Genomic DNA, 102,569 nt, shown 5'->3' on the forward strand with positions numbered 1-102,569 from the left:
TGCCGCGACGATGCTGGCCGGTCCGGCGGTGACGGGGCAGCCGCCGGCGCCTCCGGGTCCGCCCGGGGCTCCGGGTGCGGGTGCGCCCCAGCCGCCCGGTCCGCCCGGTCCGCCGGGGGCTCCCGGTGGTGGTGCCCACCATGCCGCGACGATGCTCGCGGGTCCCGGTGTGCCGCAGCCGCCGGGTCCGCCCGGTGCTCCCGGTGCTCCCGGTGGTGGGCTGGATCATGCCGCGACCATGCTCGCCGGGCCCGGCGTGCCGCAGCCGCCCGGTCCCCCCGGGCCGCCGCCGGGAGGGCCCGTGGCGCAGCCACAGGCTCCGACGGGTGCGCCCACGGTCGGCCCCGGCTACCAGGCCGTGCTGCGCTACCGCGCTCCCGACGGCTCCGAGCAGCAGCTGATCCGCCGCTCGGCGCCCGGTAGCCCGCACCCGGAATGGCAGATCCTCTACGAGCTGCGCGCCATGAACGTGCCGCCGCAGCAGGTGCTGGAGCTGCACACCGAGCTGGAGTCCTGTGAGCTGCCCGGCGGTTACTGCGCCCGGATGATCCGGGAGACCTGGCCGCAGGTGCGGATCACCAGCGTGGCCCCGTACGGGAAGGACCATGCGGGCCGGCAGCAGGGCATGCGGCACCTGCTCACCCACCAGGGCGAGCTGCACCAGGTCGCCGACGGTCCGGCGCGCCCGGCGCCGGTGCGTGCGCCGCTGCCGCAGGTTCCGCTGCAGCCGGCGATCCCGCTGGAGGCCATCGGGCAGGAGCTGGCGGCGGCGTTCGGTCCGCAGGGCGTGTTCCGGTTCGACCAGCGGGCGGTGTCCCGTCAGGGTGTGCCGGAGATCGTGGCGCAGACGCTGATGTGGGCCGGTCTGCCGGTCGATTTCGGGCCGTTCTTCTGGGCGCAGGCGGTGCCGGGGCAGCCGGTGCCGACGCTGGCCGAGCTGGCGGCGCAGCGGCAGGTGCAGGCGGCGTCGGACGCCGGCTCGTACCTCGTGATCGGCAGCGACTTCGGCAAGGCGCTGTGCGTGCAGTACGGCACCGCGCACATCGTCGCGGTGCCGGTCGAGGGTGGTCCGGGCGGTGCTCCGGTACCGCCGCAGTTCGTGAATTCGAGCCTGCCGCAGTTCGTGCGCTCGATGGCGATGCTGGGTCACATGTGGCGGCTGCGCCAGCATCTGACGCCGGAGCAGGCGGGCCGCTGGACCGTCGATTTCCAGGCGAATCTGGCGGGCCTCGACAGTGCGGCGCTGTCGTCGCCGGAGAGCTGGTGGTCGGTGCTGCTGGAGCAGATGTGGGACGGGCTGTTGTGACGTCCGTCTGACGGCGGGTCGCGTGGCCGCATGGCTGCGCGGTCGCGTGATCCGTCGAGTGGCCGGGTCGGGACCCTTGGAGGGGGTCTCGGCCCGGCCATTCGGGCTTCAGGGATCAAATGGCGCATCCTTGACGGGAATCCCCGCGAGAGAGGCGCATCCAGGATGAGTGCACCCTTTGCGACCGTGCGCGGTCGCGGCTACCGCATGGAAGAGGTCGACCGGTATCTCGCCCGGCTGTCCGGGAGCCGTGACGAGGCGTGGGAGCGGGTGGCGCGGCTGACGGTCCTGGCCAAGCAGATGGAGGCGGAGGCGGCGCGGCTGCGTGAGGTGGTGGCCGGGCTCGCCCCCCAGACGTACGACGAGCTGGGTGAGCGGGCCCGGCGGATCCTGCTGCTGGCGGAGGAGGAGGCCGAGGCCGTACGGGCGGAGGCGCGGGCGGACGCGTCCGCGACGCTGGAGGCGGCCGGGGCGCGTGCCGAGCGGGTGGCGGAGCTGGCGCGCGGGGACGCGGAGGCGGTGCGGGAGCAGACCGAGGTCCGGGCGCGGCAGGGGCTGTCGCGGGCCGAGCGGGAGGCGGACGACCTGCGGGCGGGGGCGCGGCAGGACGCGTCGGCGTGGCGGGCGGACGCGGCGGCGGCGCTGGCGCAGGTGCGGAGGCGGGCGGAGGCGGCGCGGGTGGAGCGGGAACGGGAGCAGGGGGAGCGCTGGGAGGCGGCCGGGCGGGAGCTGGGGGCGCGGGAGGCGGAGCTGGAGGCGCGGCTCGCGGAGGCGGAGCGGTCCGCGGAGGCCGGGCTGGCGGAGGCGCGGCGGGGGTACGCGGAGGCGGAGGAGGCGGCCCGGCACGGCCAGGAGGATGCCGAGGCGCGGGCCGCGGAGCTGCTGGCGCAGGCGGGGGTGGCGCAGGAGCGGGTCTCGCGTGAGACGGAGCGGGTGCTGCGGGAGCATGCGGAGGCGCAGGAGGAGATGCGGGCGCACATGGCGCATGTGCGGGCGAGTCTGGCGGTGCTGACGGGGCGGGCTCCTGCGGAGGGCTGAGGCGCCTGCCGTGCCCTGCCGCCTGCCGCGCCCTTCCACCGGGCGGGCCGTTGCCCTGGCCGGGCGGGCCGGGGGCAGGCCGGGGCCGGGGTGGGTGCCGCAGCCCGCGCCGCCGCCCCGTTGGTCAGAAGCCCCGTTGGTCAGAAGAGGTCCCGGAGGGGTGGGTCCAGGAGCTGGTCGAGGCCTGCGACGGTGATGAGGCAGAGGAGGGCCGTCTCGCCCCGGTCGAGGCCGCCGGCCTCCCAGCCGCCGCCGCGGGTGCGCGAGATCACCGTGTCCGTGCCGGCCGTCCGCCGGACGAAGTGGCGGTGGAGGCGGTGGACCGTGAACGACAGGGTTCGTCCGTCGGCCAGGGTGAAGTGGATGCCCCGGCGGTGCGCCAGCAGGGATCTGCCCCGGGCGTGCGCTGTGAACGGCACGCCGTCGAGCCGGCCGTGGACGCCTCGGCGCATCCGGACCCGCATCCCGTACCAGGGGGTCGCGGCGTCGTCGATCTCCAGGACGGTGTTCTCGCCGAGGCGTAACTGCCAGCGCTCCCATGCCTCGGCCCTGGCGGTGGCGGTGAGGCGCCGGCCGGGCTCCCGGAAGAGCGTGTACGTGCCCAGGGGCGTGCGGATCTCGGCGTACCGGGCGCGGGTGTGCGCGGGGGCGAGCCAGGTCCGCCAGGGTGCGCGCCAGGACGGGGCCAGGGAGGACACCCTCAGTGCGCGGTGTGCTGGGCCGGGAGGGCGGGGCCCTCGTAGCGGTACGGGTCGCTGCGCAGGCCCCGGGACGTCGCCACCACCGTGAAGGGCGGCTTCGCCGACGGCGGCAGGGTGGCCGTAAGGGCGCCGGTCACGGGGTCGGGCCGGGCTTCGAGCGGGGTGTCGTCGACGGTGAGGCGGGCGTCGGTGAAGCCGCCGCCCTCGACGGTGAGGCGGTCGCCGGAGAGCGACGCACCGGTGATCACCGGGTTGGCGCGGGTGGCCATCTTGTTGACGAGGTAGGCGCCGGCCGGGGCTCCGGTCAGGGCCCAGATCTCCTCGGGCAGGCGGGGGAGTCCCGCGCCCACGTCGGCGAGGAAGAAGAGGACGACGTAGAGCATCGTGACCGCGCTGAGCGCGACGTACTGGAGGTCGACGAGGTCGGTGCGTCCGCTGTCGTTCGCGATGAGCTCCCGCATCGGCCGCCGGCCCGACGCGGTCGGCGGGGCCGCCGGCTTGGCCAGGGTGCCGCGTTCGACGCGCAGGCCGACGACCGCCTTGGCGGCGATCAGCGCCACGTACGGGCCGCCGAGCAGCGGCAGGTAGACCGTCGTCAGCGGCGACAGCGGGCCGTCGGGGCCCCGGAAGTACGACACGCCGCCCGCGGTGAGACCGTGGGCGAGGATGGTGAGCAGGAGCCAGACCAGGATCACCGTCCAGGCCAGGGCGAGTGCGGTCGAGGTGGAGAGCCGGCCGTCGCGGCCGGTGACGAAGGCCGGGTGGCGGCGCAGCCGCAGGCAGATCGGGCCGGCCAGCGCGGCCAGTAAGAGCAGTGCGCACAGTGCGGATGCCATGGTGTCCCCCCGGATGTCGGTGCTGCGTACGAGGGTCGCCGACTGCCCTGGTCATGACAAGACGACACGACGGACCTCAGTCGTCGCGCAGTTCGGGGAGGACCGGGAACCGGCGCGGGGCCACCAGGAGCAGGACGAGCAGTGCGGCGACGGCGGCGGCCGTGGCGCCGAGGAAGATGTGCTCCACGGCGGCGGCCACGGCCTCGCGCAGGTGGTCGGCGGCGGCGCGGGGGAGCAGCTCCGGGTGTTCGAGGGCCTTGGCGACATCGTCGAGGTGGCGCGGCAGTCCCGGTACGGGGGCGTCCGCCAGGCGGGCGGCGATGGTGGCGTTGGCGACGGCGGCGAGCAGGGCGGCGCCGACGCTCTGGCCGACCTGGCGGCAGAAGAGCACCGAGGCGGTGGTGGTGCCGCGTTCGGCCCAGCCCACGGTGGACTGGACCCCGACGATCAGCGGGAGCTGGAAGAGGCCGAGGGCGGCGCCGAGCAGCAGCATGATCAGGGCGGGCTGCCAGGGCCGGGCGGGGTACGGGAGCAGGGTGAAGGAGCACAGGACGGCGGCGGCCAGGGCGATGCCGACGGCCGCGCTGTTGCGGAAGCCGATGCGCCGGTAGACGTGCTGGCTGAGGGCGGCGGTGACGGGCCAGCTGAGGGTCATCACGGACATCACCAGTCCGGCGCCGACGGGTCCGAGGCCGAGTACGGACTGGGCGTAGGTCGGCATGAAGACCATCGGGGCGACCATCAGCAGGCCGAGGGCGCCCATGGCCAGGTTGACGGCGGCGATGGTGCGCCGGCGCCATACCCAGCCGGGCAGGATCGGCTCCTCGGCCCGCCGTTCCACCCGGACCACGACCGCGGCCAGTACGGCGCTCGCGCCCAGCAGGCCCAGGGAGGGGGCGGACAGCCAGGGCCAGGCGACCCCGCCCTGGACGAGGGCGAAGAGGAGGAGGCCGCCGCAGCAGAAGACGCCGAGGGCGCCGGCCCAGTCGACCGGGCCGCGGCGGCCGGGCGAGCGTACGGGTTCGGTCAGATGGCGGGTGATCATCCACAGGGCGAGGGCGGCCAGCGGCAGGTTGATCAGGAAGATCCACCGCCAGTGCGCGTAGGAGGCGAGGAGCCCGCCGAGGGCGGGGCCGGCCACGGCCGAGGTGGCCCAGACGCTGGACATGCGGGCCTGGATCCGCGGGCGTTCCGCCAGCGGGTACAGGTCGGCGGCCAGGGTCTGGACGGTGCCCTGGAGGGCGCCGCCGCCCAGGCCCTGGACGATCCGGAAGGCGATGAGGGCGGCCATGTTCCAGGCGGACGCGCACAGCAGCGAGCCGAGGAGGAACAGGGCGATGCCGAAGAGCAGGACGGGCTTGCGGCCGAAGGTGTCGGACAGCTTGCCGTAGACCGGCAGGGTGACGGTGACGGCGAGCAGGTAGCCGGAGAAGAGCCAGGAGAAGACGGAGAAGCCGCCGAGGTCGCCGACGATCTGGGGGACGGCGGTGGCGACGATGGTGCTGTCGAGGGCGACGAGGGCCATGCCGAGCATCAGCGAGACGACCACGGGGGTCGGGGGGCGTCCGGCCGGCCGGGCGGTGCCGGACGCGGTCGCGTCCTTGGCCGAAACCGCCGCACCCGGGGCGGTGCCGGCGGGCCCGGCGGGTATGCCGTCCGGGGCTCCGTCCGTGCTGTCCGCAGCGGGCACCGAGATTCCTTCCCCTTGCACGTAGTTGCGGGGGACACCATCTCACCGCCGCCCCGCGGGCGGTATCCCTCAGGCCGGGTAGTCCGAAGGGCGGACAACCCCTAGGGGTCCCTCCGCACTACGGGCCAGGGGTCTTTCCTCCCGGCGGAGGAGGTGGGGGCGTCCGGGGTCTTCTTGACTGGACCGTACGGACCGGGGGCGCGGGTGGGGTTAACCCCCGGGCGGATACGGCGACGGGCACCAGCGCGCGGCAGGGCCCACCGCCACAGACTTCATCACGGCGACGCAACGCACGCAGACGCACGCATTCGAAGAAGGAGACAGACCGTGACAACGGCAATGACCGAAACCAGGCACGGGGGTACTGGAGGGCATGCTGCCGTCGCGGCCCGGGCGCGGAAGGTCGTCAAGGCCTACGGCTCCGGGGAGACGCGGGTCGTCGCGCTCGACGACGTGGACGTGGACATCATGCGCGGCCAGTTCACCGCGATCATGGGCCCGTCGGGTTCCGGCAAGTCCACGCTGATGCACTGCCTCGCCGGCCTCGACACGGTGACCAGCGGGCAGATCCACCTGGACGACACCGAGATCACCGGGCTGAAGGACAAAAAGCTCACGCGGCTGCGCCGCGACCGGATCGGCTTCATCTTCCAGGCCTTCAACCTGCTGCCCACGCTGAACGCCCTGGAGAACATCACGCTCCCCATGGACATCGCGGGCCGCAAGCCCGACGCGCAGTGGCTGAACCGGGTGGTGGAGACCGTCGGCCTGGCCGGCCGCCTCAAGCACCGCCCGACCGAGCTGTCCGGCGGCCAGCAGCAGCGCGTGGCCGTCGCCCGTGCCCTCGCCGCCCGCCCCGAGATCATCTTCGGTGACGAGCCGACCGGAAACCTGGACTCCCGCGCGGGTGCCGAAGTCCTCGGCTTCCTGCGCCGTTCGGTGGACGAGCTCGGCCAGACCATCGTCATGGTCACCCACGACCCCGTCGCCGCCTCCTACGCCGACCGCGTCATCTTCCTGGCCGACGGCCGGATCGTCGACGAGATGCACGCGCCCACCGCCGACCAGGTCCTGGACCGGATGAAGGACTTCGACGCGCGCGGGCGGACCTCATGAGCAACACGGTCCTGAAGACCTCGCGGCGCAACTTCGTCGCGCACAAGGGGCGGATGGTCCTCTCGGCCGTCGCGGTCCTGCTGTCCGTCGCCTTCGTCTGCGGCACGCTGGTGTTCACCGACACGATGAACACCACCTTCGACAAGCTGTTCGCCGTCACCAACTCCGATGTGACCGTCAGCCCCAAGGCCGCCGAGAGCGGGGACGAGGCCCCCGACCGCGGCAAGCCGGAGATGCTGGCCGGCCCGGCCGTCGAGCAGGTCAGGAAGGCGCAGGGCGTCAAGAGCGCCGAGGGCGGCGTCGTCTCGATGGCCGTGACGGTGGTCAACGCCAGGAACGAGAACATGGGCTCGACCACCGGCGCCCCGACCATCGCGGGCAACTGGAGCGACAACGAGCTCAAGTCCATGAAGATCACCTCGGGGCAGGCGCCGCGCGGCCCCACCGAGGTGATGGTCGACGCCGACACCGCGAAGAAGCACGGCCTGAAGCTCGGTGACGAGCTGCGCACCATCGCCGTCACCGGCGACACCCGCGCCAGGATCACCGGTATCGCCACCTTCACCGTGACCAACCCGGGTGCGGCCGTCGTCTACTTCGACACGCCCACCGCGCAGCAGGCGCTGCTCGGTGCCGCCGACTCCTTCACGCACATCAACGTCACCGCCGCGGACGGGGTGAGCGACGAGCAGCTCAAGGCGAACATCGCGAGCGCCGTCGGCGCGGACACCTACAAGCTGCAGACCGCCAAGGAGGCCGCGGACGCCAACCGCAAGGACGTCGGCGCCTTCCTCGACGTGATGAAGTACGTGATGCTGGGCTTCGCCGGCATCGCCTTCCTCGTCGGCATCTTCCTGATCTTCAACACCTTCTCCATGCTGGTCGCCCAGCGCACCCGCGAGATCGGCCTGATGCGTGCCATCGGCGCCGACAGCGGGCAGGTCCTGAAGTCCGTGGTCGTCGAGGCCTTCCTGCTCGGCGTGGTCGGGTCGGTACTGGGTGTCGGCGCGGGCGTGGGCCTGGCCGTCGGCCTCATGGCCCTCATGGGCCAGATGGGCATGCAGCTGTCCACCGACGACCTGACCATCGCCTGGACCACCCCCGTCGTCGGCGTCGTCCTCGGCGTCGTGGTGACGGTGATCTCCGCTTTCGTCCCGGCCCGCCGCGCCGGCAAGGTCTCCCCGATGGCCGCGCTGCGCGAGTCCGGCACCCCGGGCGACAAGAAGGCCGGCCGGGTCCGGGCCGCGCTCGGCCTGGTCCTCACCGCCGTCGGCGGCGTCGCGCTCTACCTCGCCGCGGCCGCTGAGAAGGCCGCGGCCGGATCCCTGTGGCTGGGCCTGGGTGTCGTCCTGAGCCTCGTCGGCTTCATCGTGATCGGCCCGCTGCTCGCCGCGGGCGTGGTGCGGGTGCTCTCCGGCGTGGTCCTGCGGCCCTTCGGGTCCGTGGGCCGGCTCGCCGAGCGCAACGCCCTGCGCAACCCGCGCCGCACCGGCGCCACCGCCGCCGCGCTGATGATCGGTCTCGCACTGGTCGCCTGCCTGTCGGTGGTCGGCTCCTCGATGGTGGCCTCCGCGACCGACGAGCTCGACAAGTCCGTCGGCGCGGACTACATCGTCGCCTCCGAGTCCCGCCAGCCCGTCCTGCCGCAGGCCGAGCAGGCCCTGCGCGCCACCCCCGGCCTCGACCACGTCACCGCGTACCGCGAGGTGAAGGTCACGCTGACCGCGCCCGACGGCACCAGCGAGGAGACCGGCCTCGGCGCGACCGACCCGACGTACGCCAAGGACATCCGCCGCAAGATGATCGCCGGCGAGCACGCGGCGGCCTACGGCGCCGGCTCCATGTCGGTCGGCTCCCTCTACGCCACCAAGCACCACATCAAGCTCGGTGACGAGATGACCGTCGCCTTCACCGGCGGCAACACGGTCAGGCTGAAGGTCGCGGCGATCACCAGCGACGAGGGCAACATCGACAAGGGCATGAACTACATCAGCACCGAGACCGCCTGGGCGAACGTGCCCGCGGACCGGCTGCCGCTGCCCTTCATGCTGCTGGCCACCGCGAAGGACGGGCAGTCCGACGCCGCCGCGTACCAGTCCGTCAAGGCGGCCCTGGCCGAGTACCCGCAGTACGTGGTGCGCAACCAGGCCGACTACAAGCAGGCCCTGAAGGACCAGGTCGGCCAGCTGCTGAACATGGTCTACGGTCTCCTCGGCCTCGCGATCATCGTCGCGGTCCTGGGCGTCGTGAACACCCTGGCCCTGTCGGTGGTCGAGCGGACCCGCGAGATCGGCCTGATGCGCGCCATCGGCCTCTCCCGCCGCCAGCTGCGCCGCATGATCCGCCTGGAGTCGGTGGTCATCGCCCTCTTCGGCGCCCTCCTCGGCCTCGGGCTGGGCATGGGCTGGGGGGCCACCGCGCAGCAGCTGCTGGCGCTGGAGGGCCTGAAGGTCCTGGAGATCCCCTGGCCGACGATCACCGGGGTGTTCGCCGGATCGGCCTTTGTGGGCCTGTTCGCCGCCCTGGTCCCGGCCTTCCGGGCGGGACGGATGAACGTTCTGAACGCGATCGCGAGCGAGTAACCGGCGCCGCGTTCGTCACGGGGGTGGGCGCAGGCCCGGGACCAGGCGTCCCGGGCCTGCGCCCTTGTCCGTCCCGCGCCGGGGGCCCGGCGGGCCGGGTCAGCGGTCGGTGTTCCGCTGCATCAGGACGATCCCGCCGGCCTCGCCCACCAGGGTGTAGCGCTCGCCGGGGTGGAGCTGGGTGGCGTAGACGGTCGGGTCCTCGCCGGCCCACTTGTTGCCGTTGTCGATGGTGATCCAGTCGGGTACGACGCCCTTGCTGCCGCCGATCCACAGGACGCGGCAGCGGGAGGTCAGCCGGGTCAGCGGGGTGGTGTCGGCTTCCACGGTGGCCCCGTCGGGGATCCGGTCGAGGAGCTTTTCGATCGCGACGACCCGGTCGGGCTTCTCGTACGTGGCCGCCTCCGTGAGCTTGGCGGTCGGCATGCTGGTCATGGCCAGGGCGAGGGAGGCGGCGAGCACGGCCGTGGGCAGCTGGAGGGCGTAGGAGCGCAGCCAGGGGCGTTCGCCGCGGCGGACGGTGTCGATGGCGTCGACCAGGGCGAGGGCGACGACGGGCATCAGCACGGCGCTGTAGTGCCAGTCGGTGGACCAGTAGTGGTCGTCCCCGGAGAGGAACCGCCAGCCGAGGGTGGGGGCGGCGACCAGCAGCAGCGGAGAGCGCAGGGCGAGCAGGCCGGAGGTGGGGATCAGTACCCAGCCCAGCGTGGCCAGCTTGGTGCCGGCGCCGGCGAAGGGGCCGCCGCCCTCGATCTTGTGCCAGTAGCCGTAGCCCTCGGCCGCGAAGGCCGGTATGAACACGGTGAACACCAGGACGGCGAACACGCAGGCGGCCGCGGCGATGCCGAGCGCGGTCCAGGCGGTGCGCCGGTCGGTGGTGCGGCTGCGCCAGGCCACCACCACGGCCAGGGCGGCCAGCGTGAAGCCGAGGTCCTCCTTGACCAGGATCAGCGGCAGCCCCCACAGCAGGGCGGCCCGCCAGCGCCGGGCCAGGACCGCCTCCAGGGCGAAGGCCAGCAGCGGCACGGCGAAGGCGATCTCGTGGAAGTCGAACTCCACCGCCCGCTGGATGCCCCAGGACAGGCCGTACGCGACTCCGACGGCGATCCCGCGGGCCCGGCCCAGGAGCCGTCCGGCCGCCCGGGTGACGGGGACGGCGGAGAGGGCGAACAGCGCGGCCTGGACGACCAGCAGCGTGACCGGCCCGGGGAAGACCCGGTAGACGGGGGCGACGAGCGCGATGACCGGGCTGAAGTGGTCCCCGAGGATGTTGGCCCCCGGCCCCTTCAGGTCGGCGACGGGCTCCTGGAGATGGGCGTACGCGCGGATCGCCTGCTCGAAGATCCCCAGGTCCCAGGAGGCCCAGTCCATACGCCGGAACCGGCCGACGGACAGCACGAGGTAGACGAGGAAGAGCCCGGCGGCCACCGCCCAGGGGCCGGCCCAGCGGGGTGCGGCCGCCCTCGTCGGGGCCTGGGCCGCCGGTGCCGGGCGGGCTATGGCATCGCTCGTCACGGACTCGTGCTCCTCGGCCGTTCGGCGTGAACTCATGCGGAAAAGGACGCGGCGAGCTCAGGGGGTGGTTACGTGAACATCGTAAAGCGGGAGCAACGTCACAAGGGCGATGAGGGTCCGGGCCCGCGCCGTGGCCCGAATCCCTCGCGCGCCGGTGTGGGCTCCGTCGTAGGGTGGGAACCCCCGGCCCGTACGACGTGTCGGGTCCTTCGCGTTGCCCCCTCACGCCCGCCAGCCCCAGATCTCACCGGACGGAAAGCCTCCTCATGAGCCTGCACGGACTGCTCGACGCCGTCACCCGGGACGCCGCCCTCACCGAGGCGGTCACCGCGGCCGGTGACGGCAACCGCATGCACGTGGACCTCGTCGGACCGGCCGCCGCGCGGCCCTTCACGATTGCCGCGCTCGCCCGGCGGACCGAGCGGACCGTGCTGGCGGTCACCGCCACCGGGCGGGAGGCCGAGGACCTGGCCGCGGCGCTGCGCTCCCTGCTGCCGCCCGACGAGGTGGCCGAGTACCCGTCCTGGGAGACGCTGCCGCACGAGCGGCTGAGCCCGCGCAGCGACACCATGGGCCGCCGGCTCGCCGTACTGCGCCGCCTGGTGCACCCCAGCAAGGACGACCCGGCCGCAGGGCCCGTGAGCGTGATCGTCGCCCCCGTCCGGTCCGTGCTCCAGCCTCAGGTCAAGGGCCTGGGGGACCTCGTACCGGTGAGCCTGCGGCAGGGCACGGCCGCCGATCTGGGCGAGGTCACCGAGGCCCTGGCGGCGGCCGCGTACGTCCGTGTGGAGCTGGTCGAGAAGCGCGGCGAGTTCGCCGTGCGCGGCGGCATCCTCGACGTCTTCCCGCCCACCGAGGAACACCCGCTGCGCGTGGAGTTCTGGGGCGACGAGGTCGAGGAGATCCGCTACTTCAAGGTCGCCGACCAGCGTTCCCTGGAGATCGCCGAGCACGGCCTGTGGGCGCCGCCCTGCCGGGAACTGCTGCTGACGGACGCCGTGCGGGAGCGGGCCCTGGCCCTTGCCGAGGCGCACCCGGAACTCGGCGAACTCCTCGGCAGAATCGCCGAGGGGATCGCGGTGGAGGGCATGGAGTCCCTCGCCCCGGTCCTCGTCGACGACATGGAGCTGCTGATCGACGTGCTGCCCGCCGGGGCGATGGCCGTCGTCTGCGACCCCGAGCGGGTACGGACCCGGGCCGCCGACCTCGTCGCGACCAGCCAGGAGTTCCTGATGGCCTCCTGGGCGGCCACCGCGGGCGGCGGCGAGGCCCCCATCGACGTCGGCGCGGCCTCGCTGCGGGGCATCGCGGACATCCGCGACCGGGCCCGCGAACTCGGCATGATGTGGTGGTCGGTCTCCCCGTTCGCAGCCGACGACACCGACCTGGCCGCCGACACCCTCAAGCTCGGCATGCACGCCCCGGAGGCCTACCGCGGCGACACCGCCCGCGCGCTGGCCGACACCAAGGGCTGGATCGCCGACGGCTGGCACACCGTCTACCTGACCGAGGGCCACGGCCCGGCCGCCCGCACCGTCGAGGTGCTCGCCGGCGAGGGCATCGCCGCCCGGCTGGAGCCGGACCTGGGCGCCCTGGAGCCGAGCCTGGTCCACGTCGCCTGCGGGTCGGTCGACACCGGCTTCGTCGACCCGGTCCTGCGCCTGGCGGTGCTCACCGAGACCGACCTGACCGGGCAGCGCACCGCCACCAAGGACCTCGGCCGGATGCCGACCCGCCGCCGCAAGACGATCGACCCGCTGACCCTGGAGGCCGGCGACTACATCGTCCACGAGCAGCACGGTGTGGGCCGCTACGTCGAGATGGTCCAGCGCACGGTGCAGGGCGCCACCCGCGAGTACCTGCTGGTGGAGTACGCGCCGGCCAAGCGCGGGCAGCCTGGCGACCGCCTCTACATCCCCACCGACCAGCTGGAGCAGGTCACCAAGTACGTCGGCGGCGAGGCCCCGACCCTGCACCGGCTCGGCGGCGCCGACTGGACCAAGACCAAGGCGCGCGCGAAGAAGGCGGTCAAGGAGATCGCCGGCGACCTCATCAAGCTCTACAGCGCCCGCATGGCGGCCCCCGGGCACACCTTCGGCCCCGACACCCCCTGGCAGCGCGAGCTGGAGGACGCCTTCCCGTACGCCGAGACGCCCGACCAGCTCACCACCATCGCCGAGGTCAAGGAGGACATGGAGAAGTCGGTCCCCATGGACCGGCTGATCTGCGGCGACGTCGGCTACGGCAAGACCGAGATCGCGGTCCGGGCGGCCTTCAAGGCGGTCCAGGACGGCAAGCAGGTCGCCGTCCTCGTGCCGACCACGCTCCTCGTGCAGCAGCACTTCGGGACCTTCTCCGAGCGCTACAGCCAGTTCCCGGTCAACGTGAAGGCGCTGTCCCGCTTCCAGAGCGAGACCGAGTCGAAGGCGACCCTGGAGGGGCTGAAGGAGGGCTCGGTGGACGTGGTCATCGGCACCCACCGGCTGTTCTCGCAGGAGACCCGCTTCAAGGACCTGGGCCTGGTCATCGTCGACGAGGAGCAGCGCTTCGGCGTCGAGCACAAGGAGCAGCTGAAGAAGCTGCGGGCCAACGTCGACGTGCTGACGATGTCCGCGACGCCGATCCCGCGCACCCTGGAGATGGCGGTGACCGGCATCCGCGAGATGTCGACGATCACCACCCCGCCGGAGGAGCGCCACCCGGTGCTCACCTTCGTCGGCCCGTACGAGGAGAAGCAGATCGGCGCGGCCATCCGCCGGGAACTGCTGCGCGAGGGGCAGTGCTTCTACATCCACAACCGGGTCGAGTCCATCGACCGGGCGGCGGCCAAGCTGCGTGAGATCGTGCCCGAGGCGCGGATCGCGACGGCGCACGGCCAGATGTCGGAGCAGGCGCTGGAGCAGGTCGTCGTCGACTTCTGGGAGAAGAAGTTCGACGTGCTGGTCTCCACCACCATCGTCGAGTCGGGCATCGACATCTCCAACGCCAACACCCTCATCGTCGAGCGCGGCGACAACTTCGGCCTCTCGCAGCTGCACCAGCTGCGCGGACGCGTCGGCCGCGGCCGCGAGCGCGGATACGCGTACTTCCTGTACCCGCCGGAGAAGCCGCTGACGGAGACCGCGCACGAGCGGCTCGCGACGATCGCCCAGCACACCGAGATGGGCGCGGGCATGTACGTGGCGATGAAGGACCTGGAGATCCGCGGCGCGGGCAACCTGCTCGGCGGCGAGCAGTCCGGTCACATCGCGGGCGTCGGCTTCGACCTGTACATCCGCATGGTCGGCGAGGCGGTGGCCGACTACCGGGCCGCGGTCGAGGGAGGGGTGGAGGAGGAGCCCCCGCTGGAGGTCAAGATCGAGCTGCCGGTCGACGCGCACGTCCCGCACGACTACGCGCCGGGCGAGCGGCTGCGCCTGCAGGCGTACCGGTCCATCGCCTCGGCCGCCTCCGAGGCGGACATCAAGGCCGTGCGCGAGGAACTCACCGACCGCTACGGCAAGCTGCCGGAGCCGGTGGAGAACCTGCTGCTGGTGGCCGGGCTGCGGATGCTGGCGCGGGCCTGCGGGGTCGGCGACATCACCCTCCAGGGCAACAACATCCGCTTCGGCCCGGTCGAGTTGCGCGAGTCGCAGGAGCTGCGCCTGAAGCGCCTCTACCCGGGGACGGTGCTCAAGCCCGCCACCTCGCAGGTGCTGGTCCCCCGCCCCAAGGCGGGCCGGATCGGCGGCAAGCCGGTGGTCGGCCGGGAACTGCTGGCCTGGACCGGCGAGTTCCTCACCACCATCCTCGGCTCGTAGCGACGCCGCTCCCCGGCGGTCCGGGACCCACCGGTCCCGGACCCGGCGGGGGCTGTGCTGCGACCCTGCAACGGTTGCGTGCATCCCCTCACTGATGGCCGGGAACGCTGTATACCCTCAGTTCCGATATCTCTTCCGCACGGCCCGTCAGGAGCAGCGATGCACGGCCCCGGCCTTCCGCCGCAGCACGCCCCCCAGTCCACCTCGGGCGGTGTCGTGGCACTGCGCGTGGTGTTCATGCTGCTGCCCGTCCTGAGCTGCGGCTTCCTGGCCTGGGGCTCGATGCTGCGGCTGGCGCTGGTCACCCGCAGGTCCCGGGACTGGGGGCTGCTGGTGCTCAGCGGTGTGCTCGCGGTCGTCTGGATGACGCTGATCCAGATCGACCCCACGCCCGACGTCAACGGCTGGCAGGGCAACCTCGGCGCCGGTGGCTCGATCCTCACCGGTTTCGCGGTCTGCGTGTACTTCCTGGTCGCCGACATCAAGCACCACGAGGCCCTGCGGTCGGTGGTGCCCGCGCCGTGGTACCCGGGGCAGCCCGCGTCCTACGGCCACCCGCAGCAGACCTCGCCCTCCTACGGCTACCCGCACTCCACGGCCCCGACCGTGATCTCGGGCCAGACCCCGGCCGTCCCGCAGGTGCCGCCGCAGCCGACGCCGCCCCCGCGCATCGGGCAGGTCCGGGCCGAACTCGACGAGCTCAGTGAGCTGCTGCGCAAGCAGACCCCGCCGCCCGGCGGCCACCACCAGGACCCGAACCAGACCGCCTTCCGGGACCCGCAGCAGTGACCGACCGCCTCATCGGAGACCGCTACCAGCTGGCGAGCGTCCTGGGACAGGGCGGCATGGGCCAGGTCTGGACGGCCTACGACCGGCGCCTGGACCGGCGGGTCGCCGTCAAGCTGCTGCGCCCGGACAAGGTCGCCGGTCCCGGCACCGTCGCGGAGGAGCTGCGCCGCCGTTTCGTGCGCGAGTGCCGGGTCACGGCGCAGGTGGACCACCCGGGCCTGGTCACCGTCCATGACGCGGGCAGCGACGGTGACGAGCTGTTCCTCGTGATGGGCTACGTCGAGGGCTCCGACCTCGCCGACCACCTGGCCGCGCACAGCCCCTACCCGTGGCAGTGGGCGGTCGCGGTCGTCGCGCAGCTGTGCTCGGTGCTGTCGGCCGTGCACGCCGTGCCGATCGTCCACCGCGACCTGAAGCCGCGCAACGTGATGGTCCGTCCGGACGGCACCGTCCTGGTCCTCGACCTCGGCGTGGCCTCGGTCATGGACACCGACACCACCCGCCTCACCAGCACCGGAACGCCCATCGGCAGCCCGGCGTACATGGCGCCCGAGCAGGCGATGAGCGGCGCGGTGGGCCCGTACACCGACCTGTACGCGCTCGGCGTGCTCCTGTACGAACTCCTCAGCGGCAACGTCCCCTTCGCCGGGTCCACCGCTCTCGGGGTGCTGCACCGGCACCTGTACGAGCCCCCGGTCCCGGTCCGCCCGCAGCGCCCGGAGGTCCCGCAGGAGCTGGAGGTGCTCCTGATGCGCCTCCTCGCCAAGGACCCGCAGGACCGGCCGTCCTCCGCGCAGGAGGTCTACGAGGCCCTCGCCCCGCTGCTGCCGGCCCCGGGCGGCCGCGGTGCCTCCGGCCCGCTCGACCCGACGCGGCCCTTCGTACGGCCCCAGGCGCCCTGGCCGGACCGGGCCGCGGTGATCCCGCCGCGGCCGGCCACCCCGCCGACGTCCACGCCGACGGGCACCCCAGTGCCGCCGACGCCCACGTCCGCGCCGACGCCGACGCGGACCCCCGCGCCGGTGCCGCAGAAGCCCGACATCCCGGGCGCGGTGGACCAGGCCCGCACGCTCCTGGACCAGGGCCGGCTCACGCAGGCCGTGGACATCCTCGGCGGGATCCTCCCGGCCGCGGCCGCCGAGCACGGCGAGCACTCGCCGGTGGTCCGCTCCCTGCGCAAGCAGTACGCGGCCACCCTGATGGACGACGGCCAGTACCGCCGGGCCCTGCCCGAACTGCGCCGCCTCGCCGAGGAGTTCCCCGCGGGCGACCCGCAGGCCCTGCGGTTCCGCTACGACGCGGCGCAGTGCCTGGAGCAGCTGGGCGAACCGGCCGCCGCCCTGGCGGAGTACCGCTCGCTGCTCCCGTACTTCGAGAACCGCTACGCCAATCCGGACCAGGCGCTGCCGCTGGAGATCCGCCGCCGGATCGCGCACCTGCTGCTCTCCCTCGGCGACCGGCCGGCGGCCCACGACACCCTGGCCCGGCTGCTGTTCGACGCGGAGCGCCTGCACGGTCCGGCCCATCCCTTCCCGTCGGAGATACGCCGCACGCTGCAGTGGCTGAGCCAGGTCCGCTGACGGGCCGGCCGCTCAGGCCCGCCGGCGGGAGCCGCGGGCCCTGACCGCGGTGACCGCGGTGACCGCGAGCAGGGTCAGGGCCGCCCCGGCGACCGTCAGCCCGGGGAGCAGCCCGGGCGGCCGGAAGGAGCAGGTGACCTGTGTGGTGCCGGGGGTGAGGGGGACCGCGACCAGCCCCAGGTGGGATGCGGCGGGTCGGCCGTTGCAGGTCCAGCCGGCGATCGCGGGGACGGAGAGGACCGCCGTGCCGGTGGTGCCCGCGGGCAGGTCGGCCCGGATGCCGGAGGAGCCGGCCCGGACCGAGGTCGCGGCCGTGGCGCGCAGGGCGGCCACCGCCGCGTCGAGGCGGCTGCGGTCCAGGCAGGACAGGGTCCAGCGGGGCGGCGGGGCCGCGTCGAAGACCAGCGCCGACGAGGCGCCGCGGGAGGGCCCCATCGGCTGGAGGGCCGCCCGGCTGCGGGGGGCGTTGCCGTTCAGCCGGAAGGCCGGGCCGTCGGCGAGGCGGGCCGTGGCGTTGTACTCCGGCGCCCACAGGTAGGCCTCGGTGCCCGCGCGGCAGACACCGGGGGCGAGCGGGTCCTCGTACACGCGGGCGCCCAGCAGGAGTTCCTGGTTGGCGAAGGGCGAGTCGCCGTAGGAGCCGGGCGCGCCGGGCGTGCCGGATGCGCCGGGCGGGCGGGTCGTCACCAGCGGCGGAACCTCGGCGCGCAGCACCGAGCCGTCCGGCCGCAGGCGCGCGCCGACCGCGAACACGGCGTCGGTGACCGGGTTGTCGATGCTCTGCACGTTGCGGCCGCGCGAGGTCCAGCCGGCGCCGAGCGCGGCCATCGTCCGCGTGAACACCTCGGGGGTGTGGCTGCTGTAGTACGAGCCGCCCTCCCCGCCCAGCAGCAGCGGGTCGTTGCCCGACAGGGCGGGCCGGCCGGGGTCCGTGCGGTACGCGGGCCAGCCCCCGGCCGCCGCCAGGGCCGCGGCGCGCGCGGTGTGGGAGGCCCCCCAGGACGGGTAGTCGTCGAGGCCGCCCAGTTTGCCCTTGTGGCCGAAGGCGGTGGTCGCCGCCGCCTGCGCGAGCAGGACCAGGGCCAGCAGTCCGGCCGCGGGCAGCGCCGCCCGCCGGTGGCGCAGCGCCCACCAGGCCGCGCCCGCCGCCACCAGGCCGCCCGCGAACAGCGCGTACCCCCAGGCCGTGGTCAGGGTGCTGGTGCGCGCCCACAGGGCGGCGGCGGCCAGGACGCCCGCGCCCGCGGCCAGTGCCGTCGGCCGCGGCGGCCCGCCGGCGAGTGCGGTCCAGGCGGCGATGACGGCGATCCCGGCGAGGACGAAGGTCTGCCGGTACGGGCTGCCGTTCGGGGTGGCGAACAGGTGCCAGGCCAGATGGGTCGGCGCCCACTGCAGGGAGAGCGCCACGGCCGCCGTCAGTCCCGTCCACCACAGCCGGTGGCGCGGCGGCACCGTCCGGTGGAAGGGCAGCGCGGCGACCAGCAGCAGCGTGCCGGTGCCGACGAAGACGGCGGGGGAGGAGAAGGAGTACGTCCCCGGCAGCAGCCGGGCGAAGAGGTCCGCCCACGGCACCGGCCGGAACTCCTTCACCCACCCCGGGTAGGCCTGCCCCGAGCTGAGGAACAGCGGGAGCAGGACCGGCGCCGCCAGCGCGATGCCCAAGGCGGTGCTCCCGGCCGCCCGGGCGATCACCGCGGTCCGGGTCCGCAGACCCTCCCGGGTCAGCACCACCCGTACCAGCAGCACCAGAGCGGCGCCGAGCGTCGCCATGTAGGCGGTGTAGAAGTTCGCGGTCCAGCAGACGGCGACGACCAGCGGGGCGAGCAGCACCCGCCGCCCGCGCAGCGCCCATTCACCGGTCAGGCACAGCAGCGGGAAGGCGATCAGGCCGTCCAGCCACATCGGGTTGTAGGAGGCCTCGATCACCGACCAGCCGCACAGCGCGTAGGAGGCCCCGAGCAGTCCGGCCGCCCACCACGGCCCCCGGCGGAGGGTGCGCAGCAGCCAGGCCATGGCCGCCGCGGCGGCCGCCGTCCTGAGGACGGTGACGACGTACACGGCCAGGTCGATGCCGGAGCGCGGGAAGACCGCGACGAGGACGGAGAACGGGCCGGTCAGGTAGGTGCCGAGGTCGGGCAGGAAGCTCGTGCCGTAACCGGACTGCCAGTTGAACAGCAGCCCGCCCTGCGCGCGGCCGTGCAGGAGGTCCCACAGGTGCGCGTGGAAGGGCACGAACTGATTGCCGAGGTCGTTGACGCTGCGGTGGCGCGGTCCGTACGGGAAGACGCGGGCGGCGGCGTCCCCCGCGCACACGGCCACCGCCGTGAGCAGGGCGGCGAGCGCCGAACCGGACGGACTGCGGTGGCGCGGCGAGCGGTGCGGTGTCGACATGGTGGGCCGACCCTGGCAGCACCGGGGGAAGCGGGAGTGGCCGCGGAATGGCTGCGACACGAACAGACACGTACCCCGGACACCCTGCGAATCGTTGGTCGAAGCGGTGGCCCGGGCCACCCTTACTGCATACCATCGATCACCGCACGGCCCTTGTGCATTGACGCACAATCTCCCGGCCCTGGAGGCTCCTTTGCACCGTCGCACTGCGCTCTCCGTCTCCGCCGCCCTGCTCGTGGCGGCGCCCCTGCTGTCCGCCTGCTCGGGCGAGACCCGGCCCGGCACCGCGGCCGTCGTCGGCGGTGAACGGATCACCACCTCCGCGCTCCAGGCCCAGGTGAACGACGTCCGCACCGCCCAGAACCGGTCCGAGCAGGCCGCGACCCTCATCGCCAACACCCCGCAGCTGGAGAGGATCAAGCTCGGCAAGATGATCCAGCTGCGGGTGCTGGAGCGGGCGGCCGAGGACGCGGGCCTTTCCGTCACGACCAAGGAGATCGAGGACGCCCGCAGGGCGCAGGAGGGCGACAGGGGCGCGGCGGCGCTGGAGCAGATGGCCCTCCAGGCCCGCGTCCCGCTGGCGCCCGGGCAGATCGACGAGGACCTGCGCTTCCGGCTGCTGCTCGACAAGCTGAGCGAGCGCTTCGGCGAGGACCGGATCATCGAGCCGCTCACCAAGGCGTCGGACGCCCTCGACATCGAGGTGAACCCGCGCTACGGGGCCTGGGACGCCAAGCAGGTCGGCCTCGGCCCGGTGGAGACCCCCTGGATCACCCAGCGGACCCGGCCCGAGCAGCAACCCGCCGGAGCCTGAGGTCCTGCGGCGGAGGTAGGTTCGGAGGGTGACCGACCACTCCCAGCCCACCGTCCCGGCCGAGCCCACCGGCCGTATCGTCCTGCTGACCACCAGCCACCGGGTCGCCCCCGGGGTGCTGTCCTGGCCGGCGTGGCAGATCCTGCACGCCGCGGACCGGGTGCTGTGCGCCGACCCCGGCCACCCGCAGCTGCCGTACCTGCGGGAGGCGGGCGTCGCGGTCGAGCACACGGCCCCGGACGCGCACGCGCTGGTGGAGGCCTGCGCGGGCGGCCGTACGGTCGTGGTGCTCCCTGGCGGGGAGGGCGACCAGCGGCTCACCGACGGGCTGGCACGGCTGGCCGGCTCCGGCCGGGTCTCCATGCCCGACCTGGAGCTGCTCCCCGGTTCCTACGACCTGCCGGGCGCCCGCCTGCTCGACCTGGTCCAGGTCATGGACCGGGTCCGCCGCGAATGCCCGTGGACCTCCCGGCAGACCCACCGGGGCCTGGCCAAGTACGCGATCGAGGAGGCGTACGAGCTCGTCGAGGCGATCGAGGACGGGGACCGGGAGGAGCTGCGCGAGGAGCTCGGCGACGTCCTGCTCCAGGTGGTCTTCCACGCCCGGATCGCCGAGGAGGGCCTCCCGGACGGCGCCGAGGCGGAGGACGGTGACGAGGAGGACGCCGGCGAGGCGGCCCTCGGGGCGTTCTCCATCGACGACGTGGCGGGGGCCCTGGTGGAGAAGCTGATCCACCGGCACCCGCACGTATTCGGCGACGCCGAGGCCGAGACCCCGGAGGACGTCCACGCGCACTGGCAGCGCACCAAGGCGGTGGAGAAGCGGCGGGAGTCCGTCACCGACGGGATCCCGGTGGGCCAGCCGGGCCTGGCGCTCGCGGCCAAGCTCGCGGGCCGGGCCCGCGCGGGCGCGGTGGCCGTGGAGCTGCCGCGCGGCGACGGCATCGGGTACGAGCTGCTGGAGCTGGCGGCGCGCGCCGAGGCGCAGGGCGTCGACCCCGAGACCGCGCTGCGCGCGGCGGCCCGCGTCTACCGGGACGCGATCCGGGCGGCCGAGGGCCTCGGGGCGCCCGCGCGGTAGCTTCCCCGGCCCCCCGGCCCCCCGGGCCCTCGTCCTCTCAGTACTCCTTCGGGGCGCGGGCGGAGGGGTTGTGCCAGTGCGGTGCCGGGCGGTTCAGGAACCATTCGCCGAAGCCCAGCGGACGGCCCGGCTGTTCGTGGCCGGGACCCCCGGCGGGTATGGAGTCGTGGAAGAGCCGGGCCGGGCGGGCGCCGAGTTCCTCCAGGAGACGCGCGGTCTCGTCGATGAACTGCGCCGGCCCGCTGAGGTAGACGTCCTGGTCGGGCCACAGGCCCCGGTTGCTCAGGGCCGTCGCGAGCCGGTCGGTGGCCTCGTTGCGGTGCCGGCCGGGGGCGGGCGTGATGTAGGTGACGTCGAGCCACCCGCAGGAGGTGCCGTAGGCGTCGATGAGCGGGCGGTCGTAGAGGTGCGCGCCGTCCCGGGCCACCACGAAGAGCCGTACGTCCTGGTCGGGCGGCCGGTCCGCGAGTTCCTCCAGCAGGGCGCGGATCGGGGCCCAGCCGGTGCCGGCGGCGATCAGGCTGACCGGGCGGTCCGAGCGGCGGAAGGTCAGCTGCCCGCCCGCGGCGCCGAGCCTGAGGACCTCGCCGGGCTGCGTCTCGCGGACCAGGGCGGTGCTGAGCCGCCCGCGGTCGATCCGGCTGACGTGCAGGTCGACGGTGCCGTCGGGGCGAGGGGCGTTGCCGATGGAATACGTGCGCCAGGTGCGGGGGACCCGCTCGCTGCTCACGCTCGTGTACTGGCCGGGGAGATAGGGGAAGGGGGCGTGCGGCCGCAGGGTCAGCACGCCGATGTCCTGCCCGTACTGGAGGTGGCGTACGACCTCCGCGTCCCACCACGGCGGGTCCTCGCTCGCGTCGGCCCCGGCGAGCATCGCGTCGGCGATCACCTGGTAGGCCTCGGTCCAGGCCTTCTCCACCTGCGGGGTCCAGGCGTCGCCGGAGGTCGCGGCGAGTGCGGCGAGCAGGCTGGAGCCCACGACCGCGTAGTGCTCGGGGCGGACCAGGAACTTGCGGTGGTCGCGCCCGAGGCCGTGCAGGTAGGGGCGGATGCCGGCGTCGTCGTCGAGGCGGGAGACGACGTGGGTGAGCGCGGCGAAGAGCCGGTCCCGCTGGCGTTCCATGTCCTCGGAGGAGACCGGGAAGAGGTCACGGACTCCGGGGTTGTGCCAGAAGAGGTGTGAGTAGAAGAACTTGACCGCGTGTTCGGCCCTTCTCTCCACCACCGCGAAACTGCTTTTCAAGATCCTCACGTCCACACATCCGAAAGTAGGAGTGCCGGACGGTGCGAGGTCAAGCGTTGTCCGATCTGCGGACAGCCGCGACCAAGCAGTCATATCGGATGAGGGATCGGCGGGCCGCGGCCCGCGCGGGTCCGCCGGTGCGCGGCGGTTACTGTCGGGGACATGCACGATCAGTCGTCCACTCCCTCCGTCGGCGCGGCGCCCGAACTCTTCACGTGGGAGTTCGCGACCGACCCCTATCCGGCCTACGCGTGGCTGCGCGAGAACGCCCCGGTGCACCGCACCCGGCTCCCCAGCGGGGTCGAGGCCTGGCTGGTCACGCGCTACGCGGACGCCCGCCAGGCCCTCGCCGACCAGCGGCTCAGCAAGAATCCGGCGCACCACGCGGAGCCCGCGCACGCCAAGGGCAAGACCGGGATCCCGGGGGAGCGCAAGGCGGAGCTGATGACGCATCTGCTGAACATCGACCCGCCGGACCACACCCGGCTGCGGCGCCTGGTGTCGAAGGCGTTCACCCCGCGCAGGGTCGCCGAGTTCACCCCGCGGGTGCAGGCGCTCACCGACCACCTGATCGACGCCTTCGCGGGGCGGGGTGAGGCGGACCTCATCCACGAGTTCGCCTTCCCGCTCCCCATCTACGCCATCTGCGAGATGCTCGGAGTACCGCGGGAGGACCAGGACGACTTCCGCGACTGGGCCGGCATGATGATCCGCCACGGCGGCGGGCCGCGCGGCGGGGTCGCCCGGTCGGTGAAGCAGATGCGGACCTACCTCGGTGAACTCATCCATCGCAAAAGGGATGATCTGGGCGACGACCTGATCTCCGACCTGATCCGGGCGAGCGACCACGGTGACCACCTGACGGAGGGCGAGGCCACCGCGATGGCCTTCATCCTGCTCTTCGCCGGCTTCGAGACCACCGTGAACCTCATCGGCAACGGCGTCCACTCCCTCTTCATGAACCCCGTCCAGCGTGAGCGCCTGCAGGCCTCCCTGGCCGCCGGTGAGAGCGGACTGCTGGCCACCGGCGTGGAGGAACTCCTGCGCTACGACGGGCCCGTGGAGCTGGCGACGTGGCGCTTCGCCACCGAGCCGCTGACCCTCGGCGGCGAGCGGATCGAGACCGGCGACCCGGTCCTGGTCGTCCTCGCGGCCGCCGACCGGGACCCCGCACGGTTCGCCGATCCGGACACCCTCGACCTCTCCCGGACCGACAACCAGCATCTGGGGTACGGGCACGGCATCCACTACTGCCTGGGCGCGCCGCTCGCCCGGCTCGAAGGACAGACCGCCCTCGCGACCCTGCTGACCCGCCTGCCTGATCTGGAACTCGCCGTTCCGGCCCAAGACCTGCGCTGGCGTGGGGGGTTGATCATGCGAGGGCTACGTACTCTTCCCGTTCGCTTCACGGCTCAAAACACTTCCTCAACATCTGATTAAAAGTCAGATTCCGCTTGAACTTGTGACAATCGTTCGAAGGCCGCTAGGTTCTGCCGTTACCAGGCTGTTATGCGAAAGGTGATCCCTCATGCTCTCCGGGAACGGCCGTCACAGACGCCCCCGCCAGGTCCCCGCGCTGGTTGTCACAGCCGGAGTCACTGGCTCCGCACTGGCCATGCCGCTGCTGGCCGCCACCAGCGCGAGCGCTGCCGACACCGCCACATGGGACAAGGTTGCCGAGTGCGAGAGCGGCGGCTCGTGGAGCGCGAACTTCGGCAGTGGCGCTTACGGCGGGCTCCAGTTCACCCAGGAGGAATGGCAGAACGCCGGCGGTCTGGACTTCGCCGAGCGGGCCGACCTCGCGAGCCGCTCGCAGCAGATAGCCGTGGCCGAGCGCGTGCTGGCCTCCCAGGGCCCGCAGGCCTGGCCGCTGTGCGCGGCCTCGGCCGGACTGGACCAGCAGGGTCCGGCCGCCGTGGTCGACCCGGGTCTGCCGGGCAGCCCCCAGGCGGTCGGCCCCGCGCCGTCCCGCCCCGACGACGTCGTGCCCTCCGACAAGGGCGGCAGGAAGCCGACGGACTTCGGGCTCTCGACCGAGGAGACCCCGAGCCCCACCGGCTCCCCCTTCCTCATTCCCGACGCGCCGTCCGTCGGACTGCCCGTCATGCCGGCGCCCGACGTCCCGACGACGCCGCCGACCACCCCGACCGCGCCGGTCACCCCGGCCGACCCGACGACCCCGCCGGTCACTCCCGCCGACCCGACGGTTCCGGTCCTCCCGGCGGACCCGACAGCGCCCACGACCCCGCCGGGCAGCCCGAGTCCGTCCCCGGCGGACCCGGCGGCGCCCGCGGCGCCCGGGGCCACCCCGGCGGCCCCGTCCACCCCGGGTGCCACTCCTGCCGAGGGCAACGGCAAGCACCGTGGTGCGCCGTCCGCCGAGGAGGGCTCGCCGTCCGGTGCCGCGCCGGCCCCCGTCTACACGGTGCAGGCGGGCGACAGCCTGGCGACCATCGCGGTTGCCAAGGGCGTGAAGGGCGGCTGGAGCGGCCTCTACGCGGCCAATGAGCAGGTCATCGGCAATGACGCCAACCTGATCAAGCCTGGCCAGAATCTGGATCTAACCGTGCAATAAGGGCAGTTGGTTCGTCCGGAAAGACCTGATTGTCTGTTTTCTGCAAGTGAGACATGTGTCTCTTCAGGTCAACTGGCGTGTCCCGCCCGGGGGCTTCCGCAAACCCCGTTCTCACCTGCGCAAACACCCCTGCGGAGAGCGCAAGTAGGGGCCGTTTCTCCCCGATGTTCCTCGTTGAACATCGGGGAGAGACCTGTCTACCTTCTGAGTCGCCCGCCACCGCGGGCTCCTTCGACCGCATCGCCGAATCCTGCCGGCGGACGGGGGGAACAGTCGTCGCGTCAAGCGCCGAAGGCAGGAGCGGGGGAACCAAGGTAGGTGCCGCGAGCGGCCGTTGGGAGACGGCCGGGAAGCGGCTTGGGGTTAAGTGGTGCGCTAGGCCGCACCGCCGGGCACTCACAGGCCCGAACCCGACAGCTCACCTCGTAGGCGTCGGTGAGGAGAAACCTCATGCTGCTTTCCGGCAAGGGCAAGCACCGTCGCGGTTCCAAGGCCGTTCGCATCGTCACGCTCGCCGGTGTCGCCGGTGTGGCTGTCGCCGCCCCCCTGATGACCGCGGGCGCCGCCAGCGCCGCCACCGCGTCCGAGTGGGACAAGGTCGCGCAGTGCGAGTCCGGTGGCAACTGGTCCATCAACACGGGCAACGGCTACTACGGCGGACTGCAGTTCTCGTCCTCCACCTGGGCCGCGTTCGGCGGCAAGTCGTACGCCCCGCAGGCCAACCAGGCCTCGAAGGCGCAGCAGATAGCCGTGGCCGAGAAGGTCCTCAAGAAGCAGGGCAAGGGCGCGTGGCCGCACTGCGGCAAGGGCCTGTCGAACTCCTCGTACACCGGTGGCGGCTCCACCGAGACCCCGGCCTCCACCAAGCCGAAGGCCGAGACGAAGAAGACCGAGAAGAAGGCCGAGACGAAGAAGACCGAGACCAAGGCCGCGCCGAAGAAGGAGACCAAGCGCGCCGAGGCCCCGACCACCCGCTCCGAGCGCACCGAGGCTCCGGCCGCGCCGAAGACCGGCAACGGCTCCTACGAGGTCAAGTCCGGCGACACCCTGGGCACCATCGCCGAGGCCAACGGGGTCAAGGGCGGCTGGCAGCAGCTCTTCGAGCTGAACAAGGACATCGTGTCGGACGCCGACCTGATCTACCCCGGCCAGAAGCTGAAGCTCAGCTGAACGCCGCGGCAATAGCCGCAAAAGCGTACGCAAGACGCAGAATTCCCACCGCCCGGCGCCCCTTCCCCCCACGCGCCGGGCGGCGGTGTGTGCGGGCGCGTGGGCCCCTCCAAGGCCGATGATCAAGGGCCGTATGTCCCGGAAGAGGGGTATTCGGTCCCTTTTTCGTCCCAGGGGTCGGGCGGTCGGCCGGTCGAACCCCCGAAGCCGGTTAGGCTCTAGGCGGCAAGGCCATCCCACGGCCTGACACGCCACCGCACACCCAGCGTCACATCCCAGAAGGAGATGCTCGTGCCGTCCATCGACGTCGTCGTAGCCCGGGAAATCCTGGACTCCCGAGGCAACCCCACGGTCGAGGTCGAGGTGGGCCTCGACGACGGCAGCACCGGCCGTGCTGCTGTTCCGTCCGGCGCCTCCACCGGTGCATTCGAGGCCATCGAGCTGCGTGACGGTGACCCCGACCGTTACATGGGCAAGGGCGTCGAGAAGGCCGTCCTGGCCGTCATCGAGCAGATCGGCCCGGAGCTCGTCGGCTACGACGCCACCGAGCAGCGCCTGATCGACCAGGCCATGTTCGACCTCGACGCCACCGACAACAAGGGCTCGCTCGGCGCCAACGCCATCCTCGGCGTCTCCCTCGCCGTCGCGCACGCCGCGTCCGAGGCCTCGGACCTCCCGCTCTTCCGCTACCTCGGCGGCCCGAACGCGCACCTGCTGCCCGTTCCGATGATGAACATCCTCAACGGTGGGTCGCACGCCGACTCCAACGTGGACATCCAGGAGTTCATGATCGCCCCGATCGGCGCGGAGTCCTTCTCCGAGGCGCTGCGCTGGGGTGCCGAGGTCTACCACACCCTCAAGAAGGTCCTGCACACCAAGGGCCTGTCCACCGGTCTCGGTGACGAGGGCGGCTTCGCCCCGAACCTGGAGTCCAACCGCGCCGCGCTCGACCTCATCATCGAGGCCATCAAGCAGGCCGGCTACACCCCGGGCAAGGACATCGCGCTCGCGCTCGACGTCGCCGCGTCCGAGTTCTACAAGGACGGCAAGTACGAGTTCGAGGGCCAGTCCCGCTCGGCCGCCGAGATGACCGACTACTACGCCGAGCTCGTCGAGGCGTACCCGCTGGTCTCCATCGAGGACCCGCTGTTCGAGGACGACTGGGCCGGCTGGAAGACCATCACCGACCGCCTGGGCGCCAAGGTCCAGATCGTCGGCGACGACCTCTTCGTCACCAACCCCGAGCGCCTGGCCCGCGGCATCGAGGAGGGCTCCGCGAACGCCCTCCTCGTGAAGGTGAACCAGATCGGTTCGCTGACCGAGACCCTCGACGCCGTCGAGATGGCCCAGCGCAACGGCTTCAAGTGCATGATGTCGCACCGCTCCGGCGAGACCGAGGACGTCACCATCGCCGACCTCGCCGTCGCCGTGAACTGCGGTCAGATCAAGACCGGCGCCCCGGCCCGCTCGGACCGCGTCGCCAAGTACAACCAGCTGCTGCGCATCGAGGAGATCCTCGACGACGCCGCGGTGTACGCGGGCCGCAGCGCCTTCCCGCGCTTCAAGGGCTAATCACGCTCAGCCTCCGTACGTCCCCGCACTCGGTCCCGTACCGTGTGCGGGGACGTATTGCGTAGTGCGTACCGAAGGGGAGGCGGACCAATGGCCGGGAACCGGGATCGGTTCTCCACCTTCTCCACCGCGACGCGGCTCAAGCAGCTCGGTGAGCGGACCGCGGCCCACGTCTACCGCTCGCAGACGCGCCGTCAGGTGCGCCGCAGCCGCCTCACCGGCAGGGCCGCGCTCCTGGTGCTCGTGCTCTGTACGCTGGTCGTCGCCCTCGCGTATCCGATGCGCCAGTACGTCTCCCAGCGCTCGGAGATCGCGGCGCAGCAGCGGGCCGCCGCGGCGGCGCGGGACCGCCTGGAGCGGCTCCGCGACGAGAAGGCCCGCTGGCAGGACGACGCGTACGCGGAGCAGCAGGCGCGCAAGCACCTGCACTTCCTGCGCCCGGGGGAGGTCGGCTACATCATGAGCGACCCCGGGGCACGGCCGCCGGAGCCGCACCGGACCGGCCAGGCCGGCTCCGACCGCCCCTGGTACTCGAACGTCTGGGACGGCGTCGACAAGGCCGACCGCCCGAACGACTAGTACCGCAGCACCCATCCACGAGAACGAAGAGACTTCCTCCAGGCATGCAGACGCCCCCGCCCCAGACCGACCGGACCGAGCCGACCGACGCGGACATCGAGGCGTTCGAGCAGCAGCTCGGCCGCCCGCCGCGCGGGCTGCGCGCCATCGCGCACCGCTGCCCCTGCGGCCAGCCCGACGTGGTGGAGACCGCGCCGCGGCTCCCCGACGGCACCCCCTTCCCGACGCTGTACTACCTGACGTGCCCGCGCGCGGCCTCCGCCATCGGCACGCTGGAGGCCAACGGCGTGATGAAGGAGATGCAGGCCCGGCTCGCCGAGGACCCGGAGCTCGCCGCCGCCTACCAGGCCGCGCACGAGGACTACATCCGGCGCCGCGACGCCATCGAGGTGCTCCAGGGCTTCCCGAGCGCCGGCGGCATGCCGGACCGGGTCAAGTGCCTGCACGTGCTCGTCGGCCACTCGCTGGCGGCCGGCCCCGGCGTCAACCCGTTCGGCGACGAGGCCCTCGCGATGCTGCCCGAGTGGTGGGCCAAGGGCGCCTGCGTGACGCCGTGCGGTGACAAGAAGGACGCGACGCAGGACGAGACGAAGGCCGGGACGCAGGACGAGGAGTCCCGGTGACCCGGGTCGCGGGCATCGACTGCGGTACGAACTCCATCCGGCTGCTCGTGGCGGACTGCGACCCCGCCACCGGCGACCTGGTCGAGCTCGACCGGCGGATGACCATCGTCCGGCTCGGCCAGGGCGTGGACCGGACCGGGCGCCTGGCCCCGGAGGCGCTGGAGCGCACCTTCGCCGCCTGCCGCGAGTACGCGGCGGTCATCAAGGAGCTCGGCGCGGAGCGGGTGCGCTTCGTGGCGACCTCGGCCTCCCGTGACGCCGAGAACCGGGACGACTTCGTCCGCGGTGTCGTGGAGATCCTGGGCGTCGAGCCCGAGGTGATCTCCGGCGACCAGGAGGCCGAGTTCTCCTTCACCGGCGCCACCAGGGAACTGACCGCGCACCAGCACCTGGAGCGGCCCTTCCTGGTGGTCGACATCGGCGGCGGCTCGACCGAGTTCGTGGTCGGCGACGACCACGTCCGGGCCGCCCGCTCCGTGGACGTGGGCTGCGTCCGGATGACCGAGCGCCACCTGGTGGTGGACGGCGTGGTCACCGACCCGCCGGCCGAGGAGCAGATCGCGGCTGTCCGGGCCGACATCGAGGCCGCGCTGGACCTGGCGTCCGAGACCGTCCCACTGGCCGAGGCGCGCACCCTGGTCGGTCTGGCGGGCTCGGTGACCACGATCGCCGGGATCGCCCTGGGGCTGTCCGAGTACCGGTCGTCGGAGATCCACCACTCCCGGATCTCCTACGAGCAGGTCCGCGCGATCACCGAGCGGATGCTGACGGCCACGCACGACGAGCGCGCGGCGATCCCCGTGATGCACCCGGGCCGGGTCGACGTGATCGGCGCGGGCGCACTGGTCCTGCTGGCGATCATGGAGCGCATCGGCGCCTCGGAGGTCGTGGTCTCCGAGCACGACATCCTCGACGGCATCGCCTGGAGCGTGGCGGGCGCCACCGTGTGACGGGCCGGTCCGTCGGGACGACGGGGGTTCCGCGGCCGGCTCGGCCGCCGGAACCCCCGTCGTCGTTCCGGGTCATGCCCGCAATGACCGGTGCAATCACCTGGTCCACCGGCCGAACGACCTTCGAACCAGGGTGTGAAGGCCCTTCGGGACCAAGATCCAGAAAAAGTTCGTGAAGTTCTTCACAAGGAAAAGGTGCCTGCCGGGGCACAGGAAGGGTCCTTCGGGGCCTTGCGGAGGGCCCGAGGCCCCTTTTGTCGCGCGTTCGTGCGATCCACGGACGCGACGCGGCCGGCCTCGGAGGTAAGGACGAAACCCGGTGGTCTACTCCGGTTCAGGCCTTGGAGGCCAGTTCAGGACGGGTGAACAACGACTCCCGATGCCCCTTGGTTCCCGTCGTGCTTCATGACGTCCGTCACGTGGGCGGCGGAGTGTAGCAGAGGCCCTCCGTCTCCTTGTGAAGGGGCTCACGAGCAACACCCCATTGGGTGCTGGATACTCGTTCTCATGAGCACCACGGAGCGTCCCAGGATCCTCGTTGTAGGAGGTGGGTACGTAGGCCTGTACGCAGCCAAGCGCATCATGAAGAAGATGCGCTACGGCGAGGCGACCGTCACGGTCGTCGACCCGCGCTCGTACATGACCTACCAGCCCTTCCTCCCCGAAGTGGCCGCAGGCAGCATCTCGCCGCGGCACGTCGTCGTCCCGCTGCGACGCGTGCTGCCCAAGGCTGAGGTTCTCACCGGCCGGGTCACCACCATCGACCAGGACCGCAAGGTCGCCGTCGTCACGCCGCTGGTCGGCGAGGCGTACGAGCTGCCCTTCGACTACCTGGTGATCGCGCTCGGCGCCGTCTCCCGCACCTTCCCGATCCCCGGTCTCGCAGAGCAGGGCATCGGCATGAAGGGTGTCGAGGAGGGCATCGGCCTGCGCAACCACGTACTCGAGCAGCTCGACAAGGCCGAGTCCACGACGGACGAGGACGTCCGCCGCAAGGCCCTCACCTTCGTCTTCGTCGGCGGCGGCTTCGCCGGCGCCGAGACGATCGGCGAGGTCGAGGACATGGCCCGCGACGCCGCGAAGTACTACTCCACGATCAAGCGCGAGGACATGCGCTTCATCCTGGTCGACGCGGCCGACAAGATCCTCCCCGAGGTCGGGCCCAAGCTCGGCACCTGGGGCAAGGAGCACCTCGAGTCCCGCGGCATCGAGATCTACCTCAACACCTCCATGGACTCCTGCGTGGACGGCCACGTGGTGCTGAAGAACGGCCTCGAGGTCGACTCCAACACCATCGTCTGGACCGCCGGCGTCAAGCCGAACCCGGCCCTGGCCCGCTTCGGCCTCCCGCTGGGCCCGCGCGGCCACGTCGACGCCGAGCCGACCCTCCAGGTCAAGGGCACCGACTACATCTGGACCGCCGGCGACAACGCCCAGGTTCCGGACATGGCCTCCCGCCGGGCCGGCGTCGAGAACGCCTGGTGCCCGCCGAACGCCCAGCACGCGCTGCGCCAGGCCAAGGTCCTCGGCGACAACGTCATCTCGGGCATGCGGGGCTTCCCGCAGACCGAGTACTCGCACTCCAACAAGGGTGCTGTGGCGGGTCTCGGTGTCCACAAGGGCGTCGCGATGATCGTCATGGGCAAGATGAAGATCAAGCTCAAGGGCCGGCTCGCCTGGTACATGCACCGTGGCTACCACGGCATGGCCATGCCGACCTGGAACCGCAAGATCCGCGTCTTCGCCGACTGGACCCTCGGTATGTTCCTCAAGCGCGAGGTCGTCTCCCTCGGCGCGCTGGAGACGCCGCGCGAGGAGTTCTACGAGGCCGCCAAGCCGGCGCCGGCCCCGGCCGCCGCCGCTGCCCCGGCCGAGAAGGCCAAGGCCTCCTGACCCTGCGTCGGGAGACCGGCCGCTGAGCCGGTCGAAGGTACGACCCCGAAGGGGCCGCCCGCCATCCGTGGTGCGGGCGGCCCCTTCGGCGTACCCGGGGCCGCGGATGGGTAGACGGATGGGTCGGAACTTTGTGGAGGTGCGCCATGACCGACGCCGCTCCGCGGCTGGCCGCTCTTGCCGAGACCCTGCTGGGCGGCCCCCTGCCCGTGCGCATCCGCGCGTGGGACGGGACCGAGGCCGGGCCGCCCGGCGGCCCCGTCCTCGTCGTCCGGGGCCGCCGGGCCCTGCGCCGGATGCTGTGGAAGCCCGGAGAGCTGGGTCTGGCCCGGGCCTGGGTGGCCGGTGACCTGACCGTCGAGGGCGACCTCTTCGAGCTGCTGGACCGGGTGTCCGGCCTGCTCTGGGACCGGGACCGGCGGCCGGCGCCCACCCCGCCCACCTCCCGCCTCGGCACGCTGCGCCCGCGCCTGCCCCGGGCGCTCGCGGCCGCCGCGACCACCGCCGCTGCCACTGCCGAGCTGCTGCGCGACGCGGACGCGCGGGGCGCCGTACGGGACCTCGTCGCCCTCGCCAGGCCGTGGCCGGCGCCCGCGCCGCCCGACGAGGAGGCGGCCCGGCGCGGTGGCCCCCGGCACACCAGGGGCCGCGACCGGCAGGCCATCAGCCACCACTACGACGTCGGCAACGACTTCTACGAGCGGGTCCTCGGCCCCTCCATGGTGTACTCCTGCGCCTACTGGACCCCCGGCTCGACCCTGGAGCGGGCCCAGCACGACAAACTCGACCTGGTCTGCCGCAAACTCGCCCTGGAGCCCGGGAACCGGCTCCTCGACGTCGGCTGCGGCTGGGGCTCCATGGCCCTGCACGCGGCCCGTGAGTACGGCGCCCGCGTCACCGGGGTCACGCTCTCGCGCGAACAGGCCGTGTACGCCCGCAAGAGGGCCGCGGACGAGGGCCTGGCCGATCTGGTCGAGATCCGCATCCAGGACTACCGGGACGTCAAGGACGGCCCCTACGACGCCATTTCCTCCATCGGGATGGCCGAACACGTCGGAGCCGACCGCTACCGCGACTACGCCCGCACCCTGCACGGCCTGCTGCGCCCCGGCGGTCTGCTGCTCAACCACCAGATCGCCCGCCCGCCGGAGGCCGACGAATCGGCCTACCGGGTGGACGAGTTCATCGACGCCTACGTCTTCCCCGACGGCGAGCTCTCCCCGGTCGGCACCACGGTCGGTGAACTGGAACGGGCCGGCTTCGAGGTCCGCGACGTGGAGGCGCTGCGCGAGCACTACGCCCTGACCCTGCGGGCCTGGGTGGCCCGGCTGGAGGAGCACTGGGACGAGGTGGTGGCCCTCACCTCGGCGGGCCGGGCCCGGGTCTGGCAGCTCTACATGGCGGCCTCCGCGCTCGGCTTCGAGCGGGGCCGCCTCGGGGTCAACCAGGTGCTCGCGGTGCGGTCCGCGGCGCGCGGGGACGCCGGGCTGCCGCTGCGGCTGCGGACCTGGGGCGCGCAGCCGGCGTAATCGATCCTGCGCGGACGACGGGAAGGGCTCCGGGGCATGTCGCCCCGGAGCCCTTCAGTGAATCGTTCCGCCTTCCGCGTGACGCGGTCCGTTACTCGGTCTTGATGGCGGTCAGCATGTTCAGACGGGCGGCGCTGCGGGCCGGCCACATGGCGGCCAGGACGCCGACCACGGCGGCCAGCAGGAGGAAGATCCCGATCCGGTCCCACGGGAGGATCAGCTCGTAGCCGGGCATGGACTTCGCCAGCGTGGAGCCGACGGCCCAGGCGAGGAAGATGCCGATGGCGACACCGAGGGCGGCTCCGAAGAGGGAGATCACCACGGCTTCGAGGCGGATCATGTTCTTGACCCGGCTGCGGTCGAGGCCGATGGCGCGCAGCATGCCGATCTCCTGGGTCCGCTCGAAGACGGACATGGCCAGGGTGTTGACCACGCCGAGCACCGAGATGACCAGCGCCATGCCGAGCAGGCCGTACATGATGTTCAGCATCGTGTTGATCATGCCGCCCATCTCGTTGCGCATGTCCTGCTGGGTGGCGACGGTGATGGCCGGGTTCTTGCCGAGGGCGTCGACGACCTTCTGCTGGGCGGCCTTGGAGGCCCCGCCGTCGACGTTGACGTACACCTCGGGGATGTACATCTCCTCGCTGTGCTCGCTGAGGATCTTGTCGTCGATGACGTAGGGGGAGAGCAGGCCCTCCATGTCCTTGAAGATCGCACCGACCTTCACCGACGCTTCCCGGCCGTCGTCGTACGTCAGCTTGATCGTGGTGCCGACGGTGAACTTCTGCTTCGTGGCGGTCTTCTCGGCGACCGCGACGTCGCCCTTGCCGAGCGCGTCGAGCGAGCCGCTGAGGACCTCGATGTTGAGGAGCCGGCCGATGGTGGCCGGGTTGACGCCGGAGGCGGCCCGGAAGTCGCCGTCGACCAGGAAGTAGCCGGCCGACTGCGGGGAGACCGCCTTGATGCCGGGGGCCTTGGCCAGGGTCTCGGCCACGGACTTGTCGAGGCTGCCCGCGTCGGCGGACATCGAGACCCGGTAGTCGGCCTTGAGCTTCTCGGTGCTCATGCGGTCGACGACCTTGCCGACGGTGATGCCGAGCACGGACAGCGTGGTGACGAGGGTCAGGCCGATCGCGAGGGAGGCGGCCGTGACGGCGGTGCGGCGCGGGTTGCGGACGGCGTTCTGCGCGGCGAGCTTGCCGGGGACGCCGAACACCTTCTGCAGCAGCGGGCGGACCGCGCCGATGACCGGCTTCGAGAGCAGCGGCAGCAGCACGATCATGCCGATCAGCATGAAGAAGGCGCCGCCGCCCATGATCATGCGGCCGGTGCCGCCGCCCTTGGACACGCCCAGGAAGACCAGGCCGATGCCACCGAGGCTGATGACCGAGCCGAGGATGTTGCGCAGGAGCAGGGACTTCGAGGAGGCCGGCAGGTGGGCGCTGCCCATGGCGGCCACGGGTGCGATCCGGCCGGTGCGCCAGGCCGGCAGCAGGGCGGCGACGGTGGTGACGACGACGCCGATGACGAAGGCGGCGATCACGGTGCCCGGGGCGATCACGGGGGCGCCGCCCGGCAGCTTGGCACCGAGGGAGCCGATGACGGAGCGGATCCCGAGGGCGAGGCCGATGCCGCCGAGCAGGCCGACGGCGGCCGACAGGAAGCCGACGACGAGGGCCTCGGTGAGCACCGAGCGCATGACCTGGCCGCGGTTGGCGCCGACGGCGCGCAGCAGGGCCAGCTCCTTGGTGCGCTGGGTGACCAGCATGGTGAAGGTGTTGTAGATCAGGAAGATGCCGACGAAGAGCGAGATGCCGGCGAAGACGAGCAGCATCGTGCTGAGGTTGCTGAGGCCCTTCTCGATCTGCTTGGCCTGCTCCGCGGCGAGCGCCGTGCCGGTCTGCGCCTTGGTCGTCTTGCTGTCGAGCAGCGGCTTGATGTCGGCGAGCAGCTTGTCGGGGGAGGTGCCGTTCTTCGCGGCGACCGACAGCTCCTGGAAGTAGCCGGGCTTGAGGTACAGCTCCTGGGCGACCTTGGTCTCGAAGAGGACCAGGCTGCCGCCGGCCTGCACGGCGCCGTCCTCGGTCGTGAAGACGCCGGCGAGGGTGTACTCCTTGACCGGGCCGTTGGTGGCGACGCGCACCTTGTCGCCGACCTTGTACGTGCCCGCGTCGGCGGTGGCCCTGTCGAGGGCGACCTCGTCGGCCCTGGCCGGGCCGGCGCCCTGGGTGAAGGTGTAGCGCGGGTCCTTGCCGTCCTTGACGGGGGTGAAGTTGCCGCCCTTGTTGGACCAGCCGGAGCCGATCAGCTTGCCGTTCTCGTCGCCGACTCCGGCGAAGCCCGAGACGCTGCCGGAGACGGTGTCGACGCCCGGGAGCGCCTTGATCCTGTCGAGGGTCTGCTGGCCGAGGCCGGGCTCGCCCTCCTTCTGGCCCTCCTCGTTGCGGCCCTGGCCGTAGGAGGTGACCGAGACGGCGACGCCCTCGTAGCTCTTGGCGGACTGGCCGGAGAGGGACTTCTTGAGGGTGTCGGTGAAGACGAGGGTGCCGGATACGAAGGCGACGCCGAGGGTGACGGCGAGCACCGTCATCAACAGCCGGGCCTTGTGCGCGAGGACGTTGCGCAGGGCGGTACGGAACATGGGAGATCTCAGTCCTGGGGCTGGAAGTCTGGGAGAGGGCGGCCTGGGGCGGGGGCCCGGGATCAGCTGGTGCGGCCCTTGGCGTCGAAGGCCTTCATGCGGTCCAGCACGCCGTCGGCGGTGGGGCTGAGCATCTCGTCGACGATCCGGCCGTCGGCGAGGAAGATGACGCGGTCCGCGTAGGAGGCGGCGACCGGGTCGTGGGTGACCATCACGACGGTCTGGCCGAGCTCGCGGACGGAGTTGCGCAGGAAGCCGAGGACCTCGGCGCCGGAGCGGGAGTCCAGGTTTCCGGTCGGCTCGTCACCGAAGATGATCTCGGGGCGGGAGGCCAGGGCGCGGGCGACGGCCACGCGCTGCTGCTGGCCGCCGGAGAGCTGGGTGGGCCGGTGGCCCAGGCGGCCGGAGAGACCGACCATGTTCACGACGGTGTCCAGCCACTGCTGGTCGGGCTTGCGGCCGGCGATGTCCATGGGGAGCGTGATGTTCTCCAGGGCCGTCAGGGTCGGCAGCAGGTTGAACGCCTGGAAGATGAAGCCGATCTTGTCCCGGCGCAGCTGCGTGAGCTGCTTGTCCTTGAGGGAGCCCAGTTCGGTCTCGCCGATGCGGACCGAGCCGGCGGAGAAGGTGTCCAGGCCGGCGACGCAGTGCATCAGGGTGGACTTGCCGGAGCCCGAGGGGCCCATGATCGCGGTGAACTGTCCCTGGCCGAAGTCCACGGAGACGTTGTCCAGGGCGACCACCTGGGTCTCGCCCTGGCCGTACACCTTGGAGAGGCCGGTGGCGCGGGCGGCCACGGCCTGGGCGGTGCGCGGGGCGTGGTTCATGGTGGTCACAGGACTGCTCCTCGGTCTGTTGTGCGGGACTCCTCCATCCTCACCCGGCCCTTACACGCCGCGGATCAGCCGCCGTGCCTGTTCGCGGGCCCACTCGAGACTGACGGCGGGCGGGCGCGCCTCCTCCTCTGGTATGACAGGAGGCCTGCTCGGCGGGCGCCGGCCCGGGGTGGCGGGGAGGGTGGCGCGGGGGGTGGCGCGGGCCATCGAAATCCCGTCATTCCCGTACAGGTGGTGATCGCCGTCCAGAACGGGCCGACCGCGCATTCTGGGGCCTGACGGACCCTCAAGCGCCAATAAAATCAGACAACATCGGATAGACGTCCCGTCGGCGGAGAGTGTCTTCCGGATAGGCTCGGCACAGCGTTCAAGGCTTTTTCCACGGGGGCCGCCACGCCCTGCCCGGATGGTGGAATGCAGACACGGCGAGCTTAAACCTCGCTGGCCTTCGGGCCGTGCCGGTTCAAGTCCGGCTCCGGGCACTCCGCAGCTCTGGCGAGGCTCCCCTCGTTTATCCCCTGCGCTTCGCCATGCCTTCTCCTAAGATCCTCCTCCAGCAGTAGGGTGCTTTCTTTGCGAGCGCATTACTCTTGTTGCAAGGCCGCGCTCGGTGGCCACGGAGGAGTGAGATGAGGAGCAGTAACCCGGTCTTCTCGCGACGGGGGTTCAGCCGCGACAACGGTGGCTACGCGGGCTTTGACGCGCAGCACCAGCAGGCCGGGACCAACCCGTACGCGACGAACCCTTACGCGATGGACCCGGCCACGGGCATGCCGCAGGCGCCGGCGCGCACCAACGCGATGACCATCGACGACGTCGTGAGCCGTACGGCCATGACGCTCGGCACGCTCATCGTGACGGCGACCCTCTCCTGGGTGCTGCTGCCCGTCGACCCGGCCAACCTCACCAAGTCGTACGCGATCGGCATCGGCGCCGCGCTGGTGGCCTTCGTCTTCGCGATCATCCAGTCGTTCAAGCAGAAGGCCGCCCCGGGCCTGATCCTGGCCTACGCGGCCTTCGAGGGCGTGTTCCTCGGCGTGATCAGCGCGGCCACCAGCACCTACTTCGGCGCCGGCGTGGTCATCCAGGCCGTGCTGGGCACGATGTGCGTCTTCGCCGCCGTGCTCCTCGCCTACAAGATGGGCTGGATCCGCGTCAACCGCCGCTTCTTCGGCTTCGTGATGGCCGCGGCCCTGGGCTTCATGCTGCTCATGCTCGCGAACACCCTGTTCGCGGTCTTCGGCGGCGGTGACGGCCTCGGCTTCCGCAGCGGCGGCCTCGGCCTGCTGTTCGGCGCCATCGGCGTCATCCTCGGCGCCTGCTTCCTCGCCCTCGACTTCAAGCAGGTCGAGGACGGCGTGACCTACGGCGCCCCGCGCGAGGAGGCCTGGCTGGCCGCCTTCGGCCTCACCATGACCCTGGTGTGGATCTACATCGAGATGCTGCGCATCTTCCAGATCCTCTCCGGCGACGACTAGCAGGACCGGCGGGCCGCCAGGCCCGCCCGGTCCGGCACACCGCACGGGAAGGCCCCGCGAGCGAACGCTCGCGGGGCCTTCCCGTGCGTGCAGGGACCACGGGGGTCGAGGGAGAGGGGTCAGCCGAACCGGCGTGCGGCCCGGCGCAGGTCGTACTCGTGGATGATCGCCTTGGCCTGGCCGTACGACAGCTCGTGCGCGCCGCGCAGCCAGCTGACCTTCTCCTCGAACCGGACGAGGGAGGGGCCATCGTCGACGGTGCGGAGCCAGTCGGACACCTCACGACCGGTGGTCTGGGGGATTCTGTCGATCATGTTGCGGTGGGTCTGCTCGGAGAACTCTACGGACATGGGCGCCTCCGGAGGTTTTGCCGTGCTGTTCTCTTCACGCCACCGTGCCGGAGAGTTCGCCCGTTGGCAATGGTGCCCGGACGACACGTAAGGTCGGCCGGGTGCTTGATACCTCGCCCCTGAGCGCCGCCGTGGACCGTTTCGCCGACCGGCTGCGGGCCGCACCGCAGAGCCGCCTCCAGCAGGGGACGGCCGCTGTGGCGCTGGAACTGGCCCGCGAGCTCTCCGTACGGGCGCAGGAGCTGGAGGAGCCCGGACGGGCCCCCCGGGAGATGCCGGACGCCGGGATCTTCGTCGTCGGGGACCAGGTGGCCGTGGCCGGGCTGGACCTCGTCGAGGCCCTGCGCGGCGCCGCGGGCGCCCCGGACACGGCGAAGGCCCCGTCCGAGGTGCTGGACGAGGCCGTTCGACTGGTGGAGCAGGCGGAGATCAGAGCGACGCGATGACCCGGTCCGCCAGGATGTAGACGTTGCTGTCGGGGTCCTCGGAGTCACCGCAGGAGAAGGTCAGCGCGTAGGCGCCGGAGATCCCCGAGCCGCCCAGCAGGACCGGAGCGGTGCCCGAGCGCAGCGCCTCGGCGAGCCGCTCCGCGGTCTCCCGGTGCCCCGGGGTCATGCACAGCGTGGTGCCGTCGGTGAAGACGTACACGTCCAGCGTGCCCAGCGGGCCGGGACGGACGTCCGCGAGGGCCGTACGGGCCTCCGCGAGCTCCTCCAGACGGTTCACGGTGCGCTCGTGGTCGGCGCCGGGATGCGCGGCCTGCACCGGTACGAAGTCGGGGTGCGAGGGGTGGCGCCGGCGGGCGGCGGCCAGCTCGGCCGAGTCCTCCGGGTACCCGGGGAGCTCGTCGAGCGCCTCCTCGCCCAGGACCGGTTCCAGGCCCACCAGGTCGGCCTGGCGGGGCAGGAAGACCGGGCTGTCCTCGCCGAGCCCGGGCAGGCCGCCCAGCAGCGAAGGGGCGTCGGCGGCGTCGCGGGCCTCCTGCGCGGCCCAGAAGGCGCGTGCCTCGGCCAGCTCCCGCTCGCGCTCCTCGGCCAGGGCCTCGGCCACGGCGGCTCGTATCTCCGCGGCGGGGGACTCGGCGGCGTTGCGGGCGTGCGGGACGGTCGCGGCGCGGGCGTGGACCGGCACCGCCAGCTCCTCGCGCAGGGCGGTGACCTGCTTGCGCAGACCGTGGACGGCGTGCAGAGCAGCAGCGCCCACGGCCGTGGCAGCGGCCGTGGTCAGCAGCAGGGCAAGAGACATGGCGCTCACTGACTAACTCCTGAGGTGATTCGATCCCCCGACTTCCTACATCAGAGTGTCCCGGCCTGGGAATGGCGTGCAGTGCATTACGTCACGAAATGGACAGGGCTTTCGTCACACCCTGCACCCCTGTTCCAGTGCTGACCTGCGTAAACACCGATCCCCCAGGACATAGGTCACATCCTGGGGGAGATTCGGTCACAGGTAGGCCGCGACGGGATTAGAACCGGTGTCAGTACGGCCCGCGCCGCCAAGGGGTGTCTGGCCCCGTTCTTGATCCAGTAGCCGCAGTCCTACTTTCGGCTACGAACCGGCGCGCTGAGCCTCGCCGCCGCTGCGGGCAGGTGCCGGCCTCGCCACGCGGCGGAGCCGCACATCGGCACAGTCGGCCGACCCCTACCCTCCGCTACGGCTCAGCCGCCCTCTTTTCTGGTCGCGCTGAGCCTCGCCGCCGCTGCGGGCAGGTGCCGGCCTCGCCACGCGGCGGAGCCGCACATCGGCACGGTCGGCCGACCCCTACCCTCCGCTACGGCTCAGCTCAGCCGCTCGATCACCATGGCCATGCCCTGGCCGCCGCCCACGCACATCGTCTCCAGGCCGAACTGCTTGTCGTGGAACTGCAGGCTGTTGATCAGCGTGCCGGTCAGGCGGGCGCCGGTCATCCCGAAGGGGTGACCCACGGCGATGGCCCCGCCGTTGACGTTCAGCTTGTCGAGGGGGATCTCCAGGTCCCGGTACGACGGGATGACCTGGGCTGCGAACGCCTCGTTGATCTCGAACAGGTCGATGTCGCCGACCGTCAGGCCGGCCCGCTTCAGGGCCTGCTTCGACGCCTCGACCGGGCCCAGGCCCATGATCTCCGGGGAGAGGCCGGTGACACCGGTGGAGACGATCCGGGCCAGCGGGGTCAGGCCCAGCTCGCGGGCCTTCGTGTCGCTCATGATGACCAGCGCGGCGGCGCCGTCGTTCAGCGGGCAGCAGTTGCCGGCCGTCACCATGCCGTCGGGGCGGAAGACGGGCTTCAGACCCTGCACGCCCTCCAGCGTCACGCCGGCGCGCGGGCCGTCGTCGGTGGAGACGACCGTGCCGTCCGGGGTGGTGACCGGGGTGATCTCGCGGGCCCAGAAGCCGTTCTTGATGGCTTCCTCGGCCAGGTTCTGCGAGCGGACACCGAACTCGTCCATGTCCTGGCGGGTCACGCCCTTCAGACGGGCCAGGTTCTCGGCGGTCTGACCCATCGAGATGTACGCGTCGGGGACGAGGCCGTCCTCGCGCGGGTCGTGCCAGGACGAGCCCTCGCTCTCGGCGACGGCGGCCGTACGGGCCTCCGCGTCCGCGAAGAGCGGGTTGTGGGTGTCGGGCCAGGAGTCCGAGTTGCCCTTCGCGAACCGCGACACCGTCTCCACACCCGCGGAGATGAACACGTCGCCCTCGCCCGCCTTGATGGCGTGCAGGGCCATCCGGGACGTCTGCAGCGAGGAGGAGCAGTAGCGGGTGATGGTCGTGCCCGGGAGGAAGTCCATGCCCATCTGCACGGCCACGATGCGGGCCAGGTTGTTGCCCTGCTCGCCGCCCGGCAGACCGCAGCCCAGCATCAGGTCGTCGATCTCGCGCGGGTCCAGCTCGGGGATCTTGGCCAGGGCGGTCTGGATGATCGTCGCGGTCAGGTCGTCCGGGCGGACGTCCTTGAGGGATCCCTTGAAGGCGCGCCCGATGGGAGAGCGGGCGGTGGAAACGATGACTGCTTCGGGCATCGGGACTCCAAGGGTGCGTCGTTGCGGGACCGGATGCGAAGTTACCGCCCCGTACGGTCGAGGTCACCGGCCTGAGGGTGTGATGCCGGTCGCTCCCACCGGCCCCGGCCGGCCGGGGGCCGCACCCCCAAGGGTGCGCCTTCCCCGGCCGCGGGCCGCGAAGGAGAGGTTCCCACCTCCCTACGGGACGAACCCCGCCGCGTCCGGGGCCGCGGGGGCCGGGTCCTCGCCCGGCACCCGCCGCCGCCGGCGGTGCTTGAGCAGGACCCAGGGGCCGCGGCCCGCCGTGACCTCCGTACCCGCCTGGCCCGCGGCGGCCGACGCGGCCTTCGCCACCGGCAGCATGTCCTCGTCCCGCGACACGTCCAGCCGGTCCGACTCCGGCCACAGGCCGAGCGCCGCGCACAGCGTGGGCAGCACGGCCATGGCGGCCGTCGCGTACCCCTCCGCCGACGGGTGGTAGGAATCCGGGCCGAACATCTCGCGCGGGTTCGCGGCGAACTCCGGGCCCAGCAGGTCCCCCATCGAGACCGTACGGGCCCCCAGGGCGACCACCCCTATGGTCTGCGCGGCGGCCAGCTGCCGGGACACGCGGCGGGCGAGCCAGCGCAGCGGCTGGTACACCGGCTCGATCGTGCCCAGGTCCGGGCAGGTGCCCACCACCACCTCGGAGCCGGCCAGCCGCAGCCGGCGCACCGCCGAGGTCAGCAGCCGCACCGACTGGGTCGGGGGCATCCGGCGCGTCACGTCGTTCGCGCCGATCATGATCACGCACACGTCGGGCGGGGGCGCGTCCCGGTCCAGCAGCAGCCCGACCTGCCGGTCCAGATCATCCGACATGGCACCCGACAGGGCCACGTTGCGCAGCTCGACCGGCCGCTCCGCGACCGCCGCGAGCCCCGAGGCCATCAGCGCCGCCGGGGTCTGCCGGGCCCGCCGCACGCCGAGCCCGGCGGCCGTCGAATCGCCCAGCATGCCCAGCCGCAGCGGGCCCGGGCTCTGCTCCGGGCCGCCGAACTCGCTCCCGTACAGCCCGTCCGCGCGCGGCGGCTCGCCCAGCCCGGTGCCCACCGTGCGCTTGGCGAACTGCACCTCCGCCAGTACCAGCCCGACCGCGGCGGCCCCCACGAGTCCGATGCCGCCACCGCCGTACGCCGCCCCCGCCGCGATCCGGCGGGCTGTTCTCGCCCTGGACATCCTTCAGGCCACCTCCTCGCGTCTCATTGACCCCTACCTGCCCCGTACACACGGTCGGCCAATCCCTTTCGGCATACCCTGGCGGTGCCTCCCGGAGAACCCGTGGAGTCCCCTCCTTGGAGAACATGGTGCAATTCCACGACTCGATGATCAGCCTCGTCGGCAACACCCCGCTGGTGAAGCTCAACCGTGTGACCGAAGGCCTGCAGGCCACCGTCCTTGCGAAGGTCGAGTACTTCAATCCCGGCGGATCCGTGAAGGACCGGATCGCCGTACGGATGATCGAGGCCGCCGAGCAGAGCGGAGCCCTCAAGCCCGGTGGCACCATCGTGGAGCCGACCAGCGGCAACACGGGTGTAGGACTCGCCATCGTGGCCCAGCAGAAGGGCTACAAGTGCATCTTCGTCTGCCCTGACAAGGTGTCCATGGACAAGATCAACGTGATGCGCGCGTACGGCGCGGAGGTCGTGGTCTGCCCGACCGCCGTCGACCCCGAGCACCCGGACTCGTACTACAACGTGTCCGACCGCCTCGCGCGCGAGCCCGGCGCCTGGAAGCCCGACCAGTACAGCAACCCGAACAACCCCCGTTCGCACTACGAGACCACCGGTCCCGAGCTGTGGGAGCAGACGGACGGGAAGATCACCCACTTCGTCGCGGGCGTCGGCACGGGCGGCACGATCTCCGGCACCGGCAACTACCTGAAGGAGGTCAGCGGCGGGAAGGTCAAGGTCATCGGCGCCGACCCCGAGGGCTCGGTCTACTCCGGCGGATCGGGCCGCCCGTACCTCGTCGAGGGCGTCGGTGAGGACTTCTGGCCGACCGCCTACGACCCGAACGTGACGGACGAGATCATCGCGGTGTCCGACAAGGACTCCTTCCAGATGACCCGCCGCCTCGCCAAGGAGGAGGGCCTGCTCGTCGGCGGCTCCTGCGGCATGGCCGTCGTGGCCGCGCTCAAGGCCGCCGAGGGCCTCGGCCCGGACGACGTGGTCGTCGTCCTGCTTCCGGACAGCGGCCGCGGCTACCTCAGCAAGATCTTCAGCGACGAGTGGATGGCGGGCCACGGCTTCCTGGAGGAGGCCGGCCCCGCCGCGCGCATCGGTGACGTGCTGAACGACAAGGAGGGCGGCATCCCCTCCCTCGTCCACATGCACCCCGAGGAGACCGTCGGCGAGGCCATCGAGGTCCTGCGCGAGTACGGCGTCTCCCAGATGCCGATCGTCAAGCCCGGCGCCGGCCACCCCGACGTCATGGCCGCCGAGGTCATCGGCTCCGTGGTCGAGAAGGAGCTGCTCGCGGCACTGTTCGCGCAGCGCGCCTCGCTCTCCGACCCGCTGGAGAAGCACATGAGCTCGCCGCTGCCGCAGGTCGGCTCCGGCGAGCCGGTGTCCGAGCTGATGTCGGTGCTCGGCGAGGCCGACGCGGCGATCGTGCTGGTCGAGGGCAAGCCCACCGGTGTGGTGAGCCGCCAGGACCTCCTCGCCTTCCTGGCGAAGACCGCGAAGTAGCCGACGAGCCGACGGTCCGCCCGGGGCACGGCGCGCGGGTCCACGCCCGCCGCCCGCCCCGGGCACCCGCGTTTTCCGGCCGTCGCGCAAACGGTACGGGCCGGACACGTGACAGCAGCACGGCCTTAACACGGCTCCGGCACAGTGGTGGTTGTCGGCAAGGAGCCCGGGAAACCGGACCGGGCCGGCACCACCGACGGTGTTCGCACACCTCCGGAGCGGCTCCCGGACCTGCGGACACCATGGACGCGGACGGCCCTGACCCGGCCGTGTCCACCGCGGGGACCGCCGTCGTCCCGCCCCTCGCCCGCGAGGGTGCGGCGGTCCCCGCGCAAACTCCTTTTTTCTTCAGGGCTCGGTTCGCCTCCGGGGCGCCTGTTGCCGGCTCGTGACGGCGTACGTGCTCGAAAACCGCTCGTTCCTCGCGATTTCCTCCGCGCGTTCGCCCTCACTCCCCGGCGCGCCCCTTCGGCTCACTCGCCGGGCGGAGCCCCGGAGCGGTGCCGCACGTACCGGCGGGACAAGACCTCAGGCCACGCCGTCCGGCCGAGCGCGCCGCAGGCGAGCCGCGTGGATGAAGCTCACCCCCGCGATCCCGGCCCAGGCCACCAGCAGCCCCTTGAAGCCCGCCTGCGTGCCGGCGATGGCCGACAGCGGGATCGCCAGGACCAGGGTGATGATGGCGAAGCCGAAGCGTTCGCCGAAGTTCCCGTCGGCCGGGACGGCGTACGGGCCCTCGCCGCGCGCCGCGGCCAGGCGTTCCTCGGCGAGCCGGCGCCGGACCTGGGTGTCGACCTTCTCGACGAACGATTCCACCAATGCGGCCTCGTACTCCGGGCCCAGCTCCCGCCGGGCCGTCAGCGTCGCGTCGAGTTCCTTCTTCAGCTCTTGGGCGTGGGCGTCCATGCCCTCACCGTAGGAAGCGCCGCAGCCCCCGGCACTGGGGCTAGCCCCCGTATCCGCATCGCGGGCACCGGCTTGCCCCGCTGCATAACCGCATGCAGAGTGCTCCGTGGCTGAATAAATCACCGGGACCCAGGGGGACGGCATGAACGACAGCCCGGCGGCGCGGCTCCAGGCGCTGTTCGAGGGGCACCGGCTGACCCCGACCCAGCGGCGGATCGCTCACTGCATGGTGCGCGGGGCGGCGGAGGTGCCCTTCCTGTCGAGCGTCGAGCTCGCCGAGCTGGCCGGGGTGAGCCAGCCGTCGGTGACCCGGTTCGCCGTGGCGCTCGGTTTCGACGGCTATCCCGCGCTGCGCAAGCACCTGCGCGAGGTGGCTCCGGCCGAGCGGGCCGCCGCCGTCCAGGAGGACTCGTACAACGAGTACCAGCAGGCTGTCCTCGGCGAGATCGAGAACCTGCGGCAGCTCGCCGAGATGCTCGCCGACCCCGCGCCGGTCGAGGAGGCGGGGCGGCTGCTCGCCGCCTCCGCCCCGCTGCCGGTGCTCGGGCTGCGGGCGGCGTCCTCGCAGGCGCGCGGCTTCGCGTACTTCGCCGCCAAGGTGCACCCGGACGTCCGGCTCCTGGACGAGGGCGGCTCGATGATGGAGGACCGCATCGACGCGGCCCGCTACGAGGGCGCCACGGCCCTGCTGTGCTTCGCCCTGCCCCGCTACCCCCGCGAGGTCGTGGACACCCTGGAACGCGCGCGGAGGGCCGGCCTGACCGTGGTGACGGTCGCGGACTCGGCCTTCGCGCCGGTGGCCCGCCACTCGGACCTCCTGATCCCCGCCCCGGTCGGCACCGGCCTGGCCTTCGACACGGCGTGCGCGCCGATGCTGCTGGGCCGGGTCCTGCTGGAGGCGATGGCGGACGCCCTGCCGGACGCCCAGGCCCGTCTGGAGGCCTTCGACACCCGCGCGGCGAACCGCGGGCTGTTCGTGGAGTGAGCCTCAGCGGTAGTTGAGCTCCGCCAGCTCGGTGGCGAGCCGGACGCGCAGGGCCGGGACGCGCGCGAGGACGGGCAGCACGGTGTTGCGCACGGCGCGCAGGGCCCCGTTCCGGGCGGTCGCGACCCGGGTCATCCGGTGGGTCAGGGCCACCACGCGCAGGGCTACGGGGCGGCGGGCGGCCTCGTAGCCGTCGAGGCCGCCGGAGGCCAGGGCGCGTCCGAGGGCGTAGCCGTCCTGGATGCCGGTGTTCATGCCCTGCCCGCCGGCCGGGCTGTGCACGTGGGCGGCGTCCCCGGCGAGGAACAGCCGGCCGGCGCGGTAGCGGTCGGCGACGCGGTGGTGGATACGGAACCGGGAGGACCAGACGATGTCACGCACGGCCGCCTGGCCGGGGACGCGTTCGTCGAGCAGGCCGCGGACGAAGGCGAGGTCCGGTTCGGCGGGGGCCTCGGCGACGGTGGCGACGACCCGGTAGTGCCCTCCCGGCAGCGGGGCGATCACGGTGAGTCCGGCGGCGCCGAAGGCGAGCGACACCTCACGCGGGCCCGGGGCCCAGTCCATGATCACGTCGGCGAGGACGAAGGACTCCCCGTACGAGCCGCCCTCGAAGGCTATGCCGGCGGCCGTACGGACCGCGCTGTGCATGCCGTCGGCGCCCACGACGTGTGCGGCACGCAGGGTCTCGCCGGTGGAGGTGGTGAGGGTGGCTCCTTCCGCGTCCTGGGTCACGGCGGTCACCTCGTAGGGGCGGTGGACGTCACCGCCGAGCGCCCGCAGGCGGCGCAGGAGGACGGCCTCGGTCTCGTACTGGGGGACCATCAGCGCGTACGGGTGGGCCGTGGGCAGGCCGTCGAAGTCGACGGCCGCGAGGAGCCGGGCGCCGTCGCGGATGCCGAACCGGGTGACGGGGACGCCGCGGCCGACCAGATCGGCGCTCAGCGCGCCGCTCGGGTCGAGCTCGTCGAGGACCTCCAGGGTGCGGGCGTGCACGACGGCGGCACGGGAGGTGTTGGCACCCTCGGCCTGCCGGTCGAGCAGCACGAAGTCGATTCCGGCCTCCGCCAGGGTCACGGCGAGGGCGAGGCCGGTGGGGCCGGCGCCGACGACGGCGACCTCGGTGCGGGCGGGGAGCGGGAGAGCGGCGGTGCTGGTCATGACGGCCTCCTCCGGATTGCCAACGATTGTTGGCCAACGGCTGTTGACATCAGAGTGCGCCACCCCGGGCGCCATGTCAACGGTTGTGGGCACACGGGTGTTGGCCTACGCTTGTTGGCGTGACTGAACGACGCTCCTCCGACCGCACCCGGGCCGCGATCCTGCGCGCCGCGCGCGAGCGGTTCGCCGCCCACGGGTACGAACGCACCACCATCCGGGCCGTCGCGGCGGACGCGGAGATCGACCCGTCGATGGTCATGCGGTACTTCGGCAGCAAGGAACAGCTCTTCGACGCCGCGCTCGCGGTGGACCTGCGCCTGCCGGACCTCCGCGCGGTGCCCGCAGGGGAACTTCCCGCCACCCTCCTGCGCCACTTCGTGGAGCGGTGGGAGGGCGACCCGGCCGACGACACCCTCCTTGTACTGCTGCGCTCGGCGGTCACCAACGAGCAGGCCGCCGCCCGGATGCGGGAGGTGTTCGCGACGCAGGTCGCCCCCGCGCTCGCGGCGGCCCTCGGTCCGGAGCGGGCGGCCCGCACGGCCGGCCTGGTCTCCAGCCAGCTGCTGGGCCTGGCCCTGACCCGCTACCTGTTGCGCCTGCCCGCGGTCACCGCGCTGGCCGCGGACGACCTGGTCGCGGGCCTGACCCCGGCGCTGGCGGTCACCCTGGCCGGCTGAGCCGGCCGAGCCGACCTGACCGGCCGAGCCGACCTGACGGGCCGGCCGGGCGTGGTTCAGAGGAGGGCGTCGGCGTGGGCGGCGCCGGCTTCCGCCACGATGTCGGCGGTGGACTGCGCGGGGCGGGCGAGGCGGAAGCGGACGCGGCCGTCCGGGGTCACCGTGAAGCCGTGGACCGCCGGGCGCGGCAGGCTGTTGTAGCCGTAGTGGGCCGTGAAGAAGTACGCGCCCGTGTCCGGGACGCCGATCAGGTCGCCGGGCCCGAGCAGCGGCAGCTCGCGGGCCGCGGCGAGCAGGTCCCCCGCGAAGCAGGCGGGGCCGGCGACGTCCTGGGCCACCGCGGGGCCGGTCTTCGGGGCGCCCTTGGCGTCGTACGGCAGGATCCGCACCGGCCAGGCCGCCGGGGCGTAGGCGGTACGGGTCGCCAGCTGCACGCCGGCGTGGGTGAGGGCGATGGGCCGGGATCCGCTGGTCTTGGTGTACTCGACCCGGGCCAGCACCAGGCCGTGCTTGGCCAGCAGGGACCGGCCGAATTCGGTGACCAGGCCGTACGCGCCGTCGAAGAGCGCCGGGACCGCGGCCTGCAGGGCGGACACGTAGCCGGCGTACGTCGGGCCCCTCTCGTCGGAGGTGAAGTCGACCGGCAGCCCGCCGCCGATGTCGAGGGTGTCGACCTGGCGGCGGCCGGCCGCCGTGTTGATCTCCTCGGCCAGGGCGTGCAGCTCCCGTACGCCCTGCGCGATCTGCTCCAGGGGGACGCCCTGCGAGCCCGAGTGGATGTGCAGGCGGGTCAGCCACGGCCGGTCCAGGAAGGCCCGTACGAGCCATTCGCGCGCCCCGGGATCACGCAGGGCGACGCCGAACTTCGAGGTGGACGTCGCCGTGGACAGTGCGTCGATGGTGCCCGCGCCGGTCTGCGGGTTGATCCGGACGCCGACCGGGGACGCGGTGGGGGCTGCGGCGACCAGGGCGTCCAGCCGCTCCAGCTCCTGGCGGTTGTCGGCGTTGACCGCGATCCCCAGGGCGAGCGCCTCGCGCAGCTCGGCCGTCGTCTTGGCGGGGGAGTCGAGCACGGTCCGGGCCGCGGGGACCCCCGCCGTCCGGGCCAGCGCCAGCTCGCCGGGGCTCGCGACCTCGCAGCCGAGCCCGGCGGCCGCCAGCAGCCGGAGCACCGGGACGAGCGGGGCGGCCTTGACGGCGAAGGCGTGCAGGACGGGCGTGCCGGGTGCCAGGGCGGCCGAGAAGGCCGTGGTCAGAGCGGCGGCCGAGGCCCGGATCCCGTCGGTGTCCAGCAGGCAGACCAGGGGCTGGCAGGAGTCGCTCCCGCCCACCAGTCCCTGCTCGACGGCGGCCCGTACGACCAGGTTCCGGCGCTCGGCGATGTCCTCGGTGGCCATGTCCGCCATCCCATCATCCGACAGGGCTGGCCGCAGCTGTTGACTGAATCTATTCAGGACGCGAGGATGTGAATGGAATTACCAACATCGGAGGAGGCACCGCCATGTCAGGACCCCGCCCCGTACGCGCCGCGCGCGGCACCGAGCTCAGCGCCCTGGGATGGCAGCAGGAGGCCGCGCTGCGGATGCTCCAGAACAACCTCGACCCCGAGGTCGCCGAGCACCCCGACAAGCTCGTCGTCTACGGCGGCACCGGCAAGGCCGCCCGCGACTGGCGCTCGTACGACGCCATGGTCCGCACCCTGCGGACCCTGAAGCAGGACGAGACGATGCTCGTCCAGTCCGGCCGCCCGGTCGGCGTCATGCAGACCCACGAGTGGGCGCCGCGCGTGCTGCTCGCCAACTCCAACCTGGTCGGCGACTGGGCCAACTGGGAGGAGTTCCGCCGCCTGGAGCACCTCGGCCTGACCATGTACGGCCAGATGACCGCCGGTTCGTGGATCTACATCGGCACGCAGGGCATCCTCCAGGGCACCTACGAGACCTTCGCGGCGGTCGCGGCCAAGAGGTTCGGCGGCACCCTCGCCGGCACGATCACCCTCACCGCCGGCCTCGGCGGCATGGGCGGCGCCCAGCCGCTGGCCGTCACCATGAACGACGGCGTCGCGATCTGCATCGACGTCGACCCGCGCGCCATCGAGCGCCGCATCGAGCACCGCTACCTGGACGTCAGGGCCGACAACCTGGCCCACGCCCTCCAGCTGGCCGTCGAGGCCCGCGACGCCCGCAAGCCGCTCTCCATCGGCCTCCTCGGCAACGCCGCCGAGCTGCTCCCGCAGATGCTCGCCGAGGGCGCCCCCATCGACATCGTGACGGACCAGACCTCCGCCCACGACCCGCTCTCGTACCTGCCCGTCGGTGTCGACTTCGACGACATGGCCTCCTACGCCGCCAAGGACCCGGCCGGCTTCACCACCCGGGCCCGCGAGTCCATGGCCAAGCACGTCGAGGCCATGGTCGGCTTCATGGACGCCGGCTCCGAGGTCTTCGACTACGGCAACTCCATCCGCGGCGAGGCCCAGCTGGCCGGCTACGACCGCGCCTTCGCCTTCCCCGGCTTCGTTCCCGCCTACATCCGCCCGCTGTTCTGCGAGGGCAAGGGCCCCTTCCGCTGGGCCGCCCTGTCCGGCGAGGCCTCGGACATCCACAAGACCGACAAGGCGATGCTGGAGCTCTTCCCGGAGAACGAGTCCCTGCACCGCTGGATCAAGATGGCCGGCGAGCGCGTCCACTTCCAGGGCCTGCCCGCGCGCATCTGCTGGCTCGGCTACGGCGAGCGCGACAAGGCCGGTGAGCGCTTCAACGAGATGGTCGCCGACGGCACCCTCGCCGCGCCCCTGGCGATCGGCCGCGACCACCTCGACTGCGGCTCGGTGGCCTCCCCGTACCGCGAGACCGAGGCCATGCTCGACGGCTCCGACGCCATCGCCGACTGGCCGCTGCTCAACGCCATGGTCAACGTTGCTTCCGGCGCCTCCTGGGTCTCCATCCACCACGGCGGCGGCGTCGGCATGGGCCGCTCCATCCACGCAGGCCAGGTCACCGTCGCCGACGGCACCGCGCTGGCCGGCGAGAAGATCCGCCGCGTCCTCACCAACGACCCGGGCATGGGCGTCATCCGCCACGTCGACGCCGGCTACGACATCGCCGAGACGGTCGCCGACGAGCGCGGCGTCCGCGTCCCGATGCGCGAGGGCGACGACGCGTGAGCGGGGCCGAGTCCACGCCCGCGGCCGGCCCGGCCGCGGGCTCCGGCGGGGGGCCCNCGGGGCGCCGTCGTTCCACGAGATGTGGAACGAGCTCGCACCCGTCGGCCGCCACGCGGACACCGGCGGCTACCGCCGCTACGCGTGGAGCGGGGCCGACGCCGACTGCCGCACCTGGTTCCAGGAGCAGGCCGAGGCGCGCGGGCTCACGTACGAGACCGACCGCAACGGCAACCAGTGGGCCTGGCTCGGCGACCCCCTCGCCGGGGACGCCGTGGTCACCGGCTCGCACCTGGACTCCGTCCCCGACGGCGGGGCCTTCGACGGCCCCCTCGGCGTGGTCTCCTCCTTCGCGGCCCTGGACGAACTGCGCAGGCGGGGCGCGGAGTTCTCCCGGCCGCTGGCCATCACCAACTTCGGTGACGAGGAGGGCGCCCGCTTCGGTCTCGCCTGCGTCGGCTCCCGGCTCACCGCCGGACAGCTGACCAAGGACAAGGCCCACGAGCTGCGCGACGCCGACGGCATCAGCCTGCCGCAGGCCATGGAGGCCGCCGGATACGACCCCGACGCCATCGGGGCCGACCCCGAACGCCTCGCCCGTATCGGCGCGTTCGTCGAACTGCACGTCGAACAGGGCCGCGCCCTGGACCTGTCCGGGGACCGGGTCGGCATCGCCTCGGCGATCTGGCCGCACGGCCGCTGGCGGTTCGACTTCCGCGGCGAGGCCAACCACGCCGGCACCACCCGCCTGGTGGACCGGCGTGACCCGATGCTGACGTACGCGGCGACCGTACTGGCCGCCCGCACCGAGGCGGCCCTCGCCGGGGCCGTCGCCACCTTCGGGAAGATCTCCGTCGAGCCCAACGGCGTCAACGCCATCCCGTCGCTCGTACGCGGCTGGCTCGACTCCCGCGCCGCCGACCAGGCCACCCTCGACACGGTCGTCACCGCCATCGAGAAGGCCGCGCGCGAGCGCGCCGACCAGGACGGCATCGACCTCGGGATCGTCCGGGAGTCCTTCACCCCGGTCGTGGAGTTCGAGCACGCCCTGCGCGACGAGATGAACCGGATCCTGGGCGGGGCCGTCCCCGTCCTCGGCACCGGGGCCGGACACGACGCGGGAATCCTCTCCGCCGCCGTCCCGACCGCGATGCTGTTCGTACGGAACCCGACCGGCGTCTCCCACTCCCCGCGGGAGTTCGCCGCCGAGGACGACTGCGTGGCCGGTGTCCTCGCCCTCGCCGACGTACTGGAAGGCCTGGCATGTCGCTGACGACGTACTGGCTGGAGCACGCCTGGCTCGGCACCCTTGTCGAGCCGGGCGTCGCCCTGGAGGTCACCGAAGACGGCCGGATCGGCGCCCTGCGCACCGGCGTCGACGCGCCGCCGCCGGGCGCGGAGATCCTGCGCGGCCTGACCCTGCCCGGCCTCGCCAACGCACACAGCCACGCCTTCCACCGGGCCCTGCGCGGCACCGTCCAGGTCGGCTCCGGCACCTTCTGGACCTGGCGCGAGCTCATGTACGAGGTCGCCCAGAACCTCACCCCCGACAGCTACTTCACGCTCGCCCGAGCCGTCTACGCCGAGATGGCGCTGGCCGGCATCACGAACGTCGGCGAGTTCCACTACGTCCACCACGCGCCCGGCGGCACCCCGTACGCCGACCCCAACGCCATGGGCGAGGCCCTGATCGAGGCCGCCGCCGCGGCCGGCATCCGCATCACCCTCCTCGACACCGCCTACCTGTCCTCGGGCTTCGGCGAGGCACCCAACACCCACCAGCAGCGCTTCTCGGACGGCACCGCCGACGCCTGGGCCGAACGCGTCAGCTCCCTGAAGCCCCGCGGGCACGCCCTGATCGGCGCGGCCGTCCACTCGGTGCGGGCCGTGCCCGCGGACCAGCTGGCCACCGTCGCCCGCTGGGCCGAGGAGCGCCGGGCGCCCCTGCACGTTCACCTCTCGGAGCAGACCGCCGAGAACGACGCCTGCCAGGCCGCCCACGGCCGCACCCCGACCCAGCTGCTGGCCGACCACGGCGTGCTCGGCCCGCGCACCACCGGCGTCCACAACACGCACCTCACGGACGCGGACATCGCCCTGCTCGGCGGCACCGGCACCGGCACCTGCATGTGCCCCACCACCGAACGCGACCTCGCCGACGGCATCGGCCCCGCCACCCGGCTCCAGCGGGCGGGCAGCCCGCTCTCCCTGGGCAGCGACAGCCACGCCGTGATCGACCTGCTGGAAGAGGCGCGCGCGATGGAGCTCAACGAGCGCCTGCGCAGCCGCACGCGGGGCCACTGGACGGCGAACGCGCTGCTCACCGCCGCCACCGGCGACGGGCACGCGGCGCTGGGGCTGGCCGGCGCGGGCCGCCTGGAGGAGGGCGCGCTCGCGGACTTCACCACCGTCGCCCTGGACTCCGTCCGCACGGCCGGTCCGCTGCCGCGGCTCGGCGCCGAGACGGCCGTCTTCGCCGCCACCGCCGCCGACGTCCGCCACACGGTCGTCGCCGGCCGGCACGTGGTCCGCGACGGCCACCACACCCTGGTCGCAGACGTCCCGTCCGCCCTGTCCGAAGCGATCGCGGCCCTCCGCGCCTGACGTTGCTCCGCCCCGCCCCACCCTTTCGCCGTTTCCCGGGGCTCCGCCCCGGACCCCGCGCCTCAAACGCCGGCGGGGCCGGATTTTCCAGCCCGTCCGGCGTTTGAGGACCGGGTCCGGGGCGGAGCCCGGTTTCGGGAAGGGGCGGGGTGGGGGCAAGCAAGCTCTGAGAGGAACCCAGTGACCACCACGGCCATCACCAACATCGGCAGCCTCGTCACCAACGACCCCGCCGTCGGCGACGGCAGCCCCCTCGGCCTGATCGAGAACGCCGCCGTCGTCATCGACGCCGACAAGATCGCGTGGGTCGGCCCCGCCGCCCAGGTCCCGGCCGCGGACGAAAGCTTCGACGCGGCCGGCCGCGCCCTGATCCCCGGCTTCGTCGACTCGCACTCGCACCTCGTCTTCGCCGGCGACCGCACCCAGGAGTTCAACGCCCGGATGTCCGGGCGCGCCTACTCCGCCGGCGGCATCCGCACCACCGTCGCCGCCACCCGCGCCGCCTCCGACGCCGCACTGGAGGCGAACCTCGTCCGCCACCTCGACGAGGCCCGCCGCCAGGGCACCACCACCTTCGAGACCAAGTCCGGCTACGGCCTGACCGTCGCCGACGAGGCCCGCGCCCTGCGCATCGCCGCCGCGCACACCGAAGAGGTCACCTACCTCGGCGCGCACATCGTCTCCCCGGACTACGCCGAGGACCCCGCCGGCTACGTCGACCTCGTCACCGGCGAGATGCTGGCGGCCTGCGCCCCGTACGCCCGCTGGGTCGACGTCTTCTGCGAGAAGGGCGCCTTCGACGGCGACCAGGCCCGCGCGGTCCTCACCGCCGGCGCCGCCGCCGGGCTGATCCCGCGCGTCCACGCCAACCAGCTCTCCCACGGCCCCGGCGTCCAGCTCGCCGTCGAGCTGGAGGCCGCCTCCGCCGACCACTGCACCCACCTCACCGACGCCGACGTCGACGCCCTCGCCCAGGCGGCGGACACCACGGTCGCCACCCTGCTGCCCGGCGCCGAGTTCTCCACCCGCGCCCAGTGGCCCGACGCCCGCCGCCTGATCGACGCGGGCGCGACCGTCGCGCTGTCCACGGACTGCAACCCCGGCTCCTCCTACACGAGCTCCATGCCGTTCTGCATCGCGCTCGCCGTCCGCGACATGCGGATGACCCCCGACGAGGCCCTCTGGTCGGCCACCGCCGGCGGCGCCCGCGCGCTGCGCCGCGCCGACATCGGCGTCCTGGCCCCCGGGGCCCGCGCCGACCTGGCCCTGCTGGACGCCCCCAGCCATGTCCACCTGGCCTACCGGCCGGGCGTACCGCTGGTTTCCGCGGTGTGGCGCAAGGGCGTCCGCGCGCACTGACGAACGGTCGATCCGGGCCTGTCCTTTGTCTTCCCTCCGTAAGGCCCCGGGCGTACCTTGAGCCACCGATCTGATGTTCCGTCAGTTATCCGTGGTCCGAGGGGAAGACGAAGGTGACCGACCGCAAACGCTCCACCGCGCTCGCGCTGGCCTCCGCGCTGGCCGGATCGGCGGTACTGCTCGCCGCCCCCACGGCCCGCGCCGCGGTCGTCGACGTGGCCTACGACTGCAAGACCCCGATCGGGGACAAGTCGGCGGTGTCGCCCATCGACATCAAGGCCGTCAAGGAGGGCGACGGCTACAAGCTGACCATGTCCTTCCAGAAGGGCGTCTCGTCCAGCCCCATCGAGCTGGGCAAGGGCGCGATGAGCCCCGGCGCCGTCATCGTCGTCGGCGGCGCCGAGAAGGTGTCCGTACCGGTGTCCGGGCCGTCCAATTCCGAGGCGGTGCCCCCGGACACCCCCATCAAGATCACCGATCTCTCGGGCACCTACACGCCGAAGAAGAGCGGCAAGGTCACCTTCACCGCCGGCGTGCTCACCGTCAAGGCGATGGGCACCACGACCACCTGCACCCCCGGCAACAACCCCGGGCCCTCCCTGGAACTGGACGTCACCGCGGCCGGCGGGGCCGGTGGGACGGGCGCGCAGCCAGGCGGCGGCGACTCCGCGCCCGACACCCTCCCGCAGACCGGACCCACCGACTCCGCCCTCGCCCTCGGCACCCTCGGCGGCACCGTGATGCTCGCCGGCGCGGCCGGCGTGCTCTGGCTGACCCGGCGCGGCCGGCGGGCCCGGTCCTGAACGGAGCACCCCCGGCCATGCCCGTGCTCCACAGCCCCAGGCGCGACGCCCGCCTCCTCCTGGTCCTGCTCGCCGCGGCCGCGCTGCACACGGTCCCCGCCGCCCCCGCGGCCGCCGACGAACCGGGCTGGACCGCCGAGCCCGCCGCCGGAACGGCCGCGGCCCGGCCCGGCGGCGCCCGCCCGTACTTCTACCTGGAGGGCGCCCCCGCGGCCGTGCTGGAGGACCGCCTCGCCCTGACCAACACCACCGACCAGGAGCGCACCGTCACCCTGCGCGGGGCCGACGCCTACAACACCGCCGACGGCGCCCTCGCGGTACGCCCGGCAGCCCCCGCGCCCGGCGGCGAGCCCGCACCCGCACCCGCGCCCGGGGCCGCGTCCGCACCCGGAGCCGTGTCCACGCCCGGCGCCGGTTCCTGGTTCAGTTTCGGCGCCGGAGCCACCGTGAAGATCCCGCCCCGCACCCGCGCCGTGGTCCCCTTCACCGTCACCGTGCCGCCGGCGTCGTCGCCCGGCGACCACCCCGCCGCGGTGATCGCCGCCGAAGCGGGCCGCGAGGTGGGCGTACGGGTCCACCTGCGGGTCAGCGGTCCCACCCTGGCCGCCCTCACCGTCGAGGACGTCGCCGTTCGGGGCCGGGGCGCGGCCTCGGTCGTCGCCTACACCCTCGTCAACCGCGGCAACGTCGCCCTCGCCCCCGAGCTGGACATCCGCGCAGAAGGCGCCTTCGGCGAGGTCCCCGGCCGCGGCCCGCGCTCCGTCCCGGTCGAACTGCTCCCCGGGCAGCGGGTCGAGCTGACCGAGCCCTGGCCAGGCGCCCCGGTCCTCGACCGGGTCCGTGTCACGGTCACCGTGACCGCCCCCGGCGGTGCCCGGGCCGCCGGGGCCGCCTCCGCCTGGCTCGTGCCGTGGCGGGCCGCCGGCTGGACGGGCCTCGGGCTGCTCGGGCTCGGCGGGACCGCGCTGGGCGCGCTGTTCCTCGTACGGGGCCGGCGCCCGCGGCGGGACCCGGCGGACGGCGGGGCCGCCGGCGGACCCTCCGGGACGCCCGGAGCGAGGACCCCTGCACCGGAACACGAACTGACGGGAGCCTCCAGGTGAGTGCCATGGCCGGCGGCAAGGCCGGCGGAACGTCCGGCGGCACGGTCGGCCGCACCGCCCGGTCCCTCCTGCTGGGGCTGGCGGCGTGCGCCCTCGCACTCCTCCCCGCGGTCCCGTCCGCCGGGGCCGCGGCCGAGGCCGAACCCACCGTGGCGCTCTCCCTCCAGGAGGCCGCCAAGGGCACCGAGCTCACCGTGACGGGCACCGGCTGGCGGGCCAGGACCCTCGTCATGCTGCTGGTCTGCGGGCAGAACATGATCGGCGGCACCAACAGCTGTGCCAACGCCGACGGGGCGGCCGTCTCCGTCGCCGAGGACGGCCGTTTCGCGGCGCAGCTGCCCGTGGTGGCACCGCCGAAGCCCTGCCCCTGCGTCGTCAACGTCACCTCCGTCAACGGGGACCGGTCCACCGTCGCCGTCCCCCTGAAGATCACCGACCATCCGGTGGCCGAGCTGCCCGCCGAATCCGGTACGGGCCGCCTCGCGATGCTCACGGGGGTCCGGCTGGAGGGCGAGGACGGGGTGCTGACCTGGTTCGGTGCCCCGGCCGCCCGGAAGTTCAAGGTCACCGTCGGCAACCTCGGCACCGCCCCGGTCAAGGACCCCGTCTTCCAGCTCGGCACCGCCCACGGCGTGTTCGCCCCGCTGTGGGAGGAGGCCCGCTGGAAGGGGACCGTCCCGCCCGGCGGCAAGGCGGAGGTAGTGCTCGACGTCACCCTCCCCGCGGGTGCCCACGGCGACTACACGATCTCCCTCAAGTACGGCGAGACCGTCGTGGCCACCCAGCCCTGGGGCGTGGCCCGCCCGTACGGCGTCCTGCTCTTCTGGGGCCTGCTCCTGGTGGTGATCCCGGCCGCGGTCTTCCGTACCGGCATGGCCGTCGTCGACAAGGTCCGGCCGCGCACCGGGCACGGCGCAGGCCGTCACCGGGGCGTACGGGCCGCCGAGGCCGCGGCGGCCGTCACGGCCCGGCTGCCCCGGTTCCCCGCGGCGCGCCCGGCCGGGCCGGTCCGGGCCGGGCGGCCGGCGCAGCCCCCAGCGGCCACCACGGCGGCCCTGCCGTGGTTCACCCCGGACAGCGCGCCGGAGACAGCACCACAGACGTCCGCACCGTCTGAGAACCGTTCGACGACGAAGGGACCATCGTGAAGAACCGACGGAGGGTGAGCGCGGCCCTGGTCGCGCTGCTGCTCGGCGGCGCGGGCCTCGCCATCACGGCTCCAGCCGCCCAGGCCGCGGAGGCCACGTTCAAGGTCAAGTGCGTGCCGCCGGCCGGCGGCGGCTCCCCGGTCGAGGGCGAGACCACCGCCAGGGTCACCGCTCCGGCCACGGCCAAGGTGGGTGACGAGGTCGAGGTGTCCTGGGAGACGGTCAAGCCGGCCTCGAACAACACCGACCTGATGGACATCCCGCAGGACTCCGTCCAGCCCACCGGCTGGATCACGGTCGGCGGTGGCGGCGGGGAGCTGAAGGTCGTCGGGGAGAAGAAGAACCCGCCGATCCCCAAGAAGGCCCCCATGCAGATGTCCACGATGAAGGGCAAACTGAAGCTCACCAAGGCGGGCAGGATCAGCCTGACGCCCGGCAAGTACGACGTCGCCGTCACCTTCTCCTTCGGCACGTTCGTCACCAAGTGCGCGCCGGTCGGCGAGGTCAAGGGCGGGGCCGTCATCGAGGTGTCGGGCGGCTCCAGCGGCGGCACCACCTCGGGCGGCACCACCTCGGGCGGTACGACGGGTGGCACCACCAGCGGTGGCACGACGACCGGGGGCACGACGGCCGGGGGCACCGCCTCGGGCGGCTCCACCACCTCGGGCGGCAGCGGCGGCGGAGGCGGCCGGACCGACTTCCCGGGCAAGGCGGTCGAGGTGAGCTTCGACTGCGGGGCGGTCGTCCCGGGCGGCATCAAGACGCCGGTCACGATCAACGCCAAGAAGAACGGCGGCAGCTACGACCTCACCGTCAAGACCGCCAAGGGCGCGATGGCGGCGCCCATGGCACTGCCCGCCGGAGCCCTCAAACCCTCGATGGACGTGAAGCTCGGCGGCGCGGACAGCGGCACCGTCAAGGTCTCCGGCCCGGCCAACGCCGAGCCCATCCCGGACAAGGCCCCGGTCAGCCTCAGTGACATGACCGGCACCTACAAGCCCGGAAAGTCCGGGAAGGTGACGCTCAGCCCGGACCAGCTGACCATCGACGTCACGATGGCCCCCGGTTCCACGCCGATCAACGTCCCCTGCAAGGCGACCAGCAGCGGCGTCTCGCTGGAACTGGACACCACCGCCCAGCCGGGCGGCTCCGGCTCCTCGGCCGGCGGCACCGGCAGCACCGGCGGCGCCGCCTCGGGCGGTCTCGCCGAGACCGGCGCGGAGGACGAGGGCGGCATCAAGGCCCTCGCCCTCGTCGCCGGCACGGTGATCCTGCTCGGCGGCGCGGTGTTCACCTTCACCCCGTGGCGCCGCCTGCGCGGCACCCGCTGACACAGGCGGACGGCCCGGCACACCGGAAGGTGTGCCGGGCCGTCCGTCCGACGGAGCGGGACGCGTCAGTTCATGTCGCCCATGAGCGCGTTGACCTTCTTGCGGTACATGAAGATCGCGCCACCGGCGGCGACGGCCGCGAACGCCTGGAAGAGGATCACGCCGACGCCGTTCAGCTGGACCTCTGCCAGACCGAGCAGACCGGTGATGCAGTCACCGGCGGTGACGGCCAGGAACCAGACGCCCATCATCTGGGAGGCGTACTTCTGCGGAGCCATCTTGGTGGTGACCGACAGGCCGACCGGGGACAGGCACAGCTCGGCGATGGTGTGCATCAGGAAGATGAGCACCAGCCACCACATGGTGACCTTGGTGTCGTTGCCGGCGGTCTGGCTCAGCGGGATGGCGAAGACGAAGAACGAGGCGCCGACGATGACCAGGGCCACCGAGAACTTCACGATGGTGCTCGGCTCGCGGTTGCGGCGGGCCAGGGCCACCCACATGGCGGCGAAGATCGGGGCCAGGGCCACCACGAACAGCGGGTTCAGCGACTGGAAGACGGTGGTCGGGACTTCCCAGCCGAACAGGGCGCGCTCGGAGTTCTTGTCACCGAACAGCGAGAGCGTCGAACCGCCCTGGTCGTAGATCATCCAGAAGACGGCGGCGGCCACGAAGAACCAGATGTAGGCGCTCATCCGGGTCTGCTCGACGGGGGACAGGTCCTTGTCCCGCTTGATCCGGGTGAGGACCGCGACCGGGATGATCAGACCGGCGATGGTGATCGGGTACAGCGCCCACTTGATGGTGAACATGTCCGCCGCGACCACGACGCCGTAGAAGACGGCGACGACGCCCAGGACGGCCAGGACCTTCGTGATCACGGCCTTGCGCTCGGCGGCGCTCAGCGGGTTCGGGACGATGCTGCTCTTCGGGCTCAGCGTGCGGCCCGCGAGCAGGAAGATGGCCAGGCCGATGCCCATGCCGACGGCGGCAAGCGCGAAGCCGAGGTGCCAGTTCACCAGCTCGCCGACCATGCCGATGCCGATCGGGGCGAGGAGGGCACCCACGTTGATGCCGATGTAGAAGATCGTGAAGCCACTGTCACGGCGCGGGTCGTCCGCGTCCTTGTACAGGTGGCCGACCATCGTGGAGATGTTGGCCTTCAGCAGACCCGAGCCCACCGCGACCAGCAGCAGACCGGTGAAGAACGCCAGCTGGCCGGGGACGGCCAGCGCCACGTGACCGGCCATGATCACGAAGCTGGCGATGGTGACCGTCTTGCGGGCGCCCCAGACGCGGTCGCCGAACCAGCCGCCGGGCATGGCCATGAGGTAGACCATGGCCACGTAGACGGAGTAGATCGCCGTGGCCGTCGCCGCGGTGAAGCCGAGGCCGCCGCCCTGGCTGCCGGTCGCGGCGTCGACACCGCCGGAGACCAGGTACAGAACGAGAAGCGCACGCATGCCGTAGTAGGAGAAGCGCTCCCACATCTCGGTCATGAACAGCGTGGCCAGGCCGATCGGGTGGCCGAGGACGGTCCTCTCGTGAGCGGGGCTCGGTGAGGCCGTCGTCAGGCTGGAAGCCATGGTCGATCCTTGCTTGCTCGGGACGCTTCGGCTTCGTGAGCCCATCCGCGCCCGGTGGGGGGTGGGGCCCGGCCCACAGGTCATTCACTGCCGTCAAGGCCGGCCGGTATCAGTCTCTGATCAAGACTGCCCGTCCGGTTCCGGACAGAAATAGAGACCTATGTGCTGCTTTTCGGCACAAAGGTCCCTGAGGTACTGCATCAGGCGTCTCGCCACCATACGACACGACAGTGCGGCATATGAAAGGACTTGAGAGATGGATCACAAGGCGAGTCGGGAACCGTTCGGCCATATTCGAAGGCGCGCAGCCGTTCATAAGCCCAGATAGGAAGGGGTCTGCAGGCAGGCCTCTCGATTCAGTCGCCGCGGACTACCATCACCCACATGACGCGTGTACTGCTCGCCGAGGACGACGCATCCATTTCGGAGCCCCTGGCCCGCGCTCTGCGCCGGGAGGGGTACGAGGTCGAGGTCCGGGAGGACGGCCCCACCGCCCTCGACGCCGGACTCCAGGGCGGGATCGACCTCGTCGTCCTGGACCTGGGCCTGCCGGGCATGGACGGACTGGAAGTCGCCCGCCGGCTGCGCGCCGAAGGACACGGCTTCCCGATCCTGGTCCTCACCGCCCGGGCGGACGAGGTCGACACCGTCGTCGGCCTGGACGCGGGCGCCGACGACTACGTCACCAAGCCCTTCCGCCTCGCCGAACTCCTCGCCCGGGTCCGGGCCCTGCTCCGGCGCGGCTCCACCGAGGCCGCCCAGCCCCCCGCCACCCACGGCGTACGCATCGACGTCGAGTCGCACCGCGCCTGGATGGGCGAGGAGGAGCTCCAGCTCACCGCCAAGGAGTTCGACCTGCTGCGCGTCCTGGTGCGCGACGCCGGCCGCGTCGTCACCCGCGACCAGCTCATGCGCGAGGTCTGGGACACCACCTGGTGGTCCTCCACCAAGACCCTCGACATGCACATCTCCTGGCTGCGCAAGAAGCTGGGCGACGACGCCGCCAACCCCCGCTACATCGCCACCGTCCGCGGCGTCGGCTTCCGCTTCGAGAAGAGCTGACCCCAGGGGATGCGCCGCCGCCTCATCCAGTCCACGCTCGCCGTGGTGCTCGTGGTGATCGCCGTCTTCGGCGTCTCCCTCGTCATCGTGGAGACCCGGACCATCACCAGCAGCGCCCAGGACCGGGTCGAGTCCGAGGCGCTGCGCCTCGTCGGCATCGTCGAGGCGAACGTCCTGGAGAAGAAGCCGAACAACCCCTCCGACCTCGCCGAGCAGCTCGACGCCGGGCACTACGCGCGGATCACGATCCCCGGGCAGCAGGTTGTGGAGGTCGGCGCGTCGATCCCCGACAGCGTCGTACGGGGCACCGCACGCGGCGAGCAGGGCGAGATCGTCGTCGTGGAGGAGGCCCGCTCCACCGTGACCCGGGAGGTCGTACGGACCCTGGCCGTGGTCGGCGCGGTGGCCCTGCTGGCCGTCGTGGCGGCCGTACTGCTCGCCGTACGGCAGGCGAACCGGCTGGCCTCCCCGCTCACCGACCTCGCCGAGACCGCGGAACGGCTCGGCTCGGGCGACCCGCGGCCCCGGCACAAGCGGTACGGGGTGCCCGAGCTGGACCGGGTCGCGGACGTGCTGGACTCCAGCGCCGAGCGGATCGGCCGGATGCTCACCGCCGAGCGGCGCCTCGCCGCGGACGCCTCCCACCAGCTGCGCACCCCGCTCACGGCGCTGTCGATGCGGCTGGAGGAGATCACGGTCACCGACGACCTGGAGACCGTACGGGAAGAGGCGACGATCGCCCTGACCCAGGTGGAGCGGCTCACGGACGTGGTGCAGCGGCTGCTCACGAACTCGCGGGACCCGCGCACGGGCTCCGCGGTCCCCTTCGACCTCGACGAGGTCGTCAAGCAGCAGGTGGAGGAGTGGCGGCCGGCCTACCGCAGCGCGGGCCGGGCCATCGTGCGCTCCGGGAAGCAGGGCGTACGGGCCGTCGGCACGCCCGGAGCGGTCTCCCAGGTGCTGGCCACCCTCGTGGAGAACGCCCTGATGCACGGCGGCGGCACCGTCGCCCTGCGCACCAGGGTGATCGGCAACCAGGCGGTGCTGGAGGTCACGGACGAGGGACCGGGCGTCCCGCCGGACCTCGGCAACCGGATCTTCGAGCGGGCCATCAGCGGCCGGAACTCCACCGGGATCGGCCTCGCGGTCGCCCGGGACCTCGCGGAGGCGGACGGCGGCCGCCTGGAGCTGCTCCAGACACAGCCCCCGGTGTTCGCGCTGTTCCTCAGCCGGACGGCCCCGGAACCGGCCGATCGGGAGAAAACCGTGCGCTAGTGCTGTGACCGGGCTGCCAGGCGGCCGGCAGGGCCTAGTTGTTCGCGGGCTCCGGCTCCGGCCGGGGTTCGGGCCGGCGCTCCGGCCGGAACGCGGGCGCCGGGTCCCCCGCCGGCTCGCCGGCGGGCGGGGCGACCGGCGGCAGGGCCTTGAAGACCCAGGTCCGGTACGACCAGAAGCGGAAGACGGTGGCCGTGCCGATGCCGATGAACTTGAAGACGTTGCTCGCGAGCGGGCCGTCCCAGCCGAAGCCGTAGGTGGCCGTGTAGAGCACGCCGTTCTCGATGACCAGGCCGATCGCGCTGAAGCCGGCGAAGAGCGCCATTTCGCGGGTGCGGCCGCTCTGGGCGCGGTCCCGGTAGGCGTAGTAGCGGAAGCCGAGGTAGTTCGTGGCGATGGCCACGACGGTGGCTATCACGCTCGCACGGACCACCTGGAGATCGGTGGTGTGCCGGATCAGGTTGAAGACACCCAGGTTGACCAGGACACCCAGGCCCCCGACCGCCCCGAACCTGGCGACCTCCCTCAGGAGGCCGCGTGCGCGTTCGAGGACCGATCCGCCCTGCGTGGTCATCAGTAGGCCAGTCCCTGTCGGTCACCGCCCCCTCACGGGGCGTCCGGTGTTCTCCGTCAACCCACCCATGCTAAGTCTCCCCCCTGGGCTCCGTCTGTGCCTTCCGGCAGCCTGCGACGCACGGCACACCGGAGAACCGCGCCGGGACACCCCCCCCGGGGTCAGGTCCGGATGGCCGAATACCGGCGGATACCCTGGAGGAGTGACGTTCCCGGTAGTCGGCATGGTCGGCGGCGGTCAGCTCGCCCGCATGACCCACGAGGCGGGCATCCCCCTCGGCATCAGATTCAAGCTCCTCAGTGACACACCACAGGACTCGGCGGCCCAGGTCGTGAGCGACGTCGTCATCGGCGACTATCGCGACCTGGAGACGCTGCGCGCGTTCGCGCGCGGCTGTGACGTGATCACCTTCGACCACGAGCATGTACCCACGCAGCACCTGCGGGCCCTGGAAGCGGACGGCATCCCCGTCCGCCCGGGGCCCGACGCATTGGTACACGCCCAGGACAAGGGGGTGATGCGCGCCAAGCTCGACGAGATCGGCGCGCCCAGCCCCCGCCACCGGATCGTGAGCGATCCGGACGACGTGGCCGCCTTCGCGGACGAGGTCGGCGGATTCCCCGTCATCCTCAAGACCGTGCGCGGCGGCTACGACGGCAAGGGGGTGTGGTTCGTCCGCACCCCGCAGGACGCCGAGGCCCCGTTCAAGGCGGGCGTCCCGGTCCTCGCCGAGGAGAAGGTGGACTTCGTCCGCGAACTCGCGGCGAACATCGTCCGCTCCCCGCACGGGCAGGCCGTCGCCTACCCCGTCGTGGAGTCCCGCCAGGTGGACGGGGTCTGCGACACGGTGATCGCCCCCGCCCCGGACCTCCCCGAGGAGCTGGCCGGCGAGGCCCAGGCCCTCGCCCTGCGCATCGCGCAGGAACTCGGCGTGACCGGCCACCTGGCCGTGGAGCTGTTCGAGACCACCGACGGCCGCATCCTCGTCAACGAGCTGGCGATGCGTCCGCACAACAGCGGTCACTGGACCCAGGACGGGGCCGTGACCTCCCAGTTCGCCAACCACGTGCGCGCGGTCCTGGACCTCCCGCTGGGCGACCCGCGCCCCCGCGCCAAGTGGACCGTCATGGCGAACGTGCTGGGCGGGGACTACCCCGACATGTACGCGGCCTACCTGCACTGCATGGCCCACGACCCCCAGCTCAAGATCCACATGTACGGCAAGGACGTGAAACACGGTCGCAAGGTCGGCCACGTCAACACCTACGGCGACGACCTGGACGATGTGCTGGAGCGCGCACGCCACGCTGCCGACTACCTCAGAGGAACGGTCACGCAATGAGCACCACCGCCGCAGGCCCTGTCATCGGCATCGTCATGGGGTCCGACTCGGACTGGCCCGTGATGGAGGCCGCCGCCCAGGCCCTCGACGAGTTCGAGATCCCCTACGAGGTCGACGTCGTCTCCGCCCACCGGATGCCGCGCGAGATGATCGAGTACGGGGAGCAGGCCGCCGGACGCGGCCTGAAGGCGATCATCGCGGGCGCGGGCGGAGCCGCCCACCTGCCCGGCATGCTCGCCTCGGTCACCCCGCTGCCGGTCATCGGCGTGCCGGTGCCGCTGAAGTACCTCGACGGCATGGACTCACTGATGTCGATCGTCCAGATGCCGGCCGGGGTCCCCGTCGCCACCGTCTCGGTCGCCGGCGCCCGCAACGCCGGCCTGCTGGCCGTACGGATGCTGGCCGCCCACGACACGGAGCTGCTGGCCCGGATGCGCGACTTCCAGCAGGAGCTGAACGACCAGGCCACCGAGAAGGGCAAGCGGCTGCGCACCAAGGTCGCGAACGCGGAATCCTTCGGGTTCGGCAAGTGAGCGCGGCGCAGCGTCTGGCGGAGGCGCGCGAGCTGCTGGCCGAGCACCCCGTCGTGGACGGTCACAACGACCTGCCCTGGGCGCTGCGCCAGCAGGTGCGCTACGACCTCGCGCAGCGGGACATCGCGGGCGACCAGTCCGCACACCTGCACACCGACATCCCCCGGCTGCGCGCCGGGGGTGTCGGCGCGCAGTTCTGGTCGGTGTACGTGCGGTCCGACTACGCGGGCGACGAGGCGGTCAGCGCCACCCTGGAGCAGATCGACGCCGTCGCCCAGCTGATCGACCGCTACCCCGGCGACCTCGTGCGGGCGCTGACGGCGGACGACATGGAGCAGGCCCGCGCCGACGGCCGGATCGCCTCGCTGATGGGCGCCGAGGGCGGCCACTCCATCAACAACTCGCTCGCCACGCTGCGCGCCCTGCACCTGCTGGGCGTGCGGTACATGACGCTCACGCACAACGACACCATCGACTGGGCGGACTCGGCGACCGACGAGCCCCGGCACGGCGGTCTGACCGACTTCGGCCGCGAGGTCGTCCGCGAGATGAACCGCGTCGGCATGCTGGTGGACCTCAGCCACGTCGCCGCGACGACGATGCGGGACGCCCTCGCCGTCTCGGTCGCACCGGTGGTCTTCTCGCACTCCTCGGCGCGCGCGGTCTGCGACCACCCGCGCAACATCCCCGACGACGTGCTGGCGCTGCTGCCCGCGAACGGCGGGGTGGCGATGGCCACCTTCGTCCCGAAGTTCATCCTCCCGGCGGCGGTCGAATGGACCCTGGCCGCGGACGAGAACCTGCGGACGCACGGTTTCCACCACCTCGACACCACCCCCGAGGCGATGGCCCTGCACCGGGCGTTCGAGGCGGAACGGCCGCGGCCGGTGGCCACCGCCGCCACGGTGGCCGACCACCTGGACCACATGCGGGAGGTGGCCGGGGTCGACCACATCGGCATCGGCGGGGACTACGACGGCACGGCCTTCACCCCGTCCGGCCTGGACGACGTGGCGGGCTACCCGAACCTGGTCGCGGAGCTCCTGGCACGCGGCTGGTCCACGGCCGACCTGGCCAAGCTGACCTGGTCCAACGCGGTCCGCGCACTGCGCGACGCGGAAGCGGTCGCGCGCGAGGTGTCGGCGACCCGGGGCCCGTCGAACGCGGTGCTCCAGGTTCCGTCGTCGAAGTAGCGCCGGTCAGGCCCGCGGCGCCGGGCGCCGCGGGCCGGGCGGGACTTCGACGACAGGGCCCAGGACACGGCAGCGGCGGCCGACGGGTGTGGTGACGGGGTGTGACCTGCGGTTCACTCGAACGCCACCCCTGCCGGGCGGCCGCGCGGCCCCGCGTGTCACGGTGGCAGCATCTCTCCCTGCTGCCGCCGAGACCGGAGCGAACGCCATGGCCGACCTGCAGGACGAACCCCACTCCGTGGGCATCGGGGCCGAGGACCTCCCGGCCCCCGCCGGACCCGGGACGCAGGCGAGCACCCTCGAACGGGCCGCCGCGCTGCTGTCCGTCCACCCCGTCGCCGACGGGTGCAACACGCTGGTCTGGACCCTGCGCCAGAGCCCGTACCACGACATCGAAACCCCCGACGCGGGCGTCGACACCGACATCCCGCGGCTGCGCGCCGGGGGAGTGGGGGCCCAGTTCTGGTCCCTGCTCGTACCATCGCAGGGCGGGCCGGGCGAGGGCGCGGCCGGCGACCGGGTGGTCTCCGAGACCCTGGAGCAGATCGACGCGGCGCTGACCCTGATGCGCCGCTACCCCGACAGCCTCTGCCTCGCGCTCAGCGCCGACGACATGGCGGACGCCCGCAACCGCGGCCGGATCGCCTCGTTCCTCGGGCCCGTGCCGGGCCGCACGCTGACGGACTCCCTGGGCGCGCTGCGCGCCTTCCACGCACTGGGCGTACGGATCCTCGCGCCCGCGGGAGCGCCCTGGGCGCAGGAGACGCTGACGGCCTTCGGCCACGAGGTGGTCCAGGAGGCGAACCGGCTGGCGATCCTGCTGGACCTCACGGGCTGCGAACCGGCGGTCGCCCACCGGGTCGCGAGCGCCTCGAAGGCCCCGGTGATCATCTCGAACACGGGAGCCGCCGCGCTGAACCCGCATCCGGGGAACGCGACCGACGAGGTGCTCGCCCTGCTGCGCGAGGCGAAGGGCCTCGCGATGGTCACCTTCGACACCGCGCGCACCGGGGACTCCCTGCACGCGGTGGCGGACCACCTCGACCACGTACGGGCGGTCGCGGGCCCGGACTGCGTCGGACTCGGCGCGGCCTTCGGCACCGAACCGCCGGGCCCCCGCCCGACGGGCCTGACCGACCCCTCGGGCTACCCGCGGCTGATCGCGGAACTCCTGGACCGCGGCTGGCCGGAGTCCGACCTGGCCCTCCTGACCTGGGGCAACGCCCTCCGCGTAATCCGCGACACCGAATTCACCGCCCGCCGCCGCCTCCAGTCCGGCCCCGCTGGCGTTTGAGGCGCGGGGCCGGGGGCGGAGCCCCGGGTCTTTCAGTGGCCGAGCCCCCCGCAGGGGTCAGGCTCGGGGCCGCCCCATCGCCCGGTACGTCCAGCCGGCGGCACGCCACCGCACCGGGTCCAGCGCGTTGCGGCCGTCCAGCACGAGCCGGTCGGTGACGACGGAGGCGAGCTCCGCCGGGTCGAGGTCGCGGAACTCGCGCCACTCGGTGAGGTGGAGGACCACCTCCGCGCCCTGGGCCGCCGCGATCGCGGAGTCCGCGTACCCGAGGGTCGGGAAGACCTGCCGGGCGTTCTCCATGCCCTTGGGGTCGTAGACGGTGACCTGTCCGCCCTGCAGGTGGATCTGGCCCGCCACGTTCAGCGCGGGCGAGTCCCGTACGTCGTCCGAGTCCGGCTTGAAGGTGGCGCCGAGCACGGCGACCCGCTTGCCGAGGAAGGACCCGCCGACGGCCTCGCGGGCGAGCTCGACCATGTGCCCGCGCCGCCGCATGTTGATGGAGTCGACCTCGCGCAGGAAGGTCAGCGCCTGGTCGGCGCCCAGCTCGCCGGCGCGCGCCATGAAGGCGCGGATGTCCTTGGGCAGGCAGCCGCCGCCGAAGCCGATGCCGGCACGCAGGAACTTCGCGCCGATCCGCTCGTCGTGGCCGATGGCCTCGGCCAGCTTGGCCACGTCACCGCCGGCCGCTTCGCAGACCTCCGCCATCGCGTTGATGAAGGAGATCTTGGTGGCGAGGAAGGAGTTGGCCGCGGTCTTCACCAGCTCCGCGGTCGGGAAGTCGGTGACGACGAGCGGGCTGCCCTCGGACAGCGGCGTCTCGTAGACCTCGCGCAGCACCTTCTCGCCGCGCTCGCCCTGGACACCGATCACGATCCGGTCGGGGTGCAGGGTGTCCTGGACGGCGAAGCCCTCGCGCAGGAACTCGGGGTTCCAGGCCAGTTCCACGTCCTCGCCCGCGGGGGCGAGATCCGTCAGCAGCTCCGCCAGCCGCCGCGCCGAACCGACCGGCACCGTGGACTTGCCGACGACCAGCACCGGGCGGGTCAGGTACGGGGCCAGCGAGGTCATCGCGGCGTCGACGTAGGACATGTCGCAGGCGTACTCGCCGTACTTCTGCGGGGTGTTCACGCAGACGAAGTGGACGTCGCCGAAGGCGCCGACCTCCTCGTAGGAGGTGGTGAAGCGCAGCCGCCCGGTCGAGCCCGGCAGCCCGGCCACGTGCTTGGCCAGCAGTTCCTCCAGCCCGGGCTCGTACATCGGCACCCGGCCCGCGGCCAGCATCTCGATCTTCTCCGGCACCACGTCGAGCCCCATCACCTCGAAGCCCAGCTCCGCCATCGCCGCGGCGTGGGTCGCGCCGAGGTAGCCGGTGCCGATCACAGTGATTCTGAGGGGGGCCATGGGTGCTCCAGAGGTGCGGGGCCGTTTGCGGCCACTGAGCATAGTCGGGCCCACCGGCGGGGACGGTCCCCAGGAGCACCGTCTCTGTCATGCAGCTCACGTGGCCCGTCCATATCGCCATCCGTGACCGGGACACTAAACTTGGGTTACTTAACGGTAGTTAGCATCACGTATCGCATGTCACTGGGGAGTGAGAGATCTTGGCGGGTTCTGCCGACTTCGACCTGTACCGCCCGGCCGAGGAGCACGACATGCTCCGCGAGTCGGTCCGCTCGCTCGCCGAGGCGAAGATCCTGCCGTTCGCAGCCGCCGTCGACGAGGAGTCCCGCTTCCCGCAGGAGGCCCTCGACGCGCTGGTCGCCAACGACCTGCACGCCGTCCACGTGCCCGAGACCTACGGCGGTGCCGGCGCCGACGCCCTGGCCACAGTCATCGTGATCGAGGAAGTGGCCCGCGTCTGCGCCTCCTCCTCCCTCATCCCGGCCGTGAACAAGCTCGGCTCCCTCCCGGTGATCCTCTCCGGTTCCGAGGAGCTCAAGGCCAAGTACCTCGGCCCGCTCGCCAAGGGCGACGCGATGTTCTCCTACGCGCTCTCCGAGCCGGACGCGGGCTCCGACGCCGCCGGCATGAAGACCCGCGCCGTGCGCGACGGGGACTTCTGGGTGCTCAACGGCGTCAAGCGCTGGATCACCAACGCGGGCGTCTCCGAGTACTACACGGTCATGGCCGTCACCGACCCGGAGAAGCGCTCCAAGGGCATCAGCGCCTTCGTCGTCGAGAAGGGCGACGAGGGCGTGTCCTTCGGCGCACCGGAGAAGAAGCTCGGCATCAAGGGCTCCCCGACCCGCGAGGTCTACCTCGACAACGTCCGGATCCCCGCCGACCGCATGATCGGCGCCGAGGGCACCGGCTTCGCCACCGCGATGAAGACCCTCGACCACACCCGCATCACGATCGCCGCCCAGGCGCTCGGCATCGCGCAGGGCGCGCTGGACTACGCCAAGGGCTACGTCCAGGAGCGCAAGCAGTTCGGCAAGCCGATCGGCGACTTCCAGGGCGTGCAGTTCATGCTCGCGGACATGGCCATGAAGATCGAGGCCGCCCGCCAGCTCACGTACTCGGCCGCCGCCAAGTCCGAGCGCGTCGACGGCGACCTGACCTTCTTCGGCGCCGCGGCCAAGTGCTTCGCCTCCGACGTGGCCATGGAGGTCACCACGGACGCCGTCCAGCTCCTCGGCGGTTACGGTTACACCCGTGACTACCCGGTGGAGCGCATGATGCGCGACGCCAAGATCACGCAGATTTATGAAGGCACGAACCAGGTCCAGCGGATCGTCATGGCTCGCAACCTGCCGTAGCAGGGTTTTCGCAGGTCAGAGGCTATCTGTGCTGCTCCGGGAGTCGTGATCGGCTTCCGGTCCGTTCGGGTCCGTTCCGAGCCTTTCCTGAGCGTCATGCTGGGGAAATCCTGGGCAGACATCGGGCGCGGAACGGGTGCTGACCTGCATAAACGACGAGGCCCCCGGCATCACGCCGGGGGCCTTCCGTATGGGTGGGGTCAGGCGACTTCGTCCCGCTCCGTGGGATCGTCCGCACCGGGCGTCAGCATGGTCGCGATGGCTGCGCGCCCGCGCTGCTCGGCCCCTTCGAAGATGTAGTGGTAGTGCTCGCGGAGCACGTCCGTGCTGCTGTGCCCCATCCAGTCGGCCACGTCGTTCTCAGGGACGCCCGCGTACAGCAGTCGGGAGCCGTAGTAGTGCCGCATGGAGTGCGGCTTGCAGTAGGGCACCTCGCCCTTCGTGAGGGCGACCAGCCAGATTTGCCGGTAGAAGTACGAGGCGTACACGTACCCGGTCCGGGTCACGTTCGGGAACAATAGGCGCTCCGGCCCCCACACACCGTGGTTCTTGATGTGCCTGCGCAGCTCGAACGCGACGTTCGGAGGGAGGGGCACAATGCGCCCTGGCTCCTCCTCGTCACGGGCCTTGACGTGCCGCCGCTGTAGCGCGCTGTTCTTCCCTGACTCGGACTCGCCGTCCTCGGCGATCTGGAAGTCAACGCGCAGAACCTCGGCCTGGGAGTCGATCTGATCGCGGGAGACCGCCATGGCCTCACCGATCCGCAGACCGCATCCCGCCATGAGCCAGAGCATCGCTCGGTACCGGGGCGGGGCCCCGTTGAGCATCGCCAGGACTTCCCGAGTCGTCAGCCGCCGGGCGTTGCTCTTGTGCTCGCGGATCTCCTTGGCGCGGCTGCCCGCGTGCCTGATCTTCTTGCACGGGTTGCGCCCGATGATCTCGTTGACGACGGCCCAGTCCATCATTCCGGAGAAGAACGAGAACCGCTGGCGCCGGGTACGAGCCGAGAGCTTGCGGTCCTGCTCCATCCACAACAGCCACTGCTCGATGTCCGCGACCTTCAACGACACGATGGAGCGGGCCTTGAAGAACGGTTCGAGGGTCGTGTTCTGGATCGAGCGGTACTGCTTCTTGGTGCTGTTCTCCAGCTTCCTTTGATTCGTCCACTGCTCCCAGACCGCCGTCACCGGCTGCTTCCCCAGCTTGTCGTCCAGGTAGGTCCCGGCGTCTAGCTCCTGCTCCTTCCGCTTCCGGTGATCGTCAGCGCGCTTCTTCGTCTCGAACGACTTCTGCCGCTGCTTGCCGTCCGGGTCGTACCAGAACGTCGTCCACTTCTTCGGGTCGTCCTTGGAACGAGCCACCCATGCCCTTGCCACGTGCCGGCCTCTCTCGTCGTGAATGGGCCGCCCCCGTGCCGTTCGCGGCTGCCCCCTCCCACAAGTCTGCGCACTGACCACCCTGGGTTGTCAACACCGGGTGGACCGCCCTGGGTGGTGTATGGTCGGGGCATGCGAGCAGACGAGAGTGGATTCGAGATCACTCAGCAGTACGGGGGCTGGGTGGTCCGGCTGTGGTGGCCGGAGGGGCCTGTCACGGGTGGTCCGCAGCGCATGACGGTGGAACCGGCCGACGATGCCGAACCCGGCGACGTCGTGCGGGGCATCTCCACGACCGTTCTCCGGAGGCTGGACATCGCTGCCGCCATGCAGCTGGCCAGGAAGGCGCCGGAGGCTCAGAGGACCCTCCAGGACTTCACGCAACGGCTAGACGCCTCGGGTGAGGCCGCAGGGCGCCTGCTGGCCGAGGAGGGCGTCTCGGAGCGCTACCTGGCGACTCTGGCCCTGACCTACTCCGCGATGGCTGCGGGCGGGGCCCCTGCTCCGGTCCCGTGGCTTGCCCGGCTGATCCAGCGGCGCCCGGAGACGGTCAAGGACCACTTGAAGAAGGCGCGGAGGGACGGCTACCTGGGCACGGTGGTGGGCAAGGCCGGTGGAGAGGTGACCGACAAGGCCAAGTCGGTGCTGGACTCTACGCGCGGTAGAGCGAAGGACGCTCGGCTGCCTGGTCAGGGCTGAGACCGTCCACGGTCAGGTTGCCGGTCCACAGGTGGTCTCGGTTGGCGTAGGTGGTTTCGAAGCTGACGCGCTTCCCACCGGGCACCAGCTTCCAGCCCTGGTCGTGGAACTGGGCGATACGGTCGCTTCCGCAGACGAACGCCCGGGTCGCCTGGATCAGAATCCACTGTGCGAGTTCGGTTTCCTTGGCTGCGGGCCTGCCACAGGAACGGGCCATCTGCCACAGCCGTGGCCACTCGACACCGGGGGTCAGGGGGCCGATCACGGCCACGTCCCCGATCCGTCGTTCGTCAAGATGGTGGGTGGCGTAGCCGAAGACCGTGCCGAACATCGCGAACACCGTGACCCGACCTCGTCCCGTCAGGCCCTCGTCTTTGCTGCTCATCTTTGGAACCCTTGGCTGTGGCGGTCCGGGCGCCTTAGCCACGCCCGGACCGCCTCCGTTCAGTGGGAGTGGATCAGCAGCCGTCGCCGTCACCGCAGCACGCGGGCGGGTTGCAGTCCTTCGCCGCGCCCCACAGCCGGTCATCGACGTGGAATCCGGCGGCCTTGACGCGGTCCACCACGGAACCGATCAGCGGGCGGGTGCGGACGGTGGCCTTGGGCTCGTGTCCGAGGAAGAACCCGAACTGTTCCTCGCACCATGTGGCGTACGCCTGGGTGTGGAGGACGAACGAGTGCCATCCGGGGTCCACCGCGTCGGACGGGGTCATGTCGAACGCGCGGGTGTCGCCCATGACCTTGAGGAAGGCAAGGGCCTGGTCCACGATCCGGCGGGCGGTGGACAGCTCGTGTCCGTACTCCTCCGCGCAGAACTCCGACACCCTCTCGAACAACTCGGGACTGACGAGGTCCCGCCCGTGCCGTAAGGCGACGGGGGATTCCAGCATGGTTGTCATGTCGTTGCTCCTCTCGGGTTTGATCAGGCTGCGGGCGGCGGCGGGAACGGGTTTCCGCCCTCTCCGGACTTGTCACCGGGGTCGGTCATTGCTTCACCTCCTTCGCGCATCGCGGGTCTGCCTGCCGCCGCAGTGAGGGGTAGCGATGGCAGGAGTCGGAAGGCCGGCTCAGGGAGCCGAGGGGAGGCGGAGGGCTTCCGCGATCTGCTCCACGACCTGGGCGGGCAGCATGCCCATGTGCACGTACGGGTGGCCGTTGTGGGTGACGGTGGGGCGTATACCGCTCCACGTCGACTCGGGAACCCCGAGGGTGGCCAGCGCGGCCCGTATCGCCTCAGCGGCGTTCACTGCCTGCTCACGGCCGTTGCGCCACGTCTGCATGTCCATCAGCGGTGCCCGGTGTCGTGCATCCGCATGAGGATGTCGCAGTCCGTGGAAGTCGTCTGGTCCCGCTCCATGTCGGCGGACTGCCGGAGCTGTGCCAGTCGCATGCACTCGGGACACCCAGGGATCGGGTCGGGTCGCGGGGCCAGTCGCAGCGGCAACGCGACCGACTCTTCGTGCCACCTCTTGGGTTCCGTCATGGTCATGCTGCGCCCCTCCCGATTGCCTACGAGGTCGATGGAACGACCCTAGAAAGCGGGCAATGTCGCGGGCCACGGTCTTGCACGAGCTTGCACACGAACTAATCCAGGGACGTGATCGCATCCGAGATCAGAGCCCGGGCGGGTGCACCGTAGACGGCGAGCTTGGACAGCTCGGAGAACGCCTTGGCGTACGTGGCCACCTCGCTGGGCGCCGTGACGTTCACTGCGGCCGTGAGCAGCTCCACGCTCGCTTGGCGGCCGTCGAAGAGGTAAAAGGCTTCCAGGGGCCAGACAAGCCGCTGGGTCGTGAATGGGATCACTCCGAGACTCACGTTCGGAAGCGCCATGACAGCCAACAGGTAGCCGAGCTGCCCAGCCATGGTGGCAGCGTCGCCAATGCGATAGCGGAGCACCGTTTCTTCCAACAGAAGGGCGAAGCGGTGGTTGCCGTCATGGAGCACGCGTGAGCGTTCGATTCGGGATGCTGCCGCCGTCTGTGAGTCATCAGGGGTGTCTTGAAAGGCAGCAATCGTCGATAGCAGAGCTGCCGCGTATGCCTCGGTCTGGAGCATGCCCGGCACCACGTTCGAGCAGTACACGCGGAAGTGGCGGGTCTGCTCGTAAAGAGGGACAACCTCCTCCTGCGCCCGGCGCATGCCGTGTCTGTGCAGTTTTTGCCAGTGGACGTACATCTGGTCGGCTTGGCGGTTCGCCGCGATCAGGTCGTCTGTCTGGTCCTCTGCTCCGCACGCTTTGCACCAAGCGCGGATGTCGGCGGCCGATGCTGGGGTCTTGGCCCGCTCAATGCGGGACGACTTCGCGGGACTCCAGCCACACCGAAGAGCCAACTCATGCCCGGTCAGCTCCGCGTCTTTGCGGAGGCCCCCGAGACGGGCGGCGATGGCTTCACGGGCAGCCTGGGCGCTGGACGAGGGGGACGCAGACATGAGTGGGCTCTTCGTTTTCCGTCAGGTCAGATCGTGTACTTCTCGTGCGGGATGCCGCGCTCCCAGACCGCCTCGAACGCAGCCGAGGCCAGTCGTGCCACGGCGGGTTCGGAACGAACCTCCCAGCCAGGCTCGGACCAGTTCCCATCACCGGAGAAGTGATTGAAGAGCACGATCTCGCCGTCGAACACCCAGCAGTCGTTTCCGGGAAGCGCGATGTCCGAAGCCTGCCGCCTGGGGAGCCAGCGAACCTGCTCTCCGGCGTGCAGGTTGACCACGGTGCCGGCGTGCTCGTACCGGATGTAATCCGTTACCGGTTCCGACACAACGCGAGCGCGGCGGACCGCCACGCCTCGGGCGACCGTGCTCCGAATCAAATCGACCCACGGCGTCCAGTAGGAGGACGTCGGGTCAATGTCGCGCTGGCCCGTGCGCTTCCAGCTCTCGAAGTCCTCAGCCTCATCCCCGACGCCGTACGAGTCGCGCAGCTCCAGGTGAACAGCCGAGTGCTTGGCTGCGGCCAGCAGCTCGTTAAAGCCCGGCTCGTTCTGCGACATCGCACGCCTTCCTGAGCATCGGCACCATGCGGGCCGGAATCCGAATCACGGCTTCGTGCGGCGGGATGCCCGGGGCGTGCCCGGCAACCTCGAACGCCGCGCACTCCGACTCAAGCTTTTCGTCTGGCTTCCAGCCCTGAAGCACCAGCTCCCCCTTCTCCTCGTCCACCCACACGGTGGGGGAGCCCTGCTGCCCGGTGTCTGGATCAATCCCGATGAACCGTAGTGCCATGACTGCCTCCGGTGTCGAGTGGCTTACGCCAACTTGCATGAGCGTCATCCCTGCACCGCAGGGGCGTCAAGGGGGCCGCCGGAGCCCCGTAGTACGAGTGGCAGACACCACAGCGGTCTGACCAGGAGAGACAGGCAAGTGATCACGGGGGAATCCTGGGGAGGCACCCTTTATAGGGGTGTCCGTGCAGGTCAGCGCCAGATGCACCGTGAAGCACGCAGATTTATGAAGGCACGAACCAGGTCCAGCGGATCGTCATGGCTCGCAACCTGCCGTAGCCGCAAGCCTGCGACCTGCGCGTACCAGGACGACCCCCGGCCACGGCCGGGGGTCGTCCCGGTCCGGGCCCCTGCCCGCGGCGGGCGCCCGCCGACACATCCGGCACCGGCTTCCGGGCGCCCCCGGATGGGCTAAATTTGGACCTTCGTACGCCGGAATCGGTTGGGGAGAACGCAATGACGGAAGCGATCCTGCTGGTCGGCGGACAGGGGACACGGCTGCGCCCCGTGACGGTGAACACACCCAAGCCCATGGTCCCCACGGCAGGCGTCCCGTTCCTCGCCCACCAGATAGCCAGGGCCGCCGCCGCCGGTGTCACGCACATCGTCATGGCCACCTGCTACCTCGCCGAGGTCTTCGAGCCCTACTTCGGGGACGGTTCCGACTTCGGCCTCAGCCTCGAATACGTGGTGGAGGACGAGCCCCTGGGGACCGGCGGCGCCATCCGCAACGCCGGGCAGCGTCTGACCGGCGGCCCCGACTCCTCCGTCCTCGTCTTCAACGGCGACATCCTGACCGGCCTGGACATCCGCGGCCTGGTGGACGCGCACGAGGCGGCCGACGCCGACGTCTCCCTGCACCTGGTGCGGGTCGAGGACCCGCGCGCCTTCGGTCTCGTCCCCACCGACCCCGACGGACGGGTGCTCGCCTTCACCGAGAAGCCGCAGACGCCCGAAGAGATCATCACCGACCAGATCAACGCCGGCTGCTACGTCTTCCGCCGCAGCGTGATCGACTCCATCCCGGCCGGCCGCCCGGTCTCCGTCGAGCGCGAGACCTTCCCCGGCCTGCTCGCCTCCGGGGCCACGCTCCACGGGGTCACCGAGAACACCTACTGGATGGACCTCGGCAAGCCCGAGTCCATCATCCAGGCCTCCGCCGACCTCGTCCGCGGCGTCGTCCCCTCACCGGCCGTACCGGGCCGCCGCGGTGAGTTCCTGGTCCTGCCCGGCGCGCAGGTCGCCGCCGGAGCCAAGCTGTCGGGCGGCACCGTCGTGGGCGCCGGCGCCCGGATCGAGGCCGGCGCGGTCGTCCAGGGCTCCATCGTGCTCGACGACGCCGTCATCGGCTCGGACGCGCAGGTGAACGCCAGCCTGATCGGCGCCCGCGCCGCCGTGGGCGCGCGGACGGTGCTCGACGGCACCGTCGTCGGCGACGGCGCCGTCGTGGGCGCCGACAACGAACTGCGCGCGGGCGCCCGGGTGTGGTGCGAGGCCGAGCTGCCCGCTGCCGCCATCCGCTTCTCCCCGGACGCCTGATTCCCGGTCCGGGGAGGCGGGGCGGCACCCCGTCCGCGGTCAGTTGCCGCGGACGGTGACCTTCTCGTCGTTCTGGATCTGCTTCACCAGCTGCTGCACCTTCGCCTTGTCCCAGACGAGGTTGCCGCCGCGCTGACCGGAGATCGGCATGTTCATCGACACGCCGTTCCCGCCGTTGACGCCCTTCATCGCGAAGAACATCTGGCCCATGTCGTACAGGCCCATGTCCTTGTCGACGATGAGGGTGTCCAGGCCCGCGCCCAGCATCGGGTAGAGCGCGAACGGGTTCAGGATCGTCGACGGGGTCGCGGCCTGGTTGGCGAGCGCCGCCAGGAACTTCTGCTGGTTCTTGGTCCGCTGGAGATCGGACTCGGCGAAGGCGTAGCGGGTACGGACGAACGCCAGCGACTGCTCGCCGTTCAGCGTCTGCTTGCCCGCCTTGAAGTCGGCGCCGGACTTCTCGTCCTTGAAGCCCTGCTCGATGTCGAGCTCGACACCGCCCAGCGCGTCCACGATGTTCGCGAAGCCGGCGAAGCCGATCTCCGCGTAGTGGTCGATGCGCAGGCCCGTGTTGTGCTCGACCGTGCGCACCAGCAGCTCGGGGCCGTCCTCCGCGTACGCCGCGTTCAGCTTGACCCGCCGCCCCTGCGCGGGGAACTGCTTGCCGGACTGGGAGCCGACGAAGGAGGGGATCTCCACGTCCGAGTCGCGCGGCAGCGAGATCATCGTGTTCCCGCTGGAGCACTTCGCCAGGATCATCATCGAGTCGGTCCGCTTGCCCTCGGCCGAGCCCGTGTGGAGCTTCTTCTTCTCCTCGTCGGACATGCCCTCACGGCTGTCCGAGCCCACGATCAGGTACGTCGTGCAGTCGCCCTCCTTCGGCCGTTCGATGACCTTGGAGAGGTCGACCTCGCGGCGCACCTTGGAGTCGGCCCAGAAGTAGGTGGAGACGGACGTCACAAGGAGCGCGGAGACCAGCACGATCGAGCCGACCTTGATCCGCCTGCGCCAGTCCGGGGCCGGACCGGGCGCCCGCCCGGGGCCGTTCGGGCCCGACGGCCCGCCGGGACCCTGCGGCCGGCCCGGGGCGCCGCCGGAGGGCGAGCCGTACACCTGGCCGGTGTTGTAGCCGCTGTCGTAACCGCCGTACGTGTCGTGGCCGCCCGCCTGCTGCGGAGGGACGCCGGGCGTGGGCGGGGGCCCCGCCGGGCGCTGCGGCCGCGGGGGCGGCACGGGCTGCGGGGGCCGCGGCGGCTGCTGGGGCTGCCGCTGGATGTGCCGCATCCGCTGCACACCTTCGGGCTGCGGACGCGCGCTGCCGCGTCCGTAGGCGTCGTCACGACCTTCTGGCCAGTCATTCATGCGCCCAAGGATGCCTGCCGGGGCGGCGCCTGCGACAGCCCGGGGGAGGATCCGTACCGGTGCTGTTGCAGAGCTGATGCCTGCGCGCCCCATCTAAGGTGTCCGTATGACACAGATACCGGGCGAGCTGCCCGGGAAGCCGACCGCTGCCTCCCGGACGACCCTCAGCCACATCATGACCGCCAACGACACCAACCTCCTGGGCACGGTGCACGGTGGCGTCATCATGAAGCTGGTCGACGACGCCGCCGGCGCCGTGGCGGGCCGTCACTCCGGTGGTGCGGCGGTCACCGCCTCCATGGACGAGATGGCCTTCCTCGCCCCCGTGCGCGTGGGCGACCTCGTCCACGTGAAGGCCCAGTGCAACTGGACCGGCCGCTCCTCCATGGAGATCGGCGTACGCGTCCTCGCCGAGCGGTGGAACGAGTCCACCCCCGCCACCCAGGTCGGCAGCGCCTACCTCGTCTTCACCGCGGTCGACTCCGACGGCAAGCCCCGCCAGGTCCCGCCGGTGCTCCCGGAGACGGAGCAGGACGAGCGGCGCTACCAGGAGGCCCAGATCCGCCGCACCCACCGGCTCGCCCGCCGACAGGCCATCATGGCGCTGCGCGAGGAGCGCGCCGCCCAGGGCTTCGACGACTGAGAGACGGCCCGCGCGGGGCCCGTACGGCCGCCGTGCCGCCGGCGTACGGGCCCTCCGGCTCCCGCGTACGGGCCGTCAGCTCCCGCAGACCACCTGGTCGCCGCTGACGACCCCGTAGGCGCCCTGGTATGGGTCCTCCGCGCGCACCGGAACCACCTTGCGGTAGTCGGCGCCCGCGATCACCGTGACCGTCCGGCCCTGCCGCGCGACCGCCCGCAGCTCGCTGCCCGGCAGCGCGGTCGCCACCGACCGCGCCGAGCGGTCCCAGCGCGGGTCGTAGGTGATCACCGTGCGCTTGACGTCGCGGCTCGCGCCGTTGCCCGGGGCCCGCGTGGTGTCGAAACCGGTGGCGCGCAGCGCGGCGTCGACGCGCCCGCCCAGTCCGTCGATCCGCGTCCCGTTCTCCACCTGGACCCGGACCTGCGCCGGGGGTACGTCCACCGGTACGGCGGCGGGCCGGCCGGCGGCGGCCTTCCCGGGCCGGGCCGGGGCCAGCGGCCGGTCCTCGCGCAGCGCCTCGAAGAGCCTGGCCGCCTTCGGCTCGTCCCACTTCACGGTGGAGCCGATGCCCTTGACGCGGTACGAGGGGCTGCCGATGGGCACCGAGGCGAACTCGGAGGAGGAGGGGGTGAAGTCCCGCATCGCCTGCCCGAGCGCCAGCATCTGTTCCGAGCCGAAGCCCCGGTCGGCGCGGACCGAGCCGAGCAGGGTGGAGCTGAGTTCCTTGAACTTGACCGGGTTCAGCAGCACGCCGCCGCCGGTCGCCTGCTTGATCAGGGCGGCGACGAACCGCTGCTGGCGCTGCATCCGGCCGAGGTCGGAGGCGCCGTCGACGTGGCGCGAGCGCACGTACTGCAGGGCCTGTCCGCCGGTCAGCCGGTGGGTGCCGGGCAGCAGGTCGAGGCCGGTGTTCGGGTCGCGCATGGTCTTGGCGGTGCAGATCTCCACGCCGCCCATCGCGTCGACCGTCTTCATGAAGCTGGTGAAGTCGACCTCCAGATAGTGGTCGATCTTCACCCGGGTCATGTTCTCGACCGTCCGCACGGTGAGGTTGGGCCCGCCCTCCGCGTACGCCGCGTTCAGCCTCACGGGGTGGGGTTTGTGCGCCTTCCCGGTGACGAGGTCGCGGTGCGCGGGCACCTCGGCGTAGCTGTCGCGGGGCAGGCTGACGACGCTCGCCCGCTTCCTGTCCGCCGACAGGTGCACCAGCATGATCGTGTCGGTGCAGTGGCAGGGCGCCCCGCCCAGCCGGTACTCGCGCTTCTCCTCGGGGCTGACCTTCTCCCGGCCGTCGGTGCCCACCAGCAGGAAATTGATGCCGTGTCCGGCCTGCGGGCGGTTCTTCATGTCCTTGAACGGGTCCACCCGCTCGATCCCGGTGTCCAGACCGGTCATCACCGCGTGCCCGATGGCCCCGGAGCCCAGCACCGCCACCGACAGCCCGGCCGCGAGCCGCACCCCCCAGCGCGGCCGGCCCTCCCGGTGCCGGGCCGGTCCGCCGCCGCCGCGCCGCACGCGCTGCGGCCGGGGCGGCCCGGCTGGACGGATGGGACGGTGCGGCTGGGGCACGGTGGACACCTCCGCGGGAGCACAGGGATACCGGTCGAAGGACGGGCCGGCCTTCGGGCAGCTCAGCCGGCTGATTCGACAGAACAGTAGGCCCATACGATCAGCCGCTGTCCCTACCGATCACTCGGCGCGCACCTGGTTCCCCCGTACGCGGTAACGTGACACCGATACCCGACCTTGAAGGACCACATGCCCGCCCAGCAGCCCGCAGTCTCGGTGATCATGCCGGTGCTCAATGAGGAGCACTACCTCCGTGAGTCCGTCCGCCACATCCTGGAACAGGACTATGCGGGCGAGATGGAGGTGGTGATCGCACTCGGGCCGTCCACGGACCGCACCGACGAGATCGCCGCCGAACTCGTCGCCGAGGATCCCCGAGTCCACACCGTCCCGAATCCGACCGGCCGGACCCCGGCGGCGCTCAATGCCGCCATCAAGGCCTCGCGTCACCCGATCGTGGTACGCGTCGACGGTCACGGCATGCTCTCCCCGAACTACATCGCCACCGCGGTCCGCCTTCTGGAGGAGACCGGGGCGCAGAACGTCGGCGGGATCATGCACGCCGAAGGCGAGAACGCCTGGGAGGAGGCCGTCGCCGCCGCGATGACCTCGAAGATCGGCGTCGGCAACGCGCCCTTCCACACCGGCGGGCAGGCCGGCCCGGCCGAGACCGTCTACCTCGGCGTCTTCCGCCGTGAGGCGCTGGAGCAGCAGGGCGGCTACAACGAGGAGTTCATCCGCGCCCAGGACTGGGAGCTGAACTTCCGCATCCGCGAGGCCGGCGGGCTGATCTGGTTCTCGCCCGAGCTGAAGGTCCAGTACCGCCCGCGGCGCTCGGTCAAGGCCCTGGCCAAGCAGTACAAGGACTACGGCCGCTGGCGGCACGTGGTGGCCCGCTACCACTCGGGCTCCATCAACATGCGCTACCTGGCCCCGCCGACCCTCGTCTGCGCGCTCGCCGCGGGCGTGGTCGTGGGCGTGACCCTCACCCCGCTGGGCTTCGCCGTCCCGGCGGGCTACCTCGCGGCGATCACCGTGGGCTCCGTCCCGGCGGGCCGCGGGCTGTCGCTGGGGGCCCGGGCGCAGATCCCCGTCGCCCTGGCGACCATGCACCTGAGCTGGGGCTTCGGCTTCCTGACCAGCCCCCGGGCGCTGGCGGACAAGCTCATCGCGAGCCGCCGCCCGGCCGTGGTGCCCGGCGTCCCGCAGGCCTGAGACACAACGAAGGGGCCCGGCGCGGAAGCTGCGTACGATCGCAGTTCCCGCGCCGGGCCCCTTCCGTGTGCCCGTGTCCGCGTCCGCTGAGCTGCTACCAGGTGAAGCCGGGCTGGATCGGCATGCAGGCCTGGTCGTTGTCGCCGTTGAGGGCGTGAGCGGAGTCGGGGGCCTTGGTCGGGGCCGGCGGCGGCGCGGCCGGCGAGCCACCGGTCCGCCAGTCGTTGCCGACGAACACGACGATCCCGGCGACCTGGTCGGACTTCTGCACCGAGCCGGCGGGCAGGCCGAGGGCGGTGGCCACGGCGGCCGCGTCGGCCGCCTGGGCGTCGGTGGCGTAGCGGATCACCGAGGTGTCCTCGGCGGCCGTCTGCCTGTCGGCGACCACCTTGGTGAAGCCCTTGCCGGTCAGCAGGGCGGCGACCTCGCTGGCACGGCCGTTCACCCTGGACTGGGCGCCGTCCTTGCTCCCGGTCGAGTTGCGGACGGTGACCGCGATCTTCGCGGGCGGCGCGGCCGTGGCGGCGGACGTCGGGGCCGTGCCCGGCTGCTGGGCCGGGGCGGACGGCGAGGCCGGTGCGCCCGTGGCCGCGGGGGTCGCGGAGGCCGACGGGGAGCCGGAGCCCTGGCCGTCGAGGGCGATGTCCTCGCGGACCATCCGGAACAGGTCCTCGGCCTCGCCCGGCTTGGGCTCGACGCGGCCGTCCAGGCCGGGCCTGCTGCTGTAGATCCACGGCATGGTGGTCATGGTGATCCGGCCCGGCGGGACCTTCTTCAGCTCCATGCTGAGGTCGAACAGCTTGTCGATCTTGTTCAGGCCGGTGTCCACGACCATGGCCTCGATCGCCGCCTGCGCCAGGCTGTTGAGCTTGACCGGGTTGCTGAGCTTCGCGTTCTTGCGGAACTCCCGGGCCATCGAGTTCATGTACTGGTGCTGGGCGTGGGTGCGGCCTATGTCGGTGCCGTCCTCGAAGCCGTAGCGGGTGCGCAGCCACTGCAGGGCCGTCTCGCCCTGGATGACGCTTGTCCCCTTCGGCAGCTTCAGGCCGGAGCCCTTGCCGTCACGGGTGCGCGAGTGCACGTTCTGCTCGACGCAGACCGGGACGCCGCCGATGGCGTCCGCCATCCGGACCACGCCCTTGAAGTCGATCATCATGAAGTGATCGATGGGGATCTTGGTCAGTTCGGTCCAGGCGGCGACGGTGCAGCCCGGTCCGCCGCGCTGGATCGACTCGTTGGTCTGGACGAGGCCCTTGCTGGCCGGGTGCACCTTGCCGCCCGGTTCGGTGCACTTGGGCATCATCAGCATCGTGTCGCGCGGCATCGAGATCACGGACATGTTGGTGCGGTCCGCCGAGAGGTGCAGCAGCATCTGGACGTCCGCGAGCGGCGGGCCGTCGAAGGTGTCCGTGGCGCCGCCGAGGGCCTGGTTCTCCGCGTCGTCGCGCGCGTCGGAGCCGATCAGCAGGATGTTCAGCGGGGTCTGCCCGAAGGCGTTGGGCTTGGAACCGCCCAGTTTGTTCTCACCGAGGTTCAGCGCGTCCGTCTGGATGCTGCCGTTCAGGTGCCGGTAGTACAGGTAGCCGGCCGCCGCGGTCCCGAGTATGAGCAGGGACAGGACGGAGGAGATCCAGCGCAGGGCGCGCCGGCGGCCCCGCCCGGCGGGACGGGCACCGGCCCGGCCGGCCGACCTGGAGCCGTCCCTCGGCCGGGGCACGGTGCCGGGCGCGCCCGCCCCGCCGGCGGGTATGTCCCCGTCGGCCTGGGCGCTCGCCCCCTCCTCCCGCACGTCGCTGTGCCTCACGCGTATCCCCCTCAAGGTCCTTCTTGGTCGACATTGCGCCGGTCCGACCGGCCACGTCCCGCTACTTGGCGCAGATCGCCTTGTCGGCCTGCGCCTGCTGGACGTCCTTGGGCAGTTCCTGCGGAACCGGCGGTGCCAGCGGGCTGCCCGCCTTCTGGAAGTCCGGACCCAGTGTCAGCTTCATCGGGGTCTTCGACGCCGCGTCCGTCGTCCCCATCCTCAGTGCGGTCGCCGGCAGCCCGAGGGCGTCCGCGAGCGCCCGGGCCTGATCGGCCTGGTTGGGCGCGAACTCCAGCTGTGTGGCGGCGACCTTCTCGGGCGCGTTGCCCTGGTTGCCGGCCTTCGACATCCCCTTGGAGTTCTGCAGCCACTGCGCCGTGGTGGAGGCGGCGCCCTTGGGCCCGCCGCCGTTGTAGACGCTCACCCGTACGTCACCCGCGGGTGCCCGGTTGCCCTGGAGCAGCGCGTCCTGCTTGGCCTTCGCGTCCGCGTCGGCCGCCTCCTTCGCCGCCTGCTCCTTCTTCTCGACCTCCGTGAGCGAGACGTCTCCCCGGATCATCTGCAACAGCGGTTCGGCGAGAGCCTGGTTGACCACGACGGTCGCTTTGACCTTCTCGGCCGGATTGTCGAGCACCGGCAAGGTGGTGAAGGTGATGTTCTTGAGGTCGATGTCCTTCAACTCGCCCGCGAGGTCGGTGAGTTTGTCGATGGAGCCCAGTCCCTGGTCCACCGTCAGCGACTTGGTGGCCGCCTCCGCGAGCGAGAAGAACTTCTTCGGACTGGTCAGCGTCTCCTTGGACTTCATCTCACGCATCATCGAACCGAGGAACTGCTGCTGGGTCTTGATGCGGTCCAGGTCGCTCTCGTTGCCGAAGGCGTGCCGGGTCCGTACGAAGGCCAGCGCCTGCTCGCCCTGCAGCCGGTGCTCGCCCTGCGGCAGTTTGAGCTTGGAGTCCTCGTCGTCGACGGCCTTCTCCAGGCAGACGGGCACGCCGCCGACCGCGGTGCTGAGGGTCTTCACCGCGTTGAAGTCGACCATCATGAAGTTGTCGACCTCTATGCCGGTGAGCCCCTTGACCGTGCGCATCGTGCAGCCCGCGTCACGGCCCTCCTGGCCCAGGCTGTTGTTGAAGCGCACGCCCTTGGTGCCGCGGATCTGCTTCGTGGTGCCGTCCGGCTGCTTCGTCGGACAGTCCGGGATGTCGGCGATCAGGTCGCGGGGGATGGACAGCGCGGTGGCGTTGGAGCGGTCCTTGGCGATGTGGAACAGGATCGTGGTGTCGGCGTGGCCGACGCTGTCCTTGTCGCCGTAGCCCTCGTTGCCCGCACCGCTGCGCTTGTCGGTGCCGATGACCAGGATGTTGATGGCCTGGTCCTTCTTGAAGCCGCCGGTGCCCGCGCCCGCGATGTCGGTGACGCTGAGGTTGCCGTTGAGGTGGTCGTAGTAGAGGTACGCCGCCGCGCCGCCGCCGACCAGCAGCAGCGCCAGCGTCCCGCTGGTGATCAGCAGGGCCTTCTTGCGGCGCCCGCCACCGCCGCCCTTGCGCGAGCGGCCGCCCCTGCGGCCCCCCGGCGGGGTGTCGCCGCGGCGCGGCCCCGGCACGCCGGGGGAGGTGGTCTTGGGGGCGGCGGGTGCCGACGACGATCTGCGGGGAGCGGCGACCTTGGGCCGCTCTTGCGCTGCGGAGTCGTTCAGTTGCAGCTCGTAGTGGCCGGTGCGGGGATTGAGCACCCACTGGTCTGCGGGGTCGATCTCATCCGCCCGCCCACGGCTTTGCGCATCCACGGTTGCTCGAATCCTCCGTCGGGTGCCTCGCGACGCGCCTCCCCAAGGCGCACGGTCAACGATCCGGCTGCTGGTACCCGGTCTCCGGTCCGGCCGGGCACCGGATCGCTCACCTTATCCGTCCTGTTCGGCCGCAAACCATGGTGGTGACAAATTCCACTCCCCTTATAACGGGGCGAACTGCCCATCCCACTCGGTTCGGTCACCGGCTTTTTGGATTGCTTTACCGGCACTCGGTGTTCTCTGCGGTCGTTCCTGTGAAGGTAGGGATGGGCGCGGAGGGGGTCGAGGTTCCCTCGCCGGTCGAATTCCCTTCCGAAATCGCCTCCGAGGCGGTCGCGGCCGGCGTCGGCGCGGCGGTCGCCGGGGCCGTGGCCTGCGCCGACGCCTTCGGCTGCGGGGCAATCACCGTCACCGGTTCGTCCTCCCGCAGCTGCCGGAACAGCCGGGTCGCGTCCGGTTCCACCAGCTCGTCCCGATTGGGGTCTGGCGAGTAGGGCCGACGCGGCACGGTCAGGAACGTGACGCGATCGGTCGGTATGCCCCGTACGCCCCGTACGAGTTCGTACATGCTCCGCAGCGAGGCCAGTCCGGGGTCGGTGGTCACCGAGGACGTCGCCGCGTCCAGCAGCGGGTACAGCCGGGCCGGGTTCAGCAGAACGCCGTTGCTCTGCACCTTCTTGACGAGCGAGCCCAGGAACTGCTGCTGGCGCTCCATCCGTTCGGTGTCGCTGCCGTTGCCCAGGCTGTGCCGGGCGCGGACGAACCCCAGCGCCTGCTCGCCCCGCAGGGTCTGCCGGCCGGCCGGCAGCCGCAGCTTCGCCTGTACGTCGTCGACCGGCGCCTTGAGGCACACCTCGACCCCGCCCACGGCGTCGACCATTCGCTTGAACCCGCGGAAGTCGATGACCATGTGGTGGTCGATCCGGATGCCTGTGAGCTTCTCCACGGTCCGGATCGTGCAGGCGGCCCCGCCCCACTGGAACGCCCAGTTGAACTGTGCGAAGGAGGCGCGCGTGCGGCTCCCGTCCGGCTGCAGGCAGGAGGGGATCTCCGTCATCAGGTCCCGGGGTATCGACACCGCCGTCGCGCTCCTGCGGTCCTTCGGCAGGTGCAGCAGGATCGTCGTGTCCGAGCGCTGGGTGCCCTTGTCCTGCCCGTAGCCGGAGTTGCCCCGGCCCGAGCGCGAGTCGGAGCCGATCAGCAGGATGTTCCGGGCGCCCGTGGCGAGGGGCGCCGGCCGATCGCGCTCGTAGCGCTCCAGCTCGGCCGCGGCCGACGTGTCCTCGGTGATGTTCCCGTCGAGCTTGTTGTAGAGCCACCAGCCGGTGGCCGTCCCCGCCAGCACCAGCAGGACCAGCCCGAGGCCGATCCAGCGCAGCAGCCGGCGCCTGCGGTTCCGCGGAGGCCGTGGCTCGCCTCCGGCCGCATCGGTGCCGCCCGGTATGCCTGCGCTGTCCGTCACTGGCGTGCTTCCCCTCGCCGCTGCGAGCAGCCGTACGGGTGAGCACGGCCACTGCCGATCCTGCCCCCGGGGTGTCGTGGCAGCCCGGGGGCGGGGTCGTGTCTAGGGCCATGCGGGTGACAGATCGGCCGTTCCCGAGGTTGATCAGTCCGGGTGACGGGCCGCGCCCCGGTTTCAGACCGTGTGGGTGACGCGCTCGCTCTCGGTCCGCTGGGCCAGCGCCTCGGCGGAGAGCCGGTCCAGGTTCCGGCAGAGCACCACGGAGGCCCCTGCGGCCAGTGCGGCGTACAGCCCCGCGGACAGCCCCTCCCAGGTGTCGTAGCCCAGCCCGGTCAGCACCCGAGACCCCTCGCCCAGCCCGAGCTTCGCCGCGTCCTCGCGGGCCCGGTCGACCAGGGCCGTGTGCGAGAGCTCCGCACCGCCGACGACCAGGGCGGGGCCGGCGGGATCCACCGGGACGAAGGGCGCGAAGCGGTCGCCCTGCCCCGGCACCTCCACCGCGTAGTCCGCGAACCCCGCCGGGGGCTGCGGGAAGCGCCCGCCCAGCGGCCGCAGGGCGAGCGCCACCCGCTCGCCGCCGCACTCCAGCGCCTCCTCCAGCGTGTCCGGACCGCTGACCACGAGATCGGCGTCGCCCGGGTCCCCGCCCACCGAGGCCACGACCCCGACCGAGTCGCAGGCGAGCAGCCACACGGCGCTCTGCCAGTGCGCGGGGAGCAGCAGCGCGAGCCGGTCCCCGGGCTCGGCCCCCAGGTCGCCCTGGAGCAGGTTCGCGGTCTTGGCCACCCAATTGGCGAAGGTCGCGACGGACAATTCGACGCGTTCGCCGGTGGCGTCGTCGTAGAAGGTGACGAGCGGGCGGCCCGGATCGGCGGCGAGCGCGGATCGCAGCAGGTCGGCAGGGGTGCGGTCAATGGCGTTCACCCGGCACAGGGTACGCGGGGCCCTCCCCCGTACGGGGGTTCGCGGCTCCTCCGTACGGGGGAGGGGTATCCGCGGCGGAGCGGACGGAGCATCAGATCTCGGATGGCGCCCCGTGGGGAGCGTGCCCACCATCCTTTTCATGCGTGGATTCCTTGCTTCCTCGATCGGCGTCGCGACGGCCGCCGTACTGGCCCTGCCCCTCGCGCTCCCGACTCCAGCACTCGCCGAAACCGTCCCCGTGACCCCGGCCGGTTCCACCCAGTCGCTGCCGCTCGGCCCCCTGGGACCCGCGGCGGACCGCACTCCCGGCGTCCCCGGAATGAGCGCCTCGCCCCACGGTCCCGAGACGCAGGGCCTGGCCGCCCGTGAGGTCAGGACGTTCTCGATGGTCGGCGTCGTCTGGGACGACGTCACCAGCCAGCTCAACGGCCGCGTCCAGGTCCGTACCCGCTCCGTCCGGACCGCCACCTGGTCCGGCTGGCAGGACGTCGAGGTCCACAACAGCGAGCACGCGGCCGACCCCGACGCGGTGGAGCGCGACTCCGGCCGGGTCCGCGGCGCCACCGCCCCGCTGTGGGTCGGCGAGTCCGACGGCGTGGAGGTCCGCGTCGAGGCGGAACTGGGCGCCCCGGCCACCCGCGCCGGCTCCCGGCTGCCCTCGGGCATGCGCATCGAACTCGTCGACCCCGGCGCGGCCACGCCCGCCGGGGCCGGCGACGGCAAGAACAGCGGCCCGGCCGACGACAAGGGCGAGATGGTCGCGCCCGGCCTGACCATGCAGATGGCCGAGGCATCCGCGGTCAACGTGCCGCACGCCCCGCTCGGCGCGAACGAGATCACCGAGCTGAACAAGGCCGACTCCACCGCCGACGCCGTCTTCGCCGGCGACGGCGAACTGACCGCGGCGGCCGCCCCGTACATCGGCCCGCGCCCGCGGATCGTCACCCGCAAGGGGTGGGGCGCGGACGAGTCCCTGCGCGAGAAGGCCTTCGCCTACACGAACACCGTGAAGGCGGCGTTCGTCCACCACAGCGCCTCCGGCAACAACTACGCCTGCAAGGACGCCCCGGCGGTCCTGCGCAGCCTGTACCGCTACCACGTGGTCAGCAGCGGCTGGCGCGACTTCGGCTACAACTTCGCCGTCGACAAGTGCGGCACGGTGTACGAGGGCCGCGCGGGCGGCGTCTCCAGGCCGGTCCTCGGCGCGCACACCATGGGCTTCAACACGGACAGCATGGGCGTGGCGGTGCTCGGCACCTTCACCTCGTCCGCGCCCCCGGCCGCCGCCGTCGACGCGGTCGCCCGCCTCACCGCCTGGAAGCTCGGCCTCTTCGGCCGGGACCCGCGCGCGAAGACCACCCTGAAGTCGGGCGGCGGCAACCGCTACCCGAAGGGCCGGAACGTCTCGATGAACGTCATCTCGGGCCACCGCGACGGCTTCGCGACGGAGTGCCCCGGCAAGAAGCTGTACGGCAAGCTCCCCACGACCCGCACCTCCTCGGCCAGACTCCAGGGCCGCCCGTAGCCTCCGGCGGCGGGCCGGGGCGGCGGGCCCCGCCCGACCCCGTGGCCCCCGCGGCCCCGGGCCACGACCCCGTGGCCCCCGGTCCGGGCCACAGCCCACCAGCCCGGCCATGGGCCTCCGGCCCCGGCCCCGGGCCACGACCCTGGCCTCCGGCCCCGGCCACCGGCCTCCGGCCTTCGGCCCGGCCGGTGGGCGGGCGCGGGCTCGGGTTTCGGCGGGCGGGCTACGCTCGATCCATGGCCGGCCGCTTCGAACCCCTCAACCGGACCGTCGTGCGCGGCGGACGCACCGCCGTGCCGCCGGGGCGGGGAAGCCGCGCCGGCGGCGGGGGAGCGGCACGCCGCTGGACCCCCGACGGCCCCGTCGACCTCGGCCTCACCCTCGGCCCGCTGCGCCGCGGCCCCGGCGACCCCACGTTCCGCACCACACCCGACGGCTCCGTCTGGCGTGCCACCCGGACCCCCGACGGGCCCGCCACCCTCCGTGTCTCCCGCTCCGGCACGGACATCGACGCCGAGGCCTGGGGCCCCGGCACCGCATGGCTCCTCGACCGCCTGCCCGCCCTCCTCGGCGCGGGCGACGATCCGGCGGTCTTCGTCCCCCGCCATCGCCTCGTGCACACCAGCCACCGCCGCCGCCCCGGCCTGCGCCTGACCCGTACCGGCCTGGTGCTGGAGTCCCTGATCCCCACGGTCCTGGAGCAGAAGGTCACCGCCGACGAGGCCTACCGGGCCTGGCGGCGCCTGGTGCGGCAGTACGGCGAGCCCGCACCCGGCGCCCACGGGCAGGACCTGTACGTCATGCCCGACCCCCGCACCTGGGCGTTGATCCCGTCCTGGGACTGGCACCGGGCCGGGGTCGACGCCAAGCGTTCCGACACCATCGTCCGGGCCGTCCGCGTCGCGAACCGCCTGGAGGAGGCCGCGGCCATGGACCTGCCCGAGGCCGCGCGGCGCCTGGAGGCCGTCCCCGGCATCGGCCCGTGGACCTCCGCCGAGACCCTCCAGCGCAGCAACGGCCACCCCGACGCCGTCACCACCGGTGACCTGCACCTGCCCGGCATCATCGGCTACGCCCTCGCCGACGACCGCGACGCCGACGACGCCGCCATGCTGGAACTCCTCGCCCCGTACGCGGGCCAGCGCCACCGCGCGGCCCGCCTCATCCTCCTCGCGGGCCGCACCCCACCCCGCCGCGCCCCCCGCATGTACCGCAGCGACATCGGCCGCTTCTAGGGGGTGGGAGACCCCATGGCACCGGACACTGCGGGCCTGACCGGTGCTCCTTCGGTGAAAGGAACCAGCCCGTTCCGGCCGGGCGCCCAGGCCCGGCGGGCCCGCCGCAGGCGGTCCGTCAGCGGACCTCTACGAAGTCCTCCGGCGAGCGGCCCGGCCGCTCGGGCGGGGCCGCCGCCGGGTGGCCGACCGCCACCGTCCCCATCGGGTCCCAGTCCGACGGCAGGTCCAGCACCTCCCGCACCACGTCCCGGCAGAACATCGTCGAGGACACCCACGCCGACCCCAGCCGCTCACCGGCCAGCGCGACCAGCAGGTTCTGCACGCCCGCGCCCATTGCCACCACGAACATCTCCCGCTCCGCGGCGTCCCGCCGGGCATGTCCGTAGTGGTGCGCGCCGTCCGTCACCAGGCACGGCACCACCAGGTACGGGGCAGCCCGCAGCACGTCCCCGCGCCGTACCCGCTTGGCGATGGACTCCTCGGACCTGCCGTCCGAGCGCAGGTCCGCGATCCACGCGTCCCGCATCGCGTCCAGCAGCCGCACCCGCGAGGCCTCGGACTCCAGCAGCACGAACCGCCACGGCGTCGTGTGGTGCGGGGCCGGGGCCGTCACGGCGGCGGCCACCGCCCGCCGCACCGCGCCCGGGTCCACCGGCTCCGCCGTGAAGGCCCGTACGGTGCGGCGCTGCGTGACGGCCTCCCGTACCGCCTCCGAGGTCCCCAGCCGGAACATGTCGTCGGCCGGCGCCCGCACCAGGTCCCGCGCCGAGGCGCCCTCGCCCAGGACGTGCGCCAGGCCCCGTACGACGGCCACCGGCAGGCCGGCCGCCTTGCCCTTGACCAGGTCGCCGGCGGCGGCGAGCTCGTCCGCCGTCGCCACCACCGTCGCGCTCAGCGGATTGCCGTGGGTGTCGGTGCCGCCGCGCAGGTCGTCCAGGACCCGTACACCGGCGGAGCCGATGGCCACGTCCGTCAGCCCGTTGCGCCACGGCCGCCCGAAGGTGTCCGTGACGACCACGCCCACGTCCACGGAGAGCGTGTCGCGGACCCCGGTACGGATCGCCGCGGCCGAGGCGTCCGGGTCCTCCGGGAGCAACAGGACCGTGCCGGGGGCGGTGTTGGAGGCGTCCACGCCGGCCGCGGCCATCACCAGGCCCTGCCGGTTCTCGACGATCCGCAGGGGTCCGCGGCGCGCGACCACCCGTACGGTCTCCGCGTCGATGACGGCCTCGCGCGAGTCCGCCCGCACGATCCGGCCCTCGGCCTTGGACACGATCTTCGAGGTGACGAGCAGGACGTCACCGTCGCGCAGACCGGGTGCGGCCGCCGTGATCAGCTTCGCCAGGTCGTCGCCCGGCCTGACCTCCGGTATCCCGTCGACGGCCCGCACCTCGTACGAGGGCGCCGCCGTCACCGAGAGGCCTCCGCCAGCTCCAGCGCGGCCCGGGCCATTTCGGCGGTGGCCTCCAGATCGGTCATCATCAGCGGCACCGCACGGCAGGTGATCCCGGCGGCCTCCACCTCGGCGACGGCGTCGGCGTCGGAGGTGTCGACCAGCCAGCCGTCGAGCAGTTCGGTCCCGTAGTGCAGGGCGACCGCGGCGGCCGTGGACTCGACGCCCACCGCGGCGAGCACCTTGTCGGCCATCCCGCGTACGGGTGCACCGCCGACGATGGGGGACAGGCCCACGACGGGGGCGTCGGCGGCGGCCACGGCGTCCCGGATGCCGGGCACGGCGAGGATCGTGCCGACCGACACGACCGGGTTGGACGGCGGGAGGACGATCACGTCGGCCGCGGCGATGGCCTCCAGCACGCCGGGCGCGGGCTTGGCCTGTTCGGCCCCCACGGGTACGACGGCCTCCGCGTCCACCGAGGCGCGCAGCCGGACCCAGTACTCCTGGAAGTGGATCACCCGGCGCTCGCCGGTCCCGGCCTCGGTGATCGCGACGTGGGTCTCGACCCGGTCGTCGGACATGGGCAGCAGCCGGACGCCGGGCTGCCAGCGGTCGCAGAGGGCCTCGGTGACGGCACTCAGCGGGTATCCGGCGCCGAGCATCTGCGTGCGGACGATGTGGGTGGCGAAGTCGCGGTCGCCGAGGCCGAACCAGGTGGGTCCGACCCCGTAGGCGGCGAGTTCCTCCTTGACGGTGAAGGACTCGTCGGCGCGGCCCCAGCCCTGGTCCTCGTCGATGCCACCGCCGAGGGTGTACATCACCGTGTCCAGGTCCGGGCAGACCTTGAGCCCGAAGAGGTGAATGTCGTCACCGGTGTTGCCGATGACCGTGATGTCCGCGTCGGGCACCGCCGACTTGAGTCCGGACAGGAACCGGGCGCCGCCTATACCGCCGGCCAGAACAACAATGCGCATGCGGACAGTCTGTCAGCCGGGCGACGGGCGGGACCGGCAGGCCGCGCGGCTTCAGGCGGGGACGGACTCGGTTTCGGCCGGGGAGCAGGTGTGCATCGGCATCTCGGTCAGCCCGGGGAAGTAGACGTGCAGGCTGACCGCGCCTTCGAGGGTGTCGTTGACGACCTCGTGGGCGTAGCCGGGGGCGAAGACGCGCTGGCCGCCGGCGCGGTGGGTGAGGCGTCCGCGCGAGGTGTGCTCGGTGAGCTCGCCCTCCAGGACGGTCAGGACGCCGGAGGAGGCGCCGTGGTCGTGCAGGCCGCTTCCCTGGCCGGGTACCCAGCTGAGCAGCCAGACCTCGTAGCCGGGTCCGGTGCGCAGCCGGTGGTACCAGCGGGTGGTGGCGTCGTACTGGACGAGGTGCTCCCAGGAGGCGCGGTCCTCGGCGATGGAGCGGGCCAGGCCGACGAACTCGGCGACGGTGGCCGGGTGTTCGCGGGCGGGCTGGAGGAGGTGCTGGACGGCGAGGATGTCGCCGGCGATCTGGAGGTCGCTCTCGACGGGCGCCGGTGCGGTCGCGGGGACGGCGGCGGGTGCGGCGGCGGCGTTGATGGTGCTGTTCATCGGGGTGTACCTCGACGGATGTCAGTCGTGCTGGCGGTCGCTGTGGGGTGGGGCCGGAGCTCTGGGGAGCCGAGGCTCCACGGGCATCAACAGCAGCAACAGCAACAGCGAACCTGGGCAGCGCACAGGAACCCACGAATGGGGGTCCGGGTGGTGGCTGCGGGCGCTGACATGCGAACAAGGAGAACGGGTCCGGGGTCCGGCTGTCAACCCAATGTCCGCTTTGGGGTAAAAGTTTCACCTCATCCGGTTGCTGTGCGCGGAGAAAGGTTTGTGCAGTCCGCGGCAGGGGAGGTGGCGCTGCGCCGGGACTCAAACCTGATTCAGTCATGTCGTGACCTGAATGTGATCTACGCCGCTCTTCGGGGGTGATCGCAACCCCGCTTCCGGGGTACGCGTGGATAACGGGTGAAGGCGACATCTCGTGACGCCGATGGCATGTGTCACGATTTTTGGCGATATGAACACTTTCTGCATAGGCTTGGTTCCGCAGAGTGAATAAGGGGCCCAATAGCAGATCTCGGCTTGACTGCCCCGGAGCCACGCACTTGTAATTTCACTCGTGTCGTTACGTAGCTATGAGTGACGACGTGACCACGGGGACGCACCAACAGAGCGAGGGGCGCACATGACCGAGCTGTTTCAGGAACTGCTGGTCGAGGAAGCGGACGAGGAGCTCGGATGGCAGGAGCGCGCCCTGTGCGCCCAGACCGACCCCGAATCCTTCTTTCCCGAGAAGGGCGGCTCCACCCGCGAGGCCAAGAAGGTCTGCCTCGCCTGTGAGGTCCGCTCCGAATGCCTTGAGTACGCCCTCGCCAACGACGAGCGATTCGGCATCTGGGGCGGCCTGTCCGAGCGCGAACGCCGCCGCCTGAAAAAGGCAGCCGTCTGACACCGCCGGAGCACCACCCGCCCGGCACCCGCAGCACCCCGCACGACATATCCGATATCCGAGCAAGGCGTCGAGCACGACGCACAGCCGAACAAAGAGCACCACACACGGTCCGCCTCCTGCACCTTCCCCGCAGGAGGCGGACCGCTGCTTTGGCAGCCGTTAGGGTAAGGCGCTGTCCAGCAGCCTCCGAGGGCACACCACCCCCGGACCCCCGGCCGGAGGGCCCGTACCGCGATGTCCCTGTACAGCCAGACGACGGCCTCCCACCAGGCCCCCGTCACACCCGAGTTCCCCCGGCACGTCGTCACCGCGGTCCTCGTCGCCCACGACGGCGCCCGCTGGCTGCCCCGGACGCTCGCCGGCCTCCTCGGTCAGGAACGCCCCGCGCAGAACCACGTCGCCGCCGACACCGGCAGCGCCGACGAGTCCGCACGGCTGCTCACCGAAGCCCTCGGTGACGACCACGTCCTGCACCTCGCCCGCCGCACCGGATTCGGCACGGCCGTCGACGAATCCGCCCGCACCGCCGGCATCCTCACCCCCGAGGACCTCCCGTACCTCAAGCGCCCCAGCGGCTGGGACCCCGTCAGCCGTACCTGGCGCGACGACGCCTACGACCTCCCCGACCTCCCGCACGGCGAACCCGTCCAGTGGCTCTGGCTGCTCCACGACGACAGCGCCCCCGAACCGGACGCCCTCGCCGAACTGCTCCGCGTCGCCGACGAGAACCCCGACGCCGCGGTCATCGGCCCCAAGCTCCGCGGCTGGTACGACAAGAAGCAGCTCCTCGAAGCCGGCGTCACCATCGCCCGCAGCGGCCGCCGCTGGACCGGCCTCGACCGCCGCGAACAGGACCAGGGCCAGCACGACCAGGTCCGCCCCGTCCTGTCCGTCTCCACCGCCGGCATGCTCGTGCGCCGCGACGTCTACGACGACCTCGGCGGCTTCGACCGGCGCCTGCCCCTGATGCGCGACGACGTCGACCTGTGCTGGCGCGCCCAGAGCGCCGGCCACACCGTCCTCGTCGCCCCCGACGCCGTCATGCGCCACGCCGAGGCCGCCGCCCGCGAACGCCGCACTGTCGACTGCGCGGGCCGCACCACAGCGAGCCCGCACCGCGTCGACAAGGCCGGCGCCGTCTACACCATCCTCGCCAACAGCTCCGGCCGCGCCCTGCCCTACGTACTGCTGCGCGTCCTCCTCGGCACCGTGCTGCGCACTCTCGCCTACCTCATCGGCAAGGCCCCTGGCCAGGCCGTCGACGAGATCACCGGCCTCCTCGCCACCCTGCTGAGACCCGGCCGCCTCCTCGCCGCCCGCAGGGCCCGCCGCCGCCCCGCCGTCCCCGCCTCCGAACTGCGCCCGCTCTTCCCCCCGCCGGGAGCCTCCCTGCGGGCCAACGCCGACCAGCTCGCCGGCTACTTCGGCGGCGACCGCCACACCGACTCCGCCCCCGCCGGCCGGCACGGCGGCGGCAGCATCCTGAGCGCCCCCGCCGAGGACGGCGACTACCAGGAGACCGAGCGCTTCGCACGCCTCAAGCGGATTGCGCGCAACCCCGCACCCTTCCTCTTCGGACTCCTCCTTCTGGTCTCCCTCGCCGCCTGCCGCGCCCTGATCGGCGGCGGCTCCCTCATGGGCGGCGCCCTGCTGCCCGCCCCCGGCAGCGGCCTCGACCTCTGGAGCGCCCACACCGACAGCTGGCACCCCGTCGGCACCGGCTCCACCGCCGCCGCACCGCCCTACCTGGCCGCCCTCGGCGCCTTCTCCACCCTGCTGTTCGGCTCCACCCGGGCCGCCCTGACCCTCCTGCTCGTCGGATCCGTCCCGCTGGCCGGCCTCACCGCCTACTTCGCCTCCCGCCCGCTCGTCGAATCCCGGCTGCTGCGCGCCTGGGCCGCCACCGCCTACGCCTTCCTCCCCGCCGTCACCGGCGCCCTCGCCGGCGGCCGCCTCGGCACCGCCGTCCTCGCCGTCGTGCTCCCCCTCATCGCCCGCTCCGCCGTCGCCGCCTTCGGCCTCGGCGAGCACGGGAACACCACCGAACAGCGCGGCGGCCGGCGCGCGGTGTGGACGTGCACGCTCCTGCTGACCCTGGCCACCGCCTTCACCCCGGTGCTCTGGCCGCTCGCCGCCCTCCTCGGCGCCGCCGCGCTCGTCCTGCGCCGCGCCCAGTGGAAGACGTACGGGCTGCGGCTGCTCGCCGTCCTCGCCATCCCCCTGCTCGTCCTCGCCCCCTGGTCGCTGGGCCTGCTCACCCACCCCGGCCGCTTCCTCCAGGAGGCCGGACTGCCCTTCGGAGCCGGCTCCGCGGGCGCGGCGGACCTGCTCGGCATCAGCCCCGGCGGTCCCGGCACCGGCGCCCGCCTGATCCTCGTCGGCATCGTCCTCGCCGCCCTGGCCGCCCTGCTCCGCGCCGACCGGCAGTTCGCCGTCCGCACCGCCTGGGCCACCGCCCTGGCCGCCCTCCTCCTCGCGGTCCTCGCCAACCGGACCGCCTGGGCCGGACCGGCCACCCTCGTCTACGGACTCGCCCTCCTCGCGGCCGCCACGGTCGGCGCGGACGGCGCCAAGCACCGGGTCGCCGCCCGCAACTTCGGCTGGCGCCAGCCGGTCGCCGCGCTCATCGCCCTCGCGGCGGCCGCGGGCCCGCTGATCGCCGCGGCCACCTGGATGCTCGCCGGCGCCGACGGACCGCTCCAGCGCCGCGACCCGGTCCAGGTACCGGCCTTCGTCGCCGACGCCGGCGGCGACGACAACCAGACCCGCACCCTGCTCCTCGACGTCGACGGGCCCGCCACGGTCTCCTACAGCCTCGTCCGAGGCCCCGGCGGCCGCATCGGCGACGCCGAGATCGCCGCCCGGACCGGCGACGACCCCCGCCTCGACAAGGTCGTCTCCAACCTCGTCGCCGGCTCCGGCGCCGACCAGTCCAGCCAGCTCAGCGGCTACGCCATCCGCTTCGTGATGTTCCGCCCCGGCGGCCCCGAGGACATCCGCCGTGTCCTCGACGCCACCCCGGGCCTCAGCCGCCGCCACCAGCAGGACGGCACCGCGCTGTGGGGCGTCGAACCCTGGCTGCCGCGCGCCGTCATCGTCTCCGCCAAGCAGGGCGAGGCCCCGATCCCGGTCGCCGCCGGCCCCGTGGAGGTCCACGCCAAGATCCCCGCCGGCGAGGCGGGCCGCGTCCTGCGCATCGCCGACCGGGCCGACACGGGCTGGCAGGCCACCGTCGACGGCACACCGCTCAAGCCCAGAACCCTCGACGGCTGGGCGCAGGGCTTCGAACTCCCCGCCGGCGGAGGCCGCCTCGACCTCGTCCACGAGGGCTCCCTGCTGGGGACCGCCTGGAACTGGACCCAGGGCCTGCTCGCCCTGGTCCTGCTGGTCATGGCCCTGCCCGGCCGGCGCGCCGAACTCGACGACGACCTGCCCGAGGAGGAGGCCGCGCCCGCCTCCCGGCCCGGCCCCGGCGAGGCCGGCGAGGGCCGCCGCGCCCGCAGGCTCCGCGCCGAGGCCGAGGCGGACACCGCACCCGGACCCGTGGAGACCGCGACCGCCGCCGACCCGTACGCGCAGATCCCCGCGCAGCCGGTCTACGGCGAGGAGTCGTACGCCTACCAGGCCTACGGCGACCAGGACGGCTACGCGTACGAAACCCAGCAGCCCCAGCAGCCCCAGCAGCCCCAGCAGCCGCACCAGGAGCAGTACGCGTACGAGGAGTACCCCGGCTACGACCAGCAGCAGGGCGGCGCCCCCTACGGAACCCCGGCCCCGTACCCGCAGCAGCACCAGCAGATCCAGGGCCAGGACCCGCAGCAGTACCCCTACGCCTACGAGCCCTACGAGCAGTACCCACCCCACGACGTCCACGCACCGCACGACCCGCGTCCCGACGGGAGCCCCCAGCAGTGAAGCAGCGCGCACCCCTGACGCTGGCGGCCGTGGCCGCGGCACTGGCCGCCCTCACCGGCGCGGCCGCCCTCACCGCGCCCACGGGCGGATCCTCCGACGGCAAGGCGGCCACGTCCGCCCGGATGCCGGTGGAGCGGTCCCTGCTGGTGTGCCCGGGCCCCAGCTCCTCGGACATCGCCGAGACCACGTACACGTCGTTCACACCCGGCGCCCCCGCCGGCGAGGGCAAGGGATCGGCCCGGCTGCTCGGCGCGACCAAGGACGCCAAACCCGTCCTGGAACCCAAGGAGCCCGGCAAGCCCGTCGGAGCCACCGCCAACGGGGCCGACGCCCCCGCCCTCACCGGAAGCGCCGACGGGGTCCTGGCCCCCGGCTGGACGGCACAGCTGACCACCAAGGTCGCGGCCGGCCGGGCCCGGGGCGTACTCGGCGTCGGCTGCACCGCGCCCGGCACCGACTTCTGGTTCCCCGGGGTCAGCACCGCCAAGGGCCGCGAGGACTACGTCCACCTCACCAACCCCGACGACGCGGCCGCCGTCGTCGACATCACGCTCTTCGGCCCCGACGGCATGGCCAAGGCCGACGCGGGCACGGGCGAGAACATCCGGGTCGACGCAAAGTCCACCAAGACCGTCCTGCTCTCCTCCCTCCTCCCGGCCACCCAGCTCGCCGACGCCACCGCCCACGTGACGACCCGCGCGGGCCGTGTGGGCGCCTCCGTCCAGGTCGGCGAGGAGAACGTCGGCGCCGACTGGCTGCCGGCCTCCACCGACCCGGCCGGCTCACTGGTGCTGCCCGGCATCCCGGCCGACGCCGCCTCCGTACGGCTGGTCGCCTTCGTGCCCGGCGAGGAGGACGCCGACCTCAAGCTGCGCCTGGCCGGACCGGGCGGCGCCATCAGCCCGGCCGGCAGCGAGCAGCTGCACGTCAAGGCGGGGATGACGGCGGTCATGGACCTCAAGGACCTGACCCGCGGCGAGCCCGGCTCGCTGGTGCTGACCCCGAAGGACCCCAAGAAGGCCGCCCCGCTGGTTGCGGCGGTCCGGGTGGTCCGCGGCAGCGGGGTCAAGCAGGAGCTCGGCTTCATCCCGGCCACCCGGCCGGTCGGGACCCGGGCGACCGTCGCCGACAACCGGCCCGAGCAGAACACCACCCTGCTGTCGCTGACCGCCCCGAGCGCCGACGCCAAGGTCAAGGTGACGGCGTCGCCGGGCACCGGCGGCGGCGAGCCGGCCTCCCAGGAGGTCACTGTCAAGGCCGGCACCACGCAGACCCTCGCGCTGGCCCCGGCCGGCGGGAAGGGCTCCTACGCCCTCACCGTCGAGACCGTCTCGGGCGGCCCGGTCCACGCGGCCCGCACCCTGTCCCTCACGGAGGACGGGATCGCGATGTTCACCGTCCAGGGCCTGTCCGACGACCACTCCACGGTGTCGGTGCCCAGGGCCGCGCAGGACCTCTCCGTCCTGACCAGGTGACGGGACGGGACCCCCGCCGCGCCCGGATCAGTCCTGGCCGTAGCGGGGGTCCACCGTCTCCGGAGTGAGGCCGAGCAGCTCCGCCACCTGCTCCACCACGATCTCGTGGACCAGCATCGCCTTTTCGTCGCGCGTCTTCGTACGGATCTCCACCGGCCGCCGGAAGACCACGATCCGGGCAGGCCGTCCCTGGCGGGGCTCCGACACCGCACCGAGCGGCACCGCCTCGTCGTTCCAGCCGCCGTCCGCACCGCCCGGCGGCCCCGGCACGTCACCGACCAGGAACTCCACCTCCGACAGCTGCGGCCAGCGCCGCTCCAGCCGTTCCACGGAGTCCCGTACGAGATCCCCGAACAGCTCCGCCCGGCTCGCCGCCAGCGGCACCTGCGGAGGGGCCAGCGGACCGCGCATCCCGCGCCCGTGCCGGTCCCGCCGACGCGTTCTGGGTTCGACGGGGACCCCCGCGGGGGGCTCGGCGGGGCAAGGGGGCAGAGGGCTGTCCGTCACCCCCGCAGGGTAGCTCCGAGCACGACACGGGGGAGCGAGCAGCGGTGGAGTCGTCGCGGCCCGGTCAAGAGTGCGGTACCGTCCAACGTCGTGAGCCTTGTACGTCGCTGTTCGCGCACCGCGTGCGGCCGCCCTGCCGTCGCGACACTGACGTACGTCTACGCCGATTCGACCGCAGTTCTCGGCCCGCTCGCCACATACGCCGAACCCCACTGCTACGACCTGTGCGCCGAGCACTCGGAACGCCTGACCGCCCCGCGGGGCTGGGAGGTCGTCCGGCTGTCGGACGGGTCCGGTCCGTCGCGCCCCAGCGGCGACGACCTCGAAGCCCTGGCCAACGCCGTTCGCGAAGCGGCCCGCCCGCCGGGCCGGGCGCCCGGGTCCGGCGGAGCCGGCAAGGGCGGCCAGTCCACCGGCGAGACGCGCCGCGGACACCTGCGCGTCCTCCGATCGCCGGATTCCTGACCTCGGGTCATCTGCGGTGCCGCTGCCGGTTCAGGGTAGGTTTGCCGAACCGCACAGAACCTCAGGAGGGCAGGCAGTGGCCGCAGATCTTTCGAACATCGTCAAGGCGTATGACGTGCGTGGCGTTGTGCCGGACGAGTGGGACGAGTCGCTGGCGGAGCTGTTCGGTGCTGCTTTCGTNCATCGTCAAGGCGTATGACGTGCGTGGCGTTGTGCCGGACGAGTGGGACGAGTCGCTGGCGGAGCTGTTCGGTGCTGCTTTCGTCGAGGTCGTGGGTGGCTCGGCGATCGTGGTGGGGCATGACATGCGTCCGTCGTCGCCGGGTCTGTCGCAGGCGTTCGCGCGGGGTGCGGCGGCGCGTGGGGTGGATGTGACGTTGATCGGTCTGTGTTCGACGGATCAGCTGTATTACGCGTCGGGGTCGATGGGTCTGCCGGGTGCGATGTTCACGGCGTCGCACAATCCGGCGCAGTACAACGGGATCAAGATGTGCCGTGCGGGTGCGGCGCCGGTGGGCCAGGACACGGGTCTGTCGCAGATCCGCTCCCTGGTGGAGGGCTGGCTGGACGCGGGCGCTCCGGAGGTCCCGGGGGGCACGGTGCCGGGATCGGTCACGGAGCAGGACACCCTCAAGGGTTATGCGGAGCACCTGCGTTCTTTGGTGGACCTGTCGTCGGTGCGTCCGCTGAAGGTGGTCGTGGACGCGGGCAACGGCATGGGCGGGCACAC

81 protein-coding genes, 1 tRNA gene, 3 pseudogenes and 1 riboswitch are annotated in these 102,569 nt (G+C 72.2%); of the genes and pseudogenes, 50 read left to right on the forward strand and 35 right to left on the reverse strand.

Going from position 1 to position 102,569, the window contains the following annotated elements:
- Both AAT21_RS39290 and AAT21_RS37010 read left to right on the forward strand, forming a co-directional pair.
- Window positions 1-1,306 (forward strand): annotated as a pseudogene (locus AAT21_RS39290) (SUKH-4 family immunity protein); the annotation flags it as partial.
- A gap of 165 nt (window positions 1,307-1,471) precedes the next feature.
- On the forward strand, window positions 1,472-2,344 hold the full coding sequence (locus AAT21_RS37010; protein ID WP_046778904.1) for a DivIVA domain-containing protein: 873 nt from the start codon (window positions 1,472-1,474) through the stop codon (window positions 2,342-2,344).
- A 140-nt stretch (window positions 2,345-2,484) separates the two neighbouring features.
- On the opposite strand, the gene AAT21_RS23510 is transcribed toward AAT21_RS37010, so the two are convergent.
- The 3 genes from AAT21_RS23510 to AAT21_RS23520 form a co-directional block, all read right to left on the reverse strand.
- The gene (locus tag AAT21_RS23510; protein ID WP_046778905.1) at window positions 2,485-3,042 is read right to left on the reverse strand and encodes a hypothetical protein; all 558 of its coding nucleotides are present in this window, start codon (window positions 3,040-3,042) and stop codon (window positions 2,485-2,487) included.
- A gap of 2 nt (window positions 3,043-3,044) precedes the next feature.
- The gene (locus AAT21_RS23515) at window positions 3,045-3,881 is read right to left on the reverse strand and encodes a hypothetical protein (RefSeq protein WP_235439123.1); all 837 of its coding nucleotides are present in this window, start codon (window positions 3,879-3,881) and stop codon (window positions 3,045-3,047) included.
- Between the two features lie 76 nt (window positions 3,882-3,957).
- Window positions 3,958-5,571 (reverse strand): MFS transporter, encoded by a 1,614-nt coding sequence (locus AAT21_RS23520; RefSeq protein WP_235439124.1) that lies wholly within the window; start codon window positions 5,569-5,571, stop codon window positions 3,958-3,960.
- A gap of 339 nt (window positions 5,572-5,910) precedes the next feature.
- Between AAT21_RS23520 and AAT21_RS23525 the strand changes: the two genes are divergently transcribed.
- Together AAT21_RS23525 and AAT21_RS23530 are read left to right on the forward strand one after the other, a co-directional pair.
- Entirely contained in the window at window positions 5,911-6,687 is a 777-nt protein-coding gene (locus AAT21_RS23525) for an ABC transporter ATP-binding protein (protein ID WP_400753860.1), read from the forward strand.
- Window positions 6,684-9,269 carry an ABC transporter permease gene (locus AAT21_RS23530; RefSeq protein ID WP_046778907.1) on the forward strand — a complete coding sequence of 862 codons (2,586 nt, stop codon included), beginning with the start codon at window positions 6,684-6,686 and terminating at the stop codon, window positions 9,267-9,269. Before AAT21_RS23525 ends, AAT21_RS23530 begins: the two co-directional genes overlap by 4 nt.
- A gap of 99 nt (window positions 9,270-9,368) precedes the next feature.
- Here the strand turns inward: AAT21_RS23530 and AAT21_RS23535 are convergent, their stop codons facing one another.
- Window positions 9,369-10,820: a DUF2079 domain-containing protein gene (locus tag AAT21_RS23535; protein WP_046778908.1), complete on the reverse strand. Its 1,452-nt coding sequence runs from the start codon at window positions 10,818-10,820 to the stop codon at window positions 9,369-9,371.
- Window positions 10,821-11,050: 230 nt separating this feature from the next.
- Between AAT21_RS23535 and mfd the strand changes: the two genes are divergently transcribed.
- From mfd to AAT21_RS23550, 3 genes are all read left to right on the forward strand, one after another.
- On the forward strand, window positions 11,051-14,584 hold the full coding sequence (mfd, locus tag AAT21_RS23540; protein ID WP_046778909.1) for a transcription-repair coupling factor: 3,534 nt from the start codon (window positions 11,051-11,053) through the stop codon (window positions 14,582-14,584).
- Window positions 14,585-14,743: 159 nt separating this feature from the next.
- Window positions 14,744-15,373, forward strand: coding sequence for a hypothetical protein (locus tag AAT21_RS23545; protein ID WP_046778910.1), 630 nt, complete (start codon window positions 14,744-14,746; stop codon window positions 15,371-15,373).
- A gap of 56 nt (window positions 15,374-15,429) precedes the next feature.
- Window positions 15,430-16,953 (forward strand): protein kinase domain-containing protein, encoded by a 1,524-nt coding sequence (locus AAT21_RS23550; protein ID WP_235439196.1) that lies wholly within the window; start codon window positions 15,430-15,432, stop codon window positions 16,951-16,953.
- Between the two features lie 12 nt (window positions 16,954-16,965).
- On the opposite strand, the gene AAT21_RS23555 is transcribed toward AAT21_RS23550, so the two are convergent.
- Complete coding sequence (locus AAT21_RS23555; RefSeq protein WP_046778912.1) at window positions 16,966-19,344, reverse strand: YfhO family protein; 2,379 nt, start codon at window positions 19,342-19,344, stop codon at window positions 16,966-16,968.
- Between the two features lie 193 nt (window positions 19,345-19,537).
- Between AAT21_RS23555 and AAT21_RS23560 the strand changes: the two genes are divergently transcribed.
- Both AAT21_RS23560 and AAT21_RS23565 read left to right on the forward strand, forming a co-directional pair.
- Window positions 19,538-20,158 carry a SurA N-terminal domain-containing protein gene (locus AAT21_RS23560; RefSeq protein ID WP_046778913.1) on the forward strand — a complete coding sequence of 207 codons (621 nt, stop codon included), beginning with the start codon at window positions 19,538-19,540 and terminating at the stop codon, window positions 20,156-20,158.
- A 28-nt stretch (window positions 20,159-20,186) separates the two neighbouring features.
- A complete protein-coding gene (locus AAT21_RS23565; protein ID WP_046778914.1) occupies window positions 20,187-21,239 on the forward strand; it encodes a nucleoside triphosphate pyrophosphohydrolase in 1,053 nt (350 codons plus the stop codon).
- A gap of 37 nt (window positions 21,240-21,276) precedes the next feature.
- On the opposite strand, the gene AAT21_RS23570 is transcribed toward AAT21_RS23565, so the two are convergent.
- The gene (locus tag AAT21_RS23570; protein WP_235439136.1) at window positions 21,277-22,491 is read right to left on the reverse strand and encodes a globin domain-containing protein; all 1,215 of its coding nucleotides are present in this window, start codon (window positions 22,489-22,491) and stop codon (window positions 21,277-21,279) included.
- A gap of 153 nt (window positions 22,492-22,644) precedes the next feature.
- Here AAT21_RS23570 and AAT21_RS23575 point away from each other — a divergent pair, with 153 nt between their 5' ends.
- The 9 genes from AAT21_RS23575 to AAT21_RS23615 all read left to right on the forward strand — a co-directional run bounded on the left by AAT21_RS23575 (window position 22,645) and on the right by AAT21_RS23615 (window position 33,373).
- Complete coding sequence (locus AAT21_RS23575) at window positions 22,645-23,922, forward strand: cytochrome P450 family protein (protein WP_046778915.1); 1,278 nt, start codon at window positions 22,645-22,647, stop codon at window positions 23,920-23,922.
- An 88-nt stretch (window positions 23,923-24,010) separates the two neighbouring features.
- On the forward strand, window positions 24,011-25,057 hold the full coding sequence (locus AAT21_RS23580) for a LysM peptidoglycan-binding domain-containing protein (RefSeq protein WP_046778916.1): 1,047 nt from the start codon (window positions 24,011-24,013) through the stop codon (window positions 25,055-25,057).
- A 276-nt stretch (window positions 25,058-25,333) separates the two neighbouring features.
- A riboswitch (cyclic di-AMP (ydaO/yuaA leader) is annotated at window positions 25,334-25,504 on the forward strand.
- A 3-nt stretch (window positions 25,505-25,507) separates the two neighbouring features.
- Window positions 25,508-26,227: a LysM peptidoglycan-binding domain-containing protein gene (locus AAT21_RS23585; protein WP_046778917.1), complete on the forward strand. Its 720-nt coding sequence runs from the start codon at window positions 25,508-25,510 to the stop codon at window positions 26,225-26,227.
- A gap of 285 nt (window positions 26,228-26,512) precedes the next feature.
- Window positions 26,513-27,799: a phosphopyruvate hydratase gene (eno, locus tag AAT21_RS23590; RefSeq protein ID WP_046778918.1), complete on the forward strand. Its 1,287-nt coding sequence runs from the start codon at window positions 26,513-26,515 to the stop codon at window positions 27,797-27,799.
- Between the two features lie 90 nt (window positions 27,800-27,889).
- The gene (locus AAT21_RS23595; RefSeq protein WP_046778919.1) at window positions 27,890-28,378 is read left to right on the forward strand and encodes an FtsB family cell division protein; all 489 of its coding nucleotides are present in this window, start codon (window positions 27,890-27,892) and stop codon (window positions 28,376-28,378) included.
- A gap of 44 nt (window positions 28,379-28,422) precedes the next feature.
- Window positions 28,423-29,001, forward strand: coding sequence for a DUF501 domain-containing protein (locus AAT21_RS23600; RefSeq protein ID WP_046778920.1), 579 nt, complete (start codon window positions 28,423-28,425; stop codon window positions 28,999-29,001).
- A complete protein-coding gene (locus tag AAT21_RS23605) occupies window positions 28,998-29,951 on the forward strand; it encodes a Ppx/GppA phosphatase family protein (RefSeq protein WP_046778921.1) in 954 nt (317 codons plus the stop codon). Before AAT21_RS23600 ends, AAT21_RS23605 begins: the two co-directional genes overlap by 4 nt.
- A gap of 507 nt (window positions 29,952-30,458) precedes the next feature.
- Complete coding sequence (locus AAT21_RS23610; RefSeq protein ID WP_046778922.1) at window positions 30,459-31,844, forward strand: NAD(P)/FAD-dependent oxidoreductase; 1,386 nt, start codon at window positions 30,459-30,461, stop codon at window positions 31,842-31,844.
- Between the two features lie 146 nt (window positions 31,845-31,990).
- Window positions 31,991-33,373 carry an SAM-dependent methyltransferase gene (locus tag AAT21_RS23615; RefSeq protein WP_046778923.1) on the forward strand — a complete coding sequence of 461 codons (1,383 nt, stop codon included), beginning with the start codon at window positions 31,991-31,993 and terminating at the stop codon, window positions 33,371-33,373.
- A 91-nt stretch (window positions 33,374-33,464) separates the two neighbouring features.
- Here the strand turns inward: AAT21_RS23615 and AAT21_RS23620 are convergent, their stop codons facing one another.
- Window positions 33,465-36,017: an ABC transporter permease gene (locus AAT21_RS23620; RefSeq protein ID WP_046778924.1), complete on the reverse strand. Its 2,553-nt coding sequence runs from the start codon at window positions 36,015-36,017 to the stop codon at window positions 33,465-33,467.
- A 62-nt stretch (window positions 36,018-36,079) separates the two neighbouring features.
- The gene (locus tag AAT21_RS23625; protein ID WP_046778925.1) at window positions 36,080-36,853 is read right to left on the reverse strand and encodes an ABC transporter ATP-binding protein; all 774 of its coding nucleotides are present in this window, start codon (window positions 36,851-36,853) and stop codon (window positions 36,080-36,082) included.
- A gap of 400 nt (window positions 36,854-37,253) precedes the next feature.
- Here AAT21_RS23625 and AAT21_RS23630 point away from each other — a divergent pair.
- A tRNA-Leu gene (locus tag AAT21_RS23630) sits at window positions 37,254-37,335 on the forward strand.
- Window positions 37,336-37,482: 147 nt separating this feature from the next.
- On the forward strand, window positions 37,483-38,331 hold the full coding sequence (locus AAT21_RS23635; protein WP_046778926.1) for a Bax inhibitor-1/YccA family protein: 849 nt from the start codon (window positions 37,483-37,485) through the stop codon (window positions 38,329-38,331).
- 119 nt (window positions 38,332-38,450) lie between these two features.
- Here AAT21_RS23635 and AAT21_RS23640 read toward each other — a convergent pair whose 3' ends face one another.
- Window positions 38,451-38,681, reverse strand: a complete 231-nt coding sequence (locus tag AAT21_RS23640; RefSeq protein ID WP_030010339.1) for a DUF4287 domain-containing protein — start codon at window positions 38,679-38,681, stop codon at window positions 38,451-38,453.
- 101 nt (window positions 38,682-38,782) lie between these two features.
- Here AAT21_RS23640 and AAT21_RS23645 point away from each other — a divergent pair, with 101 nt between their 5' ends.
- Entirely contained in the window at window positions 38,783-39,127 is a 345-nt protein-coding gene (locus tag AAT21_RS23645; protein WP_046778927.1) for a hypothetical protein, read from the forward strand.
- Here the strand turns inward: AAT21_RS23645 and AAT21_RS23650 are convergent.
- The 3 genes from AAT21_RS23650 to AAT21_RS23660 form a co-directional block, all read right to left on the reverse strand.
- Window positions 39,111-39,926 (reverse strand): hypothetical protein, encoded by an 816-nt coding sequence (locus AAT21_RS23650; protein WP_200904454.1) that lies wholly within the window; start codon window positions 39,924-39,926, stop codon window positions 39,111-39,113. The genes AAT21_RS23645 and AAT21_RS23650 overlap by 17 nt on opposite strands.
- A 533-nt stretch (window positions 39,927-40,459) precedes the next feature.
- Window positions 40,460-41,680, reverse strand: a complete 1,221-nt coding sequence (locus AAT21_RS23655) for an acetyl-CoA C-acetyltransferase (protein ID WP_046778928.1) — start codon at window positions 41,678-41,680, stop codon at window positions 40,460-40,462.
- A gap of 180 nt (window positions 41,681-41,860) precedes the next feature.
- Entirely contained in the window at window positions 41,861-42,877 is a 1,017-nt protein-coding gene (locus AAT21_RS23660) for an SGNH/GDSL hydrolase family protein (RefSeq protein WP_046778929.1), read from the reverse strand.
- A gap of 128 nt (window positions 42,878-43,005) precedes the next feature.
- Here AAT21_RS23660 and AAT21_RS23665 point away from each other — a divergent pair, with 128 nt between their 5' ends.
- Window positions 43,006-44,388, forward strand: a complete 1,383-nt coding sequence (locus tag AAT21_RS23665) for a cystathionine beta-synthase (RefSeq protein ID WP_046779053.1) — start codon at window positions 43,006-43,008, stop codon at window positions 44,386-44,388.
- Between the two features lie 528 nt (window positions 44,389-44,916).
- Here AAT21_RS23665 and AAT21_RS23670 read toward each other — a convergent pair.
- Window positions 44,917-45,294 carry a hypothetical protein gene (locus AAT21_RS23670; protein ID WP_046778930.1) on the reverse strand — a complete coding sequence of 126 codons (378 nt, stop codon included), beginning with the start codon at window positions 45,292-45,294 and terminating at the stop codon, window positions 44,917-44,919.
- A gap of 142 nt (window positions 45,295-45,436) precedes the next feature.
- On the opposite strand from AAT21_RS23670, the gene AAT21_RS23675 reads away from it, so the two are divergent.
- Window positions 45,437-46,279: a MurR/RpiR family transcriptional regulator gene (locus AAT21_RS23675; protein ID WP_046778931.1), complete on the forward strand. Its 843-nt coding sequence runs from the start codon at window positions 45,437-45,439 to the stop codon at window positions 46,277-46,279.
- A gap of 3 nt (window positions 46,280-46,282) precedes the next feature.
- On the opposite strand, the gene AAT21_RS23680 is transcribed toward AAT21_RS23675, so the two are convergent.
- Window positions 46,283-47,437 (reverse strand): FAD-dependent oxidoreductase, encoded by a 1,155-nt coding sequence (locus AAT21_RS23680; RefSeq protein WP_046778932.1) that lies wholly within the window; start codon window positions 47,435-47,437, stop codon window positions 46,283-46,285.
- 119 nt (window positions 47,438-47,556) lie between these two features.
- Between AAT21_RS23680 and AAT21_RS23685 the strand changes: the two genes are divergently transcribed.
- The gene (locus AAT21_RS23685) at window positions 47,557-48,114 is read left to right on the forward strand and encodes a TetR/AcrR family transcriptional regulator (RefSeq protein WP_046778933.1); all 558 of its coding nucleotides are present in this window, start codon (window positions 47,557-47,559) and stop codon (window positions 48,112-48,114) included.
- A gap of 56 nt (window positions 48,115-48,170) precedes the next feature.
- On the opposite strand, the gene AAT21_RS23690 is transcribed toward AAT21_RS23685, so the two are convergent.
- Entirely contained in the window at window positions 48,171-49,511 is a 1,341-nt protein-coding gene (locus AAT21_RS23690; protein WP_235439138.1) for a type III PLP-dependent enzyme domain-containing protein, read from the reverse strand.
- A 104-nt stretch (window positions 49,512-49,615) separates the two neighbouring features.
- Between AAT21_RS23690 and hutU the strand changes: the two genes are divergently transcribed.
- The 8 genes and pseudogenes from hutU (at window position 49,616) to AAT21_RS23730 (ending at window position 59,625) form a co-directional block, all read left to right on the forward strand.
- A complete protein-coding gene (hutU, locus tag AAT21_RS23695) occupies window positions 49,616-51,280 on the forward strand; it encodes a urocanate hydratase (protein WP_046778935.1) in 1,665 nt (554 codons plus the stop codon).
- A 57-nt stretch (window positions 51,281-51,337) separates the two neighbouring features.
- A pseudogene (locus AAT21_RS23700) lies at window positions 51,338-52,550 on the forward strand (allantoate amidohydrolase); the annotation flags it as partial.
- A complete protein-coding gene (locus AAT21_RS23705) occupies window positions 52,541-53,881 on the forward strand; it encodes a formimidoylglutamate deiminase (RefSeq protein WP_046778937.1) in 1,341 nt (446 codons plus the stop codon). The pseudogene AAT21_RS23700 and the gene AAT21_RS23705, both read left to right, overlap by 10 nt.
- 180 nt (window positions 53,882-54,061) lie before the next feature.
- Window positions 54,062-55,240 carry an imidazolonepropionase gene (hutI, locus tag AAT21_RS23710; protein WP_046778938.1) on the forward strand — a complete coding sequence of 393 codons (1,179 nt, stop codon included), beginning with the start codon at window positions 54,062-54,064 and terminating at the stop codon, window positions 55,238-55,240.
- 113 nt (window positions 55,241-55,353) lie between these two features.
- Window positions 55,354-56,043 carry an LPXTG cell wall anchor domain-containing protein gene (locus AAT21_RS23715; protein WP_046778939.1) on the forward strand — a complete coding sequence of 230 codons (690 nt, stop codon included), beginning with the start codon at window positions 55,354-55,356 and terminating at the stop codon, window positions 56,041-56,043.
- Window positions 56,044-56,060: 17 nt separating this feature from the next.
- Window positions 56,061-57,146, forward strand: a complete 1,086-nt coding sequence (locus AAT21_RS23720) for a COG1470 family protein (protein WP_052757956.1) — start codon at window positions 56,061-56,063, stop codon at window positions 57,144-57,146.
- 5 nt (window positions 57,147-57,151) lie between these two features.
- Window positions 57,152-58,294: a hypothetical protein gene (locus AAT21_RS23725; protein WP_046778940.1), complete on the forward strand. Its 1,143-nt coding sequence runs from the start codon at window positions 57,152-57,154 to the stop codon at window positions 58,292-58,294.
- On the forward strand, window positions 58,291-59,625 hold the full coding sequence (locus AAT21_RS23730) for a hypothetical protein (RefSeq protein ID WP_235439140.1): 1,335 nt from the start codon (window positions 58,291-58,293) through the stop codon (window positions 59,623-59,625). The genes AAT21_RS23725 and AAT21_RS23730 overlap by 4 nt, the downstream gene beginning before the upstream one ends.
- Before the next feature lie 65 nt (window positions 59,626-59,690).
- On the opposite strand, the gene AAT21_RS23735 is transcribed toward AAT21_RS23730, so the two are convergent.
- Complete coding sequence (locus AAT21_RS23735; RefSeq protein ID WP_046778941.1) at window positions 59,691-61,211, reverse strand: peptide MFS transporter; 1,521 nt, start codon at window positions 61,209-61,211, stop codon at window positions 59,691-59,693.
- Window positions 61,212-61,595: 384 nt separating this feature from the next.
- Between AAT21_RS23735 and AAT21_RS23740 the strand changes: the two genes are divergently transcribed.
- Both AAT21_RS23740 and AAT21_RS23745 read left to right on the forward strand, forming a co-directional pair.
- Window positions 61,596-62,273 carry a response regulator transcription factor gene (locus AAT21_RS23740; protein ID WP_046778942.1) on the forward strand — a complete coding sequence of 226 codons (678 nt, stop codon included), beginning with the start codon at window positions 61,596-61,598 and terminating at the stop codon, window positions 62,271-62,273.
- A 9-nt stretch (window positions 62,274-62,282) separates the two neighbouring features.
- Entirely contained in the window at window positions 62,283-63,548 is a 1,266-nt protein-coding gene (locus AAT21_RS23745) for an ATP-binding protein (RefSeq protein ID WP_046778943.1), read from the forward strand.
- A 34-nt stretch (window positions 63,549-63,582) separates the two neighbouring features.
- Here AAT21_RS23745 and AAT21_RS23750 read toward each other — a convergent pair whose 3' ends face one another.
- Window positions 63,583-64,122, reverse strand: coding sequence for a GtrA family protein (locus AAT21_RS23750; RefSeq protein ID WP_046778944.1), 540 nt, complete (start codon window positions 64,120-64,122; stop codon window positions 63,583-63,585).
- A gap of 67 nt (window positions 64,123-64,189) precedes the next feature.
- Here AAT21_RS23750 and AAT21_RS23755 point away from each other — a divergent pair, with 67 nt between their 5' ends.
- The 4 genes from AAT21_RS23755 to AAT21_RS23770 all read left to right on the forward strand — a co-directional run bounded on the left by AAT21_RS23755 (window position 64,190) and on the right by AAT21_RS23770 (window position 68,484).
- The gene (locus tag AAT21_RS23755; protein ID WP_235439146.1) at window positions 64,190-65,464 is read left to right on the forward strand and encodes a 5-(carboxyamino)imidazole ribonucleotide synthase; all 1,275 of its coding nucleotides are present in this window, start codon (window positions 64,190-64,192) and stop codon (window positions 65,462-65,464) included.
- Window positions 65,461-65,997: a 5-(carboxyamino)imidazole ribonucleotide mutase gene (gene purE, locus AAT21_RS23760; protein WP_031150900.1), complete on the forward strand. Its 537-nt coding sequence runs from the start codon at window positions 65,461-65,463 to the stop codon at window positions 65,995-65,997. Before AAT21_RS23755 ends, purE begins: the two co-directional genes overlap by 4 nt.
- Window positions 65,994-67,190 carry a dipeptidase gene (locus AAT21_RS23765; protein WP_046778946.1) on the forward strand — a complete coding sequence of 399 codons (1,197 nt, stop codon included), beginning with the start codon at window positions 65,994-65,996 and terminating at the stop codon, window positions 67,188-67,190. The genes purE and AAT21_RS23765 overlap by 4 nt, the downstream gene beginning before the upstream one ends.
- Window positions 67,191-67,398: 208 nt before the next feature.
- Window positions 67,399-68,484 carry a membrane dipeptidase gene (locus tag AAT21_RS23770; protein ID WP_046778947.1) on the forward strand — a complete coding sequence of 362 codons (1,086 nt, stop codon included), beginning with the start codon at window positions 67,399-67,401 and terminating at the stop codon, window positions 68,482-68,484.
- Between the two features lie 57 nt (window positions 68,485-68,541).
- Here AAT21_RS23770 and AAT21_RS23775 read toward each other — a convergent pair whose 3' ends face one another.
- A complete protein-coding gene (locus AAT21_RS23775; protein WP_046778948.1) occupies window positions 68,542-69,885 on the reverse strand; it encodes a UDP-glucose dehydrogenase family protein in 1,344 nt (447 codons plus the stop codon).
- A 200-nt stretch (window positions 69,886-70,085) separates the two neighbouring features.
- On the opposite strand from AAT21_RS23775, the gene AAT21_RS23780 reads away from it, so the two are divergent.
- Window positions 70,086-71,243, forward strand: coding sequence for an acyl-CoA dehydrogenase family protein (locus tag AAT21_RS23780; protein WP_030659849.1), 1,158 nt, complete (start codon window positions 70,086-70,088; stop codon window positions 71,241-71,243).
- A gap of 200 nt (window positions 71,244-71,443) precedes the next feature.
- Here the strand turns inward: AAT21_RS23780 and AAT21_RS23785 are convergent, their stop codons facing one another.
- Window positions 71,444-72,619, reverse strand: coding sequence for a tyrosine-type recombinase/integrase (locus tag AAT21_RS23785; protein WP_046778949.1), 1,176 nt, complete (start codon window positions 72,617-72,619; stop codon window positions 71,444-71,446).
- Between the two features lie 132 nt (window positions 72,620-72,751).
- Here AAT21_RS23785 and AAT21_RS23790 point away from each other — a divergent pair, with 132 nt between their 5' ends.
- Window positions 72,752-73,318: a hypothetical protein gene (locus AAT21_RS23790; RefSeq protein WP_046778950.1), complete on the forward strand. Its 567-nt coding sequence runs from the start codon at window positions 72,752-72,754 to the stop codon at window positions 73,316-73,318.
- On the opposite strand, the gene AAT21_RS23795 is transcribed toward AAT21_RS23790, so the two are convergent.
- The 6 genes from AAT21_RS23795 to AAT21_RS23825 form a co-directional block, all read right to left on the reverse strand.
- A complete protein-coding gene (locus AAT21_RS23795; protein WP_046778951.1) occupies window positions 73,272-73,703 on the reverse strand; it encodes a hypothetical protein in 432 nt (143 codons plus the stop codon). The two genes, AAT21_RS23790 and AAT21_RS23795, sit on opposite strands and share 47 nt — an antisense overlap.
- A gap of 73 nt (window positions 73,704-73,776) precedes the next feature.
- Window positions 73,777-74,217 carry a glycine-rich domain-containing protein gene (locus tag AAT21_RS23800; RefSeq protein ID WP_200904450.1) on the reverse strand — a complete coding sequence of 147 codons (441 nt, stop codon included), beginning with the start codon at window positions 74,215-74,217 and terminating at the stop codon, window positions 73,777-73,779.
- 168 nt (window positions 74,218-74,385) lie between these two features.
- Window positions 74,386-74,604, reverse strand: coding sequence for a hypothetical protein (locus tag AAT21_RS23805; protein WP_046778952.1), 219 nt, complete (start codon window positions 74,602-74,604; stop codon window positions 74,386-74,388).
- Window positions 74,605-74,902: 298 nt separating this feature from the next.
- Window positions 74,903-75,751 carry a helix-turn-helix domain-containing protein gene (locus AAT21_RS23815; protein WP_046778953.1) on the reverse strand — a complete coding sequence of 283 codons (849 nt, stop codon included), beginning with the start codon at window positions 75,749-75,751 and terminating at the stop codon, window positions 74,903-74,905.
- A 26-nt stretch (window positions 75,752-75,777) separates the two neighbouring features.
- Window positions 75,778-76,308, reverse strand: a complete 531-nt coding sequence (locus tag AAT21_RS23820; protein WP_046778954.1) for a DUF6879 family protein — start codon at window positions 76,306-76,308, stop codon at window positions 75,778-75,780.
- The gene (locus tag AAT21_RS23825; protein WP_046778955.1) at window positions 76,283-76,540 is read right to left on the reverse strand and encodes a hypothetical protein; all 258 of its coding nucleotides are present in this window, start codon (window positions 76,538-76,540) and stop codon (window positions 76,283-76,285) included. Before AAT21_RS23825 ends, AAT21_RS23820 begins: the two co-directional genes overlap by 26 nt.
- A 455-nt stretch (window positions 76,541-76,995) precedes the next feature.
- Between AAT21_RS23825 and manB the strand changes: the two genes are divergently transcribed.
- Window positions 76,996-78,078 carry a mannose-1-phosphate guanylyltransferase gene (manB, locus tag AAT21_RS23830; RefSeq protein WP_046778956.1) on the forward strand — a complete coding sequence of 361 codons (1,083 nt, stop codon included), beginning with the start codon at window positions 76,996-76,998 and terminating at the stop codon, window positions 78,076-78,078.
- Between the two features lie 39 nt (window positions 78,079-78,117).
- On the opposite strand, the gene AAT21_RS23835 is transcribed toward manB, so the two are convergent.
- Window positions 78,118-79,440, reverse strand: coding sequence for an LCP family protein (locus AAT21_RS23835; protein WP_079025911.1), 1,323 nt, complete (start codon window positions 79,438-79,440; stop codon window positions 78,118-78,120).
- 106 nt (window positions 79,441-79,546) lie between these two features.
- Between AAT21_RS23835 and AAT21_RS23840 the strand changes: the two genes are divergently transcribed.
- Window positions 79,547-80,083, forward strand: a complete 537-nt coding sequence (locus tag AAT21_RS23840; RefSeq protein ID WP_030034027.1) for an acyl-CoA thioesterase — start codon at window positions 79,547-79,549, stop codon at window positions 80,081-80,083.
- Window positions 80,084-80,158: 75 nt separating this feature from the next.
- Here AAT21_RS23840 and AAT21_RS23845 read toward each other — a convergent pair whose 3' ends face one another.
- Window positions 80,159-81,652, reverse strand: a complete 1,494-nt coding sequence (locus tag AAT21_RS23845) for an LCP family protein (RefSeq protein ID WP_459543215.1) — start codon at window positions 81,650-81,652, stop codon at window positions 80,159-80,161.
- 189 nt (window positions 81,653-81,841) lie between these two features.
- On the opposite strand from AAT21_RS23845, the gene AAT21_RS23850 reads away from it, so the two are divergent.
- Window positions 81,842-82,867, forward strand: a complete 1,026-nt coding sequence (locus AAT21_RS23850; RefSeq protein WP_046778959.1) for a glycosyltransferase family 2 protein — start codon at window positions 81,842-81,844, stop codon at window positions 82,865-82,867.
- Window positions 82,868-82,961: 94 nt separating this feature from the next.
- Here the strand turns inward: AAT21_RS23850 and AAT21_RS23855 are convergent, their stop codons facing one another.
- The 4 genes from AAT21_RS23855 to AAT21_RS23870 all read right to left on the reverse strand — a co-directional run bounded on the left by AAT21_RS23855 (window position 82,962) and on the right by AAT21_RS23870 (window position 88,846).
- A complete protein-coding gene (locus AAT21_RS23855; protein WP_235439155.1) occupies window positions 82,962-84,671 on the reverse strand; it encodes an LCP family protein in 1,710 nt (569 codons plus the stop codon).
- A 61-nt stretch (window positions 84,672-84,732) separates the two neighbouring features.
- Window positions 84,733-86,457, reverse strand: a complete 1,725-nt coding sequence (locus tag AAT21_RS23860) for an LCP family protein (protein WP_046778961.1) — start codon at window positions 86,455-86,457, stop codon at window positions 84,733-84,735.
- 223 nt (window positions 86,458-86,680) lie between these two features.
- Window positions 86,681-87,922, reverse strand: a complete 1,242-nt coding sequence (locus tag AAT21_RS23865; RefSeq protein WP_046778962.1) for an LCP family protein — start codon at window positions 87,920-87,922, stop codon at window positions 86,681-86,683.
- Window positions 87,923-88,096: 174 nt separating this feature from the next.
- Window positions 88,097-88,846, reverse strand: a complete 750-nt coding sequence (locus tag AAT21_RS23870; protein ID WP_046778963.1) for a TIGR03089 family protein — start codon at window positions 88,844-88,846, stop codon at window positions 88,097-88,099.
- 139 nt (window positions 88,847-88,985) lie between these two features.
- Between AAT21_RS23870 and AAT21_RS23875 the strand changes: the two genes are divergently transcribed.
- On the forward strand, window positions 88,986-90,371 hold the full coding sequence (locus tag AAT21_RS23875) for a peptidoglycan recognition protein family protein (RefSeq protein ID WP_046779058.1): 1,386 nt from the start codon (window positions 88,986-88,988) through the stop codon (window positions 90,369-90,371).
- A gap of 236 nt (window positions 90,372-90,607) precedes the next feature.
- Window positions 90,608-91,606 (forward strand): DNA-3-methyladenine glycosylase family protein, encoded by a 999-nt coding sequence (locus tag AAT21_RS23880; protein WP_046778964.1) that lies wholly within the window; start codon window positions 90,608-90,610, stop codon window positions 91,604-91,606.
- A 118-nt stretch (window positions 91,607-91,724) separates the two neighbouring features.
- Here the strand turns inward: AAT21_RS23880 and AAT21_RS23885 are convergent, their stop codons facing one another.
- The 3 genes from AAT21_RS23885 to AAT21_RS23895 are packed head-to-tail and all read right to left on the reverse strand — an operon-like array spanning window position 91,725 to window position 94,582.
- Window positions 91,725-93,023, reverse strand: a complete 1,299-nt coding sequence (locus AAT21_RS23885) for a coenzyme F420-0:L-glutamate ligase (protein WP_046778965.1) — start codon at window positions 93,021-93,023, stop codon at window positions 91,725-91,727.
- Entirely contained in the window at window positions 93,020-93,979 is a 960-nt protein-coding gene (gene cofD / locus AAT21_RS23890; protein WP_046778966.1) for a 2-phospho-L-lactate transferase, read from the reverse strand. Before cofD ends, AAT21_RS23885 begins: the two co-directional genes overlap by 4 nt.
- Window positions 93,980-94,030: 51 nt before the next feature.
- A complete protein-coding gene (locus tag AAT21_RS23895) occupies window positions 94,031-94,582 on the reverse strand; it encodes a cysteine dioxygenase (RefSeq protein WP_079025912.1) in 552 nt (183 codons plus the stop codon).
- Window positions 94,583-95,210: 628 nt separating this feature from the next.
- Between AAT21_RS23895 and AAT21_RS23900 the strand changes: the two genes are divergently transcribed.
- The 3 genes from AAT21_RS23900 to AAT21_RS23910 all read left to right on the forward strand — a co-directional run bounded on the left by AAT21_RS23900 (window position 95,211) and on the right by AAT21_RS23910 (window position 100,867).
- Complete coding sequence (locus tag AAT21_RS23900) at window positions 95,211-95,474, forward strand: WhiB family transcriptional regulator (RefSeq protein WP_003983763.1); 264 nt, start codon at window positions 95,211-95,213, stop codon at window positions 95,472-95,474.
- 237 nt (window positions 95,475-95,711) lie between these two features.
- The gene (locus AAT21_RS23905; protein WP_046778967.1) at window positions 95,712-99,392 is read left to right on the forward strand and encodes a glycosyltransferase family 2 protein; all 3,681 of its coding nucleotides are present in this window, start codon (window positions 95,712-95,714) and stop codon (window positions 99,390-99,392) included.
- Entirely contained in the window at window positions 99,389-100,867 is a 1,479-nt protein-coding gene (locus tag AAT21_RS23910) for a DUF5719 family protein (RefSeq protein WP_046778968.1), read from the forward strand. The genes AAT21_RS23905 and AAT21_RS23910 overlap by 4 nt, the downstream gene beginning before the upstream one ends.
- Before the next feature lie 27 nt (window positions 100,868-100,894).
- On the opposite strand, the gene AAT21_RS23915 is transcribed toward AAT21_RS23910, so the two are convergent.
- Window positions 100,895-101,374 (reverse strand): metallopeptidase family protein, encoded by a 480-nt coding sequence (locus tag AAT21_RS23915; RefSeq protein WP_079025913.1) that lies wholly within the window; start codon window positions 101,372-101,374, stop codon window positions 100,895-100,897.
- A 90-nt stretch (window positions 101,375-101,464) separates the two neighbouring features.
- On the opposite strand from AAT21_RS23915, the gene AAT21_RS23920 reads away from it, so the two are divergent.
- A complete protein-coding gene (locus AAT21_RS23920; protein WP_046778970.1) occupies window positions 101,465-101,839 on the forward strand; it encodes a DUF3499 domain-containing protein in 375 nt (124 codons plus the stop codon).
- Between the two features lie 181 nt (window positions 101,840-102,020).
- Window positions 102,021-102,569 (forward strand): annotated as a pseudogene (locus AAT21_RS40070) (phosphohexomutase domain-containing protein); the annotation flags it as partial.

Origin of the sequence: Streptomyces yangpuensis, from assembly GCF_001005295.1 — a bacterium.
Lineage (GTDB): Bacteria > Actinomycetota > Actinomycetes > Streptomycetales > Streptomycetaceae > Streptomyces > Streptomyces yangpuensis.

Excerpts from the sequence above, each read along its gene's own strand:
- AAT21_RS37010 (WP_046778904.1), top strand. The coding sequence starts at position 1,472 with ATGAGTGCACCCTTTGCGACCGTGCGCGGTCGCGGCTACCGCATGGAA.
- AAT21_RS23515 (WP_235439123.1), bottom strand. The coding sequence starts at position 3,881 with ATGGCATCCGCACTGTGCGCACTGCTCTTACTGGCCGCGCTGGCCGGC.
- AAT21_RS23525 (WP_400753860.1), top strand. The coding sequence starts at position 5,911 with ATGACCGAAACCAGGCACGGGGGTACTGGAGGGCATGCTGCCGTCGCG.
- AAT21_RS23530 (WP_046778907.1), top strand. The coding sequence starts at position 6,684 with ATGAGCAACACGGTCCTGAAGACCTCGCGGCGCAACTTCGTCGCGCAC.
- AAT21_RS23535 (WP_046778908.1), bottom strand. The coding sequence starts at position 10,820 with ATGAGTTCACGCCGAACGGCCGAGGAGCACGAGTCCGTGACGAGCGAT.
- mfd (WP_046778909.1), top strand. The coding sequence starts at position 11,051 with ATGAGCCTGCACGGACTGCTCGACGCCGTCACCCGGGACGCCGCCCTC.
- AAT21_RS23545 (WP_046778910.1), top strand. The coding sequence starts at position 14,744 with ATGCACGGCCCCGGCCTTCCGCCGCAGCACGCCCCCCAGTCCACCTCG.
- AAT21_RS23550 (WP_235439196.1), top strand. The coding sequence starts at position 15,430 with ATGGGCCAGGTCTGGACGGCCTACGACCGGCGCCTGGACCGGCGGGTC.
- AAT21_RS23555 (WP_046778912.1), bottom strand. The coding sequence starts at position 19,344 with ATGTCGACACCGCACCGCTCGCCGCGCCACCGCAGTCCGTCCGGTTCG.
- AAT21_RS23575 (WP_046778915.1), top strand. The coding sequence starts at position 22,645 with ATGCACGATCAGTCGTCCACTCCCTCCGTCGGCGCGGCGCCCGAACTC.
- AAT21_RS23580 (WP_046778916.1), top strand. The coding sequence starts at position 24,011 with ATGCTCTCCGGGAACGGCCGTCACAGACGCCCCCGCCAGGTCCCCGCG.
- AAT21_RS23585 (WP_046778917.1), top strand. The coding sequence starts at position 25,508 with ATGCTGCTTTCCGGCAAGGGCAAGCACCGTCGCGGTTCCAAGGCCGTT.
- eno (WP_046778918.1), top strand. The coding sequence starts at position 26,513 with ATGCTCGTGCCGTCCATCGACGTCGTCGTAGCCCGGGAAATCCTGGAC.
- AAT21_RS23595 (WP_046778919.1), top strand. The coding sequence starts at position 27,890 with ATGGCCGGGAACCGGGATCGGTTCTCCACCTTCTCCACCGCGACGCGG.
- AAT21_RS23600 (WP_046778920.1), top strand. The coding sequence starts at position 28,423 with ATGCAGACGCCCCCGCCCCAGACCGACCGGACCGAGCCGACCGACGCG.
- AAT21_RS23610 (WP_046778922.1), top strand. The coding sequence starts at position 30,459 with ATGAGCACCACGGAGCGTCCCAGGATCCTCGTTGTAGGAGGTGGGTAC.
- AAT21_RS23615 (WP_046778923.1), top strand. The coding sequence starts at position 31,991 with ATGACCGACGCCGCTCCGCGGCTGGCCGCTCTTGCCGAGACCCTGCTG.
- AAT21_RS23620 (WP_046778924.1), bottom strand. The coding sequence starts at position 36,017 with ATGTTCCGTACCGCCCTGCGCAACGTCCTCGCGCACAAGGCCCGGCTG.
- AAT21_RS23635 (WP_046778926.1), top strand. The coding sequence starts at position 37,483 with ATGAGGAGCAGTAACCCGGTCTTCTCGCGACGGGGGTTCAGCCGCGAC.
- AAT21_RS23640 (WP_030010339.1), bottom strand. The coding sequence starts at position 38,681 with ATGTCCGTAGAGTTCTCCGAGCAGACCCACCGCAACATGATCGACAGA.
- AAT21_RS23650 (WP_200904454.1), bottom strand. The coding sequence starts at position 39,926 with ATGTCTCTTGCCCTGCTGCTGACCACGGCCGCTGCCACGGCCGTGGGC.
- AAT21_RS23655 (WP_046778928.1), bottom strand. The coding sequence starts at position 41,680 with ATGCCCGAAGCAGTCATCGTTTCCACCGCCCGCTCTCCCATCGGGCGC.
- AAT21_RS23660 (WP_046778929.1), bottom strand. The coding sequence starts at position 42,877 with ATGTCCAGGGCGAGAACAGCCCGCCGGATCGCGGCGGGGGCGGCGTAC.
- AAT21_RS23670 (WP_046778930.1), bottom strand. The coding sequence starts at position 45,294 with ATGGACGCCCACGCCCAAGAGCTGAAGAAGGAACTCGACGCGACGCTG.
- AAT21_RS23675 (WP_046778931.1), top strand. The coding sequence starts at position 45,437 with ATGAACGACAGCCCGGCGGCGCGGCTCCAGGCGCTGTTCGAGGGGCAC.
- AAT21_RS23680 (WP_046778932.1), bottom strand. The coding sequence starts at position 47,437 with ATGACCAGCACCGCCGCTCTCCCGCTCCCCGCCCGCACCGAGGTCGCC.
- AAT21_RS23690 (WP_235439138.1), bottom strand. The coding sequence starts at position 49,511 with ATGGCCACCGAGGACATCGCCGAGCGCCGGAACCTGGTCGTACGGGCC.
- hutU (WP_046778935.1), top strand. The coding sequence starts at position 49,616 with ATGTCAGGACCCCGCCCCGTACGCGCCGCGCGCGGCACCGAGCTCAGC.
- AAT21_RS23705 (WP_046778937.1), top strand. The coding sequence starts at position 52,541 with ATGTCGCTGACGACGTACTGGCTGGAGCACGCCTGGCTCGGCACCCTT.
- AAT21_RS23720 (WP_052757956.1), top strand. The coding sequence starts at position 56,061 with ATGCCCGTGCTCCACAGCCCCAGGCGCGACGCCCGCCTCCTCCTGGTC.
- AAT21_RS23725 (WP_046778940.1), top strand. The coding sequence starts at position 57,152 with ATGGCCGGCGGCAAGGCCGGCGGAACGTCCGGCGGCACGGTCGGCCGC.
- AAT21_RS23735 (WP_046778941.1), bottom strand. The coding sequence starts at position 61,211 with ATGGCTTCCAGCCTGACGACGGCCTCACCGAGCCCCGCTCACGAGAGG.
- AAT21_RS23740 (WP_046778942.1), top strand. The coding sequence starts at position 61,596 with ATGACGCGTGTACTGCTCGCCGAGGACGACGCATCCATTTCGGAGCCC.
- AAT21_RS23745 (WP_046778943.1), top strand. The coding sequence starts at position 62,283 with ATGCGCCGCCGCCTCATCCAGTCCACGCTCGCCGTGGTGCTCGTGGTG.
- AAT21_RS23750 (WP_046778944.1), bottom strand. The coding sequence starts at position 64,122 with ATGACCACGCAGGGCGGATCGGTCCTCGAACGCGCACGCGGCCTCCTG.
- AAT21_RS23755 (WP_235439146.1), top strand. The coding sequence starts at position 64,190 with ATGCTAAGTCTCCCCCCTGGGCTCCGTCTGTGCCTTCCGGCAGCCTGC.
- purE (WP_031150900.1), top strand. The coding sequence starts at position 65,461 with ATGAGCACCACCGCCGCAGGCCCTGTCATCGGCATCGTCATGGGGTCC.
- AAT21_RS23770 (WP_046778947.1), top strand. The coding sequence starts at position 67,399 with ATGGCCGACCTGCAGGACGAACCCCACTCCGTGGGCATCGGGGCCGAG.
- AAT21_RS23775 (WP_046778948.1), bottom strand. The coding sequence starts at position 69,885 with ATGGCCCCCCTCAGAATCACTGTGATCGGCACCGGCTACCTCGGCGCG.
- AAT21_RS23790 (WP_046778950.1), top strand. The coding sequence starts at position 72,752 with ATGCGAGCAGACGAGAGTGGATTCGAGATCACTCAGCAGTACGGGGGC.
- AAT21_RS23795 (WP_046778951.1), bottom strand. The coding sequence starts at position 73,703 with ATGAGCAGCAAAGACGAGGGCCTGACGGGACGAGGTCGGGTCACGGTG.
- AAT21_RS23800 (WP_200904450.1), bottom strand. The coding sequence starts at position 74,217 with ATGACAACCATGCTGGAATCCCCCGTCGCCTTACGGCACGGGCGGGAC.
- AAT21_RS23805 (WP_046778952.1), bottom strand. The coding sequence starts at position 74,604 with ATGGACATGCAGACGTGGCGCAACGGCCGTGAGCAGGCAGTGAACGCC.
- AAT21_RS23815 (WP_046778953.1), bottom strand. The coding sequence starts at position 75,751 with ATGTCTGCGTCCCCCTCGTCCAGCGCCCAGGCTGCCCGTGAAGCCATC.
- AAT21_RS23820 (WP_046778954.1), bottom strand. The coding sequence starts at position 76,308 with ATGTCGCAGAACGAGCCGGGCTTTAACGAGCTGCTGGCCGCAGCCAAG.
- AAT21_RS23825 (WP_046778955.1), bottom strand. The coding sequence starts at position 76,540 with ATGGCACTACGGTTCATCGGGATTGATCCAGACACCGGGCAGCAGGGC.
- manB (WP_046778956.1), top strand. The coding sequence starts at position 76,996 with ATGACGGAAGCGATCCTGCTGGTCGGCGGACAGGGGACACGGCTGCGC.
- AAT21_RS23835 (WP_079025911.1), bottom strand. The coding sequence starts at position 79,440 with ATGAATGACTGGCCAGAAGGTCGTGACGACGCCTACGGACGCGGCAGC.
- AAT21_RS23840 (WP_030034027.1), top strand. The coding sequence starts at position 79,547 with ATGACACAGATACCGGGCGAGCTGCCCGGGAAGCCGACCGCTGCCTCC.
- AAT21_RS23850 (WP_046778959.1), top strand. The coding sequence starts at position 81,842 with ATGCCCGCCCAGCAGCCCGCAGTCTCGGTGATCATGCCGGTGCTCAAT.
- AAT21_RS23875 (WP_046779058.1), top strand. The coding sequence starts at position 88,986 with ATGCGTGGATTCCTTGCTTCCTCGATCGGCGTCGCGACGGCCGCCGTA.
- AAT21_RS23880 (WP_046778964.1), top strand. The coding sequence starts at position 90,608 with ATGGCCGGCCGCTTCGAACCCCTCAACCGGACCGTCGTGCGCGGCGGA.
- cofD (WP_046778966.1), bottom strand. The coding sequence starts at position 93,979 with ATGCGCATTGTTGTTCTGGCCGGCGGTATAGGCGGCGCCCGGTTCCTG.
- AAT21_RS23895 (WP_079025912.1), bottom strand. The coding sequence starts at position 94,582 with ATGAACAGCACCATCAACGCCGCCGCCGCACCCGCCGCCGTCCCCGCG.
- AAT21_RS23900 (WP_003983763.1), top strand. The coding sequence starts at position 95,211 with ATGACCGAGCTGTTTCAGGAACTGCTGGTCGAGGAAGCGGACGAGGAG.
- AAT21_RS23905 (WP_046778967.1), top strand. The coding sequence starts at position 95,712 with ATGTCCCTGTACAGCCAGACGACGGCCTCCCACCAGGCCCCCGTCACA.